Source organism: Pseudomonas sp. UBA5706 (assembly GCF_002419965.1).
In the GTDB taxonomy this organism is placed as follows: Bacteria; Pseudomonadota; Gammaproteobacteria; order Pseudomonadales; family Pseudomonadaceae; genus Aquipseudomonas.
In genome coordinates, this window is sequence record NZ_DIHC01000060.1 from 114,536 (window position 1) to 229,878 (window position 115,343).

A 115,343-nucleotide genomic window follows, 5' to 3' on the forward strand; every position below is an offset into this window, starting at 1 on the left:
TCAAGGGGCGACAACGCTTTACCCAGTTGCTCCATATAAGCAGCGCCCACGTCCTGTCCCCGGACCAACTGGCGCAGATAGTCGGGCGTGATCAACTGCGCGGCCTGCGATTGGCCTTCGGGATCGATACTCAGGGCAGTATCGCGCGCATCGATGAAGCGGTTGATCGCATACTCGGTCAACGACTCACGTTGCGTGATAGTGGCGCCAGGCACTGCGGACGGTAATTGACCCACAGGCGCAATGGCACTCACATAACGACGCGACGTCACGCTGATCTGATCAGGGTCCAGCGTCTGATCGGGGAAGTCCTTGCGCAGTTGCGCCATCAGCCGTTGGCGAGCCATGGTCTGCAAGGAGGGCACGTCAAACAGAAAATCCCTGCCACCGTCACTGGCCAGGTAGAAACGCTTGAATAGCGCGTAATACGACTTCAGGTCGGCCATGGATGCCTGGGTTAACCACGACGGCATCAATGCCGCGAAAATGCTGTCGGCGATTCTCAGCGACAGACCATCCAGCATGGGGAACAGCGGTGCGCTCAGTTCGATGGCATGTGCAAGCCGGCTAAACAACCCGGCCTCGAACCGGCAACGTGCAGCGCGCAGGCAAAGTCGGCGCAGCGCCTGCTGCTGGCGAAGCAAAGCCGCCTGTTGCAAGACCTCGATGGCATGCGCATCGATGCGCTCCAGACGGGCGACGACCTGATTATCGGAAGGCTTGGCCAAGTGAGTTTTCAATAACGCGCGGTCATGATCGCTCACCAGCGCCAGCCAACGCCCGGGGCGGGTTTGCCGAAGTTCGAGCTGCACCGCCTCCTGCAGGGCTTGAATCGAGGCGAATTTCCTCCAGCCTACCGAGCCGCGCCAAAGCATGACCGCACTGTCCTGTTTGAGCGGCTGTCTAATGACCAACGTATCGCAAAGCATCACCGCATTGTCGTCGTAGACCAGCGAAAGTGTAAACGCCTCCGTCAGGTAGCCGCTCATCGCCGTACGCAACGAACGAATCGGCCGATCCAGCACTTGGCAAACCATGCGCACAGCAGCGCCGTCGAAACGACCCTGGCGCTTTCCCAATGCCAGATCCAGCCGTATGGCATCCTCGCGCAGATTGAACGCTTCTCTGGTCGGCCGTATGTGCCGATCGCCATACCGCTGAATCTGGACACGCGAGTTCTTGAAATGACGGACATAACGCTCATCGAATCCGGCCGCGACCTTATCCAGCATGTAGTTGACCAACTGGATCGGAACCGCCATGCCTGGCGCCGAATCGATCCGGACCTGCGCCCCGGCAGGCATGGTAGCCGCGCGGTGGCCGCTGACACGCTCCAGCAGCAACGACACCACATCCATGGAAACCAACTGTTGCGATTCACTTACCGGTGCGGCATAGATTTCGACGTCCGATGAGTCGACAGCCGCCGACCGCAGCCACTGTACGCGAATGTCGCGGGCTCGCAGAGGGACGCCGATCAACACGCAGACGTAGGGCTGCAAAGCATGCTCGGCACAGTCGAGCAGCATATTGCCCAAACCTCGCAGGCGTTTGGCTCGCCCATCTAACGCCTGCGCCAACTCCAGCCAGGACGCCGACAGAATCATCCTCGGCCGGGTATCGCCAGCGCGCTCGTCATGCGGATTGGATGCGACATTACCCGGGTGAGCGAAACCAGACGTGGGAAGCGAAACAGCCGCGAAGGGCTTGAGCCAGACGTCATGGAAGTTGAACGGCGACGCCTGCCGCCAGCGCCCGGCACTGATTTGCAGCTGCCGCGGATCGAGCAGCTGGCGAATGTCCAACGCATCATCGATCATGGCTGCCACTTCTAAAGGCATGCTGTGCAAACCTGTCACATGCACAAAGTTACGGGACTGAAGGGCGATGATCGAATCAACCCGATCAGCAAACACTGGTCTGCGGATTTCTGTCAGCTCAAGTTGCACGTGACCCGCCTGCTGCAGCACCGGCTGGTCCTCGATAGCTAACCCGGGCCGAAGTTGCTGACGCCCATGCGGCGTTTCGAAATAACGAGCCAATGCCGCCATGTCACTGAAGGTGTGCAAGCGGTGGTCAGCACCAAACCACAGTAACGAGCCGTCAAGGTCATTGCCATCGCGGACCGCAAATGTGCCAGCCAACGTATAGGCAGTGCTACTGCCGACCTGCACGGTCATTTGATGGCATCGCATGGCGGTGTTTGCAGGGTGGTCCCCCGAGGCCCAGTTCAACAACGGCGTCAACGCGCTGAGTACCGTCGGATCAAGCGTGCCATCATGGCTGTGCCGGTAAAGATCACGGCGCACGCTGTTTTGCAGATTCAAGATCGCCAGTTCGCGGCGTGTACGATTATCGCTCAGGGGATCGTCCCAATAGGCCCTGAGCAACTGCCGATAGTGGCCAGTCACGCCATTGGCCGCCTTGCTCATGGCTTGGGGAAAAAGCGCCGAGTCGACAGCATCGGCGTCCCGTCCCTGGGTGTCGAGGAATCGTCGCTGGAAACCCTCCTCGATTTTAAGATTGCAAAAGTCATCCAGGGTCGCCTGGGTCAGCGTCTGGGTGACCGGTGTCGATTCAACATCCCCTTTGGAAATGCCGACGATCTGTAGCAGATGGACCTGTGGGTCGATCGACATGCTCGGAAGCGTCTGCCGCAACTGTTCGGTAACCGAAGCATTGACCGCCTGCAGCAACGTGGGCGTGAGCTTAAGCTGTTCGCTCAAGTGTGCGAGTTGTTGAACCTCATGCTCGACGATCGCCAGGGTCTGAGCGCGAAAGGGATCGCCGTCGATTTTCTGGTACTCGAACAGCACCTCGGCATCGCCGTGGGCAAACCGGGTACGCAGCGTCGTCAAAAAAGCGTGACGATCACCGAAGGCCTCGACACCGTGGGCCAGGCTGAACAGATAAACCTCGGGGTTATCGGTCAGGCCATGGCTCAACAGCAGGGAAGTGCACAGCCCGAACGGCCTGAGCGTGCCCTGATTGAGCATGAGGCAGTCCGCCCGTACCGGATCGGGACCACCCAACACCAGCGGACGGGCCAGATCCTGAAGCCACAATCTCTGCTCGGCATGCAGACGGTTGTCGTGAAACGCCTCGTCAAGGGCGTCAATAAAGCGCTGCCTTAGCACGGCACTGTGAAAATAACGGGAAGTAGCGGTTGGCATTCAAGCTCCTTAGATCAAGCTTGCCCAAGCCCGGTGTCATCACCGGAAATGGGCAAAAGTGCCAATGAGCTTAAAGAGAAAAACAGCGAGCACTGCGCTACATAGTGCTGTGCATGCGCAGCCCAAATAGGGATTCACTGCTTCAGAGGCGCAGCCCCCGCCGGCCTCGTGGGGGTCTGCCGGACTTCATCGTTACACCTTCAACGTGCGCGCAACATGCTCAGCGAAGGCATCGACGATGCCCTGCAGGAATGGCCGGGTCTTTTCGTTCAGCCGGCCTTGCTCATCAAAGAACGTGCCGGCGTTTCCTAGATACGCCTCGGGCTGCTGCATGCACAGCACATCGAGAAACACGAAGCTCTGGCGCAAGTGCTGGTTGGCGCCGAAACCGCCGATCGCGCCCGGCGATACGCTGACCACCGCCGCCGGCTTGGCTTTACCCCATGCGCTCTTGCCGTATGGCCGCGAGCCTACGTCGATGGCGTTTTTCAAAACGCCGGGCACCGAGCGGTTATATTCGGGAGTAACGAACAGATAGCCATCGGCGCCTTGCAGCGCTTGGCGAAATGCGCTGTAAGCCGCAGGCGGCGAGTCCAGGTCGATGTCTTCGTTATACAGTGCCAGATCGCCGATCTCGACGATGCTCAGTTTCAGGCTCGAGGGTGCAAGCTCAGCAAGCGCACGGGCCACCTTGCGGTTGAGGGACTCCTTTCTCAAGCTGCCGACAATCACTGCAATCGAAAACTGGCTCATGGATGTGACCTTCTGCAAATGGAGGAATGGACAGTTATAGATGAAAGCAGCCGTTTGTTCCCTGCTGTTTTTTCGCTGGCATTGATCGAAACGGCCGATCTTCATCCTGCAAACGCTTGGCTCGACGCTACCGTTGGTCGACAGTATTTTTTTGCACAACGAAAACTACCCCTGAAATCAAGGGTCTGAAGGGCTTGGGTGAGGAAGGTACACACGTGACCTGTAGATTAGCCTTACGAGCGGACACGGATTCACGGCGCGCAGTGGTACGATGCGGGCGAAAACGAGCAGTTATTTCCAGAGGTTACAAAGCAAATGGCTTCAGTTCTAGTTGGGCAATTTCAGGCCAGAGATGCGGAAGGCCGTGTCTATCAAGTGCATGAATATCGTGAATCACAACCCGAAGCGGCTCACAGTCCGACGCAAGTGTCCACCTATCGCTTGGCTATTGGCGACCGTATGAACCACTTGGGCGGTGATGATTTCGAGCTGCTCCAGTCGGGCATTAAACTCAAGCGAGAGCCACAGGGCAGCAACGCAAATGTCGGCCAGACGCCTGACAGTAGCGTAAAGACCGATGCATCCGATATCTAGTCGCTGACTGGATCGTCAAATAGCAGATACCAGAACACCGCCGCTTCTTCGGTGGCCGGGTCGATGGCGCGGTAACGCAGGTAATCGACCCCGCCCACTACAAACCCATAACGTTCATACAGCCGGCACGCCGCCAGATTGTTGTTCTGTGTTTCGAGCGTGATGCCTGGCATGTTGTGCTTGCGGCTCCAGAACCGTGCGACGTCGAGCAGCTTGCGCGCAACACCGTTACGGCGGGCTACCGTATCCACGGCCAGCTCATCGATGTGCGCGAAGCCGTTCCAGTGCTTGCTGATCACCACATGCCCGACCGGGTCATCGCCAAGCCAGGCCACCAGCACCGTGCCGTCCCCGCCTTCGCGGTAGTGGCAGAACTCTTCAGAATCGATGCCGTAATTTTTCAGGTAAGGCGCGACCGGCGCGACGGGCCATTGCGCCACGGGCTGGCCGATCTGCACCTGGGCGTAACCGGTGACCATGAAGGTGAATTCGCAGTTGAGGATGTAATCCTCGAAGCGTTCGTCCGCGACACGAATACTTAAGGCAGGGCTCGCCATTGTCACCATCGGCCTCCTGGCCATCGATCAGGGCGCCACGCCCCCGGTTGATCAGGCTTGTTGGGCTTGCGCTTCCAACAATTGTGTCCAGAGAGCCGGGGCACCTGCGGATTTGGCGATCACTGCCAGACGTGCCTCGTGCTCGGCCAATTCGGCTTCGCTGGCGACGATAATCCGGCCCAGGGATCGATTGGCGATGCGACGAATCTCGGTCGGGCGATCCGCGCCGCCTTCGCCATCGTTGTTACCGGCCAGCGACAGCGTGGTCTGCCCACCGGTCATCGCCAGGTAAACGTCCGCCAGAATCTCGGAGTCGAGCAATGCGCCATGCAGCTCGCGACCCGAGTTGTCGACGTCATAGCGCTTGCACAGTGCGTCGAGGCTGTTGCGCTGCCCCGGATGACGCTCACGGGCCATGGCCAGGGTGTCGAGTATCGAGCAGTAGGTCGTGAGGTCGGCGCGGTCGTGCTGGCCGATCAAGGCGAATTCGTTGTTGAGGAAGCCAACGTCGAAGGGCGCGTTGTGGATGATCAGCTGCGCACCCTTGATGAATTCGTAGAACTCATCGGCGACTTCGGCGAAGCGTGGCTTGCCGATCAGGAACTGGTCGGTGATGCCGTGCACGCCGATCGCACCCTCGTCGCTTTCACGGTCCGGCTGCAAATACACGTGGAAATGCCTGCCGGTCAGCCGCCGACCGATCACCTCGACACACCCGATCTCGATCACCCGGTGTCCGTCGGTGACGGGCATACCGGTGGTTTCGGTGTCGAGTACGACTCTTCGTTCAGTGATGATGTTTTGTGCGGTCATTGCCTGGCGCCTCGGATTCAGGCGCGGATATTAACACGGGAGTTTTCGCGATGTGCGCATGCCCCGCCGGATGATGTCATTCCTGGCGCAGCCGGCTTGCCAGCGGCGACGGCCTCACCAGCACCGCAAGGGGTGCGCTGCCAGGGAATCGCGCAGGCCCGTCACCTGTGCTTGATCCCGCGCACCTCATCCACCCCGCGATTGGCCAATTGGTCGGCGCGTTCGTTGCCATGGTGCCCGATATGCCCGCGTACCCATTTCCAGGTGACGTTGTGGCGGTTGACCTGTTGGTCCAGTTGCATCCACAGGTCGGCATTCTTGACCGGTTCTTTCGCCGCTGTCTTCCAGCCGCGTTTTTTCCAATTGACCATCCACTCGGTGATGCCCTTCATCACGTATTGCGAGTCAGTCACCAGAGTCACCTCGCAAGGCCGTTTAAGTTCTTCCAGGCCGCGAATCGCTCCGAGCAGCTCCATGCGGTTATTGGTGGTGTTGGCTTCACCGCCCCAGAGTTCCTTTTCCACCCCTTTGCACACCAGCAACGCGCCCCAGCCACCCGGGCCGGGATTGCCCTTGCAGGCGCCATCGGAGAAGAGTTCTACGGTATCGCTCATTACGACTTTTCCAGAATTTGAGAGACAGGATCCACCGCGAGTGTTCAGGGCTCGGGGGTCCGTCGATTGACCTTGGCCATTGGCAGCGGCAGGAGTTTGCCCATGGGTTCGCGTCGCGGCATGCGCACCGGGCGCAAACCCACCACCAGTTTGCGCGCGACCAACAGATAGAAGCCGCCACCGGGGCTTTGCCAACCGCCACCCAGACGCTCAAGGCCAGACAGCCGACTCTGCCAGGCAGGCGAAGCGAGCGGCGGACGATAGCACCCGAACCGGCGTTTCTCCAGCGCAAAGCCCAGCAGGTTGAGCCAATCGCCGACTCGCGAAGGCGAGATGCAACGCGCCCGGCGCAACGCGTCATTGGCAAAGAGATGGCGGATACCCCAAGCGCTCCAGGGATTGATGCCGATAATTACCAGATGCCCCCCTGGACGCACGCTGCTGGCCGCTTCGCGCAATAGACCGTGGGGCGACAGGCAGAAATCCAGGCCGTGCTGCATTACCACGACATCGGCGGCGTGCTCACTCAGCGGCCAGGCCTGCTCTTCGCAAACGATCTCGACCCCCGGCAGCGGCGCACCGAGGCGCACATTACGCTGCACCTGCTTGGCGTCGGGCGGCTTCTGCGCCGATGGACCGTAATGCACCAGATAGCCGCCGAAGAAGCGCTCCAGCTCCTCTTCAAGCACCCGTCGCTCTTCTTCGAGCAGCAACTGCCCCACGGGCCCCGACAACCACTCACGGGCAGAGCTGATCAACTCAAGCCATTGGGGGTCGGCCTGGGCGAACGCTTCATCGGTCATTTCCGGTCTCCATGAGATGCCCAGCGCGAGCGGTGCTCGCGCAGAGCCTGTTCAGACTCTAAGATTGCGCTTTGTTTCCAGCCAAGTGAATCGCGCCATGATACAGATCGACGCCCTGCCCGCTTTCACCGACAACTACATCTGGTTGTTACAAGACAATGCCAGCAAGCGCTGTGCCGTGGTTGACCCGGGTGACGCTGCGCCAGTGCTGGCCTGGCTTGCGGATAATCCCGACTGGCAGCTGAGTGACATCCTGATCACCCACCATCACGCCGATCACACCGGCGGCGTTGTGCAACTCAAGGCCGCCAGCGGCGCCAGGGTCTACGGCCCGGCGAACGAAAACATTCCGGCTCGCGACGTCGCGCTGGAGGACAATGACGAGCTCACCGTACTCGGCCTGAGGTTCGCCGTCCATGCGGTCCCGGGCCACACCCTTGGCCACATCGCGTTCTACCATGAGGACCGGCAGCAGCCGCTGCTGTTTTGCGGCGACACCCTGTTTGCGGCAGGCTGCGGTCGGTTGTTCGAAGGCACTCCCCAGCAAATGCACCGTTCTCTGAATCGCTTGGCGACGTTGCCCGATAACACGCAGGTCTACTGCGCTCACGAGTACACCCTGAGCAATCTGCGCTTTGCGCTGGCCGTCGAACCCGGCAACCCCGATGTGACCGGCCGCTTCGAGCAAGTGATCCGCTGGCGCGAGGAAAACCGCATCAGCCTGCCCTCAACCCTTGCGCTGGAACGCAAGACCAACCCTTTCCTCAGGGCCGATCAAGCATCGGTCAAACAAAAAGCAGACGAACGGACAGGCACGAACAATGCCTCGCCTGTGGCGGTTTTTGCCGCCCTGCGCGCATGGAAAGATAAGTTCTAATCGGGCGCCGGATCGGTACAAAAATTCTGAAAGGTTGACCGTTGTTAAGACGCTTTCTAGAATCGCCCGACATTTTCGACTGGAACTATCTCCCAGCCAATGTCGTCATCTATACGCAGAACCCTTAATTCCGACGCATTGACTCGGTTAGCCCAGGCAATCGCGGTGGTCGCAAGCGCTACATTGGCGGGCTGCCAGACCACCAGCAGCCTGGAGCCGGCCAACTCGACAAACGCCTCCCATACCCCGGCGGTCGCCAAGCCCAAACCGGTGTTCGTCGCTCGCAAGCCTGCTCCGCTGGCCCCGCCCCATGACGTCTGGGAGCGTATGCGTCAGGGCTTCCAGTTACAGGACGGTAACGATCTCAACCCGCGCATCGACCAACAGCGCCTGTGGTACGCCAACAACCCGTCGTTCCTCGAAACGGCGGGTGAGCGTGGCAGCCTCTACATGCACTACATCGTCGAGCGCCTGGAAGAACGCAACATGCCGCTGGAGCTGGCGCTGTTGCCGGTGATCGAAAGTGCCTACAACCCAATGGCGCTTTCCCGCAGCGATGCCGCTGGTATCTGGCAGTTCATTCCGTCTACAGGGCGTTATTTCAACCTGCGTCAGACCAATTTCTACGATGGCCGTCGTGACATCACGGCGTCCACCACCGCAGCGCTGGATTACCTGACCAAACTGCATGACATGTTCAACGGCGACTGGCTGCTGGCCCTGGCAGCCTATAACGCCGGTGAAGGCACAGTCAGCCGCGCCATCGAACGCAACGAAAAACTCAACCTGCCGACCGACTACTGGAACCTGCCACTGCCGCAGGAAACCCGCGACTACGTGCCAAAATTGCTGGCCCTGTCGCAGGTGGTACTGGCTCCGCAAGCCTACGGCGTCAACCTGAGTCCGATTGACAACAAGCCCTACTTCGAAGTCGTCGAGCTGAACCAGCGCATGGACCTGTCCAAGGTCGCGCAGATGGCCAACATCGATGAAGACGAGCTGATGCAACTCAACCCGGCGTTCAAGAAACGCCTGACCATCGATGGCCCCCAGCATCTCCTGGTGCCGACTTCCAAATCGCAACTGCTGACCGCCAGCTTGTCGAACATGAAGCCTGAAGAGTTGGTCGACTGGCAGCAATATCGCGTGCGTCCCGGTGACAGCCTGGCCAGTATCGCCAGCCGCTACAAGGTGTCGACCGTCACGCTGAAGGACCTGAACAAGCTGTCCGGCAACCACCTCAAGCGCGGCCAGGCATTGACCATTCCCGTCCAGCCGGGCATGAAGATGACCATGCCGGTGTTTGAAGAAGTGGCCGAAGTGGATGTGAAGCCGGCGCGCACCCGCACTTATAAAGTGAAGAAAGGTGAAAACCTGGGTCAGATCGCCCGCATCAACAAGGTGGACGTCAAAGACCTGCAACACTGGAACAGACTGTCCGGCTACAACCTTAAGGTCGGTCAGACGCTGGTGATGCAGGACAACAGCAAGCCTGCCGCCAAAACCAGCGCCCGTGCCGTTGCCAAGGCTGATACTGGCAGCAAGGGTCAGGACGCCGACAGGAAGGCCATGCAATACAAGATTCAGAAAGGCGACTCGATGTACCTGGTCGCCAAACGGTTCAACGTCGAAATGCAGCATCTCAAGCGTTGGAACCCGCGCAGCGGCCAGGCCCTCAAGCCTGGGCAGACGCTGACGGTTTATCTGCCGCATTGATCGGCGCGCGACCAGACAGCGCGCTCCTGTTGACCGATCTGAAACCGGCCCCCCTGCAGGAGCGCGCTTGTCCGGAATCGCGGTGCATGAGGCAACTGAAGCTTCACATACATACCGCGTTCGTGACCAAGCGCGCGCCTACAGGTTGAGCATCCGCAACCGCTCTTTTTCCAGCCCATACAAGCTGTTACTGTGACCGACCGCTGCCTGGATCGAACGCCGATTTGATACGCCTCTCGCTGATGGTTTTCAGCCTGGTCTTGAGCACGACATCCGCCGCGACCATCAGTGAAAGCCATGGTTACGCACAGTTCGGTGTCCTCAAGTATCCGGCCAGCTTTACGCATTTCGACTGGGTCAATCCCGAGGCGCCGAAAGCTGGCACCTTGCGAATCATGGCCAACGGTACATTTGACACGCTCAACCCCTACACCTTCAAGGGCAGCAGCCCGACCTCGACCGCCAATTTTGGCCAGTACGGCGTCAGCGAGCTGAACGAACCGCTGATGGTCGGCACAGGGCAATACGATCCGTCTGGCGATGAACCCACCTCCAGTTACGGCCTGATCGCCAGGACCGTCGAATACAGCGAAGACCGCAGCTGGGTGGTGTTTAACCTGCGCCCTGAGGCGCGCTTCCACGATGGCAAGCCGATTACCGCCTATGACGTGGCGTTCTCCTATCGGACACTGCTCAAGGACGGCCACCCGCAATACCGCACTGCCCTGCAGGAAGTGCAGCGAGTCGACATCCTCAACCGCCATCGCATTCGTTTCGTGTTCAAGCGGTCCGGCAATCCATTACTGATCCTGCGCCTCGGCGAACTGCCAGTGCTGGCGCAGCATTACTGGAAAAACCGCAACTTCACCACCACCACGTTCGTGCCTCCCCTGGGCAGCGGACCCTACCGCATCACGCAAGTACGCCCCGGCCGCGGGCTGGTGTTCGAGCGGGTCAAGGATTACTGGGGCAAGGACCTGCCGGTCAATCGCGGCAAATACAACTTCAACCGCGTGGAAGTCGAGTTCTATCGCGATGCCGACGTCGCCTTCGAAGCCTTCAAGGCGGGTGAGTTCGATATCTACATCGAGCACCAGGCCAAGAACTGGTCTACCGGCTACGACTACCCTGCGGTGAACGACGGCCAGGTGATCAAAGCGCAAATCCCGCATCAGATCCCTACCCAGACTCAGGGCCTGTTTATGAACACCCGCCGCGATACCTTCGCTGACATCAAGGTACGCGAGGCCTTGGGCCTGATGTTCAACTTCGAATGGACCAACCGCACGCTGTTCAACAACGCCTACAAACGTTCGGTCAGTTATTATCCAAACAGTGAATTTTCCGCGGCTGACGTTCCCGCCGGTCGCGAGTTTCTGTTTCTCTGGCCCTATCGGGACCAGTTGCCCCTGCAGTTGTTCACTCAGCCATTTGCCGTGTCGAAAACCGATGGCGGTGGCGTCCCTCGCGATACCCTTCGCAAGGCTTTGGGACTGCTCGCCGAAGCGGGCTGGAAATTCACCGATCGCGGTCTTGCCAACAGCGCCGGGCAACCGTTGCGGTTCGAAATACTTCTGGTCAACCCCAGCCTCGAACGAATCCTGCAGCCGTATATCGAAGACCTCACGCGAATCGGCGTCGACGCTCGCCTGCGCACCGTGGATCGCGCCCAATACAAACAGCGGCTGGACCAATTCGATTTCGACATGATCCTCATGACCCTGAACCAGACCTTAAGCCCCGGCCTTGAGCAATGGCAGTATTTCCATTCCAGTCAGGCGAATATCAAGGGCAGCAAGAATTACGCGGGTGTTGCCAACCCGGTGGTGGATCACCTTTTGAACCAATTGCTGGCGGCAAAAACCCGGGATGAGCAGGTCGCGGCGACCAGGGCACTGGACCGCGTTCTGCTCTGGCAGCATTACATGATCCCCAACTGGTACCTCAACACTCACCGCCTGGCCTACCGCAATCGGTTCGCCTTCGTCACCACCCCGCCCTACACCTTGGGCTTGCGCGCGTGGTGGCTCAAACCTTTGGAGAAGACCCAATGAATGCCTTGCGCTTGCTGACGCGGGCTGGCGGCCTGTTTCTGAGCCCGTTCATGCTGGCCCCGCTCTTGCTGGGGATGACTTGCTCATCCCAGGCCGCCCCGCAACACGCCATCACCCTGTACAACGAAGCGCCAAAATATCCGGCCGACTTCAAGCATTTCGATTATGTGAATCCCGACGCCCCCAAAGGCGGCATCCTGCGCAGTGCTGGTTTCGGGGGCTTCGACAGCCTTAACCCGTTCATCAGCAAAGGCGTGCCCGCCGATGACATCGGTCTGATCTACGACACGCTGATGCGCCAGGGGCTGGATGAGCCGTTCACCGAATACGGCCTGATCGCCAACAAGATCGAAAAAGCCCCGGATAACAGCTGGGTCCGTTTCTACCTGCGCCCCGAGGCCAGGTTTAACGACGGCCATCCGGTACGCGCTGACGACGTGGTCTTCAGCTTCGAAACGCTGATCAAGGACGGCTCGCCGCTGTGCCGCAGTTACTACGCCGACGTCGATCACGCGGTGGCGGAAAATCCGTTGACCGTGCTGTTCACCTTCAAGCACACCAACAATCGCGAGTTGCCGCTGATCATCGGCCAGTTGCCGGTTTTGCCGAAACACTGGTGGGCGACCCGTGATTTCAACAAGGGCAGTCTGGAAATTCCCTTGGGCAGCGGGCCTTACAAAGTGGTCGAGGTCAAGCCGGGACGGTCGGTGCGTTACGAGCGTGTCAAGGATTACTGGGGCAAGGACCTGCCGGTCAACAAGGGTTTCTACAACTTCGACAAGCTTTCAACCGATTACTACCGCGACAACACCGTGGCTCTGGAAGCCTTGAAAGCCGGTGCCTTCGACTACTGGCAGGAGATGGCCGCAAAGAACTGGGCCACCGCTTACGATGTTCCGGCGGTGCGGGAGGGCAGATTGATCAAGGAGGAAATCCCCAACGGCAATCCACAAGGCATGCAGGGGTTCATCTTTAACCTGCGCAAGCCGATGTTCCAGGACGTGCGCGTGCGTGAGGCCCTGACCTTGCTGCTGGATTTCGAATGGACCAACAAGCAGTTGTTCTTCGGCATGTACACCCGCACCAAGAGCTATTTCGATAACTCGGATATGGGAGCCCAGGGCCTGCCCTCCGATGCTGAGCTGAAGATCCTCGAACCGCTGCGCGGCAAGTTGCCGGATGCGGTATTCGACCAGGCTTTCAAACTGCCGGTCACCGACGGCAGCGGGATCATCCGCGAACAACAGCGCAAGGCTTTTGCCTTGCTCAAGGACGCAGGCTGGAAAATCGTCGGCGACAGGATGGTTGACACTGAAGGCAAGCCGGTCAACATCGAGTTCCTGCTGGCCCAGACCGAATTCGAGCGCGTACTGCTGCCGTTCAAACGCAACCTGGCCGATATCGGCATCAACCTGGAGATTCGCCGGGTCGATGTGTCGCAGTACATCACTCGCCGCCGCTCGCGGGACTACGACATGATCGTCGGCAGCTTTCCCCAGTCCAGTTCACCGGGTAACGAGCAGCGCGAGTACTGGACCTCCGCAGCCGCCGACAAACCCGGCAGCTACAACGTGATCGGCCTCAAGGACCCGGCTATCGATACGCTGGTCAGCGGTCTGATCAACGCCGACTCGCGCCAAAGCCTGGTCGACCACACCCGGGCCCTCGATCGCGCCCTGCTCTGGGGCTATTACGTGATCCCCAACTGGCACATCAAAACCTGGCGCATGGCCTATTGGGACCATCTGGGCCACCCGCAGAAGTCGCCGCTGTATGACATCGGCACCATGACCTGGTGGGTCAAGCCCGACGCCACGCCGGCAGTCCCGGTGCAAAACGCGCCAGACCTTGCCGAACCTGAGTCGGCACCTTCCACGGACACGGAGCATTAACATGCTGGCGTACATTCTGCGGCGCCTGCTGCTGATCGTGCCGACCCTGTTCGGTATCCTGCTGATCAACTTCGTGATCATCCAGGCCGCGCCAGGCGGTCCGGTCGAACAAATGATCGCCAAGCTCGAAGGTTTCGAAGGCGCCACCAGCCGCATTGCTGGCGGCGGTGCCGAGGTCTCGGTGGCCGGCTCGACCTACCGTGGCGCCCAAGGCCTGGACCCGGCACTGATCAAGGAAATCGAGCACCTGTACGGTTTCGACAAGTCAGCGCCGGAACGCTTGTGGATCATGATCAAGAACTACGCGCGGCTGGACTTCGGCGACAGCTTCTTTCGCGATGCCAAGGTCATCGACCTGATCGTCGAGAAGATGCCGGTGTCGATCTCGCTGGGGTTATGGAGCACGCTGATCATGTACCTGGTGTCGATCCCGCTGGGGATCGCCAAAGCCACGCGCCACGGCAGCCAGTTCGACGTCTGGACCAGCTCGGCGATCATCGTCGGCTACGCCATCCCTGCGTTCCTGTTCGCTATCCTGCTGATCGTGGTGTTCGCCGGTGGCAGTTATTTCGACTGGTTCCCGCTGCGCGGCCTGACCTCCGGTAACTTCGACGAGTTGAGCTGGCTGGGCAAGGTGGGGGACTACTTCTGGCATCTGGTCCTGCCGATCACGGCGCTGGTGATTGGCAACTTCGCCACCATGACCCTGCTGACCAAAAACAGCTTCCTCGATGAAATCGGCAAACAGTATGTGATCACGGCCAAAGCCAAGGGCCTGACCCAGCACCGGGTGCTCTACGGTCACGTATTTCGCAACGCAATGCTGCTGGTGATCGCCGGTTTCCCATCGGCGTTCATTGGCATTTTCTTCACCGGTTCCCTGCTGGTAGAGGTGATCTTTTCCCTTGATGGCCTCGGCCTGATGAGTTTTGAAGCCGCGATCAACCGCGACTACCCGGTGGTGTTTGGCACCCTGTTCATCTTCACCCTGCTGGGGCTGGTGGTGAAACTGATCGGCGACCTGACCTACACGCTGGTTGACCCACGTATCGACTTCGACCGCAGGGATCATTGATATGACGTTGTCCCCTCTCAATCGACGCCGTTTCGAACGTTTCAAGGCCAACAAGCGTGGCTGGTGGTCCTTGTGGCTATTCCTGATCCTGTTCGGCGCAAGCCTTGGTGCCGAGCTGATCGCCAATGACAAGCCTCTGGCCGTGCGCTATGACGGCCACTGGTATTTCCCGGTGTTCCAGCGTTACCCGGAAACCACCTTTGGTGGCGAATTCCCGCTAGAAGCCAACTACAAGAGCCCCTACATCAAGGAATTGCTCGCGGCAAAAGACGGCTGGACGCTATGGGCGCCGATCCCGTTCAGTTACCAGAGCATCAATTACGACCTGAAAGTCCCGGCTCCCGCGCCGCCTTCCCGGGAAAACCTGTTGGGCACCGATGATCAGGGCCGCGATGTGCTGGCCCGTGTGATCTACGGCTTCCGTGTCTCGGTGTTGTTCGCCCTGACCCTGACCGTGCTCAGTTCGATCATTGGCGTGATCGCCGGAGCCTTGCAGGGGTTCTATGGTGGCTGGGTGGATCTGGTGGGTCAGCGCTTTCTGGAAATCTGGTCCGGTCTGCCAGTGCTGTACCTGTTGATCATTCTCGCCAGCTTCGTGCAGCCCAACTTCTGGTGGCTGCTAGGGATCATGTTGCTGTTTTCATGGATGAGCCTGGTGGATGTCGTGCGCGCCGAGTTCCTGCGCGGGCGCAACCTGGAATATGTGCGCGCCGCGCGCGCGCTGGGGATGCAGAACGGCGCGATCATGTTTCGTCATATTCTGCCCAACGCGATGGTCTCAACCATGACCTTCATGCCGTTCATCCTCACCGGCGCGATCGGCACCCTGACCGCGCTGGACTTCCTGGGCTTCGGCCTGCCCGCAGGCTCCCCGTCGCTGGGTGAACTGGTCGCACAGGGCAAATCCAACCTGCAGGCGCCGTGGCTGGGCATCAGTGCCTTTGCGGTGCTGGCGCTCATGTTGAGCCTGCTGGTGTTCATCGGCGAATCCGCCCGTGACGCATTCGACCCGAGGAAATGAGATGAATCAGGACAATCTGATCGAAATCCGCAACCTGTCGGTCGAGTTCGTTAACGGGCAGCACATCCAACGCGTGGTGGAAGGCATCAGCTTCGACATCCGCAAGGGCGAAACCCTGGCGCTGGTCGGCGAAAGCGGATCGGGCAAGTCAGTCACCGCCCACTCGATCCTGCGGCTGCTGCCCTACCCCCTCGCCCGACATCCCACCGGCACCATCAAGTACGCAGGCAGCGAACTGCTGACCGTGAGTGAAAAGCGCATGCGCGCGATTCGGGGCAACCGCATCGCGATGATCTTTCAGGAGCCGATGACATCCCTTAACCCACTGCAGTCGATCGAGAAACAAATCAACGAGGTGCTTGGCTTGCATAAGGGTCTGACCGGCAAGGCTGCCACACGGCGCACCCTGGAACTGCTTGAGTTGGTGGGCATCCCCGAGCCGCTCAAGCGACTTAAAGCCCTGCCTCATGAACTCTCGGGCGGTCAGCGCCAACGCGTGATGATCGCCATGGCCCTTGCCAACGAGCCGGAACTGCTGATCGCCGACGAGCCGACCACCGCGCTGGACGTCACGGTGCAGTTGAAAATCCTCGAACTGCTCAAAGAGTTGCAGGCCCGTCTGGGCATGGCCCTGCTGTTGATCAGTCACGACTTGAACGTGGTTCGACAAATTGCCAACCGAGTATGTGTCATGCAGCGCGGTTGCATCGTCGAACAGGCATCGTGCGAACAACTGTTCCGTGCGCCGCAGCATCCGTACACTATCGAACTGCTCAGTGCCGAGCCAAAAGGCGGTCCGGCGAGCAATGCTCCGGGCGCGCCAATGCTGGAAGTCGAAAACCTGCGGGTCTGGTTTCCGATCAGGAAAGGCGTGTTCAAGCGTACCGTCGATCACGTCAAGGCTGTGGATGGCATCCACTTCAGTCTGCCCAAGGGACAGACGCTGGGGATCGTCGGCGAAAGCGGTTCTGGCAAGTCCACGCTGGGCCTGGCGATTCTCAGGTTGATTCGCAGCGAAGGCCAGATACGCTTTCAGGGCCATTCGCTGGCTGCGCTGAAGGAGGATCAGGTGCGGCCTTTGAGGCGCCAGATGCAGGTGGTGTTTCAGGATCCGTTCGGCAGCCTGAGCCCACGTATGTCGGTGTGCGATATCGTGGGCGAAGGTTTACGGATTCATAAGATCGGAACAGCCGTCGAACAGGAAGCGGCGGTGATCGAAGCACTCAAGGAGGTCGGCCTGGACCCGGAAACCCGGCACCGCTACCCCCATGAGTTTTCCGGCGGACAGCGGCAAAGGATCGCCATCGCACGGGCATTAGTGTTAAAACCGGCGCTGATTTTACTGGACGAGCCCACTTCGGCACTCGACCGGACCGTTCAGCGTCAAGTGGTGGAGCTTTTGCGCTCCCTGCAAACCAAGTACAACCTGACGTATTTGTTTATCAGCCATGACCTGGCGGTAGTCAAAGCGCTTAGCCACCAACTGATGGTGGTCAAGCAAGGCCAAGTGGTCGAACAGGGTGTGGCAGAAGACATCTTCGCCGCGCCGCAACATCCCTATACACAGCAGCTGCTGGAGGCCGCTTTTCTGGCACCAGCCGCTGTCGATTAACCTGAAGAGGAACAAACCATGGGTTTTCTCGCCGGTAAGCGCGTCCTGATCGTCGGTGTCGCCAGTAAATTGTCCATCGCATCCGGTATCGCTGCCGCCATGCACCGCGAGGGCGCTGAGCTTGCCTTCACCTACCAGAACGAAAAACTCAAGGGTCGCGTCGAAGAATTCGCTGCCGGCTGGGGTTCGAGCGCTGATCTGTGCTTCCCTTGCGACGTCGCCAGCGACGAAGAAATCGCCAAGGTATTCGAACAACTGAGCCAGAAGTGGGATGGCCTGGACTGCATCGTGCACTCCGTAGGCTTCGCTCCGGGCGACCAACTGGATGGCGACTTCACCCAAGCCACCACCCGTGAAGGTTTCCGCATCGCTCACGACATCAGCGCCTACAGCTTCGTGGCTCTGGCCAAGGCCGGTCGCGAATTGATGAAGGGCCGCAATGGCAGCCTGCTAACCCTGTCGTACCTGGGTGCCGAACGTACCATGCCCAACTACAACGTAATGGGCATGGCCAAGGCGAGTCTTGAAGCCGGTGTGCGTTATCTGGCCCGCAGCCTTGGCCCGGATGGCACCCGCGTCAACGCGGTGTCGGCGGGTCCGATTCGCACCCTGGCCGCCTCCGGTATCTCGAACTTCCGCAAGATGCTGGCTGCCAACGAAGCCCAGACCCCACTGCGTCGCAATGTGACCATCGAAGAAGTCGGCAACGCTGGAGCCTTTCTGTGTTCCGACCTGGCTTCGGGCGTGAGTGGTGAGATCATGTATGTCGACGGTGGCTTCAACACCACAGCGATGGGTGATCTGGAGGGTTGATTCGGTAAACCTGCGTGCAATGCCTGTAGGAGCCGGCTTGCTGGCGAATGCGGTGGGTCGGGCAGCCAGGTGCTGAATGACCTGCCGTTTTTTTTGCGCTGGTTTTGGGTGTATAGGTGCACTCCCACGCAGCGTGGGAATGCGCAGGATGTGCATGGGCAGAATACCGGTGCACCGCGCAATCTTGTGGGAGAAGTCGCAGGTTACGACGATCGCGAACGCGGTGGGCCAGTTACAGATAGGTTGGCTGGCGCTCCGTGCTCCTCCGATCAGGGCCCGCACTGTCGTCACCGCCAGTAGCCTCCGCCACCGGCTGCCTGTGCCAGCCCCCAAAAAACAAAAGCCCCGACTCTCACGAGCCGGGGCTTTTGATTTTCAGCATTTTGCCAGGATCAATACTTCTCGATCTTGGCCTCAGCCTGAAGCTGCGCCTGATACGACTCAAAGTCCTGACGCCCCTCACGCGATGCCAGGAAACGACGATACTGCGTCTTCTCCGCATCCGTCGCCGGTGCTGCCTGATTCACGCCATTTAGGCGCACCACCACGAAGCTGCCATCTGCCGCCGTCAGGCTCGAATATACCGGCTTGTCCTTACCCTCAGGCTTCGGCATACGGAACAACGCCTGCAGTACTTGAGGGTCTACACCCTCCTGACCACGAGACGCCGCTTCCACCACCTTCCAGTTCTGCCCATCCTGCTTGGTGGCAGTATAAGGCACCTTGCCATCGCGCAAGCCGGCCAACAACGCCTCACCCTTGCCTTTCACGGCATCACTGGCGCGTTCCTTGACCAGTTGCGCCCGAATCGCATCGGAAACGGCTTCCAGAGGCAATTGCTCGGGCTGGCGGTGTTCTTTCACGTGCACCACCACTAAAGTCTCAGGATCAAGCTCCAGCGCCGAACTGTTGGAGCCCTCTTCCATCACCTCAGGACTGAACGCAGCCTGGATCACGGCACGATTGGCCGCGATGCCTTCGCCGCCTTCGCGACCGAACGGCGCGGTGGTCTGAACTTTCAGACCCAAATCCTGCGCAGGCTGTGACAGATCGGAAGCCTCAAAGGCTGCGTCCTCCAGCTTTTTGCTGGCATCGACGTATTTCTGTTCAACTTGCGCTGATTTCAGCTCGTGGGTCAGCTTTTCCTTCAGACTGGCGAAAGTCGGAACCGACGGCGCCTCGACGCCAAGCAGCTTGATCAAGTGCCAACCGAACTGACTGCGAACCGGTGCCGATACCTGATCCGTGTTCAACGCATAGAGCGCGTCTTCAAAGGCCGGATCGTAAACACCCTTGCCTGCGTAGCCCAGATCCCCGCCCTTGCTCGCGGAACCTGGGTCCTGCGACAGTTCCTTGGCCAGTGCTGCGAAGTCTTCACCTTTGGCGACACGTTGCTGGATCTCTTCGATCTTCGCCTTGGCCTGGGCATCGGTGGTCTTATCGTTGACTTCGATCAGGATGTGCGCAGCGCGACGCTGCTCGGCCAGGTTGGCGATTTCTTGATGGTACGCCACCTGCAGGTCTTCGTCCTTGACCGACACTTTGTCGAAGAACGAGGATTTCTTCAGTTCGATGTAATCCAGCACAACCTGCTCAGGACTGAGGAACTCCTTGGCGTGCTGATCATAGTGCGCCTTGACTTCGTCGTCGGTCACTTTCACGTTGGACGGATCGGCCGGCAGGGTCAACGTTGCGAAATCCCGAGTCTGTTTTTCCAGACGGGCAAACGCATCGACCTGCGCGTCGGTAACAAACGCACTGCCGCCGATACCCGCACGGATCTGGCCGATCAGCATTTCCTGACCAAGGATCTGACGGAACTGAAGACGGCTGTAGCCGAGCTGGCGAACAACCTGGTCAAAACGGTCGGCATTGAATTTGCCGTCCACTTGAAACTCAGGCGTCAGGAGGATTTGCTGATCAAGCGCTGCCTCGGAGAAACCGAATTTGGCGTCCGCCGCACCTTGCAGCAGCAGCTTGCGATCGATCAGACCCTTAAGAGCCGAATCACGCAGCATCTTTTCGTTGAGCATCGCCGGGTCGAAATCTTTGCCCAGCTGTTGCACAAGCTGGCGGCGCTGCATCTCAACGGCCTGCCCCAGTTCGGCCTGAGTAATCTCATCGCCGTTGACCTTGGCAGCATCCTGGCTATGGCTGGTGGCCCTGAAAATGGCATCAAAGCCGGTCAGCGCCATCAGCGCCATGATGACACCAATGATGGTTTTGGCAATCCAGCCTTGTGAATTGTCCCTGATATTCTGCAGCATGCGTCCCCCAAAGGGTTTTACTCAACTCACAAAGCTGCGACACACGGAGCGGAGCGTGGATGAAATCCGGATAGAAGAAAGGCGCATCCGAGGATGCGCCTTCTCGTAACGTTCAAAGCGGACCGGGTTCGGACATGCGTCCCCCGAGGTGACAGGCCAGCGCTTGCCCACCGCACTTGCCGCTTTACACCCGGGACAGAAGTAAAAATGCCCAAGGCAAAACATCAATAAAGAAACTTAGTTGACCGCTTCTTTCAGCGCCTTACCGGCTTTGAAGCCTGGTTTTTTTGCAGCTGCGATTTCCAGTGTTTTACCGGTCTGAGGGTTGCGGCCGATACGAGCAGGACGATCGGTCACGGAGAAGGTGCCGAAGCCAACCAGTACCACAGAGTCGCCAGCCTTCAGAGCGCCAGTGACGGATTCGATTACTGCGTCCAGCGCACGGCCAGCAGCAGCTTTCGGGATATCAGCGGATGCGGCGATAGCATCAATCAGTTCCGACTTGTTCACTCTAAGTCCCCTTATATCTATCTATATTGAGTATATTTTCTAAGTTTTTTGGTAAAGCCGAACAAACGCTGAATGGCCTTCTGACACTGGAAAGAGCCGCTTTATAACAAGGGCTCTAAAAAGCTGTCAAGGAAGGCCCCCCAGACTAATGCGTGCTAATTCTTTCCTTAGAGTCAGACTCGCGTTTTTCATCCTTTGCAACCATCTCGGGAGCCACATCCGGCAAGGGCTCCGGCGCGTATTGCAGCGCAATTTGCAGGACTTCGTCAATCCATTTAACAGGTTTGATCTGCAGATCCTGCTTGATGTTGTCAGGGATTTCCTTCAAGTCACGTACATTCTCTTCAGGAATGATCACCGTTTTAATACCACCACGGTGTGCGGCCAGCAATTTTTCCTTCAAGCCGCCGATCGCCAGCACCTGGCCACGAAGGGTGATTTCACCCGTCATTGCGACGTCAGCGCGCACCGGAATCTGGGTCAGAGCCGAAACCAGCGCCGTACACATGCCTACGCCCGCGCTGGGGCCGTCTTTCGGCGTCGCCCCTTCCGGCATATGGATATGGGTGTCGCGCTTCTCATGGAAGTCCAGAGGGATGCCCAGGCTCTTGGCGCGGCTACGAACCACGGTGAGCGCGGCAGTGATCGATTCGCCCATCACATCACCCAACGAACCGGTCTTGATCAGCTGTCCTTTACCGGGGACCACAGCCGCTTCGATGGTCAGCAGTTCGCCTCCCACCTGCGTCCATGCAAGTCCGGTTACCTGACCAATCTGATCCTGCTGCTCGGCCAGGCCGTAGCGGAATTTGCGCACGCCCAGGAAGTTTTCCAGCATGCCAGCGGTGACCACCACGGCAAAGCGCTTCTGCGCTGCATGTTCTTTGACGGCCTTACGACAGACCTTCGCTATTTGACGCTCCAGACTCCGAACGCCAGCTTCACGGGTGTAGTACCGGATAATGTCGCGTATGGCTTCTTGTTCGAACTCGATTTCACCTTTTTTCAGCCCGTTGGCCGCAATCTGCTTGGGCGAAAGGTATTTGGTAGCGATGTTGATCTTCTCGTCTTCGGTGTAACCCGGCAGACGAATCACTTCCATGCGGTCCAACAGGGCCGCCGGAATGTTCATCGAGTTGGCAGTGCAGAGGAACATCACATCGGAGAGGTCGTAGTCGACTTCCAGATAATGATCGTTGAAGTTGTGATTCTGTTCAGGGTCGAGCACCTCCAGCAACGCCGACGCCGGATCACCCCGCATGTCACTGCCCATTTTGTCGATTTCATCGAGCAGGAACAGTGGGTTGCGCACGCCTACCTTGGTCATCTTCTGGATGAGACGACCCGGCATCGAGCCGATGTAGGTGCGACGATGACCACGAATCTCGGCTTCATCGCGCACACCACCAAGGGCCATGCGCACGAACTTGCGGTTGGTGGCATTGGCGATGGACTCGGCCAACGAAGTTTTACCCACGCCGGGAGGGCCTACCAAGCACAACACCGGCCCACGAATCTTTTTCACACGTTTTTGCACGGCGAGGTATTCGAGAATCCGCTCTTTGACTTCTTCCAGGCCGTAGTGATCGGCATCGAGAATGTCCTCGGCACGTGCCAGGTCCAGACGCACCTTGCTCTGAGCCTTCCACGGCACCTGAACGAGCCAGTCGATGTAAGAGCGCACTACCGTGGCTTCAGCGGACATAGGCGACATCTGCTTGAGCTTGTTAAGCTCGGCAGTGGCTTTGGTCATCGCATCTTTGGGCAGACCGGCAGCATCAATGCGCTTTTTCAGCTCCTCGATCTCGTTGTGCCCCTCATCACCGTCGCCGAGCTCTTTCTGAATGGCTTTCATTTGCTCGTTCAGGTAGTACTCGCGCTGACTGCGCTCCATCTGCTTCTTGACGCGCCCGCGAATTCGCTTCTCGACCTGCAGCAGATCGATTTCAGCATCCAGCAGCGCCAGCACATGCTCAACGCGAGCGCCCAGATCGATGATTTCGAGAATTTCCTGCTTCTGTTCGATCTTGAGCGCCATGTGCGCGGCCATGGTGTCAACCAGACGCCCCGGCTCATCGATGCTGTTGAGCGAAGACAGCACTTCGGCCGGGACTTTTTTGCCCAGCTGGACGTATTGCTCGAATTGCGCCAGCAGACTGCGCACGAACACTTCGGATTCACGATCAGGCGCATCGACTTCATCGATCAATGCCACCTCGGCCCGGCAGTGGCCGTCCACCTCAATGAAGCGCTCCACAGAACCGCGCTGCTCACCTTCCACCAAGACCTTGACCGTACCGTCTGGAAGTTTAAGCAGCTGCAACACAGTGGCAATCGTACCTACGCTATAAAGCGCGTCTTCACCCGGATCATCGTCTGCAGGATTTCTTTGCGCGAGCAGCAGGATCTGCTTGTCACCGGTCATCGCAGCCTCAAGGGCTTCAATCGACTTCTCGCGCCCCACGAACAGTGGGATAACCATGTGCGGATACACTACGACATCACGCAATGGCAAAAGAGGCAATTCAATGGTCGTCTTCATGATTTCGCCTCTACAGCGGCCTTAGGGCCATGGACAAATAAAAATGAGCTGAAAATCAAGATGGGGGTAGCTACCTAAAAAAACAAGCGTCGCTTCGAGTTAATGCCAAAGCGCTTTGAAATGCAAAAAGGGCCCGAGGGCCCCTTTCGTTTTCCAGTCGCCCGGTGCAAAGCCGTAAGGCTTATGCGTCCGGAGCTGCCTTGGCGGGCGGCTCGCTGTTTTCGTAAATCAACAACGGCTTGGATGTCCCTTCGATAACGCTCTCGTCGATCACCACTTTGCTCACGTCGGTTTGCGACGGGATTTCATACATGGTGTCGAGCAGGACGCCTTCAAGGATAGAGCGTAAACCACGAGCACCGGTTTTGCGTTCGAGCGCTCGACGGGCAACTGACTTGAGCGCGTCAGTGCGGAATTCAAGATCCACACCTTCCATCTCAAACAGCTTGGCATATTGCTTGGTCAACGCATTCTTCGGCTCGGTCAGAATCTGCATCAACGCAGCTTCATCCAGCTCGTCAAGGGTCGCCAATACTGGCAGACGGCCTACGAATTCCGGGATCAGACCAAACTTGACCAGATCGTCAGGCTCGACTTCACGCAGGGATTCGCCAACCTTCTTACCCTCTTCCTTGCTGCGAACTTCGGCGTTGAAGCCGATGCCGCCTTTGGTCGAGCGATTCTGGATGACCTTTTCAAGACCAGAGAACGCACCACCGCAGATAAACAGGATGTTGCGCGTGTCCACCTGCAGGAATTCCTGCTGGGGATGCTTGCGACCACCCTGCGGCGGAACGGACGCCACGGTGCCCTCGATCAATTTCAGCAGGGCTTGTTGAACACCCTCGCCAGAAACGTCTCGAGTAATCGAAGGGTTGTCGGATTTGCGCGAAATCTTGTCGATTTCGTCGATGTAAACAATGCCCATCTGGGCCTTCTCAACATCGTAATCGCATTTCTGCAACAGCTTCTGGATGATGTTTTCAACGTCCTCACCCACATAACCGGCTTCAGTCAGGGTGGTGGCGTCGGCAATGGTGAACGGTACATTGAGCAAGCGTGCCAGCGTTTCCGCGAGCAGGGTCTTGCCGGAGCCCGTAGGGCCGATCAGCAGGATGTTGCTTTTGCCCAGCTCAACGTCGTCGTTTTTCTTGTCACGCTGATTCAGTCGCTTGTAGTGGTTGTACACCGCTACTGCGAGAACCTTTTTAGCACGCTCCTGACCGATGACGTACTGGTCAAGGATGCCGCTGATTTCTTTTGGCGATGGCAGTTTATGCGCGCTGCTTTCGGCCTGTGCTTCCTGCACCTCCTCGCGGATGATGTCGTTGCACAGGTCGACGCACTCGTCACAGATAAATACCGAGGGGCCGGCAATCAACTTGCGTACTTCATGCTGGCTTTTGCCGCAGAAGGAGCAATAAAGCAGTTTGCCGTTGTCCTCGCCGTTGCGGGTGTCAGTCATTCGATCGATCCAATCCGGTAGGCTTGCAACACAAGATGAAGGCAGTTGCGGGCTTTTTCAAGTCCCCAGGTGGCACGGAAGTCAACACCACCTGGGATTACTGCCTGTCACGCAATCATTTGATCATTTGACGTTTGTCGAGCACCGCATCCACCAGACCGTATTCTGCAGCGCGTTCGGCGCTCATGAAGTTATCGCGGTTGGTGTCTCGCTCGATGGCTTCCAGGGACTGACCGGTATGGTGCGCCAGCAACTCGTTCAGACGCTGGCGAATGTACAGGATTTCCTTGGCATGAATGTCGATGTCCGACGCCTGCCCCTGAAAACCGCCCAGTGGCTGGTGAATCATGACGCGGGAATTTGGCAGGGCGAAACGCTTACCCTTGGCACCGCCCGCCAGCAGGAATGCGCCCATGCTGCACGCCTGACCCATTACAGTGGTCGAAACGTCTGGCTTGACGAACTGCATCGTGTCGTAGATCGCCATGCCAGCGGTCACCGAACCGCCTGGAGAGTTGATGTAGAGATGGATGTCCTTGTCCGGGTTTTCCGCTTCAAGGAAGAGCAACTGCGCCGAGATCAGGTTGGCCATGTAGTCTTCGACCGGACCGACCAGGAAAATGACGCGTTCCTTGAGCAGGCGGGAATAGATGTCATAGGCGCGTTCGCCACGGGCGGACTGCTCGATAACCATCGGGACCAAACCGCCAGCGGCCTGGATGTCAGAGTTCTGCTGAATATAAGAATTGCGGGACATATCTCGCATTCACTCCCAAATAGTCATGTCTTGAATACGCATAAGCCAGCGCGAAGGCTGGCTCATGGTGCTTTCGAACGAGAGAACGAAATCAGTCGGCTTGTGGAGCTTCTACCGGCTTGACCGCTTCTTCGTACGAGACCGCTTTGTCGGTCACGCTCGCTTTCTGCAAAACAGTATCCACAACTTGTTCTTCAAGCACAACCGAACGCACTTCGTTCATTTGCTGTTCGTTCTTGTAGTACCAGGTCACGACCTGCTCTGGCTCCTGATAGGCGGAAGCCATTTCCTGAATCAGCTCGCGAACGCGGGCTTCGTCAGGCTTGAGGTCGAACTGCTTGACCACTTCAGCAACGATCAGGCCCAGCTCGACGCGGCGCTTGGCCTGCTCTTCGAACAGCTCGGCTGGCAGTTGGTCAGGCTTGATGTTGCCACCGAACTGTTGAACAGCCTGAACACGCAGACGGTTCACTTCGTTTTCCAGCAGTGCTTTTGGCACTTCGATCGGGTTGGCAGCCAGCAGACCGTCCATTACCTGATTCTTGACCTTGGACTTGATGGCCTGACGCAGCTCACGCTCCATGTTCTTGCGAACCTCGGTGCGGAAGCCTTCGATACCGGTTTCCTTGATACCGAACTGGGTGAAGAAGGCTTCGTTCAGCTCAGGCAGGGTCGGGGCCGACACGGTGTTGACGGTAATGGTAAACTCGGCGGTTTTGCCAGCCAGCTCCAGGTTCTGATAGTCCTCTGGAAAGGTCAGGTTCAGAACGCGCTCTTCACCGGCTTTGGCGCCAACCAGGCCGTCTTCGAAGCCAGGGATCATGCGGCCCGAGCCCAGCACCAGCTGAGTGCCGGTAGCCGAACCGCCAGCGAATTCTTCGCCGTCGATCTTGCCGACGAAGTCGATGTTCAGCTGATCTTCGTTCGCAGCGGCACGCTCAGCCACTTCAAAACGCACGTTCTGCTTGCGCAGGATTTCGAGCATGTTATCCAGATCCGCATCAGCGACGTCAGCGGACAGGCGCTCGACGGAAACGGACTCGAAACCGGCAACGGAGAATTCGGGGAACACTTCGAAAGTCGCGATGTACTCGAGATCCTTGCCTTTTTCGAAAGTTTTTGGCTCGACGGAAGGTGCGCCAGCAGGATTCAGCTTTTGTTCTACAACGGCTTCATAGAAGGTCGCCTGGATCAGGTCGCCCAATGCTTCCTGACGAGCACCATCTTCGTAGCGCTGGCGGATCACGCTCATAGGCACTTTGCCAGGGCGGAAGCCCGGGATCTTGGCTTTACGTGCGGTCTGCTGCAGACGCTTGTTGACTTCGGTCTCGATGCGCTCAGCTGGCACGCCAATGGTCATGCGGCGCTCGAGAGCGGAAGTGTTTTCAACAGAAACTTGCATGGATATTCCTCGTTGCACAGACGTTAGCCGGCCGTTTCCGACCCCAGAATCAAGGGCAAGCATTCTAGTGGGTCAAACTCAAGAAGTCACCCTACCGAAGAAGGGTAAATACAGTGGAATGTGGCCAGGGGAGAAAGGGGGAAGACTCAAACCGTTACAAGCGGTCTGGAACGCACCTTGCGCGCTTCTATATAAAGGAAGCAACGCGCGACCGAATGTCGATCCCATCCCTGGAAACACCCCGAAAGCCTCGTCGTCGACAACCTGACGAAACTCTACCTGCGTGAAACCAATACGTTGAAACAAAAAAAGCCGCACTAGGCGGCTTTTCGATCCTTGCGAGTGCGCATGGCACTGCTCAAGGCTTGTAGTTGGTGCGGACGAAGAGACTCGAACTCTTACGCCTCGCGGCGCTGGAACCTAAATCCAGTGTGTCTACCAATTCCACCACGTCCGCATGTAGCGCTTAAAGCAAAGGCGCCAGGTTATGAATCTGGCGCCTTTTCAAATATGGGGTGGACGAAGGGGATCGAACCCTCGACAACGGGAGTCACAATCCCGTGCTCTACCAACTGAGCTACGCCCACCATATTGCGTTGTAACCGACGCATCCAAACTGAATGCTACTTGTGCCAAAGCTGCCGTAATGGCGCACCCGGCAGGACTCGAACCTGCGACCATCCGCTTAGAAGGCGGATGCTCTATCCAGCTGAGCTACGGGCGCTTGGTTAATCTGTATTCTTTCGTCTACAAATTAAGAGCTTTCAATCACGCTGAGCCGATCTGAACTCTACCTGACTTAATCAACCTTCGACTCGATAACCCGCTTGCGGCTTATCTTGTCTGGGGTTGTGCCCGACAAGTGCGACGAATCTTATAGACGGCCTTGAAGGTCGTCAACACTTTTTTCTAAAAAATTCAGTCAATTAAAGGGGTTAGCTTATTAAGGGGACCAACCGCCTTTGCCCTCGCGTCAGGTCATGCGAGAATGCGCGCTCTTTTTCCCTCCCTTCCGATGGTTAATCACGCGTAATGACTGCAAAACTAATAGACGGCAAAGCGATCGCAGCCAAACTGCGCCAGCAGATCGCCCAACGAGTCGCTGAACGTCGCGAGCAAGGACTGCGCACGCCTGGCCTCGCGGTGATTCTGGTCGGTAGCGACCCCGCCTCTCAGGTTTACGTCTCGCACAAACGCAAAGACTGCGAAGAGGTCGGCTTCGTCTCCAGGGCATACGACCTGCCCAGCGAAACTACCCAGACCCAACTGACCGATCTGATCGACAGCCTCAACGACGACCCGGCCATTGATGGCATCCTGCTGCAATTGCCTTTGCCGGAGCATCTGGAGTCGTCCAGCCTGCTGGAGCGAATTCGCCCGGACAAGGATGTCGACGGCTTCCACCCTTATAACGTCGGCCGTCTGGCCCAGCGCATCCCGCTGCTGCGCCCCTGCACACCGAAGGGCATTATGACCCTGCTGGAAAGCACCGGGGTCGATCTGTACGGCAAGGATGCTGTGGTGGTAGGCGCGTCCAATATCGTCGGGCGCCCAATGGCCATGGAACTGCTGCTGGCCGGTTGCACAGTGACCGTGACTCACCGATTCACGCAGGATCTGGCAGGCCATGTCGGCCGTGCTGACCTGGTGGTCGTGGCGGCAGGCAAGCCAGGACTGGTCAAGGGCGAATGGATCAAGGAAGGCGCGATCGTCATTGACGTCGGCATCAACCGCCAGGCGGATGGCAAGCTGGTCGGCGACGTGGTCTACGAGACCGCCCTGCCCCGCGCAGGCTGGATCACGCCGGTACCGGGTGGCGTAGGCCCGATGACCCGCGCCTGCCTGCTGGAAAACACGTTATACGCGGCAGAGACGCTGCACGGCTGATCGACAAATGCACGAATGCAAAACGGCACCCGAGGGTGCCGTTTTGCATGGAACGGGTTTTTATCCAGCGCAGTGCCTGTCGCAGTCTGGCTTGCTGGCGGCGGCGATTTCAAAATCGTCACCGCCGGCAAGCCGTCCGACACGAAGGATCGATCACGTTACTTCTTGGCCGCTTCCCAGCTTTTCAGCAGGTCGGAATAAGCGATGGTTTCGCCCTTCGGTTTCTCGTTGGCCAGTTTGCGCTGCGGCGCAAGAAACGCTCCATTACTCTTCTCCGCCTTGGTGTACCACTCCTCGGCCGAGGTTTCCGGGTTCATCCTCGGTGCGCAACCGCTGGCTTCCTGGACTTTGGAACGTTCGATCCGAGTCATGATCGCGTCCTGATCCTTGGCCAGACCATCCAGAGCCGCCTGCGCGGACTTCTCGCCGGTCACTGCTTCAGCCACATGACTCCACCACAGCTGTGCCAGTTTCGGGTAATCCGGAACGTTGGTGCCGGTTGGCGACCATTGCACGCGTGCCGGACTGCGATAGAACTCCACCAGACCACCGAGTTTCGGTGCCAGGGCGGTCATCTCCTTGGAGTTGATGTCCGACTCGCGTATCGGCGTCAGGCCGACAATGGTTTTCTTCAGGGAAACCGACTTGGACGTGACGAATTGCGCATAAAGCCAGGCAGCGTTGCGCCTTTTCTCGTCCGACGCCTTGAGGAAAGTCCACGACCCCACGTCCTGATAGCCCAGCTTCATGCCCTCTTTCCAGTATGGCCCTTTGGGTGACGGCGCCATGCGCCACTTTGTCGAGCCGTCGGCGTTCATCACCGGCAGGCCCGGCTTGGTCATGTCGGCGGTGAAAGCGGTATACCAGAAGATCTGCTGAGCGATGTTGCCCTGAGACGGAACCGGGCCGGACTCGGAAAAGGTCATGCCCGCAGCTTCCGGCGGCGCGTAGGCTTTGAGCCAGTCGATATATTTCTGGGTCGCGTAAACGGCCGCCGGGCCGTTGGTGTCGCCACCGCGGGTAATGCTCGAACCGACTGGATGACAGTCCTCGACTCGAATCCCCCATTCATCTACCGGTAGACCGTTTGGCAGACCCTTGTCGCCGCTGCCTGCCATAGAGAACCAGGCGTCGGTGAAGCGCCAGCCCAGGGAGGGGTCTTTCTTGCCGTAGTCCATGTGGCCATAGACTTTCTTGCCGTCGATCTCCTTGACGTCCTCGCTAAAGAACCTGGCGATGTCTTCATATGCAGACCAGTTCACCGGCACGCCCAACTCGTAGCCGTACTTAGCCTTGAACTTCTCTTTCAGGTCAGGACGCTCGAACCAGTCGGCGCGGAACCAGTAAAGGTTGGCGAACTGCTGGTCTGGCAATTGATACAGCTTGGCCGGCGTGATGACGTTGCCGGAAGCGTCCTTGACTTCGGGCGAGGTCGTGAACGAGGTACCGATGAAGTCTTTCAGATCCAGCGTGGGGGACGTGACTTTCGCGCCTTCCGGGCTGGCCATCAAGTCTGTCAGCGACAGCGCCTTGCCGTACCGCAAGTGCGTACCGATCAGGTCAGAGTCGTTAACCCAACCGTCATAGATGCTCTCGCCGGACTGCATGGCGGTCTGCAATTTCTCGATAACGTCACCTTCTTGCAGCAGGTCGTGCGTCACCTTGATGCCGGTAATCTCGGTAAAGGCCTTGGCCAAGGTCTTGGATTCGTATTCATGAGTGGTCAAGGTTTCCGAAACCACCTTGATGTCCATGCCGCGAAACGGCTCAGCTGCCTTGATGAACCATTCCAACTCCTTGAGCTGATCAGCGTCCGACAGAGTGGTCGGTTTGAATTCGCTGGCCGCCCATTTCTTCGCGGCGTCCTCGTACTGATCCGCCCACGCCGAAACGCTCAAACCGCTGAGCATTGCCAGGGTCGCTACCGTCACACTATGTCGCAGCTTGTTTTTCTTATTGAACATAGACACCTCCCGTTTTGATTCTTATGTAGTACCGCGTTGCACCCGTTTGCATTTTTCCGCAGGCGTAGCGCCTAGCCACCCTGCTTAACCCCACCGCATCACCACCAACAGCCAGACCAGGGAAAGCCCGGAGGCGACCCAAATGCTCCAGTCGGTCGCGCCTATCACCAGCAGATGCAGATAGGCACTGCCGAGAAGACCGATGAACAGCCGGTCGCCGCGGGTAGTGGCAATCGGCAGGAAACCACGACGTTCGATGCTTGCCGAACGCAGCTCCCAGACGGTCATCGCGACCAGGATGGCGGCGATGGACGCAAAGAAAATGGCGGTCGGTAATGTCCAGGACATCCACTCCATTTTTCGACTCCTCAGACACGACCAAGGGCAAAACCCTTGACCACGTGATTGCGAACGAACCAGATCACCAGCATGCCCGGCAGGATCGTCAACACCCCCGCCGCCGCCAGCACGCCCCAATCGATCCCCGACGCCGATACCGTGCGGGTCATGACCGCAGCAATCGGCTTGGCGTTGACCGATGTCAGGGTCCGCGCCAACAGCAGCTCGACCCAGGAAAACATGAAGCAGAAGAACGCGGTGACACCGATGCCCGAGCCGATCAGCGGGATGAAAATCTTGCCGAAGAATTTGGGAAAGCTGTAACCGTCGATATAGGCCGTTTCGTCGATTTCCTTGGGCACGCCGGACATGAAGCCTTCAAGAATCCACACCGCCAGTGGCACGTTGAACAGGCAATGCGCCAGCGCCACCGCAATGTGGGTATCGAATAGCCCGATGGACGAGTACAGCTGAAAAAACGGCAGCAAAAACACGGCCGGTGGCGCCATGCGGTTGGTCAGCAGCCAGAAGAACAGGTGCTTGTCGCCGAGAAAACGATAGCGGGAAAACGCGTAGGCGGCCGGCAGTGCCACGCTCAGCGAGATCACGGTATTCAGGCAAACGTAGTACAGCGAGTTGATGTAGCCGCTGTACCAGCTCTCATCGGTGAAGATCACCTTGTAGTTGGCGACGGTAAAATCCTGCGGAAACAGCGTCAGACCGCCGAGGATTTCGGTGTTGGTCTTGAACGACATGTTGACCAGCCAGTAGATCGGCACCAGCAGAAACAGCAGGTAGATCCACAACGGCAGCACTTTTTTCAGTTGCAGTTTTTCGCGCCTAATCATGGGTTGCTCCTCAGTTCTTTTCGCTGTGGGTCATCGCGGTGTAGAACACCCACGACACCAGCAGGATGATCAGGAAATACACCAGCGAGAACGCTGCTGCCGGGCCCAGGTCAAACTGGCCGAGGGCCATGGTGGTTAAGGTCTGGGCGAGGAAGGTCGTCGAGTTGCCCGGCCCGCCGCCGGTCAATACGAACGGCTCGGTGTAAATCATGAAGCTGTCCATGAAGCGCAACATCACCGCGATCAGCAGCACGCTCTTCATCTTCGGCAACTGGATATGTCGGAACACCGCCCAGCTGGACGCCCGATCGATGCGTGCGGCCTGGTAGTACACGTCCGGAATTGCCCGCAGACCCGAATAGCAGAGCAGCGCCACCAACGAGGTCCAGTGCCAGACATCGATCACCAACACAGTCACCCAAGCGTCCGATGCATTGGCGGCGTAGTTGTAGTTGATGTGCAAGACATTGTTCAGCGCATAGCCGAGCAGGCCAATATCGCCACGGCCGAAAATCTGCCAGATGGTGCCGACCACGTTCCAGGGGATCAGCAGCGGGATGGTCATCACGATCAGGCATAACGAAGACCAGCGGCCCTTGGTCGGCATGGTCAGGGCGATACCGATACCCAGCGGAATCTCGATCAGCAACACGCAGAACGAATAGATGAACTGGCGTAGCAGCGAGTCATGCAGGCGCGGGTCCTGCAACACCTGTCTGAACCAGTCGGCGCCCACGAAGTAACGGCTGGACTGGTCGAAGATGTCCTGAACCGAGTAATTGACTACGGTCATCATCGGAATGACGGCGCTGAACGCCACCAGCAGAAACACCGGCAATACCAACCACCAGGCCTTGTTGTTCTGCACCTTAGTCATGGGGCACCTCTTTGGCGGGCGTGTGATTGGTGGCTTCCAGCAGAAATTCATCGGCGTAGAGCATCAGCCACTGCGCCGGGAAACTGATCCAGGCCTGCCCCTGAGGCACAGGTTTGTCTTCCTGCAGGCGAACCTTGAGCGACTGGCCGGCCAGGTTCACGGTGAGGATCTTGTAGGTGCCCAAGTCCTCGACATAGGTCACGTCGGCGCACATGGCATCGTCGAACGGCCCGTCCCAGACGTGCACGAATTCCGGTCGAATGCCGACCTTCAGCGTGCTCCACCGTGTGGCTGCCAGGCGCTGTAGAAGGGCTTGTGGGAGGGGCAGATGGATGCCGCCGAAGCCCACGCCGCCTGATTCAGGCTTGACCTCGATGAGGTTCATGCCGGGGCTGCCGATGAAGTAGCCCACAAAGGTGTGATGGGGTTTTTCGAACAGCTCGCGCGGGGTGCCGAACTGCACGATCTGACCGCCATACATCACAGCGATCTTGTCAGCGAAGGTCGAGGCCTCCAGCTGATCGTGGGTGACGTAGACCATGGTGATGTTGAACTGCTCGTGGATCTGCTTGAGCTTGCGTCGCAGTTTCCACTTCAAATGCGGGTCGATCACCGTCAGTGGCTCATCGAACAGAATCGCCGACACATCGTCGCGTACCAGCCCGCGCCCCATAGAAACCTTTTGTTTCTCGTCGGCGGTGAGGTTTTTGGCTTTCTTCTTCAGCAGCGGTTGCAGATCCAGCACATCGGCAATTTCCTGGACCTTGATCTGAACTTTGGCCTCGGCCATGCCCTGATTGCGCAGTGGGAACGCCAGGTTATCGAACACCGTCATGGTGTCGTACACCACCGGAAACTGGAAAACCTGGGCGATATTGCGCTGCTCCGGCGACAGGTCGTTGACCACCGTCGAGTCAAACATCACCTTGCCTTCCGATGGGCTGAGCAGGCCGGAAATGATGTTGAGCAGGGTTGATTTGCCGCAACCGGATGGCCCGAGCAAGGCATATGCCCCGCCCTGCTCCCAAATGTGGGTCATCTCGCGAATGGCGTAATCTTCAGGCCCGGCCGGCGTAGCGCTGTAGCTATGGGCGAGTTGTTGCAAGCGAATCTCGGCCATCAGGCAACCCTCGCCATGCGCAGGCCCGGCGCCTGGATGAGGCCGCCCTGCTGATCGAATACGAACAATTTATGAGTCGGGATGTACACGCGGATCGGCGTATCGACGTCGTACTCGTGCACCCCCGGCAGGTGCAGCACCAGCGAAAAATGCTCGTTGCGCACATGCAGGAAAGTTTCCGAACCGCTGATCTCCGCCAGCTCCACGGTCACCGCCAGTTCCAGATCGTCGTCGTTGGACGGCACCAGGCTCAGGTGACTGGGGCGGACGCCGAAACCGTATTCGCCGTCGCCGATCTTGCGCATATCGACGTTGAGCGGGAAATGCACGAAGTTGGCGAAACTCACTTCGTTGCCGTCGATACGGCCCGGCATCAGATTGATCGGTGGCTCGGAGAACAACTCTGCGGCCAGCACGGTTTTGGGCTGGTGATAAACCTCGGGGGTCTTGCCGCTCTGAATCAACCGCCCCTCATGCAGGATGGTCGTGGTTCCGCCTAACGCCAGCGCTTCGTTTGGCTCGGTAGTCGCGTACACCGCAATGGTGTTGCGGGTTTCGAACAGTTGGCGCATTTCCTGGCGCAGCTCTTCGCGCAGTTTGTAATCGAGATTGACCAGCGGCTCGTCGAACAGGATCAGTTCGGCGTCCTTAACCAACGCGCGAGCCATGGCGGTGCGCTGCTGCTGACCACCAGAAAGCTCGAGCGGGTAACGGGAGAGGAATTTCTCGATCCGCAGCATCTGCGCGGTTTCCCGCACGCGACGTTCGATTTCGTCCCTGGACAGCTTCGCCTGACGCAGCGGCGAGGCGATGTTGTCAAAAACCGTCATGCTCGGGTAATTGATGAACTGCTGATAAACCATGGAGACGTTGCGATGACGCACCGCAATCTGGGTGACATCCTTGCCATTCATCAGTACCCGGCCGCTGTCTGGCTTATCCAGACCGGCCATCAAGCGCATCAGGCTGGTCTTGCCTGATAAGGTGCGCCCCAGCAATACGTTGAATGAGCCAGGTTTGAAGCTCAGCGACGCATCGTCGATCCAGATCTGACCGTCGACGGCTCGGCTGACGTGCTCAAGCGTGAGAGACATGGCGTGCCCTTTTTATTAGTTTTGTTCGGGTGTTGCACTTGGTCGGGATATCCAGCGACCGCCTGTTGGATAGCGACAATCGTGCCAATCACCGTTCGCTAGCGAACAGACGCACGAAAGCCGCCGAATAGAGCGTTCCGAGTAAAATGCGAGGTCAACCCATATTCGTTGACGAACAAAAATGAACAGCAAAGACTGAACAGCTGAACAAAATGAACGTTGACTTTGAACAATCCTGAACAACAATGGATGAACGATCGAGCACGGACGCTCCGCCAGAAAGCCGTACCCCAAAAACAATAAAAGCTCGCGCACGGACACAAACCCATGGCCACACCTGGCACCTCCATCCCTCACGACACCATCATCCAGGACTCCTGGGCGCGCTGCCGTGAGTTCGGCCTCGACCACCAGTCCAGCCCCGCATTTGGTCGCCTGCCCGAACAACAGGTTTCCCGTTTACTGGAACGCCATCACGCACTGGTGCAGACCACCCATCAACAAGTGCTGCCCTTTTACGAAAACATTCTCAGCAACTCCAATTGCCTGATTCTGCTGGCCGATCAGCAAGGCCAGGTGCTCAACTCATGGGGTACCAAGCGGTTCGTCGAGCCTGCCCAGCAAAAAGGTTTCGTGGCCGGCGCCAGTTGGCTGGAGCGAAGCGCCGGCACCAATGCCATCGGCACCGCACTGGCCTGTGCACAGGCTGTTCACATTGAACACGATGAACACTTTCTCAAGGCCAACCGCTTCATGACCGGCTCGGCGGCACCGATCTTCGACGCCTCGCGGCGCATGGTCGCAGTGCTCGATGTGTCCAGCGACAGCTTCCTGCCGCCCTCTCACACCCTGGGGATGGTGAAGATGATGAGCCAGACCATCGAGAACAGGCTGATCCTTGACCAGTTCCAGAACGGCTACTTTCAACTGATCTTCAACACGGGTCTGAACAACCTCGACAGCCAGTGGGCCGGTCTGCTGGTGTTCGACGAAAGCGGCCGCATCCTTTGCGCCAACCGCCGCGCCGACACCTTGCTCGGCGTGAGTCTGCTGCAGGTCAATATCGAGAATGTGTTCAAGGCACCGATTGCGCACCTGCTCGATCAACAGGAAGGCCAGCCCTTCGCGCTCCAAGCCTGGGGCCATAACCGTTTTCACTGTCTGATCAAACGCCCGAAAGCGGCGATTCTGGAATTTCGCACCGTTTCGGCACCCAGGAAATCCAATACCCAGGCGGCCACCCTCTCGGCTCCCGGCGACGAAAAAGTCGCCAAGGCAGCGCGCCAGGCCCAGCGGTTGCTGGAAAAAAACGTCCCGCTGCTGATTCTCGGTGAGACCGGCGCGGGCAAAGAGGTGTTCGTCAGGAACCTGCATCAGGCCAGTTCTCGGGCCGATCAACCGTTTATCGCGGTGAACTGTGCGGCGATCCCTTCGGAACTGGTCGAGGCCGAACTGTTCGGCTACGAAAAGGGCGCGTTTACCGGCGCGCACCACAAAGGCAGCATTGGCCTGATTCGCAAAGCCGACAAAGGCACCCTGTTCCTCGACGAAATCGGCGACATGCCGCTGCCCGTTCAGGCGCGGCTGCTGCGGGTTTTGCAGGAGCGCTGTGTACAGCCGCTGGGCAGCAGCGAACTGTTTCCCGTGGATATCCGGATCATTTCGGCGACCCACTGTTCACTGCGGGACCAGGTGCAAAGCAGGCGCTTTCGTCAGGACCTCTATTACCGGATCAGCGGCCTCAATCTGGAGCTGCCTGCGCTTCGCGAACGCACGGACAAAGCCGAACTGATACAGGCGATTTGGCAACAGCATCGAGAACCGCAGCAGACGGCAGGGTTCGACGCCTCCGTCCTGGCGCTGTTCGACAGGCACCCGTGGCCCGGAAACCTGCGTCAGTTGAGCAATGTGATTCAAGTGGTGTTGGCACTGGCCGACGATGCCCCCATCTCCATCGAGCACCTGCCGGAAGATTTCTTCGCCGATCTGGAAATGGACAACAATAACAACGAACCGCAAATCGCCTTCAACCCCAAGGCTGCGCTGGATACACCTGAGGAGTTGAACGAGTTGCTGCAAGCCGCTGGCGGGAACATCTCGCAGTTGGCAAAGAGGCTGGGGGTCAGCCGTAATACGCTTTACAAACGGTTGCGCGAGCAGGGGTTTTGACAGGACGGGCCGGCACGCCCGCCTGCTCTATCTCGCTCTGCCGCCGTCCACGGGCAGGCAGATGCCTGTGATGTGCCTGGCCTCTGACGACAACAGGAATGCCACTGCTGCCGCGACATCTTCGGGCCTGCCGGGCCCACCCAACGCGGAGCTGGCATTCGCCACGCCCTTGGCCATGACCTCCAGGCGTGGTGAGTCAATCGGGCCGGGCGCCAATGCATTGACCCGAATACCATACTGACCGTACTCGGTAGCCAGGCCCTGAGCCAACACGTTCAGCGATGCGTTTGCGCAGGCTCCCGGCAGGTGCCTGGGCGGCGGCACCGTGCCCCCGCGACCGCTGATAAAGACGATACTCCCTCCCTGCTGACGGATCATTGCGGGAATCACAGAGCGAGCGACTCGCAGAGAGCCCAGCAGCTTCGCATTGAGCACAGCGTCCCAGTCCTCATCCGTCAGGGAGAGAAAATCGCCAAACAGGGGAGTTGTGGTGCAGGACACAATGGCATCGATGCGCCCGTAGCGATTGAGAATATCCCGGGCCGCCGACTCCACTGCATGGCGGTCGGTGACGTCCAGCCTGAGCCTGTCCAGACCGTTCATCACCGCGGGCAGCGTTTCCAGCGTGCGTCCGGAGGCGACCACCTGAGCGCCCGTTCCGTGTAGATGGTTACAAATAGCCTGGCCCAAGGCGCCTGACGCCCCTGTGACCCAGACCACGGGGCGATTCGGTTTTGTCATGACGCTTCCCATACGCAGTTGAGGCTGGCGAGTTCAGGGAACGCATCGAGCGCCCTTAACAGGTGCGTCAGCCTGGCCGGTGGCAATGAGGGGCGGGCCTGAGCGGCGCAAGCGCCGAGTTTTTCCTGCCATTGCCGGTGGGTCATCGGCGCTTGGGCCGAGCCAGGCATCGCATCACAGGTACGCTCAAGGGTGCGCCCGTCACTCAAGGTCAGGGACACACTCGTGGGCGCCAGCTCGTTTGGGTTGCCGGGGTCTACAACCAGATGGATTCGCGAGACGAGCGCCTGCAGCGCCTCCTCACGAATGGCCTCGGGGGAAAGCGCGGCCAGGGTTACAGGGCCTCGCAACAAGACCGAAGCCAGGTGATAGCGCAGGTTGAACTGAGCGACGACCTCAAGATCGCCCTGCACACTGAAGTCGCCCCCTACCAGACGACTCATGAAGGGGGAGATAGTCGCCACGACCTCCACCACTTCGCGTGCACTGCACCGGGCCTGGGTCGTGAGATCGAGCAGTGCCTGGATCGCCGCATGACTGCACGCGCAGACCGGAAAGCCCTTGATAGCCGTATCGAGTATTTGCCACTCGTTGCCCCACCCTTCCAGAATCCCGCCATCATCGCCGGGCTGGTACAGCGCCCGTAACCCGAACTTGCCTTCCAGCGCCTGGGCGGGTGCCGTTGCTCCGGCCTGCGCCAACCTGGCGGCGAAGACCCCGTTACGCGCGGCGAACGCCGGCTGCAGTCGCTTGGCCAGCGTCTGCTCGACATTGGCTTGTTGAGTGCCAGCCGCCTGAACGGCCGCAAGGCCCAGGGCGTGAGTCAACTGTGCTGCATCGAGTCCCATCAGCAACCCGCTGGCGAGGGCCGCACCCATCCCTCCATACAACGACGTGCCTGACCAGCCTTTGGAAACACCCGCTGCACAGCGGGAAAGCCGACTGACCATTTCGCTGGCGGCGACATAGGCGGTCAGTAACTGCCGAGGCAGACGAGCATATTCTTCGGCCACTGCCCACGCAGCCGGCAGTGTCACCAGGTCCGCGTGCACTGCACCGTTAAGGCTGTCGTAATCGAGTGCCCCGGCATGCAGGACGTTGAGGAACGTGGCGTCCATCGCCGATCGGGGCTCACGCCGGTCCGCAAACCAGACTTGACTGTTTCCGGACGACGGAGCCAGCGCTTGGCCCATCGCAATACTGCTCGACTGTGCTTTCCCGGCCGCCGCGACCAGCAAAATGTCTGCGATCAGCATGCTGGCTTTTTCGATGACTGTGTCAGGCAGATCGCCATAGTCCAACGCCAGGGCGGCACAGGCGATGCTGCTGGTGACCGACTCAGAGGGCATAACGATTGACCGGACGCTTGAGGCCCAGATGCTCGCGCAGCGTAGTGCCCTGGTAGCGAGTACGGAATAAACCCCGGCGCTGCAACTCCGGGACAACCTGCTCGATAAAATCAGTCAGGCCCTCAGGCAAGTGCGCCGGCATGATGTTGAATCCGTCGGCAGCGCCCTGTTCCAGCCATTGCTGCATGACATCGGCGACGTGCTCGGGTGTGCCCACCGCCGTCAGATGACCACGCGCACCGACGACTCTTTGATACAGCTGGCGAATGCTGAGGTTATCCCGGCGGGCCATGTCGATCAGCAATTGCCGACGGCTCTTGGGACCGTTGGCCTCGGGCAGGTCAGGCAGCGGCCCGTCGAGGTCATAGCCGCTCAGGTCGACCTCACCCAGCGTGGTCGCCAGGGTCGCCAGCCCGACCTGGGGCAGCACCTGATCCTGCAAGGCCTGGAATTTTGCTTGAGCCTCGGCCTGGGTCGCGGCAACCACCGGTAGCAGGCCCGGCATGATCAGCAACTGATCGGGATCGCGCCCGGCCTCGACAGCCAATGCCTTCATGCTGGCGTAAAACGCCTGTCCTGCTTCAAGGTTCTGCTGTGCGGAGAAAATCACATCGGCGGTGCTAGCGCCCAGCCGCTTGCCGGTCTCCGATGACCCCGCCTGCACCAACACCGGATGCCCCTGCGGCGGACGGGCCAGGGTCAACGGTCCTTTCACCGAAAAATGCGCCCCCTGATGGTTGAGCACATGCAGCTTGGCCGGATCAAAAAACCTTCCGACCGCTTTGTCTTCGATGAATGCATCGTCCTCCCAGCTATCCCATAACCCCTTGACCACCGCCAGGAACTCCTCGGCGCGGGCATAACGGTCGCCGTGGACGGCATGTTGAGCGCGGCTGAAATTCAGCGCCTCGGCTTCATTGTTGGAGGTGACCAGATTCCAGCCCGCACGGCCCTGGCTGATGTGATCGAGCGACGAAAAATGCCGGGCCAGCGTATAGGGCTCGTTGTAGGTCGTGGTGGCCGTGCCGACCAGACCGATATGTTCAGTCACCATCGCCAGGGCAGACAGCGCAGTGAGCGGATCCCAGTGGGTAGCGCGCGCCGTATGCTGCAGCGCGTCGATATCATTGGCGCCACGCATGGCGCAGGAATCCTGAATGAACAGCAGGTCGAAACAGGCTGCCTCGGCCAGCTTTGCAAGCTCGACCTGATGCCGGAAATCACGTGCAGCACCGGCTGCAGCGTGGCGGGCTCGCCAGCCCGCGATATGGTGTCCGGTTTCCTGAATGAACAACCCCAGATGCAGTTGACGACGCATGATCGCTCCTCAGCGCTGCAAGGTGGAATCGAAGGTGGCGCCCAACTGCGCCTGCCCGATGATTTGCGCGGTCTTGTCATGGCCGGCATGCACGACAAAGGTCTCGATATTTCGCGCGATTCGCCCCAGAGGGTGTTCATCAAACTGCGCCGTTGCACCGGCCGACAGCAGAACACTCTGCAAGGTATTGAGCGCTGCGCGCGCAGCCGTGGACTTGGCGCTCATGGAGCGCAATTCGGCCTGCACGACGTCCGGGTCGCGCCAGCCTTGCACGGCGCTGTCGAACATCGAGGCTGCGGCATCCATCTGCATTTTCACTTCGCCGACGCGCAACTGGGTGTAGGGATCATTCCCTTTGTTACGGCTGCGCTGATAATCCAGATACCAGTCGAACAAACCTTCGGTGGTACCGAGATAGTTGGCCGCAAAGCCCAGGTGAAAACGACCCTGCCAGCGCTGACGGGCGAACGCACCGGGCTCGCCCAGCAGGTGGTTGTACGACACGAATACATTGTCCAGATGCATGATCGGGCTGCGCGCGGCGCGCATGCCATGGGGTTGATACCAGGCGTCGTCCCAGCTGACGCCGGGCATGTCCGGGGTGATCAGCATCATTTGCAGGTTATCGAGATAGCCATCCACACCGTCCAGCGCCACCGACGTGATGATGAGGTCGGCAATGGTGCCGTTGGTCACGAAGTTCTTCACGCCATTGACCAGCCAACCACCTTCGACCCGGGTGGCGCGGGTTTTCATTTCGTACATGTTGATGCGACCGGGCTCGCTGCCGACGGCTGAAAAGATGCTGAATTTCTGCAGTGCCGGTTTGAGGAACAACTCGATCTGTTCGGCGGTGCCCACTTGCTCCAACTGCCAAAGGGCGTGGTTATGCAACTGAAAACAGTGACCGGTGGCACTGTCTGCCCGGCAGAGGGTACGCAGCATGTTCAGGAACAGCTCCGGCTGACGCCCCTTTAGGCTGCCATCCGGGCCGCCCAGGGCAGCCGAGTGGGTGACGTGCAAAAGCCCTTTGGCCTGCAGCGCTTCCAGGTTCGACCTGGGTGCCACACCCTCGCGATCGGCGCGCGCGCCCTCTTCCCGGAAAACATCGGCAAGCGCCAGGATCTGAGGTAGGGCATCGCGCAGTTGCAGGTATTCGGACATGGGGCTCTCCAGATAAGAAAACGGGCGCATCAGGTGCGCAAAACCGAGGTGTGAAACAGGCGATCGATTTCGATCGGCTCAGGCAACAGCAGTTGATCGACCAGGTAGTCGATGAACCAGGCCAGGTTGTCGCGATTGGCCGCTACCCCCGCCGGAAACAGCGCGCTGCCGAAGTCGCGCTGGCTCTGCTCGAACGCCAGGCGGCCCAGTGGCATAGAGGTGTAGGCATAATCCTCATAGATCTGCCGGGTCTTCACTTGCGCGTCATCCCACGCGTGCATCAGATAAAGAGGCAAATCCGGGTAGCGCTGAACGACCTCTTCGCGGATGGCCAGCACATGCATCGCGGGGAAACAGCGGCGCTCATGGAAATAGTCGATACACGCCTGACGCTGATCGGCGAACAGATTGCGCACACCGCCCCGGCCCTCCAGAACTGCCTTGGGCGGTTTCGGATCGATGAACGCGTCGACCTCACCGGACAGCAGCATCTGAGCACCGCTGGCTCCATCGGGCATCCGGCTCATGCCGATACCCGACTCGGCAAGGGCTATCTGCTCAGCGCCCTGAGTCACCCATTCGATGTCCCGCCAATCAACGCCATGACGGCTTTTCAGATCGCCTTTGGCCAGAACCGAAAGACTCACTTGCCAGCCGCGAATGGCCACCCGTTTGCCGCGCAAATCGGCGGGAGCCTGAATACCCGAGTGCGGGCCGACATAAATGTGATTCGCGCTGAATAATCGCCGGGGGAACACGGGCACTGCGGTAAAGGCAGCTCCGCGGGCCTTGGCCAGGATGTAGGAAGCTAGGGACACTTCAGCGATATCGAATTCTTGGTCGCGCAACATGCGCCCGTGACGATCCCCGCCATCGCGGCCCGGCGGGCTCATGCCGACGTCCAGCGCCTTGAGGTAAAAGTCTTTGGCCTCTGGAAGCCAGCCAAGGAAAAAAGGCATATGGCGATCGAAGTTCGCCAGCGCGATGGTCAGGGCCTGCCTCATGGCTGCGCCTGCACAGCGCAATCGGCGCCGCAGCGCTGCGCCCAGTTTTCCCACACCCGACTGGTGGCCCGGGGGCTACCCATCCGCGCGTCCGCCACCGCGACTTCACCCGGACTGAGGAACGTCACAGGTCCCAGCGCCATGGCTGCAGATTGGGCCTGGGCGTTGACCTTCAGATAAATGGCTACGCGCACGGCCAGCTCCAGCGAAGCGGCTGCGCCGGTAAACCCATGCCCGCGCATCAGCACGACACGGCCGTTGCCAAGGGCGTGCGCCAGCGAACGGGCGTGGTCAGGATTGATCACCAACAGATCCGTATCGCCAAAATCGTCGTGCATGTCCCATACCGGGATCTCATGGCCAATGATCGCCGCCACATGCAGCAAGGGTCTCAATCGGGTTGAGCTGACTGTAAATGGCAGCACCGACTCGGTATGGGCGTGCACCACTGCATGAATATCCGGTCGGCGCGCATAGATCGCCGCATGGATAAAGCGCTCGGAGTACTGTGCCCGGGTCGTGGCAAGGATCGGCTCGCCGTCGAGGCCATATTCAAGAATGTCCTGGACCTGAACCTGTTCAGGGCTCACCGACGCCGAAAGAAAGAACCTTTGCGGGTCAGTCGGATGACGCACGCTGACATGACCGTAACTGTCAAACACCTGTTCATGCGCAAGAATACGGTTGGCAATCGCCAACTCACGAAGCACGGCTGGGTGATCGCTCATTGCAGTGCCTTTTGGGCCAGCGCGGTGGCCTCTTGGGCCTTCTCGGCATTGGCTTCGGAATTAAAGGTCAGCCCCTTTTGAAAGGCTTGGGCTGTCAACGCACTCGCCGGCAGGCCGGGGGCAACGTCCGTACGACGCGAGTTGACGAAACCCTGCTTCGCCCAGTCAGCCTGCGCAGGTTGAGACAGGAACCAGTTGACGAACACTTTTGCCGCATTCGGGTGCGGCGGCTGGTGCAGCAACGCGATGGCGCCCCAGCCAGGCGTCCAGGCAGTGCGCTCGGGCGGGGTCTGCAACGCTTCGACCGACCTGGCCAGCCCTTGATCCTTCAGGGTGGCGATCTCCGAAGGACTTAAGCCCGACGTAATCGGGTAAGCGCCCTGGGCAACCCAGTCGGCCAACTGGCGGTTGGTCGTAGCAATGACCGGCTGTTGTTCGGTCAGGAATTGCCGGGCTTTGTCCGCGCCCAGTGTGGTCTGCAACAAGGTGATCAGATGGCCGCTGCCTCGGGTGCGTGGATCGAGAATCGCGATCTTGCCCTTCCATTTCGGGTCGAGCAGGTCTTCCAGCGAGTTGAGTTCAGCTTCAGGCACGGCACTTCGGTCGATGTTGACGTTGTTCTGCTTGCCCGCCTGGAACGCATAAATGTACTTCTGCTGCTTGTCCAGGAAGCCGGCCGCAAAACCACCCAGCCAGTTGCTGTCGGCCAACACCTGCGGCTTCACAACCAAAGGACGGATCGGGTCGTACCAACCCTCGGGCAGTTGTTGGGTGAATGCCGAGCCACTGAAACCGAGTACGGTCACGTCCCACAAATAGCGGTTCACCCGGCGCTCGTTGCGAATACGCGCCTCGAACTCCGGCGACGTCACGCCGGTGTACTGCAGCTGAATTTTCGGGTAGGCCGCCTGGAACTGCTCGATGGCCTGACGATAGGTCTGGATGACCGGGCCCAGGAGGGTCAGCTTTCCCTCTTTCTCGGCCGCCGCTACGACCTGATTCCAGTCTTCGGCCTGGCTCACGCCGACATGGGACAGCGCAAAAAACGCGCTGCCAAACATCCAAAAACGATTGATCGACTTCATCAAGATGACACCTGGGAGGCCAGCGGGCTGGCGTGGGGATTGGAGGGAAAGATGACGTTGACCCAGCTCCCGGGAGCGCTGAGCTGATGCCGAAGCTGGTAGGCCATGAGTTGTTGACCGTCCTCTAGGTCAACGTAGGTCTCATAACGGTCGCCGGCGAAAATGCTATGGCTGACCTGTCCCCTGACGCCTGAGCCTGCCCTTGATTCGGCATTCTCCAGCGACACGGCATCGGGGCGGACCCACAGCGTTAGCGCAGCGTCCAGCGGATAGCTGAGGGGCTCGGCCAGTTGCACGACACCGCGTGCTATCCGGGCGCGATCACCACTGCCAGTCAGGCGACCGCGCAGCTGTGTGCCCCGGCCGACGAAGCCCTGAACGAAGGTGGTAGCCGGGCGGTCGTGAATCTCCTCGGCGCTGCCGATCTGCTCGACCCGGCCCGCCTTAAGCACCGCAATCCGGTCAGACAACGCGAAGGCATCCTCCTGGTCATGGGTGACCAGCACCACCGTCAGCCCAAGCCGTTTCTGCAGGGTTTTGAGCTCTTGGCGCAGTTGTTTGCGCAGGCCGATGTCGAGGTTGCTGAATGGCTCATCGAGCAACAGCAGCGCGGGGTCTGCGACCAGCGCCCTGGCCATTGCCACGCGCTGTTGCTGCCCGCCGCTTAGCTGATGGGTGGCCCGTTGTTCATAGCCTGTCAGGCCAACGGACTGAAGAATGCTCAGGACTTTGTCGTGGATCTGTGCGCGCGACAGCTTCTGGTTACGCAGCGGATAGGCGACGTTATCGAACACGTTCAGGTGCGGCCAGACGGCATAGCTTTGAAACACCAGACCGACCCCGCGCTTCTGGGGTGGCACACATGTGTGTGTGGCGATATCAACCCAAGGCTCACCCTGAAAATACAGACGTCCTTGGTCAGGGGTTTCCAGCCCGGCAAGAATGCGCAGCAAGGTGGTCTTGCCGCAGCCACTGGCGCCGAGCAAGGTGAAGATCTCTCCCTGACGGATCTCCAGTGACAAGTCATCGAGGACGCGATTGCCCTCGAACGTTTTAACGATATGACGAATCTCCAACATGATCAGACCTGTCTGGTTTCAGGGCGATAGCCCAGGCGTCGGGCAATGAGCGCAGCCGCGATGGCGATCAGCGCGATGATCACGCCGACCACCGCGGAAGCTTCGTTACGGCCCTCGACGATGTATTCGAGTTGCAGCATCGAGAGCGGCCTGTTGTCGCTGCTGACCAGCAACGCCAGATGGCTGATGTCTCTGGCAGCAGTCACGAAGGCCATGACCGCCACCACAACGATCGAACGTGCGCACAGAGGTATGACGATGCTGATCACGGTTTTCCAGGGCGAGGCGCCGCTGATCCAGGCAGCCTCCTCAAGCTCTGCGTTGATCTGCAACAACTGGCTTCGAATCAGTTGAACCCCCAGCGTTACCGAGGCCAGACCGACCGTAATGATCAGGCTAAGCGTGGAGCCATAGAGCCAGTCCAGGCCGCTGTGCAGGATCAGCCACAGCATGGCGAGCGAGGTCAGCACCCCGGGAATGCTGAAAGGGATCCACGCAGCGAACTCAAGCAACGCTCGCCCCGCCCGACGTGAACGCACAATCGTGTAGGCGACTATCAGGCTCAGCAGCGCTGCGAACGCAGCGCTTCCTGCTGCGATGCTCAGCGTGTTGCCGACTGAACCCAGCAATATCGGATCGCCGACGACGCTGCGCCAGTGCTCCAGCGTCCACACCTGATCCAGATTGAAAAAACCGAAACGCCGCATGACGCTGCTGGTGAGCAAAAAGCCCAGCGGAAGAACGGTCAGCACCAGCGCTAACAGACTCACCAGAAGGCCCAGTGGCCAGCGCCATCTGCCCAAGGTCATCACTGCTGTTTTAGCCTGCCCTGATACGGTGACGTGATGGCCCTGCTGCGTGCTTCTGCGAGAGGCGACGGCAAGTATCCCCATGATGGCGACGATCAGAATGCCGAAGGCAAAGGCGCTGGCAAAATTGATCGGGTCGTATCGCGTCACGTCGTAAATCAGCGTGCTGTAGACGTCGATGCGTTGAGGCGCGCCCAGTACCAGTTCGATCTCAAAGGACTCCAGCGCGCGAATCACACCCATGATCGCGGTGACGATCAATGCCGGTTTGAGCAACGGCAAAGTCACGCTGCACAGCGCCTTGAAGCGGCTGTCGCCAGCGACCAGCGCGGCTTCTTCATAACGCGAATCCATGCTTTTGAAAGCGGGAGTCAACATCATGACCTTCGCCGAGACCGTGGTCGTCGCCAGGTGCGCGAACACGATCCCACCCCAGCTGTAGATATTCAGTGGGGCCTGGGACAGCCCGAAAATGTGCATCAACCAGCGGTTGAACAAGCCGTTGTTGGGGTCCAGAACCAGTGTCCAACCTTGAACCACTGCAAGTGCAGGCAGGAAAAACGACACCCAGAAGGCAAATTCCAGCCAGTTGCGCCCCGGCAGATCGGTGCGCCCCAGCAACCAGGCAAGGCCGATGCTCACCGGCAAGGCAATGAGCTGGCTGGCGAACGTCAGGCTGAGGGTATTACCCAGAGCGCCAAGTATTCGTGGCTCATGAAACAGGGCCCTCCAGCCTTCCAGGGTGAACGCCTGAGCGCCTTCGATCTGACTGTCGAAGCTGCCCTGAATCACCGCCAGCAGGGGTAGAAACGTCAGGGCCAGGAAGCAGACCACCCATCCGCCGTACAGCAGTCCCCCGTACGTCAGGTATCTGGCCTGTCTGGGTGGCGGGCGCCGCAAGGCGATGGGGTTGGTGGTCGGCATGTATCGTTCTCGATAAGACGATGTGGAAAGAAGGAGGCCTCAGAGCAACGCCAGCGTGTAGCTGACAATCACCTTGCTCTCGTCCACATTGCGGGCGCTGCTAAGTGCAGAGCGAAATGATCCGTTGCGCCACGCGAAATTAAGCCCTTTTAAAGTGCCGCTCTGAACCCTGTATTCCAGGGAGGTCCCTCGATACCATTCATGGCTGTTCCCGGCCGATGTCGCGATGTGCTGCCCCTTGAGATAGTCGGCAGACAGCTTTAGCCCGGGCACACCTGCTGCTGCGAAGTCATAGGCGTACGTCCCGATCAGAGTGCGCTCGCCCGCATGCTGGAAGGTGTTGAGACTGCGGTCGGTGGTGAGGTAGGCCCGCACCCCGTCGCCCATGGTCATGAATGGAAAGTCGCTGCTGCCGGTCAGGCGCTGATAGCCCAGCCCCAGCGAGTGCCCGGACAGCGAATAGGTGAACACGGCGCTCCAGGCGCGGTTATCGACTTCGCCGTTGTTGCCGTAGCCATTGCTGACGTAACCTTCCGCACGGCCAGCCTGGCTCGCGTTTTTGCCCGTGGAGTCACTGATAAACCCACGCAGATCAGTCTTCAGCGAGCCCACGGGCAACTGTGCACGATGGGTCAGCCCCAGAAAGTGCTGGGTATAAAAGTCTTCAAGCTTGCCGTAGTAGTACTGCGCAGTGAGGTCTTTGGAAATTGCGTAATCGCCCCCTGTGAACAGGAAGCTGTTGACGAACTGGCCAGTGGTCGCGTTGTTGGCGCCCAGAATCGACAGGCCCTGATTGTCAGTGGAGTTGCGCCCTTTGGCGTGGGTGAGTTTGCCGGCAGTGAGCGTGAGCCTGTCGATGTCGCGCGTGGTGAACTGGGCACCCTCGTACGTCTGGGGAAGCATGCGCCCGTCGTTATAGGTCACCACAGGCAGGGTCGGACGCAGGGTCCCCAGATGCAGTTCGCTTTTGCTGATTCGTGCCTTGAACGTTGGCCCCAGGCTGGAGAACTCATTCACCGCTCGGCCATCGCTATCGGTTGGAAAAACCTGTCCACCGCGACTGCTGCTGGTGGGGTTGTAGTGGGTGCCTTTGCCTGAATCGAGGTGCACGCCAAGCATGCCCAAGGCGTCGACGCCGAACCCCACCGGACCTTCGGTGTAACCCGAGCGGTAGTCGAGAATGAAGCCCTGTCCCCATTCGGCCTGCTTCGACGGATTCGCAGTTCCGCTACGGTTATCGCGGTTGATGTAGAAATTGCGCAGCTCGAGGTTAGCGGTACTGTCCTCCAGAAAACCTGCTGCGTGCGCCTGGACATCGACACCGACTACAGCGGCGCCAGATAAAATCATCACGGGTAAATATTTACTCAACGGATCACTCCAACTTCCTGGATGGGTAGTGACCTGAGCGTTCCGTTGTCGAATAGGCAAAATAGGTCGTCTGCCATGAGTGGCAGGAAGCGACTCTAAATAAAATTAATTTTTTTAGAAAATGTTAATTTCTTCTGAGCATATGCCATTTCGGCAGGGGCCTGATTCGAGCGACTGAGGCACAATGCGCTCCGAAATGTTGCCTCCTGCGGGGGCCGATAACAGCGACCAAGACACGGATGGCTCTGTATGACAATTACAAAATCCCCTCTCGGGGTCATTGAAACCGTGTACCAGCACATGCGCGTCAGGCTTGTCACCGGCCAGTTGAAACCCGGCGAGAAGCTGAAAATCAGTCAACTGAGTCAGGAAATGGATGTGAGCACGGGGGTGTTGCGCGAGGCGCTCACGCGCCTGAGTGCGGAGAATCTGGTGGTGGCCACACCGCAGCGAGGTTTCAGCGTTGCGCCCATGTCCGCTGCAGAGTTAATGGACCTTACCCGAGTACGCATCGATATCGAAGGGTTGTGCATTCGCCGCTCCTTGAGCCTGGGCGGTATCGAATGGGAATCAGCGGTCGTCGGTGCTTACCATCGCCTCATGCACACACCGGCACGTGACGGGCATCGCCAGGCATTGCCTTCGGCGGCCTGGTACGGTGCGCATAACCATTTTCATGACACGGTGGTTTCGGCCTGCGACAGCCCCTGGCTGCTCAAGCTGCGCGATCAACTTCACGTTCAAAGCGAACGCTATCGGTTGATTGCAGCTTCCATGATTCATCACGACGAGCGCAGTCTTGACGATGAACACGAGCGCTTGCTGAACGCCGTGACCAGTCGCAATGTCGATCTCACCGTGGAACTGATCGGCGCGCACTTCCTGCAAACCGCCGAAGGGCTGCTCGAGCGTGGATCTGAAGTCTGGCTGGGAAAGTGAGCTGACTGGCACCGCAACGAAGGCTGGCGTTCGGCGCGCAGACATTTGTCATTTGGACCGGTTGCTGGCGGCAGCATTGAGAACGCCACCGCCAGCAAGCCGTACTGCGAGGGGAGAAGTTGCGGGCTTGATCAGTCCGCCAATCGCCAGGTGGTGCCGCCTTTGCCATCCTCCAGCACGACACCCAAGGCCGTGAGCTGATCACGAATGCGGTCGGACTCTGCCCAGTTCTTGTCGGCGCGGGCCTGCAGACGCGCAGCGATCAGCGCTTCCACTTCTGTTGCATCGACACGACCTTCGGCGCCTGCACGCAGGAAGTCGTCGGCTTCGAGCTGCAACACACCCAGTACGCCGGCCAGTTGCTTCAAGCGCGCCGCCAAACCCGCGGCTGCCGTGACATCGCTGTCACGCAGACGATTGATTTCGCGCACCATCTCGAACAGCACCGCGCAGGCTTCTGGGGTGCCGAAGTCATCGTTCATCGCCGCGGAAAACCGCTCGACGAATGCGTCGCCACCCGCAGGCTCGGCTGCTGGCAAACCTTTGAGCGCATGGTAGAAACGCTCCAACGCGCCCTTCGATTCTTTCAGGCTGTCTTCGGAATAGTTGATCGCGCTGCGGTAGTGGCTCGACACCAGCAGATAACGCACCACTTCCGGATGGTATTTATCCAGCACGTCGCGAATGGTGAAGAAGTTGTTCAAGGACTTGGACATCTTCTCGCCATTGATGCGAATCATGCCGCAATGCATCCAGGCATTGGCGTAAGTCTTGCCGGTAGCGGCTTCGCTCTGGGCGATCTCGTTTTCGTGGTGCGGGAACTCCAGATCACTGCCGCCGCCATGAATGTCGAAGGTCTCACCCAGACAGCAGGTGGACATCACCGAGCATTCAATATGCCAGCCTGGGCGCCCCGCGCCCCATGGCGAGTCCCAACTCGGTTCGCCCGGCTTGACGCCTTTCCACAGCACGAAGTCCAGTGGGTCTTCCTTGGCTTCGTCGACCTCGATCCGCGCACCGATGCGCAAATCTTCGATCTTCTTGCGCGACAGCTTGCCGTAGCCCATGAACTTGGCGACGCGGTAGTACACGTCGCCATTGCCGGGTGCGTAAGCGTAACCCTTGTCGATCAGCGTCTGAATCATGCTCAGCATGCCGGGAATGTGGTCCGTAGCGCGTGGCTCCAGATCCGGCTTGAGAATATTCAGGCGCGCTTCGTCCTCGTGCATCGCATCGATCATGCGCGCGGTCAGGGCATCGAAAGGCTCGCCATTCTCACGGGCGCGGTTGATGATCTTGTCTTCGATGTCGGTGATGTTGCGCACGTAGGTCAGGTCATAGCCGCTGAAACGCAGCCAGCGGGTCACCAGGTCAAAGGCAACCATGCTGCGGCCGTGGCCGATATGGCAATAGTCGTACACGGTCATGCCGCAGACGTACATGCGCACCTTGTTGCCATCCAGCGGTTTGAAAACTTCTTTGCTCTTGGTGAGCGTGTTGTAGATAGAGAGCACGACGATTCCTTATTGGCCCCACGAATCGCGCAGGGTCACGGTACGGTTGAATACCGGTTGACCTGGTTTAGAGTCCTTGACATCCGCGCAGAAATAACCTTCGCGTTCGAACTGGAAACGGTCTTCCGGCGCAGCTTCAGCCAACGACGGTTCAGCCCGACAACCGGTCAGGACCTGCAAGGAGCCTGGGTTGATGTTGTCCAGGAAGGTCTTGCCCTCTTCTGCCTTTTCCGGGTTCGCAGACAGGAACAGGCGATCGTAGAGACGCACTTCGCATTCAATGCTTTCAGCCGCCGGTACCCAGTGAACCACGCCTTTGACCTTGCGGCCTTCCGGGTTCTTGCCCAACGTTTCCGGATCGTACGAGCAATGCAGTTCGACGATGTTGCCGTCGGCGTCCTTGATCGCCTCGTCGGCGCGGATCACGTAGCTGCCGCGCAAACGCACTTCGCCATTTGGCTCCAGACGCTTGTAGCCCTTGGGCGGCTCTTCCATGAAGTCATCGCGGTCGATGTAGATTTCGCGGGAGAACGGCAGCTTGCGTAAGCCCAGCTCTTCTTTCTGCGGATGACGCGGCAGTTCGAGGTGATCGACCTTGTCTTCCGGGAAGTTGGTGATGACGACTTTCAACGGACGCAGCACGCACATGGCCCGCGGTGCATTGTGGTCCAGGTCCTGACGGATGCTGAATTCGAGCATGCCGAAGTCGACCACGCCGTCGGAACGGTTGGTGCCGATCATTTCGCAGAAACTGCGGATCGACGCCGGGGTGTAACCGCGACGACGGAAGCCCGACAGGGTCGACATGCGCGGGTCGTCCCAACCATGGACGTGCTTCTCATCGACCAACTGCTTGAGCTTGCGCTTGCTGGTGATGGTGTAGTTCAGGTTCAGGCGGGAAAACTCGTACTGACGCGGCTTGCACGGCACCGACAGGTTGTCGAGGAACCATTCGTACAGCGGACGATGGCTTTCGAATTCCAGGGTGCAGATCGAGTGGGTGATGCCTTCGATGGCGTCCGACTGCCCGTGGGTAAAGTCGTAGATCGGGTAGATGCACCACTTGTCACCGGTCTGATGGTGATGGGCGTGGCGGATGCGGTACAGAATCGGGTCGCGCAGGTTCATGTTAGGCGAGGCCATGTCGATCTTGGCGCGCAACACGCGGGCACCGTCTTCGAATTCGCCGGCCTTCATGCGTGCGAACAGGTCCAGGTTTTCCTCGACACTGCGCTCGCGGAACGGGCTGTTTTTGCCTGGTTCGATCAGGGTGCCGCGGTATTCACGGGCCTGCTCGGGCGTCAGGTCATCGACATAGGCCTTGCCGGCCTTGATCAGCTCGACGGCCCAGTCGTGCAACTGATCGAAATACTGCGAGGCGTAACGCACTTCACCGGACCACTCGAAGCCCAACCATTTGACGTCGCTTTCGATGGCGTCGATATATTCCTGGTCTTCCTTGGCCGGGTTGGTGTCGTCGAAGCGCAGATGCGTGACGCCACCGAACTCCTGAGCCAGACCAAAGTTGACGCAGATCGACTTGGCATGACCGATGTGCAGGTAGCCGTTGGGCTCCGGCGGAAAACGGGTCACGATCTTGGTGTGCTTGCCCGAATCCAGGTCTGCCTGCACGATCGGGCGCAGGAAGTTGGTTGGAATTGCAGGGCCTGCCTTTGAATTCGCAGCGGCGTCTTGAGTGGGCTTGCTCATAGGATCCTTGAAAACCTAACTGTCTTGGCCAGGGTAGGCCGAATAAATCAAAGCGCCTATCATAGCCGATGCTGTCAACCCCCTGACAGCGCGCAGTGACAAAACTGTCGAGATACGCCTTCCGTCATTTGCACCACGGGTATTGATCGCAACTTCCCGTTGCACGTCTAGCCTCTGTAAACTGCGCGCCAGGGTGAAATCGCCAGCCTCTATACGCTGCACGCTGCGATCGACACGTCCAACTTCGAATTCCCTATAAGAGTAGCCAAGATGACTCAAGTAAAACTGACCACCAACCACGGCGACATCGTCCTGCAACTGGACGCTGAAAAAGCGCCGATCACCGTCGCCAACTTCGTCGAATATGTGAAGGCGGGCCACTACGAGAACACCGTATTCCACCGCGTCATCGGCAACTTCATGATTCAGGGCGGCGGTTTTGAGCCAGGCATGAAAGAGAAGAAAGACAAGCGCCCAAGCATCCAGAACGAAGCCGACAACGGTCTGCCGAACAAGAAGTACAGCGTTGCCATGGCGCGCACCATGGAGCCGCATTCAGCTTCGGCGCAGTTCTTCATCAACGTCGCTGACAACAGCTTCCTCAACCACAGCGGCAAGAACCCTCAGGGCTGGGGTTACGCAGTGTTCGGTGAAGTGGTCGAAGGTTCGAACGTCGTTGACAAGATCAAAGGCGTTGCCACCACTAACAAGGCTGGCCACCAGGACGTACCGGCTGAGGACGTCATCATCGAGAAAGCAGAGATCATTGAGTGATATTGCTGATCTCCGATCTGCATCTGGAAGAAGAACGCCCGGACATCACCCGGGCGTTTCTGGATCTGCTGAGTGACCGGGCGCGTGACGCCGAGTCGCTGTATATCCTCGGGGATTTTTTCGAAGCCTGGATCGGCGATGACGCAATGTCGCCGTTCCAACGCTCGATCTGCCAAGCCCTGCGCGCGTTAAGCGACAGTGGCACGCAAGTATTCCTGATGCACGGCAATCGCGACTTCATGATCGGTAAAGCCTTTTGCAGGGCGGCAGGTTGCACCCTGCTCCGCGACCCCAGTGTCGTGCAGTTCAACGGTGAGCCGGTGTTGCTGATGCATGGCGACAGCCTGTGTACCCGCGACGAAGCCTACATGCGCATGCGCCGCTATCTGCGCAATCCACTGACTTTATGGGTCCTGCGTCATCTGCCCTTGAGCACCCGCCACAAGCTGGCGCGCAAGCTGCGCAGCGAAAGCCGTGCGCAGACCCGCATGAAAGCCAACGACATCGTCGATGTGACCCCCGAAGAGGTACCGCGGATCATGTCCGAGTACCAGGTAAAAACCCTGATCCACGGCCACACCCACCGCCCCGCCATCCACAAGCTGCAGATCGGTGACGACACCGCGCAACGGATCGTACTTGGGGACTGGGACCGCGAGGGCTGGGCGTTACAAATCGACGAGCAGGGCTTTCAACTGACATCTTTCGCGTTCGTGCCGCCGCAGCCGTTGGCGATTGGGCGTACCCAAAGCCAGGGCTGAATACGCATAATCGTGTGTTGCGACGCTGTGGGGTTGAGCGTGTCCGTCAATGCTTAGCTCTAGACGCAGCAGTTGATCGGCGCTCCATTTGATCGCTCCCACGCTCTGCGTGGGAACGGCGGGCAAGGCGCTCTGTCTCCAGGAGCGTAGAGCGCCAATCATCGTGCTACCAACCAGAGCGTGGGAGCAATCAGTATCGTCGCCCGACAGGGTGCGCAATTACGCGTCTGACAGCACCGCCCCACCTAGTGCCCTGCCCCAGGCCCGGGCTTGGCCGAGAACGGTGGCTTGGCCATCCAGATCACCAGAATCAGTGCGAAGAACAGCCAGCCCATCATGTAGAAATAATCCACCGTCGACATCATGTACGCCTGGCTGCTAACCATGCTGTCGAGCTGCGCATAGGCCTGATTGCTCGCCCCGCCGAGGGTTTCCAGTGCCTGGCGCGTGGTGGGCTCGTAGGTGTTTATGCTTTCACTGAGGTAGGCATGGTGCATGTTGGCCCGGCGAATCCAGATCCAGGTGGTCAGCGACGCCGCGAAGCTGCCGCCCAGGTTACGCAGAAATGTCGCAAGCCCCGAACCATCGGCGATCTGCGACGGTGGCAGGTCCGACAGCAGGATGCTCAAGGTAGGCATGAAGAACAGCGCGATCCCTGCGCCCATGAACAGCTGCACCAGGGCGATATGTTCGAAATCCACCTGGCTGGTGAAGTTCGCACGCATGAAGCAGCTCAGCCCGATGCCCAAAAAGGCCAGGCCCGCCAGTACCCTCAGGTCGAATTTGGGCGCGTATTTGCCCACGAACGGTGACAACAACACCGGCAGCACGCCGATCGGGGCCACTGCCAGCCCGGCGTAGGTTGGCGTGTATCCCATCTGCGTCTGCAACCACTGAGGCAGGATCAGGTTGATGCCGAAGAATCCCGCGTAACCCAGCACCAGACAAATCGTCCCGGCACGGAAGTTACGGAAGGCGAACAATCGCAGGTTGACCACCGGATGCTCGTCGGTCATCTCCCAGATCACGAACGCCGCCAGGCCGATCACCGAGATCACCGTGCCGATGATGATGAAATTCGACGAGAACCAGTCCAGGTCGTTGCCTTTATCGAGCACGATCTGCAGCGCGCCCACGCCGATTATCAACGTAATGAGCCCCACGTAATCCATGGGCTGGCGGCTGGTGGTCACCGGTCGTGCGGCCATTTGCGTGCGCACCACAAAGGCTGCGAACAGGCCGATCGGCACGTTGATGAAGAAGATCCACGGCCAGGTGTAACTGTCAGTGATCCAGCCGCCCAGAATCGGCCCGGCGATAGGCGCCACCACCGTCACCATCGCCAGCAATGCCAATGCCATCCCCCTCTTTGCCGGAGGGTAAACGGCAATCAGCAGCGTCTGGGTCATCGGGTAAAGCGGCCCGGCGACCACGCCCTGCAACACACGAAAGCCCACCAGCTCAGGCATGGACCTGGAAATACCGCAGAGAAACGAAGCCATCACGAACAGCAACGTAGCCCAGATGAACAATTTCACCTCGCCGAAGCGCCGGCTAAGCCAGCCCGTCAGCGGCAGGGCGATCGCATTGCTGACGGCGAACGAGGTGATCACCCACGTACCCTGTTCGGAACTGACCCCAAGGTTGCCGGAAATCGTCGGCAACGCGACGTTGGCAATGGTGGTGTCGAGCACCTGCATAAACGTCGCCAGCGACAGGCCAATGGTGGTCAACACCAGGCTTGGAGGCGTAAAAGAAGCCGGAGCGTTGTTACTCATCGCGAATCCTTTGACACTCGGAAAGCGTTCCGGCCGTTAAACCGGAACGAATGGATCGGCGGGTCAGCGTTGCGCCGTCTTGCTCGGGCCGGACGCGCTGTTCTCATGGATGACGCGGTTGATCAATGCGTCGGCCTCGGCCAGCTGTTTGCTGTACACATCGGTGGTGTACGAGGCCTGCTTGGGCGGCTGCTGCGCCAGTACCGGTCCGCTCTGGTCGTGCAGGTTGACGTCGACCACGGTCGAAAGGCCGATGCGCAGTGGGTTCTTCGCCAGCTCGTCGGCATTGATGTGGATTCGCACGGGCACCCGTTGCACGATCTTGATCCAGTTACCGGTGGCGTTCTGCGCAGGCAGCAATGCGAACGCACTGCCCGTACCGGCGCCCACGCTGTCGATGGTGCCGCTGTACTTCACGTCGCCGCCATACAGGTCGGCTTCGATATCCACTGGCTGGCCGATACGCATCTTGCCCAACTGGGTTTCCTTGAAGTTGGCATCGATCCACAGCTGATCCAGAGGAATCACAGCCATCAGCGCGGTACCCGGCTGAACGCGCTGACCCAACTGCACGGTCCGCTTGGCCACGTAGCCGGTCACGGGTGCGATCAGGGTGCTGCGCGCGCTGGACAGGTAAGCCTGACGCAGCTGAGCAGCGGCCGCCTTCACGTCCGGGTGCGAGGACACTTGCGTGTCGTCGACCAGCGCCGTGCTGGTCACCAATTGCTGCTGGATATTGGCCAGGGCGCTTTGTGCACTGGTCAGGTCATCCTTGGCGTGGGACAGCTCTTCCTGAGAGATCGCCCCACCAGCGGCCAGACTGCGCCGACGATTGTAGTTGTCCTGAGCCCGCTGCACCTCGGCGCGCTGGGCAGCCAGTTGCGCCTTGATGCCATCGACGTTGCTGTACAAGCCACGCACCTGACGCACCACCTTGCCCAGATTGGCCTCGGCGCTTTGTTGCGCGACTTCGGCGTCGTTGGGGTCGAACTGCACCAGCACCTGGCCTTCGCGGACCAGATCACCATCGTCGGCACCAATGCTGACGACTGTTCCTGTCACCTGCGGAGTGATTTCCACCACGTTGCCATTAACGTAGGCATCGTCGGTGCTCTCGCTCCACTGTCCCCAGATCTCATACCAGGCCCAAACCCCCAGGCCGGCAAGAATCACGACCACCGCCAGACCAATCAGCAGCAACTTGCGCTTGCGCGGATTCTTTTGCGGCTTGCCAGCTTTGTCATCCTGCGGCTTGGTCTCTTGTTGCTTGCCGTCCTGTGGTTTGGTGTCCGCGCCCTGGGCGTCCTGTTGGTCGTTGGCAGTGTTGTTTTCGGTAGTGGCATTGGCCATGACGATTACCTTAATGAGTCAGCGAAGCAGTTGAGGGGACGGCCGGGGCGGCGTTATCGCCGGGCTTGCTCTCTTCGAAGCCTCCCCCCAGGGCCTGCATCAACTGGATCGAAAGATCGATTCGTTCCGCGTTGAGATCAGCCAGTTGGCGTTGCGACTGCAGCAATTGCTGCTCGACGGTCAGCACATCGAGGTAGTTGCCTATCCCCGAGGAATAACGCTGAACGACGGTGTTGTAGGACTTCTGAATGACATCGGTGGCCTGCTGACGCGCATCGATCTGGCCGCCGATGGCGTGCAGCTGGCCGATGTTGTCGCTGACATCGCCCAAGGCCCGCACCAGGGTCTTGTTGTACTGCGCGACCGCCAGGTCGTAGTCGGCATCCCGCGCATCGAGATCAGCGCGGCGGCGACCGCCATCGAAGATCGGCAGCGAAACGGTGGGGGCAACGTTGAAGAAGCGGCCTGCCGAACCGAACATTGCGTCACCGAGCAACGACTCCACGCCCGCCGAAGCGCCAAGGTTCAGGTTCGGATAGAAGTTGGTCTTGCTGGCAGCAATGTCCTTGTTCGCCGCCTCGACCCGCCAGCGCGCTGCCACCAGATCCGGGCGGCGCCCCAGCAACTCGGCGGGCACCACCGAAGGTAATGCCACCGTGGCAGGCCTGAGTACATTCGGCCGGGTAAGCGCTTCGCCGCGATCCGGACCTTTGCCCATCAAAACCGCGAGGCTGATCTTCGCTGTACGCAGACGTTTGTCGGCGTCGATCAGCGCTTCGCGGGAGCCCGCTTCCAGGCTCTGGTTTTGCTGATACTGATATTCGCTGTCGATGCCGGACTTGAAGCGACGCTCGCCCAGGTCCAGCAGTTGCCGGGTACGCTTGAGGTCATCGGCGGCCAGGTCGCGTACGACATAGGCCTGTCCGAGATCGCTGTAGGCTCGGGCAACGTCGGCTGCGAGGGTTAACTGCGCGGCCTGCTGGTCGATCTCATAGGCACGGGCCTGCCCCAGCGCCGCTTCCCAGGCAGCACGCTGGCCACCCCATAGGTCGAAGTTGTAATTAAAGCTGGCGCCCAGACTGCGCAAGGTGCTGTAGCGGCCGCCTTGGCCCGTCGGGTCCTGATCCTTGGCCAGACGCGAGCGGCTGACACTGGCGTCGGCCTCAACGGTCGGCATGCGATCGGCATCGGCGGCATCGGCTGCGGCATTGGCCTGATGCGTCCGCGCGGCGGCAATCTGCATGTCCGGGCTATCACGCAGCGCCTCGGTGATCATGGCGTCCAGTTGTGGATCGCCCAGGCTGGTCCACCAATCACGCTTTGGCCAGGACGCTGGCGACAGATCGATGCCTTTGAAGCTTTGTTCAGCCTGCAGATTATTGGCATCGATACCGACACCCTCGGTGTTCAAGCCTCTGGAACTGGCGCAGCCAGCCACGACCAGCGCGACGAATACCAGGCTCAACGATGTACGCAAGGCCGAGCCCTGCTGGATTCGAATGTTCATTTTCCTGCCATCCGGGCGAGCGTAATGGGGTCCGCCGAAGCAACCAGAATCTTGGTGAGGATCTTTTCAAGCGTGGCCAGCTCGCTGTGTTCGAGCACGCCAACCATCTCATTCATCGCCTGAGCCCCTACGTAGGGCAACAAGTCCGACAACGCCTGGCCGGCTTGGGTCAACGCCAAACGCACCTGACGACGATCCGCTTCAGACCGCGTACGGGTCAGCAGGTCTTTTTGTTCCAGACGATCGAGCATGCGCGTCATTGAGCCGCTGTCCAGCGAGAGCATGCGGCACAGGTCCGCCGGCGTTTGCGCGCAAAATCGGCGAATCATGATCAGCACCTTGAACTGCTGTGCCGTAAGGCTATGCGGTTCAAGGTGCTTGTCGAGAATGCGGTTTTTCAGGTTTTCGGTACGTCCCAATAACATGCCCAACAGGCTGTCATCGAAAGTCTCGGGAGTGAAATGGGCCATTGATAACCACCAATTATCTGCCTAGGCAGTTAGTTGCGCGGATATTACTGCCTAGGCAGTAAACACACAATGAAACATTTTTTAGAAACCGCTGCTCGGGCGGGCTTTCATTCGGGCGAACAGACCCTCTGTTCGGACCCGCTCATGGACATTCGCTTGCCCCGAAATGTGAGCGTGGCGGCAACTTTCCCTTTGCCTCTTCGGCGCCTATCATCTACCGGCGCTGGCTGTCGCAAAGACCCAGCGTACCCGCGCTGCGCGCATGCTCTCATGTGAAGCCGTCAAACAGATGATTACTCTCCAAGACCTCAACGATTTCATTGGCAATCCGGACCTCAACGAAAGTGTGAAGCAGGTCTGGGACTTGATCGGCGCACGTTTCGAACAAGCACAGGCTGTGCTGCCTGCCGAACACGCCATGCCGCGCCGCGAGCTGTCGTTCCACGATCATGTCCGGCTGTTGGGTTATCTCGCATTGCTAATCGAAGGGATACCGGGTGATGTGGTCGAAATTGGTGTCTGGAAGGGTAAATCCCTGGTACTGATGAACGAGGTTTGCAATCACGAACGCCGTGTCATCGGTATTGACCCTTTCGAACTGCCCAACCAGCTCGAAGAATTCAGCCACTACAAAAACGCATTTCTCCCAGACGCACACATACTCAGAGGTTATTCGCAGTTGTGTGCCGAGCGTTTCTACGGCCTCTCGCCTAAAGTTGCACTGCTGCATATCGACGGCGGGCACGCCGGGCGCAACGTCCTGCTCGACTTCCTGCTGTATTCCCCCACCGTGGTGCCGGGGGGATTCATCGTATTCGACGACTATGGCGATTACCTGCACTCGCCAGAAGTCGGACCAGCGGTCGACCTGCTCAGGGCCGCCGGTTACTTCAAGGGCTTCCATGTGATCGGCTGCGTGCGCCATTTCGAAAGCAGCTATGTCATCCAGCGCGTGAGCTGACTGCACCCTCCCTGTGCTGCCCTACCGCCCCTGACTCATCCCCTGGGCACACCACTGTGAAAGCGGAAATCCTCATCCGTGCTTTCGATCAATTCGCGCTCGGCCAGGCGGATTTCCTCGATCTTGGCGTTGACATCCGCTTCATCGCCGTAAAGGTAAGCTAGCTTCAGGTAGTCTTGGAAATGCCGGGCTTCGGATTTGAGCAAGCTGGCGTAGAACTTCGACAGATCGGCATCCAAATGCGGCACAAGAGCGGCAAAGCGTTCGCATGATCTCGCCTCGACGATGGCGCCGACGATCAGCGCGTCGGTCAGGCGATATGGGTTGTGGTTGCGCACGCGTTTGCGCAGTGATCCGGCATAGCGGGCCGAACTGATATTGGCCATCGGAATGCCGCGCTTCCTGATGATGCCAATCACCTGTTCGAAATGTCGCAGTTCTTCGCGGGCCAGACGCGACATCTTTGCCAACAGATCGAACTTGTCGTTGTACTGAAACATGAACTGGAACGCCGCGCCGGCCGCTTTCTTTTCGTTGTTCGCGTGGTCGATCAGCAGGATATCCAAGTTCTGCAAGGCTGCCTGGACCCAGGCGTCGGGGGTCGGGCAAAGCAGGAAGGCGTCGATTTCCGGATAAATCTGCATGAGGTTCACGAATGGCTGGATGGGCAAGGCGCAGCATTATACGGGCCTCGGGGCGCAGAACCAGTCTCGTGATCTCTAAAGCCGTTGACCCCGATCATGGCGACGTTTCTTACGCTGCAAATCCCGGGGTCTGCGGGTGTTCAAGTTCAATGAAGCAAAAGCGAAGGCTCTTACAACATTTTAGGAAGTCATGCGCTGGAGGCCTTTCGGTAAGCACGAGGATAATGCCCCCCGTCGAAAAAGCCTCGGAACTCCGCATGTCCAAACTTCACTACGTCAGCCCATGGCTCAGCGCTGCTTTGCTCGCGTGCTCCATGGCAACAGCCAGCCACGCCGCCGGTCATCCGCCGCACCGGATAAAAGCCGTTGTGGACTCTGCGTTGCAGCCGGTCATCAAGCAATATGCGATTCCCGGAATGTCCGTCGGCCTCGTAGTAGGGGGTAAGCCCCACTTTTTAAATTATGGGATCGCGTCGAAGACGACCCGCCAACCCGTCAGCGAAGACACCTTGTTCGAACTGGGCTCCATCAGCAAAACGTTCACCGCTACTGCCGCCACATACGCTCAACTCAACGGCAGGTTATCCCTCGTCGATAAGACCCGAACATACCTGCCATCCCTGAATAACCACCCGTTCGGAGACGTCAAGCTGCTCAGTCTCGGCACCCACACGACTGGCGGGCTGCCACTGCAAGTGCCAGACAGCATCCGCGACGAACAGCAACTGATGAGTTATTTCCAGGCGTGGCAACCGAGCTGCGCGCAAGGAACATGTCGCACCTACGCCAATCCGGGTATCGGCACATTGGGCCTGATCACCGCCAAAGCGACGGGCATGGATTTCGTGACACTGATGGAGCATCACCTGTTTCCCGCGCTGGGACTGAAAAACAGCTATATCCGGGTATCTGAAGCAAAACTCCCCCTTTACGCCCAGGGCTACACCACAACAGACGAGCCTGTACGCATGGCAACGGCCGTTTTGTCCTCGGAGGCCTACGGGATCAAATCCAGCGCCACCGACCTGACCCGCTTCATGCAGGCCAACATGCAGCAGGTGAAGATCGACCAGAAGCTTCAGCAGGCGATTACCGACACCCATACCGGCTACTTCCAGGCGGGGGGCATGATTCAGGGCCTGATCTGGGAACAATATCCTATGCCCGTCAGCCTGGACGCGCTGCAGCGGGGCAATGCGGCGGACATGATCTACAACGCCACACCTGTGACGGCCATCGAGCCGCCGCAAGCACCGCGCACGGATGTGTGGATTAACAAGACAGGCGGCACCAGAGGGTTCGGGAGCTACATCGCGTTTATCCCGCAGAAGCAGCTCGGGATCGTGATATTGGCCAACAGGAGCTACCCCAACGCAGCACGCATAGACGCTGCCTATCGGATTCTGAGCGCACTTGTCGAAGACTGATCAGGGCGTCGCTGGCTGAAGGGCGTCTTGCAGAAAACCGGGCGCGATGTAGCGCTCGTAATGCGCTTCGGACAGCAGGAAAAATTCCCGATCAATGGCATCGCGCAACTCAGGCAGTCCCCAGTTGCGGAATTCGGGCAGCAAGACCATTCCATAGGCCTCAAGGTTGTTGATCGCCCGCGCACCTCGTGCGATCAACTGGTAGGCCCAGCAATATTCCGACTGCTGCGGCACGAAACGGATCTTGCGTTGTTCAAGCTGTTGGCGCAGCTTGTCTGTGTCAAACACCTCGACCTTGGCCGCCATTACCTGGACCAGCAGTTGTTCAAGACGCAACCAGACCGCGCGCTTTTCGTCCTCGTTATAGCCGTTCCAATGAATCACTTCATGGTGAAAACGCTTGCAACCGCGGCAAACGAGGTCGCCGTAGACGGTAGAACACAAGCCCACGCAGGGCGTCTTGATGATGTGATTGGGCATGGTGGGGAACACGGCAACGGACGAAACACGTCGCCATGTTAGCCCTTTGTCTAACGGGGTACACCCCCGAAGATGTAGGGTCTAACTTACCTTTACCTTTTTTTTACCGTAGAATCACCGGGCCTTTTAAGGCGCCAATGTCCGTTGGAAGCTGTTTTCAAAGCGTCACGAGCACAGTCAGGGCTCTATAACGGGAGCCTACCCCGCAGTACGGTTCTAAGACGCAGGTCCGCCTGCGTCCCCTCCTCCAGAACCGCCACGCAGGCGTAAAACTTTGAAAACAGCTTCTGTTGGGAATCGTCAGCTGCCTGCCCAAAGACCCAAAAAGTTTTAACGAGCACGGTTGCGGACCTTTTCTGGATGAGCGTCCCGGACACCCATTTGGGACCACTGATGAGGGTAATACTGTGCTTGAAGCCTACCGTAAACACATCGAAGAGCGTGCCGCCCAGGGTATCGTGCCCCAGCCGCTTAACGCCGAACAAACCGCAGGCCTTGTCGAGCTGCTGAAAAACCCACCGGCTGGCGAAGAAGCTTTCCTGCTCGATCTGATCTCCAACCGCGTTCCGCCTGGCGTCGACGAAGCAGCCTACGTCAAGGCCGGTTTCCTTTCCGCACTGGCCAAGGGTGAAGTCTCTTCCCCTTTGCTGGACAAAAAGCGCGCGGTACAACTGCTCGGCACCATGCAGGGCGGCTACAACATCGTGACCATGGTTGACCTGCTGGACGATGCCGAGCTGGCACCGGTCGCCGCAGAACAACTCAAGCACACCCTGCTGATGTTCGACGCCTTCCATGACGTTGCTGAAAAGGCCAAGAACGGCAACGTACACGCTCAAGGCGTGTTGCAGTCCTGGGCAGATGGCGAGTGGTTCCAGAAGCGCCCTACCCTGGCCGAAAAGATCAGCCTGCGCGTGTACAAGGTCACCGGCGAAACCAACACCGATGATTTGTCGCCTGCGACTGATGCATGGTCCCGTCCTGACATCCCGCTGCACGCCCTGGCCATGCTGAAAATGGCCCGCGAGGGTATCGTGCCGGATGTACAAGGCGCCATCGGCCCAATGAAGCAGATCGAAGAGATGCGCGGCCAGGGCTTCCCTATCGCCTACGTCGGTGACGTGGTCGGTACCGGTTCCTCGCGTAAATCGGCAACCAACTCGGTGCTGTGGTTCTTCGGCGACGACATCCCCAACGTCCCGAACAAGCGCGCTGGCGGCTTCTGCTTTGGCAGCAAGATCGCTCCGATCTTCTACAACACCATGGAAGACGCAGGCGCACTGCCGATCGAATTCGATGTCTCGAACATCAACATGGGCGACGTGATTGACGTTTACCCCTATGCAGGCAAGGTCACCAAGCACGACAGCGACGAAGTGATCACCACCTTCGAGCTGAAGACCCCAGTGCTGCTGGACGAAGTCCGCGCTGGCGGCCGTATTCCGCTGATCGTGGGCCGCGGCCTGACCAGCAAGGCGCGCGCCGAGCTGGGTCTGCCACCTTCGACGCTGTTCAAACTGCCTGAAGTACCGGCTGCCAGCACCAAGGGTTTCACCCTGGCGCAGAAGATGGTCGGCAAGGCATGCGGCACCGACGGCATCCGTCCGGGCACCTACTGCGAACCGAAGATGACCACCGTAGGTTCCCAGGACACCACCGGGCCAATGACCCGTGATGAACTCAAAGACCTGGCGTGCCTGGGCTTCTCTGCCGATCTGGTGATGCAGTCCTTCTGCCACACCGCTGCTTATCCGAAGCCGATCGACGTCAAGACCCACCACACCCTGCCTGACTTCATCATGACCCGCGGCGGCGTTTCGCTGCGTCCGGGCGACGGCATCATCCACAGCTGGCTGAACCGCATGCTGCTGCCGGACACCGTCGGTACCGGTGGTGACTCGCACACCCGTTTCCCGATCGGTATCTCGTTCCCGGCCGGTTCCGGTCTGGTCGCGTTCGCCGCAGCCACCGGCGTCATGCCGCTGGACATGCCCGAGTCGATCCTGGTTCGTTTCAAAGGCAAGCTGCAACCGGGCGTCACCCTGCGCGACCTGGTTCACGCGATTCCTTACTACGCGATCCAGAAAGGCCTGCTGACGGTCGAGAAGAAAGGCAAGAAAAACGCCTTCTCCGGTCGCATCCTGGAAATCGAAGGTCTGGAAACCCTGACCGTCGAACAAGCCTTCGAACTGTCAGATGCCTCGGCAGAACGTTCGGCTGCCGGTTGCACCATCAAGCTGTCGAAAGAGTCGATCACCGAGTACCTGAACTCCAACATCACCCTGCTGCGCTGGATGATCGCGCAAGGCTACGGTGATCCACGTACGCTGGAACGCCGTGCTCAGGCGATGGAAGCCTGGGTTGCCAATCCAGAGCTGCTGGAAGCCGATGCCGACGCCGAATACGCTGAAATCATCGAGATCGACCTGGCCGACGTCAAAGAGCCAGTGCTCTGCGCGCCGAACGACCCGGACGACGCCCGTCTGCTGTCCAGCGTTGCTGGCCAGAAGATCGACGAAGTGTTCATCGGTTCGTGCATGACCAACATCGGTCACTTCCGCGCGGCGGGCAAGTTGCTGGATCAGGTCAAGGGCCAGCTTCCAACCCGTCTGTGGCTGTCGCCGCCGACCAAGATGGATGCTCACCAACTGACCGAGGAAGGCTACTACGGTATCTACGGCAAGGCTGGCGCGCGCATGGAAATGCCGGGCTGCTCGCTGTGCATGGGTAACCAGGCACGTGTCGAGCCAAACGCCACCGTGGTGTCGACCTCTACCCGTAACTTCCCGAACCGTCTGGGTGATGGCGCGAACGTCTATCTGGCTTCGGCTGAGCTGGCGTCCGTGGCGTCGATCCTGGGTCGTTTGCCGACGGTCGAGGAATATATGGAGTACGCGGGCAAGATCGACAGCATGTCTGCCGATGTGTATCGGTACCTGAGCTTCGATCAGATTGCCGAGTTCCGCGAGTCCGCTGCGAACGCCAATATTCCGGTCGTTCAAGCGTAAGATCGAAACACTGCGTTGAAAGAACCCCGCTTCGGCGGGGTTTTTTTGGGGTGCGGTTTAGCGGTTGGGACAGTGCGTCTATCCGTTATCAGCAGTGTGGCGGATTAGGGCTCGTCCTGATGTTCGAACTGTTTTGCCTTCGGCGAGTAACGTTCGAAAAGCACTAAAAGTAACCAAAAACGCCAGCCCTGAGAGCTGGGAGCGATCGCTGTGGCAGACGTCGGAGGTTACGAAGGCAGCGAATACGGTGGCACTGTTAGTAGGGATATGTGGAATGAGTCGCGTCTCAAGGGGGAACCGCCCACACTCGACCCACTCTCGAAAGCTGATGCGTTGGTGACTACACGTACAACCCGCCATTACACTGGCACGCCATCTGTTTTCAAAGGACGAATACAGTGAATCCCGCTTCTACCCAGATCGTGATCCAACGCTTCACCGAAGTGCATATCGAAGGCGTCACAGCGCTTTATAGCGACCCGGAGGTCTGCCGTCAGGTGTTGCAAATGCCCTATCAGTCTCCCGACGTCTGGCGCAAACGGCTGGCGGCCAGTGATGAGCGAGCCGTCAAGCTCGTCGCCCTGCATGAGGGTCAGGTGATCGGCAACATTGGGCTGGAGCAGTATTCCCGCATCCGGCAACGCCACGTAGGCAGCCTCGGAATGGGCGTTGCGCTGGATTGGCAAGGCAAGGGGGTTGGATCGAAGCTGATGGCCGCCGTGCTTGAAGTCGCTGACAACTGGATGAACCTGCACCGGGTGGAACTGACCGTCTTCGCCGACAACGAAGCCGCGCTGGGCTTATACCGCAAGTTCGGCTTCGAAACCGAAGGGCGCCTACGCAACTACGCGGTGCGCGACGGCGTATACGTCGACGCCATCAGCATGGCCCGGCTGCGATGATCAACGCCCCTGGATCGTTCCCGCGCTGCGCGTGGTGCCGCAACGATTGACGCTTCGCGTCAACGGACACAGGGCGCCCCATCTGCCATTCCCACCCAGAGCGAGGGAATGAGCCAAAGCGCAAAGCGCCCACGTGTTTCGCTTCGTCTCTACTCTGCTTGCTCTGCTTTTCCCGCGCGATAGCCCAGACTCCGCCAATCGCAACTTGGGTGCAGGCCGAACGCAGGCAGCGCGCAGTGAAGCCGAGCGGCATGGATGCCGCGAGAGCCGCCCCGGCCATGGGATGGCCGATGGCGGCGGGCCCACGGAGCGTCGCCTGCGTGAAGGAACTCCGACGCAGGAGGAGCCAAGCCAGGAGCACAGGGTTTTGGTTACTTCTCCCGAAAGATAAGTGACCTGCCGTAAGGGCGGAACGGTGAATAAGCGGCACCCCAGATACGGGATATACACACAAAACCCAGCGCGCCCAACACCCATAAAAAAGCCCCGCATCTCTCGACGCAGGGCTTCTTCTTTACCGCTCGGTCAAACCCATCAAACCACAGCAGTCTGCCCACTCATGGCCAGATCCAGCAGCTCACGGTTGGCAACCGCATACATCGCATAATCATTGCCACTCGCCGCCCGCAGTTCCACCAGCATCGCGCGCCAGCGCTCAACCATCGGCAGGTGCTGCTCCAGCCAAAGATTCAAGCGCTCCTCCACATCCGCAGGACCATTGGCCATCTGCAGCACAGAAACGGTAATCGCCCGTTGCTGCCAGTCGATGTCGTCACGGAACGCCTCACGGGCCAGGGCCTGCCAATTGTTCTCCACCGGCAGTGCACTGATCTGCTGCAGATACCAGGTCACATCCAGCGAACTGCCCACGGCGAAGTACACCTTGGCCACGTCCGCCGCATTCTGACCCGTGACATCCGACGCTTCGATGATCGGCAGCAGCGTGTACAGGTGCGTTGTGCCCGCCACCATTCGTGCCAGCAACTCAGGCACACCCGCCTCGACATACTCCTGATAACGCGCCTGCCAGACCTCGCGGGTCGCGCCTTCCAGCAACTCGTCCAGTTTCAGACCCAGCGCCGCGATGTGCGGACCGAAATGCGCAACGTCACGCCCCGCGTCCAGTTCATTGCGACGGCTGCGCAGGAACCAGCGTGTGGCACGACGGCCAAGACGCATCAGCTCATCCATCAGCGCCAGCTGGATTTCAGCCGGGACCTTGTGATCCAGCGCCTCGATCTGACGGAACCAGTGCGGCAGGTGGAAGATGTCCCGCACGATCACGTACGCACCGGCCACATTGGCCGCACTCATGCCCGTCGACTCCTTGAGACGCTGGACGAAGGTGATGCCCATGTGATTCACCAGATCATTGGCGATCTGGGTGCTGACGATTTCACGCTTCAGACGGTGGCGACGCATGGATTCCGAGAATTTGGCCCCCAATGAAGGCGGGAATGCGGTTTCCATGTCGCGCGCCAGGTAGTCGTCATCCGGTACGCGGGATTCAAGCAGCGCTTCCTTGAGGTCGATCTTGCTGTAGGAGATCAGCACCGACAGCTCGGCACGGGTCAGGCCTTTCTTCTCGGAAACACGTTCGGCAATCTGATCCTCGGCCGGCAGGAACTCGATGGCGCGATCCAGCTTGCCACGGGCTTCCAGGTCGCTCATCAGACGCTTGTATTCGGCAATCCGCTCGTAGGCACGGCGGGCCGCCAGCGACAGCGCCTGGGTCTGCTTGTAGTTGTTGCCAAGTACCAGATTGCCCACTTCGTCGGTCATGCTTTCGAGCAGCAGGTTGCGCTGCTTCTCGGTCATGTCACCGGCCTGCACCACTTCGTTGAGCAGGATCTTGATGTTCACTTCGTGGTCGGAGCAGTCAACACCACCGGCGTTATCGATGAAGTCAGTGTTGGTTGCGCCACCCAGCAGGCCGAATTCGACGCGGCCCAGTTGGGTCATGCCAAGGTTGCCGCCCTCGCCCACCACCTTGCAGCGCAGCTGGTTGCCGTTGACGCGCAAGGCGTCGTTGGCCTTGTCGCCAACATCGGCGTGGCTTTCGGAGCTGGCCTTGACGTACGTACCGATACCGCCGTTCCACAACAGATCCACAGGCGCCATGAGCAGCGCATGCATCAGTTCGGTCGGGGTCAGTTTGTCGGCGCGGATGTCGAAGCGCTCTTTCATCTGCGCGGAGATGGCGATGCTCTTCGCGCTACGCGGGAAGATCCCGCCGCCTGCGGACATGATGCTGGTGTCGTAATCGGTCCAGGCCGAACGCGGCAGATCAAACAGACGCTGGCGCTCGGCAAAGCTGGTGGCCGGATCCGGGTTCGGGTCGATGAAGATGTGCAGGTGGTTGAAAGCCGCCACCAGTTGCAGCTTGTCGGACATCAGCAAGCCGTTACCGAACACGTCACCGGCCATGTCGCCGACGCCGATCACGCTGATGCTGTCCTGCTGAACATTGATGCCGCGCTCGCGGAAGTGGCGCTGCACACCGACCCATGCGCCTTTGGCGGTGATGCCCATTTTCTTGTGGTCGTAGCCTGCCGAACCACCGGAGGCGAACGCATCGCCCAGCCAGAAGCCGTAGTCGATGGCGATGCCGTTGGCGATGTCGGAGAAGGTCGCGGTGCCTTTGTCCGCGGCCACCACCAGGTACGGGTCATCGTCGTCATGGCGCACGACGTTGACCGGCGGCACCAGCGCGCCTTCTTTCAGGTTATCGGTGATGTCCAGCAAGCCGGAAATGAAGATGCGATAGCAGGCGATGGCTTCGGCCTGAATCTCGTCGCGGGTGCCGGTGGTCGGCAGACGACGCGGCAGGAAGCCGCCCTTGGCGCCCACCGGCACGATGACCGAGTTCTTCACTTGCTGGGCTTTTACCAGGCCCAGCACTTCCGTGCGGAAGTCTTCTTCCCGATCGGACCAGCGCAGCCCGCCGCGAGCGACGTTACCGAAGCGCAGGTGCACACCTTCGACCCGTGGCGAGTAGACGAAGATTTCGAATTTCGGCACCGGCTTGGGCAACTCAGGGATCAGGCGCGGGTTGAACTTGAAGCTGAAATAGCTCTTGCTCTGGCCGTTGGCGTCGGTCTGGTAGAAGTTGGTGCGCATGGTCGCCTTGATCAGATCAAGGTAGCGACGCAGGATGCGGTCTTCGTTGAGCACCTGAACATCGTCCAGGGCCGAAAGAATGGCCGTTTCCAGACGCTGTTGCATGTCGTCCAGATCGCCACCTGACAGCTTGCGTGCCAGATAGAAGCGGGTCTTGAACAGACGGGTCAGTTCACGGGCGATGTCGGCGTGGTTGTTCAGGGTGCTGGCGATGTAGCCCAGGTCGAAGCCCAGACGGATCTGTTTCAGGTAGCGCGCATAGGCACGCAACAGCGCCACATCACGCCATGGCAGACCGGCAGTCAGCACCAGGCGGTTGAACGCGTCGTTTTCGGCCTCGCCTCGCACGATGTGGACGAAAGCGTCCTGCAGCGTGTCGTTGAGCTGCTGCAGGTCGAGCTTCAGGCCTTCGCCATAGGTAAAGGCGAAGTCATGAATCCAGAACTCGCGCCCCTTGGTGTGACGCAGGCGGTACGGGAATTCGCCCAGCACACGCAGACCGAGGTTTTCCAGGATCGGCAGCACGTCGGACAGCGCCAGTGGCGTATCGGCGTGGTACAGCTTGCAGTGCAACTGCGCCTTATCGCCCGACAATGGCTGATAGAAGCTCATGACCAGAGGATTGGCTTCGGACAGGCTCAGCACGTGTTGCATGTCGACGACAGCCGAGTGAGCGGCGAAACGCTCGCGGTAGCCGGCCGGGAAGCCTTTAGGGAAGTCGGCCAGTACATTGGTGCCCTGTGCCTCGCCAAAGCTGTCCACTACCAGGCTTGCGTAGTCGTCCTTCCACGAGCGGCAGGCCTGGATGACTTCGTTTTCCAGTTGCTGCGGGTCGATGTCGAGGGTGACCTTCGGGTCCACACGCAGAATCAGCTGCACCCGGGCCAGTACCGACTCGGAGAAGAAGGTCCAGAACTCGCAGTCGCTGGCCTTCAGGCGCTCCATCAGCACTTGCTGGATTTTCTGCCGGACTTCGGTGGAGTAGACATCGCGTGGCACGTAGGCCAGGCAGTAGCAGAACCGGCCATACGGGTCCTTGCGCAGGAACACGCGAATCTTGTTGCGCTCCTGGATCTGCACGATAGACATGACGGTGGTGAACAGCTCGTCCACCGGGGTCTGGAACAGGTCGTCGCGGGGCAGCACTTCGACGACTTGTGCCAGTTCCTTGCCCAGGTGCGCTTTGGCATCGAACCCGGAACGGCGCTCGACTTCGGCGACCTTGCGCCGGATATACGGGATTGCCCGCACGCTTTCGCCATACACCGAGGAGGTGTACAGGCCCATGAAGCGCGATTCCTTGATGACCTTGCCGCTGGCATCGATCTGGCGGATCGACACATAGTCCGGGTAGGCCGGACGGTGCACGCGACTCGGGTGCGCAGCCTTGGCGAACGACAGCAGGGTTGGCTCCTGCAGGTAATTCACCGCATAGCCTTCGATGTGCAGGTCGTCGGCGGACAGGCCCGCGCGCAACAGTTTGGTCAAACCCAGGAAAGACGACTGGTCGTAGTTCAGCTGACCGCCATCGGCGCCGGCATCAACGGTGAACTCTTCATAGCCCAGGAAGGTAAAGTGGTTGTCCACCAACCACTCCAGGAACACTTTGACTTCGGCCTTTTCGTCCGGGTCGACGTCATATTCGACCGCATCGACACCCGCCAGCAGCTCATGCAGCTTGGATTTCATCGGCTCGAAATCTTCAACCGCGACACGCACTTCACCCAGCACCTGCTCCAGCTCACGAGCCAGCACGTTCAGTTCGGCAGCGTTGGCACAACGGTCGATTTCCAGGTACATAAGCGATTCTTGCAGCACACCCTCGCCGCTGGAGCCTTTTGGCAGCAGCTCGACCAACTGGCCCTTCTCGTCGCGATGCACACTCAATACGGTGGTTTGCAAGGTGTGGATGCTGTAGCCGCGGCGGTTCAGCTCAGTGCGGACCGAGTCCACCAGGAACGGCAGATCGTGATGCAGCACTTCAACGGCAGTATGGGTGGATTGCCAGCCATGGCGTTCGTAATCAGGGTTGTATACCCGCACTTGCGGTGCGCTGTGTTCGAAACGCTCCAGCAGACGCCAGGCTGACAAGGTGCAACCGGCAAGATCGGAAAGCCTGCGCTGGGTCAGTTCATCGAGGGAAATGATGCCGAAGAATTGATCGGCGAACAGCGCCACTTGTGGCAGTGCCTGTTCACTGATGTGCTGAGCCAGTGCCGCTCGCAGTTGGTGCTGAAAGTCGGACTTGCTGGCTGCGGTGAAGAACGCCATCTGTGGTACTCCGCTTGGCTTGGCTTTTATATAGGAGAGATGCGTGTTTCGGGGTCGTACTGCATGTGTGTCCTACGTTTTGCACCTGTCCGATGATAGTCGGCAGATCGTGGCAGGGCGCCGCGCGTTCACACATGCCTTAGTAGTAACGCTCGTCGTGTGTGCGTCGTCACATTCCTTTGACCCGAATGACTTCGGTGAGGCGTCTGCCCAGGCAGGCTTGGCTACACACCCGTTCATCTGCCGGGCAGCTTAACGACAGCAACCATGAGCCTGCTTGCGATGCTGCGACATATTCGGACATCGGCTTGTAGCCTAATGTTTCCTCCGATGTCGGGAAGGCACGAACAGCGCCTCGCAGTGCCTGACGATAAACCTGCCCATGTGCCGTGGCAGTCGGGCCTGCTAGCGGTGCCGCTCCCATGATCGATGCAGCCGGCAAGCCGATGGTCTGATGAGAACGCCATACCTGTGCGGCAAGCAGGCAAAATCTACGCAGTACTGGCAAAATCCCCCCCTGCCCCGAACCGAGCCATAGGAATACTGCCATGCACATGACCACCGACAGCTTCATCTACAACCCTTGCGACGAGGAAGAAGATGACATGGCGCTGGCATGCTGCCATTCCAGCAACGGCGACTTGTTTCTGCTGGCTCGCTTCCCGGACGAGGACGAAGTCGATATCACCTTCCGCGACGACACCATCCATGTCGAGGCCAACCTGAAAGTGACCTTCTCTGCCACACGCCTGGTCGTGGAAATCGACGCGACCGATGCCAAACCGTTCGGCGGCGATACGACCTACGACATCAGTCACAGCACGCCGCCCGGTGAGTTGGCAGAGTTGGACGCGACCCTGCGCATCCTTCTCAACGGCGTGGGCAGCTACATCAGCGAGGTCTAATCGGCGCAACTTCCACAGGGCGGGCTTCAGGCAAGCGTCTGTCGCCAGCGTCCAGGCAAAATGGCGAGAAACCCGCAACTTGCCAGGTAAATCAGCTGTTTTGCTCGGTAAACGCCGCCAAACACTGAAAAAACCACCTCCCCCGTTAGTCGCCGCCCCCTCCGATGCATTAAAGTAACGCCCCCTGCTTCAGTGCCGTTTTGGTGCTGCGCCTACCCTGCCAGGAACCGTCATCGATGGAACATCGTGAAGCGTTGGTCGCGCTGCGAACCTTTCTCTCAACACAGATTCTCGGGCAGGAGAAACTGGTCGAACGCCTGCTGATCGCGCTGCTTGCCGATGGCCACATGCTGGTCGAAGGCGCGCCGGGCCTGGCCAAGACCAAGGCAATCAAGGAGCTGGCAGAAGGCATCGAGGCGCAGTTCCACCGCATCCAGTTCACCCCGGACCTGTTGCCCGCCGACATCACCGGCACTGAGATCTACCGCCCGGAAACCGGCAGTTTCGTGTTCCAGCAGGGCCCGATCTTCCACAACCTGGTGCTGGCGGACGAAATCAACCGTGCCCCGGCCAAAGTGCAGTCGGCGTTGCTGGAGGCGATGGCTGAGCGTCAAGTCAGCGTGGGGCGCAGCACCTACGACCTGTCGCCGTTGTTTCTGGTGATGGCCACGCAGAACCCCATCGAGCAGGAAGGCACCTATCCATTGCCCGAAGCCCAGCTCGACCGCTTTCTGATGCACGTGAAAATCGGCTTTCCGGATGCCAACGTCGAACGCAAGATCCTGCAGCAGGCCCGTGGCGAGGCGTTGAACGGCGAGACCAAGCCGGAACGACGGGTCACTCAGCAGGCCATCTTTGCCGCGCGCAAGGAAATTCTTGGGCTGTACATGGCCGATGCCGTGGAGGAATACCTTGTGCAACTGGTGATGGCCACGCGCACCCCTGCCAAGTTCGACGCCGAGCTGGCCGAGTGGATTGGCTACGGCGCCAGTCCTCGGGGTTCGATTTCCCTGGACCGCTGCGCGCGCGCCCATGCGTGGCTGGCTGGCCGCGACTTTGTCAGCCCCGAAGACATTCAGGCGATGGTCTTCGATGTGCTGCGCCATCGCATCATTCTGTCGTTCGAAGCCGAAGCAGCGGGCATCGATCAGGACCGCGTGATCCAGCGCATTCTCGACGTCGTTGCCGTCGCCTGACCCCATGCAACCCTATCTGATCTCCCAACCGGGCATCCGCATCAGCCTTGCCGAGCTGATCGAGATGCGTCATCGCGTGCGGGAAGTGCAGCTGTTTTCATCCCCCGGACGTCGCAGCCCGCTGATCGGCCTGCATCACTCAAAGCTGCGCGGTCGAGGTGTGGATTTCGATCAGGTGCGGGTGTATCAGGCAGGCGACGATGTGCGCACCATCGACTGGCGCGTCACGGCGCGGACCCAGGAGCCGCACACCAAGCTGTTTCATGAAGAGCGCGAGCGACCGATTTTCATCATGGTCGAGCAAAGCCGCCGGCTGTTCTTCGGCTCAGGCGTGATGTTCAAGTCGGTTCTGGCCGCGCAAGCGGCTGCGCTGATCGGCTGGGCCGCACTGGGCCATAACGACCGGGTAGGCGGGTTGGTGTTCGGTGACAACGAGCACTACGAAATCAAACCACGGCGCAGCAAACAGAGCCTGTTGCAGTTACTCAATCGGCTGGTGCGGGTCAATCAATCGCTGCACACCGATGCCGTGGCCGACCGCGACACCTTTGGCGTGGCCCTGCGCCGGGCGCGCGAAGTCCTGCGCCCGGGCAGCCTGGTGTTCATCCTCTGCGACGAGCGCGCGCTGTCCGATTCCGCCGAGCAGCAGTTGGCGTTGCTGTCACGCCATTGCGACCTGTTGCTGCTGCCGCTGTCGGACCCGCTGGATCATGCATTGCCTGCGGCCGGACTGCTCAGGTTCACCGATCGCGGCGGCCAACTGGAACTGGACACCCTCAACCCCGACCTGCGCCAGACCTACCGTGCCCAAGGCCAGGCACGTCAGGCTCGCTGGGAACTGCTGGCGAAAAAGCTGCGGGTGCTGATGATTCCGCTGAGCACTCAACAGCACATGGTCGAACAACTGCGCGACTACCTCAATGCACAGCAGCCGGTGAAACACCCATGAGCCAGCTGGACCAGTTGCAGCCACTGATCCTGCCTGCACCCATCAGCCTCTGGCCGCCCGCGCCGGGCTGGTGGGTCTTGCTGGCGCTGCTGCCATTGCTGGGTTACGGCCTATGGCGCGCTCGCGTGCTGCTGCCCAGGCGCGCGCCGCGCGAGGCGAGCGAACAGCCGCTGGACCCGCTGCGTCAGTCGGCGTTGATCGAACTGGCGCAGATGCCCAAACCCTATGACGGCGCCCCGGCGGGTGCCTGGCTGCAGCAGATCAACGGTCTGCTCAAGCGCCTGTGCCGTAATGATTACCCCTACAGCCAGAGCCACACCCTCAACGGTCGCAAATGGCTGGCGTTTCTCGACAACCGCTGCCCGGCGGCCGGCCTGACGCGCTGGATGATTCTGGTCGAAGGCGCGTACAAGCCCGAATGCAAGCTCGACGACAAAGCCATCAATGGCCTGACACAGTCGGTCGAAACCTGGATTCGCAAACATGTTTGAGTTCGCCTGGCCGTGGGTCTTCGTAACGCTGCCGCTGCCTTGGCTGCTGCGCTTCGTGCTGCCGGTGGCTGACAGCGGCGAAGCGGCGCTCAAGGTCAGCTTTCTCAATGAGCTGGAAGGGCTGGCCGGTCGTCGCGCTCGCGCTCACCTGCCCGGTTGGCGTCGGCAGATGCCCTTCGTGCTTTTATGGTTGCTGCTGCTGATCGCCGCTGCACGTCCGCAATGGCTGGGCGACCCCTTGCCGGTGGCCGCCAGCGGACGGGACCTGCTGGTGGCGGTGGATGTTTCCGGGTCGATGGATTACCCGGACATGGTCTGGCAGAACGATGAAGTGAGCCGACTGACCCTGGTCAAACAGCAGCTCGGCGATTTTCTCGAACACCGCAAGGGCGATCGCGTCGGGCTGATCCTCTTCGGCAGTCAGGCGTACATGCAGGCGCCGCTGACCTTCGACCGCAGGACGGTACGCGTCTGGCTGGACGAAGCGCGAATTGGCATCGCCGGGAAAAACACAGCCATCGGTGATGCCATCGGCCTTGCGCTCAAACGTCTGCGCCTGCGTCCGGCGCAAAGTCGGGTGCTGATTCTGGTGACCGACGGCGCGAACAACGCCGGTCAGATCGACCCTGCCACGGCAGCGCGACTGGCAGCGGGCGAAGGCGTGAAGATCTACCCGATCGGCATCGGCGCCGACCCGGACAAAGGCGCCACCAGCATCCTGGGCCTGAACCCGAGCCTGGACCTGGACGAACCCGCGCTGCGGGAAATCGCCGACATTACCGGTGGCCGCTACTTCCGCGCCCGGGATGGCGCGCAGCTGGAAAAGATCGGCGAAACCCTCGACACCCTGGAACCGGTCACCCAGCAACCGACCCAGGCCCGCCCCGCCCTGGCGCTGTATCACTGGCCGCTGGGGCTGGCGCTGCTGTTGAGCGTGCTGCTGGTGGTTCATGAACGCTGGCCGCAGAACCCGCTGTATCGTTTTCTCGCTCGCCAGCCCGCGCTGTATCAAGGCCCGCAATGGCGTCAGCGTTTCGAGCGTTTGCGGAGGCGTCGATGAGCGTCTCGCTGGTGGCGTTTTGGCCGCACTGGCTGCGGCCCGGATGGCTGCTGATCCTGCCGCTGCTCGGCTGGTTGGTCTGGCGCCTTTGGCACCGGCAAAGACGAGTCGGTCGCTGGCAGATGATTCTGCCCGGCGCCTTTCATTCAGTACTGCTCAGCGGCGGCAGCGGCCGGGAAAGCAAGTTGCCCTGGATCGCCCTGAGTTTCGGCTGGCTGCTGGCATTGCTGGCGCTGCTGGGTCCCAGTTGGCAACGGGTTGAACAAACCAGCCAGAAACCGGTAGACCCGCTGGTGGTGCTGCTGGAACTGACCCCGGAAATGCTCGCCGCCGACAGCCCGCCCTCTCGTCTGGAGCAGGCAAAACGCAAGCTGCTGGACCTGCTGCAGGCGCGAGGCGACTCGCAAACGGCGATCATCGTCTATGCCGGCAGCGCGCATACGCTGGTGCCTTTGTCCGACGATTTGGGCACCAGCAAGAACCTGCTGGATGCGATCAAGCCATCGATCATGCCCGAAGGCGGTCAACGCGCCGATCTGGCGGTGCGCAAGGCGCGCGATCTGCTTAACCAGGGCGATTTGGGGCTGGGACGCCTGCTGTGGATCGGCTCCTCGCTGACCGACGAGGAGCGCCAGGGCATACACCAGGCCATGTCCGACCACTCGCCGCAGTTGCTGATGCTCGGGGTCGGCACGGCGCAAGGCGCACCGGTGGCGCAGGAAAAAGGCGGTTTCCTCAAGGACGCTCAGGGCGGCATTCTGGTGCCACGCCTGGACAGTGTTAGCCTCAACGACTTCGCAGAAGCACTCGGCGGCCGCTACGCGCCCTTGCAACTAACCGACGACGACCTGCATGAACTAGGCCTGCTGGACAGCCCGCGAGACCTGCGCAGTCAAGGCCAGACCGTGCAGTTGGACAGCTGGGCCGATCAGGGTTACTGGCTGCTGCTGCCCCTGCTATTGCTGGCTGCCTGTGCCGGTCGCCGCGGCTGGCTGCTGGGCCTGCCGCTGCTTCTGATACTGGCGCCGCAACACAGCTACGCGTTCGACTTCAAGGACCTGTTCCAGCGCCCCGACCAGCAAGGTCAGCATCTGCTTGCGCACCATCGCGCCGCCGAAGCGGCACAGCATTTCGAAGACATGCGGTGGCAAGGCATCGCCCTTTATGAAGCAGGCGATTATGCCGGCGCCGCCCAACGCTTCGCCCAAGGCAACAGCGCTGCCGACCACTACAATCGAGGTAACGCGCTGGCCCGAAGCGGAGCGCTGGAGGCGGCCCTGGATGCCTATGAGCAAGCACTGGAACGCCAGCCCGACTTCCCCGCCGCCATCGCCAACAGAGCGTTGATCCAGCAGATGCAGGAGCAACACAAACAGGCGGCCGCCGAAGACGCCAGTGAAGGCAAGACCGAAGGCGACAATGACGCGGGCAAACCCCAAAGCGGCACTGCCGAAGAGCAGCACACCGGTCAACAGGCGTCGGCGCAGCGCGATGATGACAACTCCGCTGTCAGTGCTCGGTCGATGTCTGGTGGCGGTGGGAGCGATGGCCCCTCGCCTGATGAAGACGAGCCCGCCCGCGCACCCAGTCGACCCGCCGACAGCCAGATCAACGGCGAACAGCGCCAGGCGCTGGAGCAATGGTTGCGGCAGATCCCCGATGAACCGGGCGAGTTGCTGCGACGCAAATTCTGGTACGAACAACAGCAGCATCAGGAAAAAGCCCGATGAGTCGTCTGCACACTGTGGTAATCGCGTGGTTGCTGTGCCTGTGCGCTTGGGTGGCGCAGGCCGACTCGCCCGCCTCGACGTTGCAGGCCAGCGTCGACCGCACCCGCGTCAACACCGGAGAAACCGTCGAGCTGACCCTGGAGTCCGACGACGCCACGCTGTTCGGCAAACCCGACATGAGCGCGCTGGACGCGGACTTCGAAGTCCGTGACACCCGCCAGCTCAACAGCCTGACCACGCTGGACGGCAACGTTCACGCCACCACCCGCTGGCTGATAACGCTGATGCCGCGTCGCAGTGGCTCAATCGAGATTCCGCCGCTGAAACTGGGCGAACTGATCAGCCAGCCGATTGCCCTGCAAGTGGTGGAAGTCGAACCTTCACAGGATCAGGAGCAAAAACTGGCGCCGGTGTTCATGGAGGCGAGCCTGGATCAGGATACCGTGTACGTGCAGGCCCAGGCCGTCCTGACGGTGCGTATCTACCACTCGGTGTCGCTGTTCGACGACAGCAGCCTGACGCCACTGCAAGTGCCGGATACACGGATCGAAAAGCTCGGCGACACCCGCACTTATGAAAAACAGATCAACGGCATTCGCCACGGCGTGATCGAGATGCGTTATGCGCTGTATCCGCAGCAGAGCGGCGATATGACCATTCCTGCACAAGAGTTCAGCGCGACCATGGTGCAGGACATCCCGGAAGTCAGTCAGGCCGCCGCCACCGGCCAACCGGCGGTGGCCACCAGCCCGAAACCGGGCAAACTGATGCGCGTGATGTCCGCCCCCCTGCCGCTGAAGGTCAAACCGCAACCGGCCAATTACCCGGCCAACATCCCGTGGCTGCCGGCGCGCAGCATCAGCCTGAGCGAAAACTGGAGCCCGGATCCGGCCCACACCCAGATTGGCGACTCGTTGACCCGAACCCTGATAGCCAAGGCCGAGGGCTTGTCCAGCGCCCAGTTGCCGCCGCTGCCCGCCACCGAAGTCAGTGCGCTGCGGCGCTACCCCGACCAGCCGCAGTTGAGCAATCAGCCCGATGAACGCGGTTTGGTGGGCAGCCGTGAAGAACGCGAAGCACTGGTGCCCAATCGTCCGGGCGACATCGAAATTCCGGCTGTGGACCTGGTGTGGTGGAACACCCTGGAAGACCATCTGGAGCACAGCGCCCTGCCCGCCCGTACCTTACAGGTGAGCATTAACCCGGCGCTGTCGGTGGACATGCCGGTCAGCGACAACGCGGGCATGACACTGATTGGCGTGCCTGTGTGGCCGTGGCAACTGAGCACGGTGCTGTTAAGTTTCACTACGCTGTTGGGCTTTGGTCTGTGGTGGCGCGCGCGTTGGCAACCAGCCCTGACCCGCGTGGCGCAAGCCGGGCCCAGTCCGCGCAGCGTGCTCGACGACCTCAAGCGCGCAAGCCTTGCCAACGATTCGCAGGCGACCCGTCAGGCACTGGATGCCTGGGCCCGTCAGCAACCGGAAACCCTGGCCGACATGGCGGCGCGCTTTGTGCCATTGTCCGACGCCCTCGATGGCCTGAACGGCGCGCTGTACAGCGAGACCGGCACGTTGTGGCTGGGCGAAGATTTATGGAAGGCAGTCAAGGCACTGCCCGCCGTTGAAAAACCCGTTGACCCGAACGGTGGCGAGAGCCTGCCGCCGCTTTATCCGAAGTGATTTATACCGATCAATGGCCGCAACGCGACCGACCCCGCATTCCCACGCAGAGCGCGGGAACGAGCAAGGGGCCTCGGCGCGGACCACATGACACCATTCGAACCAAGGTACTCCAATGCGTCTGTTCCACACCTCCGACTGGCACCTGGGCCAGAACCTGCATGGCCAGGAGCGGGACTTCGAACACCAGAGTTTTCTCAAATGGCTGCTGGCCCGGCTGGCCGAGCGCAAGCCGGATGTGCTGCTGATCGCTGGCGACATCTTCGACACGGTCAACCCACCGGTCAAAGCCCAGGAGCAGCTATACGACTTCATCGTCAGCGCCCATGACCAAAGCCCGCAACTGACCATCGTGATGATCGCCGGCAACCACGATTCCGGCTCGCGTATCGAATTGCCCGCCCCGCTGATGCGCCGTCTGCGCACCCATGCGCTGGGCCGCGTGCTATGGCTGGACGATGGCATACTCGACGTCGACCGCCTGCTGCTGCCGCTGAGCAACGCCAAGGGCAAGGTGCTCGGCTGGTGCCTGGCACTGCCGTTTCTGCGTCCGGCCGAAGTGACAGGCCTGACGCTGGGCGACAACTACCTGCGCGGCATCGGTCAGGTTCACGAAATGCTCATCGCCGCCGCCAACCAGAAACGCAAGAAAGGCCAGCCCCTGATCGCCATCAGCCACGCGCACATGGCTGGCGGCTCGGTGTCGGAAGACTCCGAGCGCAGCCTGATCATCGGCAATGCCGAGGCGCTGCCCGCCAGCCTGTTCGGCGAAACCATCACCTATGTCGCGCTCGGTCACCTGCACAAGCCGCAACGGGTCAATGGCGAAGACAGAATTCGCTACAGCGGCTCGCCGATTCCGCTGTCCTTTTCGGAAATCGGCTACCAGCATCAAATCCTCGAAATCGACTGCGAAGGCGACAAGCTGGTCAGCGTCAAACCGCTGTTGATTCCACGCGCCGTCAACTTGCAACGGGTCGGTCCGGCGCCGCTGGTTGAACTGCTGCTGCAACTCAAGGCGCTGCCGGACATCGATCTGCTGGCCGATGTCGACCGCCAACCCTGGCTCGAAGTCCGGGTGCGCCTGGACGAACCGCAACCGGACCTGCGCAACCAGATCGAAACCGCCCTGACAGGCAAAGCCGTGCGCCTGGTACGCATCGCCGCCGAATATGCGGGCAAAGGCAGCCGCGATGATGAGGATGATCGCCAGCTGATCGAACTGGATCAACTCACCCCGCAGGAACTGTTCAGCCGTGCCTGGCTCGACAGTTACGGCAGCGAGGTCGACGAACAGACGTTGCAGGACTTCGCCAGCTTGCTGCAAGACGTGCAACTGGAAGGTGAACAGCCATGAAGATTCTCGCCATTCGCCTGAAAAACCTCGCTTCTCTGGCCGGCCCGTTCGAGCTGGATTTCACCGCAGAACCGCTGGCCAGTGCCGGGCTGTTCGCAATCACCGGCCCCACCGGTGCCGGCAAAAGTACGTTGCTCGATGCCTTGTGTCTGGCGCTGTTCGGCGCGATTCCAAGACTCAATAACGTCGGCCAATCCAAGGTGCCGGAGGTCGATGGCGACATCAGCACCAACGATCCGCGCAACCTGCTGCGTCGCGGCACCGGCAGCGGCTATGCGGAAGTGGACTTCGTCGGCGTCGACAAGCGTCGTTACCGCGCACGCTGGGAGACCAACCGTGCCCGTGACAACGCGACGAAAAAGCTGCAGGCCAGCCGCCAGACCCTGACTGACCTTGACAGCGAGCAGATTCTCAGCACCCAGAACAAATCCGAATACAAAAGCTTGCTCGAAGCGCGACTGGGGCTCAATTTCGAGCAATTCACCCGCGCCGTGATGCTGGCTCAAAGTGAGTTCAGCGCCTTCCTTAAAGCGGACGACAAAGAGCGCAGCGAGTTGTTGGAAAAGCTCACCGACACGGCGATTTACAGCCAGCTCGGCCGTCGCGCCTACAGCAAGAGCAAGGAAGCCGAAGAAGCGCTGAAAACCCTCAATGCCCAGGCTGGCAACTTGACGCCGCTCGAACCTGAGCAGCGCGCGGAGCTGGAGCAGCGCCTCAGCGACGCGCAGCAGCAATGGAAGCTGGCACAGGCACAACTGCGTCAACTGGAGATGAAACAGCAGTGGTTCGGTGAGTTGAAGCGATTGCGCGACAGCCATCTGGCGGCCAACGAACAGTTGACCCGCGCGCAGCACACCTGGGATCAGCAAGCGAGCGAGCGCCAGCAACTGACTCAGCTGGACCGTCTGGCGCCGCAGCGGCATGTGTTCGCCCAGCGCAACAAACTTCACGGTCAGCTGACGCCATTGGCTGCACGCATTCAGCAGCAGGGCCAGCTGCAGACGCAAACCCAGACCACTGTGACTGATCTGCAAAGCCAGCTCGCCGCCGCACAGAGCGGCCTGCAACAGGCTCAGGAACATCAACAAAACGCCAAACCATCGTTGAGCCAGGCTTTCGAGCAGCAGGTACAGCTCAATCACCTGAATGATCAGCTGCAGCAGATCAACGAACAGGCACGCAATGCCGAGCAGGCCAGTAACGACGGCCAGGCCGCGCTCGGTCAATTGAACCAGCAGCAACGCCAGGTCGAAACACGTCTGCAATCGATTACCGAACAACTGCAGGGCAGCGCTGCACTGGACTCACTCAGCCAATCGTGGGCGGCCTATCGCCCTCGCCTGCAGCAGATCGTGCTGGTCAGTTCGCGGCTGAACAAAGGACGCGAAGAGCTTCCGGCACTTGAGCAGGGCTCGACCCGCGCCGAGCAGACCCTGAGCGAACGTCGCAGCGCGCTGCAAGCGCTGTACGACGATGCTCAAGTCAAGGCCGACGCCGTGAGCCAGGAAATCGAACGGCTCGGCCAGCTGTTGCAAGACAACCGTCAGCAGCACAGTGCCAGCGATTCACTGGAGCGCCTGTGGCAGCGGCATCACGACGTCGCCAGTCGTCTGCAACAGGTACAGATGCAGCAGCAACAGGCCACCGAACGGCGCGCGCAGAGCATCGCCAAAGGGCTGCAACTCAAGGATGAACACGCAACGGCCGAGCAGGTGCTGAAGGTCACGGTGGACGTGCTGCAACGCCAACGCCTGGCCCGCAGCGCCAGCGTCGAACAACTGCGCGGGCAACTGGTAAATGATCAGCCGTGCCCGGTGTGCGGCAGCGAGGAACATCCCTATCACCAGTCCGAGGCCCTGCTTGAAGCGCTCTGTGGCCACGATGACAACGAAGAAACCGCAGCACGGCTGAAGGTCAGCCAACTGAGCGAGAAGCTTGCCGAACTGCGCGCCGAAGTGGCCGAGCTGAACAATCAGCTCAAGCAGTCCAAACCGCAACAGGACCAACTGGGCGAGCAGCTGCAAACGCTCACACCGGATCTCGAAGCCCATGGGCTCTACCCGCGTCTGCTGGAGCAGCCCGAACACCTGCGCGCTGACTGGCTCAGCGAGCGGCTGCATCAGCTGGCACAGGAAATCCTCAGCACCGAACAACGCCAGACGCGTTTGCTGAAAGTACAGCGCGACGCTGAGTCCCTGCAGCAACAGGTGCAGGACGCCCGCGAAGCGAGCCAGCAGGCCATGAAGCAGTTGGACGATCAGCAGCGCAACATCTCGCTGGACAATCAGGCGTTCGAGACCGCATTGCAGGAATTCGAGCCGCTACTGCCCGCCGAAAGCCTGGCCTTGTGGCGTGAGTCGGCCACCGAGAGCTTCATGCAACTGGACAACGACATTGCCCGGCGCGTTGAACAACTTGATCAGCAGAAGGACGAGCAGCAGGAGCACAGCGAACGCGCGCTAAAAATCGAGCGCGAACAGATCGCTCAGCAGGGCCGCCAGCAACAGCATCAGCAGTTGCAGACTCGTCTCGCAGACAGCCAGCAGCAACAGGCCGCAGTGAAGCAGCGATTGCAGGACCTACTCGGCGAACACCCAAGCGCCGAGCACTGGCAGCAACAACTGGAGCAAGCCGTGGAACAGGCACGACAGGCTCAGGCCACGACGTCAGAGGCCTTGCAGACCGCACGCAGTGAACTGATCAAGCTGACCGCCGAGCTTGAGGGTGAACGGCAAAGACAGCACGCACTGGAACAGGAGGTTGTCGATCTTGATCGGCAAATCAACGAGTGGCGCAGCCAGCACAGCGAACTGGACGACGCCGCCCTCGACGCGCTGCTGGCCTTGAGCGACGAGAGCGTCAATGCGTTGCGCCAGCGCCTGCAACAAAACGAAAAATCCCTGGAGCAGTCCAGGGTTCTGGTGCAGGAACGCGAGGCTCAACTGCAGCAACATCAGGCACAGCACAGCGACATCAGCGATGCCGAGCAACTGATCAGCGCCTTGGGCGAGGCGCAGGCACAGTCGGCGACTCACGAGCAACTGTGCGCCGACTTGCGCGCGCAGGTCAGCGAAGACCAACGCCGCCGCAATGCCAACAGCGAGTTGCAGGAACAGATCAAAGCGGCTCACGACGAATACGTGCGTTGGGGCCGTCTGGCGACCCTGATCGGCTCGGCCGAAGGCGACAAATTCCGCAAGATCGCGCAAGCCTACAACCTCGACCTGCTGGTGCACCATGCCAACGCTCAGCTTAAACAGCTGGTACGCCGCTATCGTCTCAAGCGCGGCGGCAGCATGCTCGGCCTGCTGGTGATGGACACGGAAATGGGCGACGAACTGCGCTCGGTGCATTCGCTGTCGGGCGGCGAAACCTTCCTGGTGTCGCTGGCCCTGGCACTGGGCTTGGCGTCGATGGCCTCGAGCACGCTAAAGATCGAATCGCTGTTCATCGACGAAGGCTTCGGTAGCCTCGATCCCGAATCGCTGCAATTGGCGATGGATGCGCTGGACGGTTTGCAGGCTCAGGGGCGCAAGGTAGGGGTGATTTCCCACGTACAGGAAATGCACGAGCGGATTGCGGTGCAAATTCAGGTACGGCGCCAGGGCAATGGCCTCAGCACCCTAGAGGTCAACTGATGCCCGCCCTGCTCTACTCCTTCCGCCGCTGCCCTTATGCCATGCGGGCGCGCATGGCCATCGCCTATTCAGGCGCGAAGGTCGACACGATCGAGGTCAGTCTCAAAGCCAAACCGCCGGACATGCTGGAGCGCTCGCCGAAAGGTACGGTCCCTGTGCTGGTTCTCGATGACCACGTGCTGGAACAGAGCCTGGACATTATGCGCTGGGCCCTGGCGCAGCAGGACCCGGATGATTGGTCCCTGGTCGCGGACCCTGCAGGACAACGGCAACTCGCCGAATTGATCGCCGAAAACGACGGCACGTTCAAGACCGATCTGGACCACTACAAATACGCCGTGCGCTATCCCGCGTTCACTCAGGAGGAATACCGCGCCCGAGGTGAAGTATTCCTGCGCAGGCTGGAAGGGTTGTTGGATTCGAGGGATTTTTTGCTCACTGATCACCTGACCCTGGCCGACACCGCACTGGCGCCGTTTGTGCGCCAGTTCTGCTTCGTCGACCCGGACTGGTTCTGGCAAAGCCCGTATCCGAAATTGCAGGCGTGGTTGAAGCGGTTTCTGGAGTCGGCGTTGTTCTTGAACGCCATGGCAAAGCTCAGCCCTTGAGCCGCCGGTCGCCCTGGCCCCAGTCGCACAGCTGCAGAAGCGCCGCCGGTTCAGGAAGTCAGTCGGCCAGACGCCATCCCTGTATCGGCGCGATCGTATGAATCTGGCACATAAAAAAATCCCCATCGCTATTCAGCAGAGGGGGATTAAAAGGAGGGAATCCAACGCTTTCGCGAACAAGTTCGCCTGCATCTGACACATGGCCTGACACACAATGGTCAGTGGGTCGCGTCAGCCTGTTAGTGGCGAAGTTGCTCGCGAAAGCGTTCTTTCAATCGCGCGGCAGTGACAACAAATAAGGTGGTCTTGCAAATCCATTCCCCGTTATCGGTGACTCATGAAACGTGGACATCGTTAACGGGCAATGGATTTACCGCAGGGTCTATTCATTGCTGGGTCTTGTGGTCCAGAGCGGCATAGAAGTTGGCGCTTTGTTGCAGGTATTTGGGTGTGTAGGTCTGGGTCGAGCTGATTTTTTTGTCTGTGGCTTCAACACTGGCGTTGGCTGGCAATGCAGCGGTGGCGGAGATGGCAGACGCGGCGATGATGGAGAAGATATTGAAATTCATAATGCGTACCTCGGTGTGGTTCGTTTCAAGTCTTGACCGTCGTGGCCGTGGAATGAAAGTTACGCCCGGGGAGCTTTCAGAAAAAATCTTTTCTGCCACTAGCCCTTATCAATTTAATTAATAGATGGCTACAGCCCTTATAGATCAAGGGCTGCAGCCTGCGTCAATGTGTCACTTGCCAGCGTTCATCACTTCAGAAAACGGAAATCCGAAGGCGAGTCGAAGTCGACTTTCTGCACGGTGTCGCCAAGCACGCCGGTTTTCGGGTCTACGCGCACGGTGACGATCTGGTTGCTTTTCTGGTTGGCGATCAGCACGAAGTGGCCGCTGGGGTCAAAGTTGAACTCCCGTGGTTCCTTGCCTTCGACCGACCGACGCTGAATTTCCTTCAACTGAGCGTTGGCCGAATCGATGCTGAACACCACAAGCTCGTTGGCCTCGCCACGATTGGCGACGTAAAGGAATTTACCGTCTGGCGAAGTGTGCAGGCCGCCGCCGGCGCGGTATTGCTGACCTTCCTTATTCGCCAGATCTACCAGTTGAGTGCGCTTGAAGACGCCATCGTGGTAGTCGAACACGGCCACCTGGGCGCTCATTTCCATGGTCAGCCAAGCGTGTTTGCCATCCTTGCTGAACAGCAAGTGGCGCGGGCCGCTGCCAGGCGGCAAGTCAATTGATGGGGTTTTGGCAGGCTGCAGCGGTTGGGTTTTCTTGCCGTCGTAGCTGAAGACAAACAGCTTGTCGGCGCCCAGATCCATCGCGACCAGGTACTTGCCATCGGGTGTCGGTACAGCGGAGTGGACGTGGGATGAGGCCTGACGTTCAGGGTTGACCTTGCTGGCTTCGTGGGTGGCGGTCTGCGCGACGGGGGAAAGCCTGCCGTCCTTGCCGACTGGCACTACGGCCAGCGAACCGCCCGGATCAGGGTGTACGGCGTAGTTGGCAACGAACAGGAAGCGCCCGTCCAGGCTCAGGTTGGAGTGGGTCGGCTCTTCGCCTTTGCTGTCGATCTGATTAATCAACGTCAATGCGTGGGTCTTGGGATCGATGGCAAAGCTGCTGACCTTGCCCACGATGTCTGTCTGCCCCGGGCCGTTTTCATTGACCGCGAACAAATGTCGCTGATCCGTGGAAAGGGTCAGCCAGGAAGGGTTTTCGCTTTTGATCACCTGACGCGGCTTGGCTTCGAGCTGGCCGGTCTGGGTGTTGAAGCCGTAACGGTAAATACCTTCGCTGGCGCCAGCGGTGTAGGCACCTACCAGTACGTCGTAGTCAGTCATGGGTTTGGCCTGAGCGGAAATGGCGGTAAGGCTGCTGGCGAGCACCAGCCAGGGCAACAGTCTGGGAGTCATGAGGTGATCTCTTTTTTGGAGTTGTTGGCGCGCTGATTACGCGAGATTCAGGTCTATGACAGCGGTGTGCCGGAAGTAGTTGCCAAGGGCAAACGGGGTTTGCGCCCTGCGCTGGAATCACTCCTGCTCGTCTTCGTCGTCTTCTTCATCGCCGGCCGCAAACGCGCTCAGCACAACGATACGGTGATCGGCATTGCCGTCGTGGATGACCCAGCTTTGCAACTGGGCATCGAACCGGGCAGCGTCGAGCTGCTCCAGCGAAAAGCGCCAGACCTTGCGCTCTCGGCCATCCATGCTTTCGATCTGCAGCGTGTTGTCGAGGCTGAACTCGAAAGCATGCAGCCCATCGACTTCCAGCATGCTGTGGGAAGTAAGCGCAGTTTGCAGGGCAGTGCGCAGGGTGTCAGGCGTGGCGGTCATGGCGGCTCTTAGCGTCGGCGAAAGCGCGAATGATAGGGCAAAAGGCGCCACAGTGGCTGTAAACCCTCGTGATCGCCCCATCGATTTTCTGTGCGCGCACACGGGCCCTCACCCTGTGGGGTGCGACGGGCAGACGCTGCAAATGATCATTCCTGCCCGGCTTCGCGAGCGTAGTAGCGCTTGGGAATGCCCCATACGATCAGCAGGACCGCCAGCACGCTCACTGCAAACAGGGTAAACAACGCAGGCGTCGCCGTACCGGTCAGGTCCTTGATGCGACCCACCATGAACGGCGCAATGACCCCGCCCAGTTGCCCCAGCGAATTGATCAAGGCGATGCCCGCTGCCGCCGCAATGCCACTGAGGAAGCGCGGCGGAATGGTCCAGAAGATCGGCATCCAGGCGATGATGCCGGTCATGATGATGGTCATTCCGATCATCAGCGGGACCAGTTGCCCGGGGAACAACGCGCAGACCAGGTAGCCGACCGCCGTCAGCGTTGCGCAGGCTGCCATGTGCCAGCGGCGCTCGCTGTGGCGATCGGAGCTGGCGCCAATCAGCAGATTGCCGATCACCGCACCTACGTAAGGAATCACGCTCAGCAAACCGATGTCCAGGGTGTCGGCCACGCCCGCCGTCTTGATCAGTTGCGGCATCCAGAACAACAGCCCGGTCAGTGCCATGACCAGACACAGATAGATCACCGACATCACGTAGGTGCTCGGGTGTTTCCAGATGTCCTTGACCTTCTGCGGAGCCATCGGCCTGGCCTCTTTGGCCATGCGCGACAGCACCACCTGTTTTTCCTGAGCGTTGAGCCAGGTCGCGTCTTCAATGCGATCTTTGACCAGGCAGAACACCACCCCGCCCAACAGCACCGAGGGTATCCCCTCGAGCAGAAACAACCAGCGCCAGCCGGCCAGCCCCATCACTCCGTCAAAGTGGCCGAGGATCAAGCCGGCAATCGGACCGCCGACGATACCGCACAAGGGTATAGAGCTTTTGAAGTAGGAATTGACCCGCGCACGCCGTGAGCTGGGATACCACTGGGTGAAGAAATACAGCACGCCGGGGACAAAGCCTGCTTCCATCACACCGATCAGAAAGCGCAGGGTGTAAAACCAGAACTCGGTATGCACGAACATCATGCAGGCCGAAGCGATGCCCCAGGACACCATGATCCGGGCGATCCAGATACGCGCGCCGATTTTGTGCAGCAGCACGTTGCTGGGGACTTCGAACAGGAAGTAGCCGACGAAAAACAGACTGGCGCCCAGGCCGTAGACCGTTTCGCTGAAACCCAGGTCACTGGCCATCTGCAGCTTGGCGAAGCTGATATTGACCCGGTCCAGATAGGCGAACAGAAAGCAGCACATGAACAATGGCACGATGCGCCAACTGACCTTGCGATAAATGCTGTCTTCCAGCGCGTCGGCGTCGAGCTGTTCCAGCGGGATGGCGTTGGCGGTCATGGGCGCACCTCGTTTGTTTTTATGGGGGTGTCAGAGTTTTTAATGGGTTCGCCACTGGCTGGTCATTCCAGCGCTCTACGTGGCAATACAATTCGCACAAGAACGCGGAGCGTCCTGAACGGTGGTACCACGCGGAGCGTGGGAATGATCACCATCTCTGCAGCCATCCGGCTTGCCGGCGGTGGCGTCCTCGCAAGCGCCGCTGCCAGCAAGGTGGGCTGCTGCAGTCATCCACTCAAGCGTCGATGGCCTCACGGGTGTTCACCCCGTCCACCAATCGCTGAATCCCCAGCGGGTTGGTATTTTTCAGGGCGTCGGGCAACGCCTCGTCCGGATAGTTCTGGAAACACACTGGACGCAGATAACGGTCGATGGCCAGCGTACCGACCGAGGTGCCCCGCGCATCCGAAGTGGCCGGATACGGACCGCCATGGACCATCGCGTCCACCACTTCCACACCGGTCGGATAGCCGTTGATCAGAATGCGCCCGACCTTCTGCTCCAGCAGCCCGGTCAATTCGCTGAAGCGTTGCATGTCATCGCCATCGACCAGCAGCGTCGCAGTGAGTTGACCGTGCAGGCCGAGCAGGGCGTCAGCGAGCTGCGCCTGATCGGCAACTTCGACGAGGACCGAGGTCGGCCCGAAGACTTCTTCCTGCAGCAGTTCATCACCGTCGAGCAACAGGCTGACATCGGCCTTGAACAGCTGCGGATGGGCCTGCTCGCCCTGCTGCTCGCTGCCCGCCAAATGCTCTATACCGGCATGTGCATGCAAGGCTTTCACGCCTCGGTGGTAGCTGCTCAGCGTGCCAATGTTGAGCATGGTTTGCGGCGGTTGATCGTTGATCTGTGACGCCAGACGTCTCTGGAACTCGGTAAAGGCCGGTGAACGCAGGCCGATGATCAGACCGGGATTGGTGCAGAACTGCCCGCAGCCCTGGACGATGGATGCCGCCAGTTCGGCAGCGATGCGCTCGCTGCGCGAGCCCAGTGCCTGAGGAAGGATGATCACCGGGTTGATGCTCGACATCTCGGCGAAGACCGGAATCGGCTGGGCACGCGCGGCGGCCATGTCGCACAACGCCCGGCCTCCCTTGAGCGAGCCCGTGAAGCCGACCGCCTGGATGGCCGAGTGCTTGACCAGCCACTCGCCGACGCCGCCGCCGTAGATCATGTTGAACACCCCCTTGGGCATACCGGTCTTGTCAGCGGCGCGCAGCAAGGCGTCGGCGACCCATTCGGCGGTCGCCATGTGGCCGCTGTGGGCCTTGAATACCACCGGACATCCGGCGGCCAGCGCCGAGGCGGTGTCGCCGCCAGCGGTAGAAAAAGCCAGCGGGAAGTTGCTGGCACCGAATACCGCAACCGGACCGAGGCCAATGCGGTATTGGCGCAGGTCAGGACGCGGTGCGGGCTTGCGGTCCGGCAGCGCAGGGTCGATGCGCGCGCCGTAGAAGTCGCCGCGTCGCAGGACCTTGGCGAACAGGCGCAGCTGCCCGGTCACCCGTCCGCGTTCGCCTTGAATCCGCGCCGTGGGTAACGCGGTTTCGCGGCAGACGGTGGCGATGAATCCGTCGTCCAGTGCATCGAGTTCATCGGCGATGGCGTCGAGAAACTGCGCGCGTTTTTCTGCACTGAGCGAGCGGTAGGCTGGATAGGCCGCGGCAGCGGCTTTGGCAGCGGCATCCACTTCTTCTACGGTTGCCTGATGGAAATCGTAAGGCAGCTTTTCACCGGTGCTGGCATCGACGCTGTAGACCAAAGTCGAGCCAGCGGCGCTGCGTGCGCCGCCGATGTAGTTGTGGCCAAGGATCTGGGACATTTGGGGTATTCCTTCAACTAAATTTCTTTGTGCCGAGCAAGACACCCTGTGGCTGCACGATGTGCCGGCGGCGTCTTTTACATCGCTACCGCCGGCAAGCAGGACGGTCACAGGTGATCAGCACACTGCAAATCGGTGCTCTGATCGCGCATCAGAGCTGCTTGATCCCACCTGGCTGGAACACCGCTTCGGTCGAGGCGATGCCGTTGATCAGCGGTGCGCCGAAGTCGCTCTGGCTGATCTCGAAATGATCACCCGGCCGGGTCTTGATGCCGTCGGCGTAAGACAAGGTCGCGGTGCCGAAGAAATGCACATGTACGTCACCTGGACGCAGGAACTGGTTGTATTTGAAGTGGTGATATTCGAGGTTTTCCAGGCTGTGGCACATGTTGGCCTCGCCACTGAGGAACTCCTTCTCCCACAGCACCTGGCCGTCGCGCAGGATGCGGCTGGTGCCCGCCAGGTGCTGCGGCAGGTCGCCGACCCGCAGCTCGGGGCCGAACGCACAGGCGCGCAGTTTGGAATGAGCCAGGTACAGGTAATTCTTGCGCTCCATGATGTGGTCGGAAAATTCGTTGCCGATGGCGAACCCCAAGCGATAGGGTTTGCCGTCGTGACCGATCACGTAAAGGCCGCTGAGCTCGGGTTCTTCACCGGCGTCCTCGGAGAACGGAGGCTGTGGAAAGGCCGCGCCAGGACGAATGACGATGCTGCCGTCGCCTTTGTAGAACCACTCAGGCTGGACCCCGACCTGACCGGCTGCCGGTTTGCCGCCCTCGATACCCCATTTGAAAATGCGCATGGTGTCGGTCATGGCTGACTCGTCGTCGCCATGCTGGTGCATCTTGTCACGGGCCGAGGCGCTGCCCAGGTGAGTCAGGCCGGTACCGCTGACCAGCAGGTGAGCCGGATCCGGGTGGTCCAGCGGCGGCAGGATCATCAGGTCGGCGCGCAATTGGGAATAGTCATGACCGTCACCCAGCCCCAGACTGTCCACCTGTTCCGCGAGAGAGATATTCTTTTCGATGGCGGCAAGCGCCAGGTCACGCGTACTGGCCGCGCCCTGCACCTCGCGTACCACCGCGCCGTCCACCAAACCCACACGACGCTGGCCGTTACCCAATTCGAATTGAACCAAATGCATGAAATGCTCCTTTCCAGAAAATGACGTCATAGCCTGCTGCGGTGGCGGTCTGTGCATCGCTACCGACGGCAACCCGAACTGCTACGCCTTTAGTGTTGTGCGCGCAACCCGGTCACGAAACGTTAATTTTGTAGCTGTCCGGCTCGCAGGCGGGCGCCTTGCTGATCGCTACGCTGCCAAGCCAGGCTGCTACAGGTGAGCGCGTGTCAGCGTGAACGGGCGCTGGCGGCGAATTTTGATTCCGGGAGCACGTGCTTGCGTTCCAGGACGCGGTACACGACGCCAGTCAGGATCGACCCGACGATCATCACGCCGCAGAGAAAATACAAACCGCTGGCAAGATTGCCTGTCAGCTCTTTGAGCCAGCCAATGACAAACGGTCCGATATAGCCACCCAGGTTGCCGACCGAGTTGATCAGGGCAATTCCCGCCGCCGCGCTGGCGCCTGCGAAGAACCTGCCCGGCAAGGTCCAGAACACTGCGGTGCAGGAAAACAGCGAAAACGCCACCAGGCACAGCGCCGCCAGCTGCAGCGCTGGCACACTGAGGAACGCGCTGAAAAAAAGACCCAACGCGCCGATCACATAAAGGACGGCCAGATGACCGTAGCGGTCGTTCAAACGGTCGGAACTGCGCGGCACAATCAGCAAGCCGACGATGCCGAAGATGTAAGGCACCGCAGACACGAACCCGGTGACCAGATCACTGCCGCCGAACTGCTTGATCAGCGTCGGCAGCCACAGGCCAAGGCCATAGATACTTAAGGTGACCGGCAAGTAGAACAACGCCAGCAGCAGAACCCGTTTGTCCTTGAGCGCGTGCAGCGGATTGCCATGGCGGGTCTGGCCGTATTCTTCCAGATCCTTTTGCAACTCACCGGACAGCCACTGTTTCTCCACCGGATCCATCCACTTCACATCGTTGGGACCATCCGGCAACCAACGCAGCACCGGCCAGGTCAGCAGGATTGCCGGCGCGCCGATGCACAGGAACAGCCACTGCCAGCCGTGCAAGCCGGCGACGCCCTCCATGCCCAGCAGGCCGCCGGAAATCGGGCCTGTGATCATCATCGCGATGGGTTGGGAAAGGATGAACAGCCCGAGAATCTTGCCGCGATGGCGCACCGGGAACCACTGGGTGATGTAGTACAGCACGCCCGGAAAAAAGCCCGCCTCGGCCGCACCGAGCAGAAAGCGCATGACATAGAAACTGGTCGGCCCCTGAACGAACGCCATGCCCATGGTGATCGCGCCCCAGGTGATCATGATCCGCGCAAACCAGCGCCGGGCGCCGAAGCGCTCGAGCATCAGGTTGCTGGGGATTTCCAGCAGGAAGTACCCAATGAAAAACAAGCCCGCGCCCAGACCATACGCTGCATCGCCTATACCGACATCCGCACCCATGTGCAGCTTGGCGAAGCCCACGGCAGAACGGTCGACGTACGCGATCAGGTACAACAGGATCAAAAAGGGAATGAGTTTCAAGGTGATGCGACGAATAAGCCTGAGTTCCTGGCTCATGCAGGCGGTCTCCACGTTGTTTTTGTTATGGAAGTCTTCGGGGATCGCCGCGGCCTTCGTGTGTGCCGGTGATTGCAATGGCTCGGCTGGCAGGGTCGTCCCTCGATTTGAGCCGACTATATAGTATTACTATTTAACGTTACAACACTTCCACTCACGTGATTTTCAGCCTATTTTAATCAGCACACAAAGCCTTTAGTCTTACAATAAGAGTGCTGATTTATGTCTGATTCCCATAAGAAACCCGTCCTGCGTTCTGCCCAATGGTTTGGGACCGCCGACAAGAACGGCTTTATGTACCGCAGCTGGATGAAGAACCAGGGCATCGCCGACCACCAGTTTCAGGGCAAGCCCATCATCGGCATCTGCAACACCTGGTCGGAACTGACCCCCTGCAACGCCCACTTCCGCACCATCGCCGAGCACGTCAAGCGTGGTGTCATCGAGGCCGGTGGTTTCCCGGTTGAGTTTCCGGTCTTCTCCAACGGTGAATCAAACCTGCGCCCGACAGCGATGCTGACTCGCAACCTGGCGAGCATGGACGTCGAAGAAGCGATTCGCGGCAACCCGATCGATGGCGTGGTACTGCTGACCGGCTGCGACAAGACAACCCCTGCCCTGCTGATGGGCGCCGCCAGCTGTGATGTGCCGGCCATCGTCGTCACTGGCGGGCCGATGCTTAACGGCAAGCACAAGGGCAAGGACATCGGCGCCGGAACCATCGTCTGGCAGATGCACGAATCGTATAAGGCAGGCCAGATCAGCCTAGACGAATTCCTCTCCGCCGAAGCCGGCATGTCGCGCTCGGCGGGTACCTGCAACACCATGGGCACAGCCTCGACCATGGCCTGCATGGCCGAAGCGCTGGGCACCTCGCTGCCGCACAACGCGGCGATTCCCGCGGTCGATTCTCGGCGCTATGTGTTGGCGCACATGTCTGGCATGCGTGCGGTGCAGATGGTCAATGAAGACCTGCGCCTGTCGAAAATCCTCACCAAGGAAGCCTTCGAAAACGCCATTCGCGTCAATGCGGCCATCGGTGGTTCGACCAACGCGGTGATTCACCTCAAGGCCATTGCCGGACGCATCGGTGTGGACCTGGAGCTTGACGACTGGACGCGCCTCGGGCGCGGCATGCCGACCATCGTCGACCTGCAACCGTCCGGGCGTTTCCTGATGGAGGAGTTCTACTACGCCGGTGGTTTGCCAGCCGTGCTGCGGCGTATGGACGAGGCCGGCCTGCTGCCCCATCCGCACGCTCTGACCGCGAACGGCCAAAGCCTGCGCGAGAACGTGAAAAACTCGCCGATCTACGGCGAGGACGAAGTGATCAGGGCGCTGGATAATCCTATCCGTGCTGACGGTGGTATCTGCGTACTGCGCGGCAACCTGGCGCCCTTGGGTGCGGTACTCAAGCCATCGGCAGCGACGCCTGCGCTGATGCAGCATCGCGGTCGCGCGGTGGTGTTCGAGAATTTTGACATGTATAAGGCGCGGATCAACGACCCGGATCTGGACGTCGATGCCAACAGCATTCTGGTCATGAAAAACTGCGGGCCGAAGGGTTATCCGGGCATGGCCGAAGTCGGCAACATGGGCCTGCCGGCCAAGCTGCTGGCCCAGGGCGTGACCGACATGGTGCGCATTTCAGACGCGCGCATGAGCGGCACGGCGTACGGCACGGTGGTCCTGCACGTGGCGCCGGAAGCGGCTGCAGGCGGGCCGTTGGCGGTGGTGCAGGAAGGCGATTACATCGAACTGGATTGCGCCACCGGGCGCCTGCACCTGGACGTTTCCGAGACAGAACTGGCCGCACGTCTTGCCGATTGGCAAGCGCCGAAACAGTTGCTGGTCGGGGGTTACCGCCAGCTGTATATCGACCATGTGATGCAGGCTGATCAGGGCTGTGATTTTGACTTCCTGGTGGGTATGCGTGGCTCGGAAGTGCCGCGGCATTCGCACTAACGGGCGGCCTGCCACGGTCGCTGTCGCGCGACACATGATCCCGTTGGAGCGACTTCATTCGCCCTCAGTTGGAAAAGTCGATGAATCCCTATCGGCTGGACCGATGTCTTGCGAAAGTCGTCGCTCGCATGGGTTTCATCAGTCGATTCGATTTCTCGCCCCAATATTTCACGCCCGCCCACTGCTCCCCGCCAATGCTATGATGCGCGGCATTCATCGCTCAGGATCGCCTCGCTCCCCATGGATTACCGTAAGCCCTCTGACCGCAAAAGCATGCATTCGCGAATTGTCCAGGACATCGGCATGCAGATCGTTTCAGGCCGCTTCAAGCCTGACGACAAGCTCCCGGCCGAGGCGCTGCTGTGTGAGGAATACGCGGTTAGCCGCCCGGTGCTGCGTGAAGCGACGCGGGTATTGGTGGCCAAGGGGCTGGTGTATTCGCGGCCCAGGGTGGGGACCGTGGTCAAGCCGCGCCGCGAATGGCACATCCTGGACCCTGATGTACTGCATTGGATGATGCAAAGCTCTCCGCAAAACGAGTTCTTTGCGCTGTTGACCAGCGTGCGCATCATCATTGAGCCGGCCGCCGCTGCCTTGGCTGCACAGCATGCCACTGCTGACGAAGTTGCCGGCATAGGTGAGGCCTATCAGCGCATGGAAGCGGCACCGACGGTGGACGATGTGTTGCAGCCGGACCTGGATTTCCACAGCCGCATCGCTGACGCGACCCACAACGACCTGCTGGCACACCTGTGCAACATGCTGTCGCTGGCGTTGCGCGAGGCATTGAAGCATTCCAACAAGCGCCCTAACCTGCATGGGCTCGCCCTGCCAAGACACAAAGCGATCCTCACCGCCATTGAAAACCGCGACGCTCTGGGCGCCCACCACGCCACGCTGGTGCAGCTGGACGATGCGCGCAGTGCGCTGAATGTGGTGTTGGGGCAAGGCTTGAAGCTGTAAGCGCGCCTGCCCGCGAAGGCGACGTTTCAAATCACCTTGAGCAATCGAGTTCGCTACCGTCGTAAACCTCCGGCGTCTCCTACAGATAATGCGGCGCTGTGAAATATGCGATTGGCACCGAACCTGTGGGAGCTGCTGGAGCTGCTGGAGCTGTGCGACAGTGGCGAAGGCGGCGGGTCATGAAGCAAGGTTTGTCAGACCCGCGCCGGTTTTTTTGTCGTCGTAACCTGCGGTATTTCAGGGCAGATAGATACGAAACAATCCGCCGCCCAGTTGTCCGCCGTTGGCGATCTCGATATGCCCTTTCATACCCTGGCGCTGGTGCTGGCGTGCGATGTTTGCGGCGAAGTACAGACCCAGCCCCGTGCTGCCGCTGCTCTGGTCGATGCCCAGTACATAATCGCTCTGCTGCGCGATCATCTGCTCGGGGAATCCGGGGCCGTCGTCGTTGATGCTGATAACCACCTGCTCGGCGACCTGGCCTGCGGTGATCAGCACTTGCTCGCGTGCGAAGCGAATGGCGTTGATCAGCACGTTCGAGACCACCGACCCGACCAGTTCACGATCGAAAAAGCCCGGCAAATCGAAATCATCAACCTCATAGCGTGCAGCGATGCCGCGGCTGTTCAGCACTTCCCGATGCAATGCCAGCTGCGCTTCGATGAAGTCGTCCAGCTCATGGTAATCCGGGCGCAACGGCAGCTGGTTCACCCCAAGCTTGTACAGCCCGAGTAACTGCACGAGCATGCCGTTCAGGTGCGCGAACTCATAATCGATCACGCCCTGCTTCGAGGTGCCGCGATCTGCCTCTGGCAACTGCTTGACCCACTCGCCGTGAGCCTGAATCAGCGATGCCAGCGAGTTCTTCATGTCGTGCACGGTGGAGGCAATCACCATGGAGAAATCCAGCCCCTGATTTCGATCTGTCATCGGCCAAATGCCTTGGTTCGCAGTTTCTGATATCGGTCGTGACGGGGATCAGTCTCGGGCATCTTGCCCACCATTTTCAAACTGTCCTGACACTCCGTCAGGCTGGCGGCATCGAGGTTCTGCACCCCCACGTGCAGCAGCGACTGCGCCATGTTCAAGGCGATACTGATGTTCTTGGGTTGCAACGCCAGTGCCTGACGAAACAGGTCCTGCGCCTCGCCCAGCTTGCCGGCGCGGTAGCTGCGAATACCTTGCATGTTCAGGTCAACGGCAGCCTTGCCAGCACCGAGGATCTGCGGATCGTCGGTCTGTTTGGCGATGTTCTGCATGACCACCGGGTCGTCGCCGTAGATCTCCGCGCAGCTTTTCAGAATGCCGGCGCCTGCCGACTCCTGCCCCAACTGTTTGAGCTGCGCGGCCACGGCTAATGCCGCATCGGCGCTGAGAAACTGTTCCATGCCGTCGAGCCGGGCCATGGCCTGCTCGGTCAGCTTGGCAGCCATTTCCGGGTCGGAGCTGGCCACACTGGTGGCCTTCATCAGCCGTGCACGCACCTGCAGGCCTGGGTCGTTGGTGTGCTCCTTGGCAACGTCGCCCAGGGTCTGATTGATCTCCACGCGGGTGCGCGCGTCCAGACCACGATCGCCACCACGACTGATCAGGGCCTGCGCCAGCCCGAGGTTGGTTTCGGGGTCCTTAAAGCGCGAAAACTGGCCCTGGGACACGGCTTGGCGAAACGCTTTGGATGCCCCGTCGAAGTCCTGGTTATCCAGCGCCAACTTGCCCAGAAGTCGTTGACGGCGTACGGCATACGGCGACAGACGAACCGCCTCCTCGAGCATCTTTTGCGCACGATGCTGGTCGCCACTGGCGATCAGCACATCGGCCAGACCGTCGAACAGCACCGGCATCGCATTGAAGGCACGAATGGCGTCTTCGTAGACCGTCTGCGCTTCGGCGTTACGTCCGGCCTTGAACAACAGTTTGCCAAGCGCCGAATAAGCCCAGGGTTGCGGCCGATCGGCAAGTATCGATTTAAGAAAGCTTTCCAGCGGAACGTGCTGGTTCAGATCACGCAGCGCATCGGCCTTATAGCGCAGGCATAAGGGCGCCAAGCGCGAGTCCTGTTGGATCAGGTTGACGCAGGCCGCCAGCACCTCGGTCGGCTTGCCGCGATCCAACGCCTGCAGGATCGGTTTGAGCAGGTTCTTGCGCTGAACGATCTTCTCCAGTCGCTGCGCCAGACCCGCACGGTTGAACGGTTTGGTCAGATAAGCATCGGGCTCCCATTCCAGCGCGCTCATGACCATCGCCTGGCTGTTCTCGGCAGTAACCATGACGAACACGCTTTCGTGGCTGATCAGCCTGTCGGTCATCAAGTCTTCAAGGACCTGCTGGCCGTTTTTTTTGCCGTCGCCCAGATTGAAGTCGTGCAGGATGAAGTCATAACGCTTCTGCGAGCAGGCCTTGATCGCCTGTTCGCCGTTATCCGCGGTGTCCACTTCCTTGACGCCCAGTTCGCGCAGCATCGACCTGACCGAGCTGCGAAAATCGGAGAAATCATCGACGATCAGAAAGCTTTTTTGGTTCCACGCCAGCATCGAGATTCCTGTCACGGGAGAAAAAATCAGCCCAAGGGCATTTACATAATGAATCGACCTGGCGCCTTCATACCGCAGTGCAGATGACAGCCAACATCAAATGGCCGCAATGCTACGACTTGAAAGCTCAGGCGACTTGCCAAGCGGTAAGACGCCGCTCGTTCGGGGTATCGGCAGCGTAAAACTAAAACTTAGTTGGCAATCGGAAAAAGCGCCCTTCGCACGCGACGATTCGGCCCGACCGCATTGACGTCAGACGCACTCAGCGGGTCAGCGGACACGAAAGCGGGCACAGAAGATTCGAACCTCGCTTGCAAATCACCCGGCGCCGGAATCAATCACCGACTATGTTCATTCACTGACGTTTCCAAATATGTAAAGTCCATCATTTTTCCGCCGATATGCAGGGAAAGCGGCACATTCAGTCGCAGCTCTCCCTCCTGCCCGAGTACTGCTCATGTCCTGGCTGACCAATCTGAAACTCAAGTCCAAACTCCTGTTCGCGTTTAGCCTGTGCGCGTTGATCACCGTTGTGGTGGGCGTGCTGGGACAAAGCGGTATCTCACGTCTGTATGGCCTGTTTCAGGAGACGGTCGATAACAGCATGTTGTCAATCGCCAAAGTGGATTCGGTCAAGGCCAACGTTATCGCCACCAACCGCGACTTTTTCAAGATCATCGGCTTGAGCGCGCTCAAAGCCAGCCCGGACGACATCAACGCGTTGATCCAGTCACTCAAGGAAAACCAGGCCCAGGCTGACAGCGATTTCGCCATCTACCTCAAAACCCCGATGGAGCCTGACGAAAAAGCGGCGGGCGAAGATTTTCTACGCGATTGGCCAGCTTATATGGCTGCCGTACAGAGCACGTTGACCGTGATTCAGGCCGGTGATCTTGAGCAGGCGAGCAAACTGGCGGCCAGCAACGTGACACCCATCTACCGCAAGACCATGGACGAACTCAAGATCATCATAGATTCCAATTCGCGCCAGGCCCGCGAATCGACCCAGGCCGGTGTCGATACGGATCGCCACGTGACGTGGGTGTTGATCGTAGGCTCGCTGATCGCAGTGATCTGCGCCATCGCGTTGGGCTTGATTGTTACCCGAATGATCACCCGCCCGATCTACATGTCGGTGCAAAGCGCATCGCGCGTCGCTAACGGAGACCTGACCCAGGTCATTAAGCTTGGCGGCGAGGATGAGACCGGCCAGTTGCTCAAGGCACTGTCCGATATGCAGGGCAGCCTCAAAGGCACCGTGCAGCAGATTGCCAGTGCCTCTGATCAACTGGCCTCGGCCGCCGAAGAGCTTACGGTGGTGACCGATGACAGCACCCGTGGGCTGCAGCGCCAAAACGACGAAATTCAGCAGGCCGCGACCGCCGTCAACCAGATGACCGCTGCCGTTGAGGAAGTTGCGCGTAACGCAGCCAGCGCATCGCTAGTGTCGGCGCAAACCGCCGACGATGCGCTCAAGGGTCAGCATCAGGTGCAACAGGCAGTCAGCGCCATGAACACCATGACCGTGGAAATCAACGACTCGACTCAACGGGTCGGCGCGCTGGCCGGGCAGATCCGCGACATCACCAAGGTGCTGGATGTGATTCGCGGGATCGCCGAACAAACCAACCTGCTGGCACTTAACGCTGCCATCGAAGCCGCGCGGGCCGGCGAACAGGGCCGCGGCTTCGCGGTAGTTGCCGATGAGGTTCGTGCCCTCGCCCACCGCACCCAAGTGTCTACAGGCGAGATCGAATCGATGATCACTCAGGTGCGCAACGGTGCCGATGAGGCGGTGCAGGCCATGAGCAAGAGTCAGGCGATCGCGGTCAACACCCAGACGCTGGCCAGCGAAGCCGGTTTGGCGCTAGAGCGCATCAGTGAAGGCGTCAGCCAGATGAACGAGCGCAATCTGGTCATCGCCAGCGCGGCCGAAGAGCAGGCGCAAGTCGCGCGTGAAGTGGACCGCAACCTCGTGAATATTCAGGACCTGTCAGCGCAGAGCGCCGAGGGCGCCAACCAGACCAACGTCTCCAGCCAAGAACTGTCGCGCCTTGCGGTGTCGTTCAACACCATGGTCGGCAAGTTCATGCTGTAGGGGCCTGCACTGCAATTGTCGGTTGCAGCCCGCCTTGCTGGCGGTGCTGCAACTGGAATCTGTCTCTTGTTGCCCGATACTCAACTCGTTTCCAGCCTAGAGCGCCTCTATGCGCGGCCCATCGCCGCGTTGCGAAGCCAGCTTTTCGCCACCTGTGACACATTGGCGTATTGACTAAATCGTCACGTGATTTGTCGCAAATCACATTTCGGTTACAATCGCCGCCCCCTTGCAGATCGCTTGGACCTGATGACCGAGTCCTGCGCGGGTTGATGTTTACTCAAGCTGCTGAATCCAATGATCGAATAAGAAGCCAGCGCCGAGGGACATAGAACGGGAGACCGCCAGATTGCTGGCCTCTTGACCCTTCCTCCTCATCTTCCGAGAGCGAAGCCTGTAACGTTTATGCCCGATGCGGCGTACAACGCGACGGGATAGCGCCTGAAGAAGGGCTGCAGGTGGATAACTTTCTATCTATTGGATGAATCAATGTTCAAGAAAACGAGCAAGGCTCTTCTGGGCCTGGCGATTTCGGCGACCTGCCTGCAAGCCCATGCCGCAGAAAGCAAAAAAGTCGACGTGCTGCTGATCGGCGGCGGCATTATGAGCTCGACGCTGGGTGTGTGGCTCAATGAGCTCGAACCTGGCTGGTCGATGGAAATGGTCGAGCGCCTGGACGGCGTCGCCGAGGAAAGCTCCAACGGCTGGAACAACGCCGGTACCGGACACTCGGGCCTTGCCGAACTGAACTACACGCCTGAAGACAAAGACGGCAAGGTCAACATCTCCAAGGCCATCGAGATCAACGAAGCCTTTCAGGTGACTCGTCAGTTCCTCTCCTGGCAGGTTAGAAGCAATGTCCTGAAGAACCCGCCGTCGTTCATCAACACCACACCGCACATGAGCTTCGTGTGGGGTGACGACAACATCAAGTTCCTGAAGAAGCGTTATGACGCGCTGCAAGCCAGCCCGTTGTTCCGTCCGATGCAGTACTCCGAAGACCCGGCCCAGATCGCCAAGTGGGTGCCGCTGATGATGGAAGGTCGCGATCCTTCCCAGAAGCTGGCGACCACCTGGACGCCAATCGGCACCGACGTCAACTGGGGCGAAGTCACCCGGCAATACGTGTCCTACCTGCAAACCCGCCCCAACTTCGACTTGAAGCTGTTCAGCGAGGTCAACGACATCACGCGTAACGAAGACGGCTCCTGGCACGTTGAGTACAAGAACCTCAAGGACGGCACCACTACCGGTACCGACGCCAAGTTCCTGTTCATCGGTGCGGGCGGCGGTGCGCTGAAGCTGCTGCAGAAATCCGGCATCCCCGAAGCTCGCGATTACGCAGGCTTCCCGGTCGGCGGCTCGTTCCTGGTGACCGACAACCCGACCGTCGCCATGCAACACATGGCCAAGGCCTACGGCATCGCCTCCACCGGCGCCCCGCCCATGTCGGTTCCGCACCTGGATACCCGCGTGCTCGATGGCAAGCGCGTGATCCTGTTTGGCCCGTTCGCTACCTTCTCTACCAAGTTCCTGAAAGAAGGTTCGTATCTGGACCTGTTCAGCAGCATGACCACGCACAACTTCTGGCCAATGACCAAGGTCGGTATCGAGCAGTATCCGCTGGTCGAGTACCTTGCCGGTCAGTTGATGCTGTCCGACGACGACCGTTTCAAAGCGCTGCAGGAATACTTCCCGCACGCCAGGAAAGAAGACTGGCGCCTGTGGCAAGCCGGCCAGCGCGTACAGATCATTAAGCGTGACGCGGACAAGGGCGGCGTGCTCAAGCTGGGTACGGAAGTCGTGTCTTCCCAGGACGGCACCATCGCCGCTCTGTTGGGCGCGTCGCCGGGCGCTTCGACCGCTGCACCGATCATGCTGAACGTGCTGGAAAAAATCTTCAAAAACCAGGTGGCGACGCCTGAGTGGCAGGCCAAGATCCGCCAGATCGTGCCCAGCTATGGCACCAAGCTGAACGATTCGCCTGCAGCCGTGCAGCAAGAGTGGAACTACACCGCTGAAGTCCTGCAACTGGGCAAGCCGCCGGTTATCGACCAGAGCGTCGGCACCAGCACGACGCCGAGCAAGCCGGCTGAAGGCAAGGCTGCGAGCGACATGGCGCTGTAAGCATCACTGCCGTAACTCGGCACTGCTGACGCTATAAGCAAAGCCACGGGGGTCGAATCCCGTGGCTTTTTTGTGCCTGTCTCCTGTGGGTCTGCCGCACCCACCACCTCGACGTTGATCACATCAAACAGCATGCGTCCCACGCCTGCCCTGCACACCTACACACGGTCAATGCGGCCGGCGTAGCACCCTTGTTTGGCATTGTGCGCATGGATATAACTGACATGGATGTTGGCAAACATTCTTTCAATCACCGATTCAATCGCCACGCCGTCAACAACGTCGGCATCGATCATCATCCCGCCTGCCGAGTAAGCACGAAGAGACAGTAAGCGGATGCGCATCGATTCGGGCACCCTATCGACAGCGTCATACGCTCGCGTAGCGCCCTCGCGTATGAAGATTGCGTGGGAGGCACGGTAAGGCGTATCGGCAAGCAGGCATAGATGATTGAGCAACAGCACGCTCTCACCGGGCTCTGCGTCCTTCATTTCGATGCGATCAGGGAAGCCAGGCTTAGCATCGACTCGGTAACGCTGGATGCCAAACGCTGACAAATCGTCATCGGATAATCCAAAAACCGCTGAAAGGGTTCGGGGGAAAGGCCGGAAATACGGAATGCCATGATAAATGCCTGTCGAAGTGGGAGCGCCTATCAAACAGGCATCCACACCAGCGGCACTATCCGTTTGTTGCTATCGGGTTTCGCATTGCGGACAAAGAGCGTCAGGGCACTCAACGGTCGCCGCGCTTGGCGCAGCGGTGCGGGCGGAAGATGATGGGGAGCAAGACTCGAAAGAACGAGCACGAGACTGTTTTGAAGACCAGACCGAAGCCGCAAAGGCCGGAGTCAGTGTGTATGGTGTCCCAGGCGGGGTTCGAACCTGCAACCTTCCCCTTAGGAGGGGGATGCTCTATCCAATTGAGCTACTGAGACACATGGCGGACGCGCGGAATGGCGTCAGCGGGACGGCGTGCATGTTAACGGCAAGCCTCTGTTTTGTCATGTCGTCATTGTCTTTTTAGCTTGCAGGCTGCCAACGGTTTGACTGCGACAAAACCTGCGTCATGCAATTTGCAATGCTCCATAATGACATCATTGCAAACTGCAACCTAAGACGCGACTGTAAACTAGTTAAGGTATTGATTTAAAATGGTTTTAATTAACAAAAGGCTTGGCATGCAGGCTGCATTATCTGTATTCACGCAATCCCCCCTTCATACCAAGCCCGAAGGTATTCGAGATGAACATGACTCTCTCCCTGTTAAATGCTGCGGCACTCGTCGTACTGGTGGCCTTCCACTTCCACGATGACGGCAGCAAGACCGAGAGCGTCGCTGTTCAAGCTCAACCCCACCATTTGCTCAAACAGGTACCACGTTTTGCTGCAATGCCTGCGCAGCGCTCCAACGCCATGCTAGCGAACGATACTGATGAAGCCATTCCGGTAGACCGTTCCGAGCGTTGGGTGTTTTAAGGCTGTCTGAACGCAAGGGGTTGCCAATCCGTTTTTATCGCGAGAACAGCTATGTCCAAAGCAGCACTGTCGTTTTTAATCCTGGCCGTCATGGCCATCGCAATTGATCAGTTGCTCCCGGTGTCGATGGATACAATGGGTACCGTCGCCAAGACTGGCGCGGGCGTCTTTGCCAGCCTGTTCGTCGCAGCACTATTCGTTGGCCGTCGAATCAAATTCGACCCGGTGTTGCGCCAAGCCAAGCCCTGACATCCGTACGCAATATTCCGCATTAGAAATCCTTGGGTCGATAACTACCTCGGTCATTTATTCGAGTCCTAGCTGAAGACCCTTTGTCTATTTCTCCCAGCGCCTCTCGTAATTTCAGCCAGACACCTCTACCCTGAAGCCAGATAGCCATCACTGCGTGCATCGTTGCTACAGGCAGTGGAATTGGGCATTCGGGAACTTTGCAAACCAGAACGCATTTCGGTTAATTGGTGCTGGCCAAACGCCTTTATCTAGTTCAATATTTGTCACAGATTTGACGTCAAGGTTCCGGCGTCTTGATGCATGATGACGGACCTTTATGCTGGCAGGTTGAACATTTTCCCGAAATGGCAGTCAGACGATGACATCTCGCGGCCAAATGCATGAACCGCCTCTCCTTTGAACTAAATCGGTTAAATATATGAGCCCTATGAAACAGGCCAATTATTCCAGTCGCACAGCTGACAAGTTCGTTGTCCGTCTTCCGGAAGGCATGCGTGAGCGCATTGCGGAAGTTTCCAAAGACAACCATCGCAGCATGAACTCTGAAATCATTGCGCGTCTCGAACAGAGCCTGATTCAAGAAGGTGCGCTGGGCGACGAGCCTAAGCTGCGCCTGGACAGCCCTGAGCTGTCACTGCATGAACGTGAGCTGCTGCAACGCTTTCGCCAACTCGCTCATCGTCAGCAGAATGCTCTGGTTTCGCTGATCGCACACGATACCAACCAGGCCGCCGACGACGAATAAGCCCCGAACGCCGGAAACAAAAAAAGCCAGCGCATTGCTGGCTTTTTTGTGGACATTAATTATTAACGACTTAATGCACTCTAATAAAAAACCGCCCATGAAGGCGGTTTGTTTATTGTTCGCAAGTTAAAGCAAGAAGATAGTTGCCAGCCCAAGAAAGATGAAAAATCCACCACTGTCGGTCATGGCAGTGATCATGACGCTGGAACCCATCGCCGGATCACGTCCTAGTCGCGCCAGGGTCATTGGGATGAGTACCCCCATGAAAGCCGCGAGCAGCAGGTTCAACGTCATGGCAGCCGTCATGACCACGCCCAGCGACCAGCTGTGATACAGCAGGTAAGCGACAATACCTATCACCCCACCCCATATCAAACCATTGATCAGCGCGACCCCCAGCTCCTTGCGCATCAAGCGTGAAGTATTTCCGGTGCTGACTTGGTCAAGCGCCATGGCGCGGACAATCATGGTGATGGTCTGATTGCCGGAGTTACCCCCGATACCTGCCACGATCGGCATCAGCGCAGCAAGCGCTACCAGTTTTTCGATCGAGCCTTCGAACAAGCCAATCACGCGCGAAGCGATGAACGCAGTCACCAGATTCACCGCCAGCCAGGACCAGCGGTTGCGCAAGGAACGCCAGACCGAGGCGAAAATGTCCTCCTCCTCGCGCAAACCGGCCATGTTGAGGACTTCTGTCTCGCTCTCTTCGCGAATCAGGTCAACCATTTCGTCAATGGTTAAACGGCCGATCAGCTTGCCGTTCTTGTCCACTACGGGTGAAGAGATCAGGTCGTAACGTTCAAAGGCTTGCGCGGCTTCATAAGCATCGCTATCGGGGTGGAAGCTGACTGTATCGCTGGCCATGACTTCCGAGACCTGCTTTTCAGGATCGTTGACCAACAGACGCTTGATCGGCAGCACGCCCTTGAGCACGCCGTCGTAATCAACCACGAACAATTTGTCGGTGTGGCCAGGCAACTCTTTGAGACGACGCAGATAACGCAAGACCACTTCCAGACTGACGTCTTCACGGATGGTAACCATCTCGAAGTCCATCAACGCGCCCACTTGGTCTTCGCTGTAGGACAAGGCGGAGCGCACGCGCTCACGCTGCTGGCTGTCCAGCGCTTCCATCAACTCATGCACGACGTCGCGAGGCAGCTCTGGTGCGAGGTCAGCAAGTTCGTCTGCGTCCATTTCCTTGGCAGCAGCCAGCAACTCGTGATCGTCCATGTCGGCGATCAGGGTTTCACGAACCGAATCGGATACTTCAAGAAGGATGTCGCCGTCACGCTCCGCCTTGACCAATTGCCAGACCGTCAGGCGGTCTTCCACGGGAAGGGCTTCGAGAATATAAGCAACGTCTGCGGAGTGCAGATCATCGAGCTTGCGCTGCAACTCGACGAGGTTTTGCCGGTGAACCAGATTTTCAACGCGATCCTGATGCTGGCCTTCCTGACGGTGGGTCAGATCTTCGACGACACGCTGGCGCTGCAGCAGATCGACTACCTGCGCGAGGCGATCCTGAAGGCTTTCTTGCGTTTTTTTTACTTCTACTTCGGTCATAGGCGAACTCCACTCCCAGCAGTGGACCGCGCCGGAAGATCAATCAGTCGATTCTTGATTGGTAAAGCTTAAGGCTGAGCTGCTACTGGGTAAGTCCATGGAGGTATTCCACAAGCCCCGGCGGGGCTGACGGGCGCAATCATACACCGCTTACCAGGGCCCCATGTTAAAAATTCAACGCGGAACAAGCGCTTGCAACACAATGTTAAACAGTCTCCGAGTCAGTATTGCGACCGCTTCACATCCAGAGAATAAAACGCGCTCGCCCGGCCTACTCCCTCTGGCTAGTCTCTCCTGACACCGGTCAAGGAGGACGCTCACATGCCGTTGGACATTCGTACAACCGTTATTACTGCCCTGCTCGCACTGCCTGCCACCGTTGAAGCTGCGACAGTGCATCGTTGCGAAGATGAAACCGGCAATATCACCTTCACTGCTTCGGGTTGCCCGCCAGGCCAGTCTGTAAAACTGCAGCAAGCGCACAACTCACTGCCCGGAACAACTCCTGCCATGCGCCCGCCAGCAAGAGAGCCGTTGAGAAGACAATCAGAGCGGGAATTAGTGGTGATCGGCCGCCGGGACGACGGCTGTGGAAATGTCTTGAGCGCAGAACAACGTCGACGGGCAATCATCAATCAGCAAACACCTGCCGGGATGACGAAACGGGACGTGGAAAGTCTGCTAGGCAAGCCAGACAAAATTATCGGGCGCAATGCAGAGCAGCGTTATGTGTATGAAGAAAAAAAGGGGCGCAGCCGACAGGTTCAGTTTGATGAGCATGGGTGCGTGAAAGACACACGCGCAATGCGCAAAACGCATAAGCAAAAATAGAAAAGCAAAAAGCCCGCATTTGCATGCGGGCTTTTCGTTTTATGGTGCACTCGACAGGATTCGAACCTGTGACCGCTCGGTTCGTAGCCGAGTACTCTATCCAGCTGAGCTACGAGTGCATGTGGCGCTTGATAAACCAGATCACCTCTGGTCAATGCATTTTACTTCAGGAAGTGAGTGGTACTTCCGAAGACCTGTTAAAGCCAGGCTCTTTCTTAAGGCTGTTATTCATATCACTATGAACAACGCTTTAAATGGTGCACTCGACAGGATTCGAACCTGTGACCGCTCGGTTCGTAGCCGAGTACTCTATCCAGCTGAGCTACGAGTGCATTTGTTGCCGCGCATTATAGGCCGTCAAATCTTTTGGTCAAGCACTTTTTCTAGTAAATTCAAGAACTTACCGGTTAAGCAAGATTACAACGTACTACGCAAATAATGGCGGAGAACGGGGGATTCGAACCCCCGACACCCTTTTGAGGTGTACTCCCTTAGCAGGGGAGCGCCTTCGGCCACTCGGCCAGCTCTCCGCAACACGGGGCGTATAATAACCACCCTTTTCCCCGTTTGCAAACCAAAAATTCAATAAAAATTAATGGCTTGGTTCCTGGTCCTTCTCCTTCTTTATGCGCAGGTAAATCTCTTCACGATGGACAGCCACTTCCTTGGGCGCATTGACGCCAATTCGTACCTGGTTACCTTTTACGCCGAGCACGGTCACGGTGATTTCACCGTCCCCGATAATCAGGCTCTCCGCGCAGCGACGGGTCAAAATCAGCATACTCATCTCCTTAACCTGAAATCAGGGACAACTGTCTGCACTACAAAAAGAAGGCTTCGGCCCGAACCGGCATCGGCAGCAGGTCTACGCCTGAGTATTGACCAGCGGCGGGAAAAAGACAGTTTTCCCGCGCACATCAAAGACACGGACGGCGCGGGATCGACCGCGCCGTCCGGCAAACCTCTTTACTGGCCCTGACGCGGGGTGTCGAGCTCGAACGCCGTGTGCAGAGCGCGCACGGCCAACTCCAGGTATTTCTCCTCTATCACTACCGAAACCTTGATTTCGGAAGTGGAGATCATCTGGATGTTGATGCTTTCCTTGGCCAGCGCTTCGAACATTCGGCTGGCAACCCCTGCGTGGGAGCGCATGCCGACGCCCACGATGGAGACCTTGGCGATCTTGGTATCGCCGATAACCTCACGGGCGCCGATTTCGCTGGCTGTGTTTTCCAGGACCTGCAGCGCCGACTGGTAATCATTGCGGTGCACGGTGAAGGTAAAGTCGGTGGTGTTATCGTGCGAAACATTTTGCACGATCATGTCGACTTCGATATTCGCGCCGCTGATCGGCCCCAGAATCTTGAATGCAACGCCCGGGGTGTCTGGCACGCCACGGATCGTCAGCTTGGCTTCGTCGCGATTGAAGGCGATGCCAGAAATGATCGGCTGTTCCATGGATTCCTCTTCATCAATGGTAATGAGGGTACCTGGACCCTCCTTGAAGCTGTGCAGTACGCGCAGCGGGACGTTGTACTTGCCGGCGAACTCGACCGCACGAATCTGCAGCACCTTGGAGCCGAGGCTGGCCATTTCCAGCATCTCTTCGAAGGTGATCTTGTCCAGCCGTTGGGCCTGGGAGACAACGCGCGGATCGGTGGTGTAGACGCCATCGACGTCGGTGTAGATCTGGCATTCGTCTGCTTTCAAAGCGGCTGCCAGCGCTACCCCGGTGGTGTCCGAGCCCCCGCGACCCAGGGTCGTGATGTTTCCGTTTTCATCAACGCCCTGGAACCCGGCGACCACGACCACACGCCCTTCTTTCAAATCAGCGCGAATTTTCTGATCGTCAATCTGCAGAATACGCGCCTTGTTGTGCGCGCTATCCGTCAGGATACGGACCTGATTGCCGGTGTAGGACACCGCTGGCACGCCACGCTTGATCAATGCCATGGCCAGCAAGGCAATGGTGACCTGTTCGCCAGTGGAGACGATCACATCCAGTTCGCGAGGAACCGGCTGATCGCTGATCTGCTTGGCCAGGTCGATCAGGCGATTGGTTTCGCCACTCATGGCAGACAGAACCACCACCAGGTCATCACCCGCTTCGCGGAATTTTTTGACTTTGTCGGCCACCTGCTCGATACGCTCTATCGAGCCTACGGAGGTGCCTCCAAATTTCTGTACGATTAAAGCCATCTCAAAGCCGCCTCAGCCCTTGAAGGGCGCCCGTTAACATTCAAACCGCGTAGCGCCAGAGCCTATGGACGCAGGCCCCGGTGGGTCGACTTAAATTCCCTGTTCGGCGAATGGCACAGCCAACGCCAGCGCTGCGTCCAGGCCGGCGGCATCAACACCACCACCCTGCGCCATGTCAGGACGACCGCCACCTTTACCGCCCACGGCGGCGGCCGCTTGCTTCATCAAATCACCGGCTTTGAGTTGGCCAGTCAGGTCTTTGGTGACGCCTGCCACCAGCACGACCTTGTCCTCATGCACTCCACCGAGCAGGATCACTGCGCGGCCGAGTTTGTTCTTCAACTGGTCGACCAAGGCCAGCAGCGCCTTGCCATCCTGACCGTCGAGACGGGCAGCGAGGACTTTGGCACCCTTGACCTCCACCGCAGAGGCAGACAGATCGTCACCCGCAGCACTGGCCGCCTTGGCCTGCAGTTGTTCCAGCTGTTTTTCCAATAGACGATTGCGTTCCAGGACCGCCGTCAGCTTGTCCAGCAGGTTGTCGCGATTGCCTTTGACCAGGTTCGCGGCTTCCTTTAATTGCTCTTCAGCGGTATTGAGATAGGCCAATGCGACGGCACCGGTCACAGCCTCGATACGACGCACGCCAGCGGCCACGCCACCTTCGCTGATGATCTTGAACAGCGCGATGTCGCCGGTGCGATTGGCGTGGATACCGCCGCACAGCTCGACCGAGAAATCGCCGCCCATGCTCAATACGCGAACGTTGTCACCGTACTTCTCGCCGAACAGCGCCATGGCGCCCTTCTTCTTGGCGGTCTCGATGTCGGTTTCTTCGGTTTCGACGGCAGTGTTTTTACGCACTTGGGCGTTGACGATGTCTTCCAGGGCCTTGATCTGCTCGGGCTTGATCGCTTCGAAGTGACTGAAGTCGAAGCGCAGGCGCTGACTGTCGACCAGCGAGCCTTTCTGCTGGACGTGATCGCCCAGTACCTGACGCAGCGCTGCGTGCAGCAGGTGGGTGGCCGAGTGGTTCAGGGAAGTGGCCTGGCGCACTTCTGCAGCGACGTCCGTACTGACGGTCGCGCCGACTTTCAGACTGCCCGACACTTGTATGCCGTGATGCAGGAACGCGCCGCCGGTCTTGGTGGTGTCGCTGACGTCGAAACGTGCATCGCCCGCGGTGAGGTAGCCGCTGTCGCCAATCTGGCCGCCGGATTCGGCATAGAACGGAGTCCTGTCAAGCACGACCACACCGTCTTCGCCTTCATTCAACTGCTCGACCGCCACGCCTTCCTTATAGAGAGCAACGACCTTGGCTTCGCCGACCGTAGCGCTGTAACCAGTGAACTCGGTCGCGACGTCAACCTTGACCAGCGTGTTGTAATCCAGAGAGAACGAACTGGCCGAACGCGCGCGTTCACGCTGGGCATCCATCTCGCGCTCGAAACCGGCCTCATCGAGGGTCAGGTTGCGTTCGCGGGCGATGTCGCCAGTCAGGTCCATCGGAAAACCGTAGGTGTCATACAGCTTGAACACCACATCGCCCGGCACCACGGTGCCTTGCAGCTCGGCAAGATCCTGCTCGAGAATCTTGAGGCCCTGCTCCAGGGTCTTGGCGAACTGCTCTTCTTCAGCTTTAAGCACCCGTTCTATGTGCGCCTGCTGGGACTTCAGCTCAGGAAAGGCTTCGCCCATCTCGACGACCAGCGCCGCGACGATCTGGTAGAAAAAGCTGCCCTTGGCGCCCAGCTTGTTGCCGTGACGGCAGGCGCGACGAATGATGCGGCGCAGCACATAGCCACGGCCTTCGTTGGACGGCAGTACGCCGTCGGCAATCAGGAAGCTGCAGGAACGGATGTGATCCGAAACCACCTTGAGCGACGACTGATCGCCATTGCTGCAGCCGATCGCTGCAGCCGAGGCGCTCAGCAGATTCTTGAACAAATCAATTTCATAGTTGGAGTGCACGTGCTGCATGACCGCACTGATGCGCTCAAGCCCCATGCCGGTATCGACAGATGGTGCAGGCAGTGGGTGCAGAACGCCGTCCGCAGTGCGGTTGAACTGCATGAAAACGTTGTTCCAGATCTCGATGTAGCGGTCACCGTCTTCTTCCGGCGAGCCCGGTGGCCCGCCCCAGATATCGGCACCGTGATCGTAGAAAATCTCGGTGCAGGGACCGCACGGGCCGGTATCGCCCATGGTCCAGAAGTTGTCGGAGGCATAAGGCGCGCCCTTGTTGTCGCCGATGCGAATCATGCGCTCGGTCGGCACGCCAACTTCCTTGGTCCAGATGTCGTAGGCTTCATCGTCCGAGGCGTAGACGGTGACCCAGAGTTTTTCCTTGGGCAGGTTCAGCCACTTTTCGGAGGTCAGGAAGGTCCATGCGTAGGTGATTGCATCACGCTTGAAGTAGTCGCCGAAGCTGAAGTTACCCAGCATCTCGAAAAAGGTGTGGTGACGCGCGGTATAACCGACGTTTTCCAGGTCGCTGTTCTTGCCCCCGGCGCGCACGCATTTCTGGCTGCTGGTGGCGCGCGTGTAGGAGCGCTTTTCCTGACCAAGGAAGCAATCCTTGAACTGGTTCATACCTGCGTTGGTGAACAGCAGGGTCGGGTCGTTGCCCGGAATCAAGGAGCTGGAGGCTACTCGGGTGTGGCCTTGCTCTTCGAAGAAGCGAAGGAACGCTTCACGGATTTCTACGCTTTTCATAGGTTCTTCCACGGGAACTGCGGCCTGAGGCAAATGCATAACGTCATTCGACGTAGCGACGGCAAAGGGCCGCATTATATAGGCGTTGCTTCCACGGTACAGTGACTTTGTACGATAGAAGCAGCCAATTGGATTATCGGTGAGTTATCGACTGCCGAATTCGGCAAACGCCGCGACCACTTGCTCCATTTGCGCAGCCGACGCGTCCAGGTGCGTGACCATGCGCAGACGCGGCGAGGCGCTGAGTACGATTCCTCGCTCGGCACAGAAAGCCTTGAGCGGCCCGGCACGTTCACCAACCTGCACGTAAACCATGTTGGTTTGCACGGGCTCGACTTCAAAGCCCAGCTCACGCAGCGCCTTGCCCAGAAACGCGGCGTTGGCGTGATCGTCGGCCAGACGTTCGACCTGGTGCTCCAGCGCGTACAACCCGGCCGCGGCAATGGAACCGGCCTGGCGCATGCCGCCGCCGACCATTTTGCGCAGACGCCGCGCTTTGGCGATGAACTCACTGGCTGCGCATAACACCGAGCCTATCGGGGCGCCCAGGCCTTTGGACAGGCAGACCGATACCGAGTCGAAATGCTGCGTGATCTCGCGCGCGTCGACACCCAGCTTCACGGCAGCGTTGTAGAGACGCGCGCCATCGAGGTGTAATCCCAACCCCTTTTCATGGGTCAGTTTGCGCGCCGCCGCCAGGTATTCCAGAGACAGGACCTTGCCCTGCATGGTGTTTTCCAGGGCCAGCAAACGGGTGCGGGCGAAATGAAAATCGTCGGCCTTGATCGCCGCCACGACCTGGTCGAGGTCCAGCGAGCCATCGGCCTGGTTGTCCAGGGGTTGAGGCTGGATCGAACCCAGCACGGCCGCGCCACCACCCTCGTATTTATAGGTATGTGCCTGCTGGCCGACGATGTACTCATCGCCACGCTCGCAGTGGGCCATCAGGCCCAGCAGATTGCTCATGGTGCCACTGGGGACGAACAACGCTGCGGCGAAACCCAGCCGTTGTGCCAGCCATGACTCCAGCGCGTTAACCGTTGGGTCTTCGCCATACACGTCGTCGCCCAAAGGCGCTCGGGCCATGGCCTCGCGCATGCCTGCGGTGGGTTGGGTCACTGTGTCGCTGCGCAGATCGATAACCGTCACGATGAGGCTCCCT

The 115,343-nt window shown here is 59.4% G+C and carries 87 protein-coding genes, 7 tRNA genes and 1 pseudogene (1 of these 95 cut by a window edge); 36 read left to right on the forward strand and 59 right to left on the reverse strand.

Annotated elements, in window-relative coordinates; translation table 11 throughout:
• Positions 1-3,173, reverse strand: the 5' portion of a protein-coding gene (locus B3I26_RS27290; protein WP_296262483.1) for a hypothetical protein. The gene continues 2,131 nt to the left of window position 1, outside the view; the window shows 3,173 of its 5,304 coding nt (coding positions 1-3,173); it begins with the start codon at positions 3,171-3,173; its stop codon lies beyond the left edge, outside the window.
• A gap of 192 nt (positions 3,174-3,365) precedes the next feature.
• Complete coding sequence (locus tag B3I26_RS27295; RefSeq protein WP_296262485.1) at positions 3,366-3,926, reverse strand: NADPH-dependent FMN reductase; 561 nt, start codon at positions 3,924-3,926, stop codon at positions 3,366-3,368.
• A gap of 315 nt (positions 3,927-4,241) precedes the next feature.
• Here B3I26_RS27295 and B3I26_RS27300 point away from each other — a divergent pair.
• Positions 4,242-4,451: pseudogene (locus tag B3I26_RS27300) on the forward strand (hypothetical protein); the annotation flags it as partial.
• Between the two features lie 65 nt (positions 4,452-4,516).
• On the opposite strand, the gene B3I26_RS27305 reads toward B3I26_RS27300, so the two are convergent.
• The 4 genes from B3I26_RS27305 to B3I26_RS27320 all read right to left on the reverse strand — a co-directional run bounded on the left by B3I26_RS27305 (position 4,517) and on the right by B3I26_RS27320 (position 7,307).
• Positions 4,517-5,083 carry a GNAT family N-acetyltransferase gene (locus tag B3I26_RS27305; protein ID WP_296262629.1) on the reverse strand — a complete coding sequence of 189 codons (567 nt, stop codon included), beginning with the start codon at positions 5,081-5,083 and terminating at the stop codon, positions 4,517-4,519.
• A 45-nt stretch (positions 5,084-5,128) separates the two neighbouring features.
• Positions 5,129-5,872 (reverse strand): DNA polymerase III subunit epsilon, encoded by a 744-nt coding sequence (gene dnaQ / locus B3I26_RS27310; RefSeq protein ID WP_296262630.1) that lies wholly within the window; start codon positions 5,870-5,872, stop codon positions 5,129-5,131.
• 179 nt (positions 5,873-6,051) lie between these two features.
• On the reverse strand, positions 6,052-6,504 hold the full coding sequence (rnhA, locus tag B3I26_RS27315; RefSeq protein WP_296262486.1) for a ribonuclease HI: 453 nt from the start codon (positions 6,502-6,504) through the stop codon (positions 6,052-6,054).
• Positions 6,505-6,548: 44 nt separating this feature from the next.
• Complete coding sequence (locus B3I26_RS27320; protein WP_296262488.1) at positions 6,549-7,307, reverse strand: class I SAM-dependent methyltransferase; 759 nt, start codon at positions 7,305-7,307, stop codon at positions 6,549-6,551.
• A gap of 97 nt (positions 7,308-7,404) precedes the next feature.
• Here B3I26_RS27320 and gloB point away from each other — a divergent pair, with 97 nt between their 5' ends.
• The 8 genes from gloB (at position 7,405) to fabI (ending at position 18,367) form a co-directional block, all read left to right on the forward strand.
• The gene (gloB, locus tag B3I26_RS27325; RefSeq protein WP_296262490.1) at positions 7,405-8,184 is read left to right on the forward strand and encodes a hydroxyacylglutathione hydrolase; all 780 of its coding nucleotides are present in this window, start codon (positions 7,405-7,407) and stop codon (positions 8,182-8,184) included.
• Between the two features lie 99 nt (positions 8,185-8,283).
• Positions 8,284-9,900: a LysM peptidoglycan-binding domain-containing protein gene (locus B3I26_RS27330; RefSeq protein WP_296262492.1), complete on the forward strand. Its 1,617-nt coding sequence runs from the start codon at positions 8,284-8,286 to the stop codon at positions 9,898-9,900.
• Positions 9,901-10,142: 242 nt separating this feature from the next.
• Complete coding sequence (locus tag B3I26_RS27335) at positions 10,143-11,954, forward strand: extracellular solute-binding protein (RefSeq protein ID WP_409521993.1); 1,812 nt, start codon at positions 10,143-10,145, stop codon at positions 11,952-11,954.
• On the forward strand, positions 11,951-13,846 hold the full coding sequence (locus B3I26_RS27340; RefSeq protein WP_296262497.1) for an extracellular solute-binding protein: 1,896 nt from the start codon (positions 11,951-11,953) through the stop codon (positions 13,844-13,846). Before B3I26_RS27335 ends, B3I26_RS27340 begins: the two co-directional genes overlap by 4 nt.
• Position 13,847: 1 nt before the next feature.
• The gene (locus B3I26_RS27345) at positions 13,848-14,921 is read left to right on the forward strand and encodes a microcin C ABC transporter permease YejB (RefSeq protein ID WP_296262499.1); all 1,074 of its coding nucleotides are present in this window, start codon (positions 13,848-13,850) and stop codon (positions 14,919-14,921) included.
• Position 14,922: 1 nt separating this feature from the next.
• Positions 14,923-15,942: an ABC transporter permease gene (locus B3I26_RS27350; RefSeq protein ID WP_296262501.1), complete on the forward strand. Its 1,020-nt coding sequence runs from the start codon at positions 14,923-14,925 to the stop codon at positions 15,940-15,942.
• Position 15,943: 1 nt separating this feature from the next.
• Positions 15,944-17,554, forward strand: coding sequence for an ABC transporter ATP-binding protein (locus tag B3I26_RS27355; RefSeq protein WP_296262502.1), 1,611 nt, complete (start codon positions 15,944-15,946; stop codon positions 17,552-17,554).
• Positions 17,555-17,572: 18 nt separating this feature from the next.
• On the forward strand, positions 17,573-18,367 hold the full coding sequence (fabI, locus tag B3I26_RS27360; protein WP_296262503.1) for an enoyl-ACP reductase FabI: 795 nt from the start codon (positions 17,573-17,575) through the stop codon (positions 18,365-18,367).
• 392 nt (positions 18,368-18,759) lie between these two features.
• Here the strand turns inward: fabI and B3I26_RS27365 are convergent, their stop codons facing one another.
• The 9 genes from B3I26_RS27365 to B3I26_RS27405 form a co-directional block, all read right to left on the reverse strand.
• Positions 18,760-20,634 (reverse strand): SurA N-terminal domain-containing protein, encoded by a 1,875-nt coding sequence (locus B3I26_RS27365; protein WP_296262504.1) that lies wholly within the window; start codon positions 20,632-20,634, stop codon positions 18,760-18,762.
• Between the two features lie 237 nt (positions 20,635-20,871).
• Entirely contained in the window at positions 20,872-21,144 is a 273-nt protein-coding gene (locus tag B3I26_RS27370; protein WP_002552737.1) for an HU family DNA-binding protein, read from the reverse strand.
• A 145-nt stretch (positions 21,145-21,289) separates the two neighbouring features.
• Positions 21,290-23,686, reverse strand: a complete 2,397-nt coding sequence (lon, locus tag B3I26_RS27375; RefSeq protein ID WP_296262545.1) for an endopeptidase La — start codon at positions 23,684-23,686, stop codon at positions 21,290-21,292.
• 181 nt (positions 23,687-23,867) lie between these two features.
• On the reverse strand, positions 23,868-25,151 hold the full coding sequence (gene clpX, locus B3I26_RS27380; RefSeq protein ID WP_081568662.1) for an ATP-dependent Clp protease ATP-binding subunit ClpX: 1,284 nt from the start codon (positions 25,149-25,151) through the stop codon (positions 23,868-23,870).
• Between the two features lie 115 nt (positions 25,152-25,266).
• Positions 25,267-25,908, reverse strand: a complete 642-nt coding sequence (clpP, locus tag B3I26_RS27385; protein WP_296262546.1) for an ATP-dependent Clp endopeptidase proteolytic subunit ClpP — start codon at positions 25,906-25,908, stop codon at positions 25,267-25,269.
• A 91-nt stretch (positions 25,909-25,999) separates the two neighbouring features.
• Positions 26,000-27,310, reverse strand: a complete 1,311-nt coding sequence (gene tig / locus B3I26_RS27390; protein WP_296262547.1) for a trigger factor — start codon at positions 27,308-27,310, stop codon at positions 26,000-26,002.
• 372 nt (positions 27,311-27,682) lie between these two features.
• Positions 27,683-27,767: transfer RNA gene (locus B3I26_RS27395), tRNA-Leu, on the reverse strand.
• Between the two features lie 54 nt (positions 27,768-27,821).
• Positions 27,822-27,897 (reverse strand) — tRNA-His (locus tag B3I26_RS27400).
• Positions 27,898-27,957: 60 nt separating this feature from the next.
• A tRNA-Arg gene (locus tag B3I26_RS27405) sits at positions 27,958-28,034 on the reverse strand.
• Between the two features lie 308 nt (positions 28,035-28,342).
• On the opposite strand from B3I26_RS27405, the gene folD reads away from it, so the two are divergent.
• On the forward strand, positions 28,343-29,197 hold the full coding sequence (folD, locus tag B3I26_RS27410) for a bifunctional methylenetetrahydrofolate dehydrogenase/methenyltetrahydrofolate cyclohydrolase FolD (protein WP_296262548.1): 855 nt from the start codon (positions 28,343-28,345) through the stop codon (positions 29,195-29,197).
• 158 nt (positions 29,198-29,355) lie between these two features.
• On the opposite strand, the gene B3I26_RS27415 is transcribed toward folD, so the two are convergent.
• The 6 genes from B3I26_RS27415 to B3I26_RS27440 all read right to left on the reverse strand — a co-directional run bounded on the left by B3I26_RS27415 (position 29,356) and on the right by B3I26_RS27440 (position 35,439).
• Positions 29,356-31,161 carry an ABC transporter substrate-binding protein gene (locus B3I26_RS27415; protein ID WP_296262549.1) on the reverse strand — a complete coding sequence of 602 codons (1,806 nt, stop codon included), beginning with the start codon at positions 31,159-31,161 and terminating at the stop codon, positions 29,356-29,358.
• A gap of 84 nt (positions 31,162-31,245) precedes the next feature.
• Entirely contained in the window at positions 31,246-31,518 is a 273-nt protein-coding gene (locus B3I26_RS27420; RefSeq protein WP_296262550.1) for a DUF2160 domain-containing protein, read from the reverse strand.
• An 11-nt stretch (positions 31,519-31,529) separates the two neighbouring features.
• A complete protein-coding gene (locus tag B3I26_RS27425; protein ID WP_409521990.1) occupies positions 31,530-32,348 on the reverse strand; it encodes a carbohydrate ABC transporter permease in 819 nt (272 codons plus the stop codon).
• Positions 32,349-32,358: 10 nt separating this feature from the next.
• Entirely contained in the window at positions 32,359-33,225 is an 867-nt protein-coding gene (locus B3I26_RS27430) for a carbohydrate ABC transporter permease (RefSeq protein WP_296262551.1), read from the reverse strand.
• Positions 33,218-34,345 (reverse strand): ABC transporter ATP-binding protein, encoded by a 1,128-nt coding sequence (locus B3I26_RS27435; protein WP_296262552.1) that lies wholly within the window; start codon positions 34,343-34,345, stop codon positions 33,218-33,220. Before B3I26_RS27435 ends, B3I26_RS27430 begins: the two co-directional genes overlap by 8 nt.
• A complete protein-coding gene (locus B3I26_RS27440; RefSeq protein ID WP_296262553.1) occupies positions 34,345-35,439 on the reverse strand; it encodes an ABC transporter ATP-binding protein in 1,095 nt (364 codons plus the stop codon). The genes B3I26_RS27435 and B3I26_RS27440 overlap by 1 nt, the downstream gene beginning before the upstream one ends.
• A 327-nt stretch (positions 35,440-35,766) precedes the next feature.
• On the opposite strand from B3I26_RS27440, the gene B3I26_RS27445 reads away from it, so the two are divergent.
• Positions 35,767-37,608, forward strand: a complete 1,842-nt coding sequence (locus B3I26_RS27445) for a sigma-54-dependent Fis family transcriptional regulator (RefSeq protein WP_296262554.1) — start codon at positions 35,767-35,769, stop codon at positions 37,606-37,608.
• Between the two features lie 27 nt (positions 37,609-37,635).
• Here the strand turns inward: B3I26_RS27445 and B3I26_RS27450 are convergent, their stop codons facing one another.
• From B3I26_RS27450 to B3I26_RS27495, 10 genes are read right to left on the reverse strand one after another with little or no spacing between them, the layout of a single operon-like run.
• Positions 37,636-38,349 carry an SDR family NAD(P)-dependent oxidoreductase gene (locus B3I26_RS27450; RefSeq protein WP_296262555.1) on the reverse strand — a complete coding sequence of 238 codons (714 nt, stop codon included), beginning with the start codon at positions 38,347-38,349 and terminating at the stop codon, positions 37,636-37,638.
• Entirely contained in the window at positions 38,346-39,698 is a 1,353-nt protein-coding gene (locus tag B3I26_RS27455; RefSeq protein ID WP_296262556.1) for an MmgE/PrpD family protein, read from the reverse strand. Before B3I26_RS27455 ends, B3I26_RS27450 begins: the two co-directional genes overlap by 4 nt.
• Positions 39,688-41,016 carry an LLM class flavin-dependent oxidoreductase gene (locus B3I26_RS27460; protein WP_296262557.1) on the reverse strand — a complete coding sequence of 443 codons (1,329 nt, stop codon included), beginning with the start codon at positions 41,014-41,016 and terminating at the stop codon, positions 39,688-39,690. Before B3I26_RS27460 ends, B3I26_RS27455 begins: the two co-directional genes overlap by 11 nt.
• Before the next feature lie 9 nt (positions 41,017-41,025).
• Positions 41,026-42,180, reverse strand: coding sequence for an acyl-CoA dehydrogenase family protein (locus tag B3I26_RS27465; protein ID WP_296262558.1), 1,155 nt, complete (start codon positions 42,178-42,180; stop codon positions 41,026-41,028).
• A gap of 29 nt (positions 42,181-42,209) precedes the next feature.
• A complete protein-coding gene (locus B3I26_RS27470; protein ID WP_296262559.1) occupies positions 42,210-43,184 on the reverse strand; it encodes an ABC transporter substrate-binding protein in 975 nt (324 codons plus the stop codon).
• Complete coding sequence (locus B3I26_RS27475) at positions 43,181-43,912, reverse strand: class II aldolase/adducin family protein (RefSeq protein ID WP_296262560.1); 732 nt, start codon at positions 43,910-43,912, stop codon at positions 43,181-43,183. The genes B3I26_RS27470 and B3I26_RS27475 overlap by 4 nt, the downstream gene beginning before the upstream one ends.
• Positions 43,909-44,997, reverse strand: a complete 1,089-nt coding sequence (locus B3I26_RS27480; protein WP_296262561.1) for an ABC transporter substrate-binding protein — start codon at positions 44,995-44,997, stop codon at positions 43,909-43,911. The genes B3I26_RS27475 and B3I26_RS27480 overlap by 4 nt, the downstream gene beginning before the upstream one ends.
• Positions 44,997-46,076: an ABC transporter ATP-binding protein gene (locus B3I26_RS27485; RefSeq protein ID WP_296262562.1), complete on the reverse strand. Its 1,080-nt coding sequence runs from the start codon at positions 46,074-46,076 to the stop codon at positions 44,997-44,999. Before B3I26_RS27485 ends, B3I26_RS27480 begins: the two co-directional genes overlap by 1 nt.
• Positions 46,077-46,078: 2 nt before the next feature.
• Positions 46,079-47,809 carry an ABC transporter permease gene (locus B3I26_RS27490; protein WP_296262563.1) on the reverse strand — a complete coding sequence of 577 codons (1,731 nt, stop codon included), beginning with the start codon at positions 47,807-47,809 and terminating at the stop codon, positions 46,079-46,081.
• 39 nt (positions 47,810-47,848) lie between these two features.
• On the reverse strand, positions 47,849-49,159 hold the full coding sequence (locus B3I26_RS27495) for an OprD family porin (protein WP_296262632.1): 1,311 nt from the start codon (positions 49,157-49,159) through the stop codon (positions 47,849-47,851).
• A gap of 270 nt (positions 49,160-49,429) precedes the next feature.
• On the opposite strand from B3I26_RS27495, the gene B3I26_RS27500 reads away from it, so the two are divergent.
• Complete coding sequence (locus B3I26_RS27500; RefSeq protein WP_296262564.1) at positions 49,430-50,119, forward strand: GntR family transcriptional regulator; 690 nt, start codon at positions 49,430-49,432, stop codon at positions 50,117-50,119.
• 131 nt (positions 50,120-50,250) lie between these two features.
• Here the strand turns inward: B3I26_RS27500 and cysS are convergent, their stop codons facing one another.
• Both cysS and B3I26_RS27510 read right to left on the reverse strand, forming a co-directional pair.
• A complete protein-coding gene (gene cysS / locus B3I26_RS27505) occupies positions 50,251-51,633 on the reverse strand; it encodes a cysteine--tRNA ligase (RefSeq protein WP_296262565.1) in 1,383 nt (460 codons plus the stop codon).
• Between the two features lie 9 nt (positions 51,634-51,642).
• Complete coding sequence (locus B3I26_RS27510; protein ID WP_296262566.1) at positions 51,643-53,343, reverse strand: glutamine--tRNA ligase/YqeY domain fusion protein; 1,701 nt, start codon at positions 53,341-53,343, stop codon at positions 51,643-51,645.
• Positions 53,344-53,613: 270 nt separating this feature from the next.
• On the opposite strand from B3I26_RS27510, the gene B3I26_RS27515 reads away from it, so the two are divergent.
• Both B3I26_RS27515 and lpxH read left to right on the forward strand, forming a co-directional pair.
• Positions 53,614-54,117, forward strand: a complete 504-nt coding sequence (locus B3I26_RS27515; RefSeq protein WP_296262567.1) for a peptidylprolyl isomerase — start codon at positions 53,614-53,616, stop codon at positions 54,115-54,117.
• Positions 54,114-54,878 carry a UDP-2,3-diacylglucosamine diphosphatase gene (gene lpxH / locus B3I26_RS27520; RefSeq protein WP_296262568.1) on the forward strand — a complete coding sequence of 255 codons (765 nt, stop codon included), beginning with the start codon at positions 54,114-54,116 and terminating at the stop codon, positions 54,876-54,878. The genes B3I26_RS27515 and lpxH overlap by 4 nt, the downstream gene beginning before the upstream one ends.
• 245 nt (positions 54,879-55,123) lie before the next feature.
• Here the strand turns inward: lpxH and B3I26_RS27525 are convergent, their stop codons facing one another.
• The 4 genes from B3I26_RS27525 to B3I26_RS27540 all read right to left on the reverse strand — a co-directional run bounded on the left by B3I26_RS27525 (position 55,124) and on the right by B3I26_RS27540 (position 59,983).
• The gene (locus B3I26_RS27525) at positions 55,124-56,656 is read right to left on the reverse strand and encodes a DHA2 family efflux MFS transporter permease subunit (protein WP_296262569.1); all 1,533 of its coding nucleotides are present in this window, start codon (positions 56,654-56,656) and stop codon (positions 55,124-55,126) included.
• Positions 56,657-56,719: 63 nt separating this feature from the next.
• Complete coding sequence (locus B3I26_RS27530) at positions 56,720-58,006, reverse strand: efflux RND transporter periplasmic adaptor subunit (protein ID WP_296262570.1); 1,287 nt, start codon at positions 58,004-58,006, stop codon at positions 56,720-56,722.
• A 10-nt stretch (positions 58,007-58,016) separates the two neighbouring features.
• Positions 58,017-59,513, reverse strand: coding sequence for an efflux transporter outer membrane subunit (locus B3I26_RS27535; protein WP_296262571.1), 1,497 nt, complete (start codon positions 59,511-59,513; stop codon positions 58,017-58,019).
• Entirely contained in the window at positions 59,510-59,983 is a 474-nt protein-coding gene (locus B3I26_RS27540) for a MarR family winged helix-turn-helix transcriptional regulator (RefSeq protein WP_296262572.1), read from the reverse strand. The genes B3I26_RS27535 and B3I26_RS27540 overlap by 4 nt, the downstream gene beginning before the upstream one ends.
• A 289-nt stretch (positions 59,984-60,272) precedes the next feature.
• On the opposite strand from B3I26_RS27540, the gene B3I26_RS27545 reads away from it, so the two are divergent.
• A complete protein-coding gene (locus B3I26_RS27545; RefSeq protein ID WP_296262573.1) occupies positions 60,273-60,944 on the forward strand; it encodes a class I SAM-dependent methyltransferase in 672 nt (223 codons plus the stop codon).
• A gap of 35 nt (positions 60,945-60,979) precedes the next feature.
• On the opposite strand, the gene B3I26_RS27550 is transcribed toward B3I26_RS27545, so the two are convergent.
• Positions 60,980-61,588 (reverse strand): tRNA-(ms[2]io[6]A)-hydroxylase, encoded by a 609-nt coding sequence (locus B3I26_RS27550; RefSeq protein WP_296262574.1) that lies wholly within the window; start codon positions 61,586-61,588, stop codon positions 60,980-60,982.
• A 257-nt stretch (positions 61,589-61,845) separates the two neighbouring features.
• On the opposite strand from B3I26_RS27550, the gene ampC reads away from it, so the two are divergent.
• Positions 61,846-63,015, forward strand: a complete 1,170-nt coding sequence (gene ampC, locus B3I26_RS27555) for a class C beta-lactamase (protein ID WP_409521994.1) — start codon at positions 61,846-61,848, stop codon at positions 63,013-63,015.
• Here ampC and B3I26_RS27560 read toward each other — a convergent pair whose 3' ends face one another.
• On the reverse strand, positions 63,016-63,495 hold the full coding sequence (locus B3I26_RS27560) for a DUF1289 domain-containing protein (RefSeq protein WP_296262576.1): 480 nt from the start codon (positions 63,493-63,495) through the stop codon (positions 63,016-63,018).
• Between the two features lie 407 nt (positions 63,496-63,902).
• On the opposite strand from B3I26_RS27560, the gene acnB reads away from it, so the two are divergent.
• A complete protein-coding gene (acnB, locus tag B3I26_RS27565; protein WP_296262577.1) occupies positions 63,903-66,503 on the forward strand; it encodes a bifunctional aconitate hydratase 2/2-methylisocitrate dehydratase in 2,601 nt (866 codons plus the stop codon).
• 398 nt (positions 66,504-66,901) lie between these two features.
• A complete protein-coding gene (locus B3I26_RS27570; protein ID WP_296262578.1) occupies positions 66,902-67,405 on the forward strand; it encodes a GNAT family N-acetyltransferase in 504 nt (167 codons plus the stop codon).
• Positions 67,406-67,939: 534 nt separating this feature from the next.
• Here the strand turns inward: B3I26_RS27570 and B3I26_RS27575 are convergent.
• Positions 67,940-72,796, reverse strand: a complete 4,857-nt coding sequence (locus tag B3I26_RS27575) for an NAD-glutamate dehydrogenase (RefSeq protein WP_296262579.1) — start codon at positions 72,794-72,796, stop codon at positions 67,940-67,942.
• A gap of 548 nt (positions 72,797-73,344) precedes the next feature.
• On the opposite strand from B3I26_RS27575, the gene B3I26_RS27580 reads away from it, so the two are divergent.
• From B3I26_RS27580 to B3I26_RS27625, 10 genes are all read left to right on the forward strand, one after another.
• Positions 73,345-73,701: a hypothetical protein gene (locus B3I26_RS27580; RefSeq protein WP_296262580.1), complete on the forward strand. Its 357-nt coding sequence runs from the start codon at positions 73,345-73,347 to the stop codon at positions 73,699-73,701.
• Between the two features lie 236 nt (positions 73,702-73,937).
• Positions 73,938-74,897, forward strand: coding sequence for an AAA family ATPase (locus tag B3I26_RS27585; RefSeq protein WP_296262581.1), 960 nt, complete (start codon positions 73,938-73,940; stop codon positions 74,895-74,897).
• Between the two features lie 4 nt (positions 74,898-74,901).
• Complete coding sequence (locus B3I26_RS27590) at positions 74,902-75,846, forward strand: DUF58 domain-containing protein (RefSeq protein ID WP_296262582.1); 945 nt, start codon at positions 74,902-74,904, stop codon at positions 75,844-75,846.
• Positions 75,843-76,337 carry a DUF4381 domain-containing protein gene (locus tag B3I26_RS27595; protein ID WP_296262583.1) on the forward strand — a complete coding sequence of 165 codons (495 nt, stop codon included), beginning with the start codon at positions 75,843-75,845 and terminating at the stop codon, positions 76,335-76,337. Before B3I26_RS27590 ends, B3I26_RS27595 begins: the two co-directional genes overlap by 4 nt.
• Positions 76,330-77,397, forward strand: a complete 1,068-nt coding sequence (locus B3I26_RS27600; protein WP_296262584.1) for a vWA domain-containing protein — start codon at positions 76,330-76,332, stop codon at positions 77,395-77,397. The genes B3I26_RS27595 and B3I26_RS27600 overlap by 8 nt, the downstream gene beginning before the upstream one ends.
• Before the next feature lie 8 nt (positions 77,398-77,405).
• Positions 77,406-79,127: a VWA domain-containing protein gene (locus B3I26_RS27605; protein WP_296262633.1), complete on the forward strand. Its 1,722-nt coding sequence runs from the start codon at positions 77,406-77,408 to the stop codon at positions 79,125-79,127.
• Positions 79,124-80,806, forward strand: coding sequence for a BatD family protein (locus tag B3I26_RS27610; RefSeq protein WP_296262585.1), 1,683 nt, complete (start codon positions 79,124-79,126; stop codon positions 80,804-80,806). Before B3I26_RS27605 ends, B3I26_RS27610 begins: the two co-directional genes overlap by 4 nt.
• 115 nt (positions 80,807-80,921) lie before the next feature.
• The gene (locus tag B3I26_RS27615) at positions 80,922-82,163 is read left to right on the forward strand and encodes an exonuclease SbcCD subunit D C-terminal domain-containing protein (protein WP_296262586.1); all 1,242 of its coding nucleotides are present in this window, start codon (positions 80,922-80,924) and stop codon (positions 82,161-82,163) included.
• The gene (locus B3I26_RS27620; RefSeq protein ID WP_296262587.1) at positions 82,160-85,801 is read left to right on the forward strand and encodes an AAA family ATPase; all 3,642 of its coding nucleotides are present in this window, start codon (positions 82,160-82,162) and stop codon (positions 85,799-85,801) included. Before B3I26_RS27615 ends, B3I26_RS27620 begins: the two co-directional genes overlap by 4 nt.
• Positions 85,801-86,409 (forward strand): glutathione S-transferase, encoded by a 609-nt coding sequence (locus tag B3I26_RS27625; RefSeq protein ID WP_296262588.1) that lies wholly within the window; start codon positions 85,801-85,803, stop codon positions 86,407-86,409. The genes B3I26_RS27620 and B3I26_RS27625 overlap by 1 nt, the downstream gene beginning before the upstream one ends.
• Positions 86,410-86,795: 386 nt before the next feature.
• Here the strand turns inward: B3I26_RS27625 and B3I26_RS27630 are convergent, their stop codons facing one another.
• From B3I26_RS27630 to B3I26_RS27660, 7 genes are all read right to left on the reverse strand, one after another.
• Positions 86,796-86,978, reverse strand: a complete 183-nt coding sequence (locus tag B3I26_RS27630; RefSeq protein ID WP_133751521.1) for a hypothetical protein — start codon at positions 86,976-86,978, stop codon at positions 86,796-86,798.
• 188 nt (positions 86,979-87,166) lie between these two features.
• Positions 87,167-88,330: a lactonase family protein gene (locus B3I26_RS27635; protein ID WP_296262589.1), complete on the reverse strand. Its 1,164-nt coding sequence runs from the start codon at positions 88,328-88,330 to the stop codon at positions 87,167-87,169.
• Positions 88,331-88,447: 117 nt separating this feature from the next.
• Entirely contained in the window at positions 88,448-88,750 is a 303-nt protein-coding gene (locus tag B3I26_RS27640; protein WP_296262590.1) for a DUF5629 family protein, read from the reverse strand.
• A 146-nt stretch (positions 88,751-88,896) separates the two neighbouring features.
• Entirely contained in the window at positions 88,897-90,222 is a 1,326-nt protein-coding gene (locus B3I26_RS27645; protein ID WP_296262591.1) for an MFS transporter, read from the reverse strand.
• A gap of 235 nt (positions 90,223-90,457) precedes the next feature.
• Positions 90,458-92,044, reverse strand: coding sequence for an aldehyde dehydrogenase (NADP(+)) (locus B3I26_RS27650; protein ID WP_296262592.1), 1,587 nt, complete (start codon positions 92,042-92,044; stop codon positions 90,458-90,460).
• Between the two features lie 151 nt (positions 92,045-92,195).
• The gene (araD1, locus tag B3I26_RS27655) at positions 92,196-93,188 is read right to left on the reverse strand and encodes an AraD1 family protein (RefSeq protein WP_296262593.1); all 993 of its coding nucleotides are present in this window, start codon (positions 93,186-93,188) and stop codon (positions 92,196-92,198) included.
• Between the two features lie 206 nt (positions 93,189-93,394).
• Positions 93,395-94,708, reverse strand: coding sequence for an MFS transporter (locus B3I26_RS27660; protein ID WP_296262594.1), 1,314 nt, complete (start codon positions 94,706-94,708; stop codon positions 93,395-93,397).
• Between the two features lie 222 nt (positions 94,709-94,930).
• On the opposite strand from B3I26_RS27660, the gene B3I26_RS27665 reads away from it, so the two are divergent.
• Both B3I26_RS27665 and B3I26_RS27670 read left to right on the forward strand, forming a co-directional pair.
• A complete protein-coding gene (locus B3I26_RS27665; protein ID WP_296262595.1) occupies positions 94,931-96,673 on the forward strand; it encodes an IlvD/Edd family dehydratase in 1,743 nt (580 codons plus the stop codon).
• A gap of 240 nt (positions 96,674-96,913) precedes the next feature.
• A complete protein-coding gene (locus B3I26_RS27670; RefSeq protein WP_296262596.1) occupies positions 96,914-97,636 on the forward strand; it encodes a FadR/GntR family transcriptional regulator in 723 nt (240 codons plus the stop codon).
• 237 nt (positions 97,637-97,873) lie between these two features.
• On the opposite strand, the gene B3I26_RS27675 is transcribed toward B3I26_RS27670, so the two are convergent.
• Positions 97,874-98,566, reverse strand: a complete 693-nt coding sequence (locus B3I26_RS27675) for a sensor histidine kinase (protein ID WP_296262597.1) — start codon at positions 98,564-98,566, stop codon at positions 97,874-97,876.
• Positions 98,563-100,167, reverse strand: coding sequence for a response regulator (locus B3I26_RS27680; protein ID WP_296262598.1), 1,605 nt, complete (start codon positions 100,165-100,167; stop codon positions 98,563-98,565). Before B3I26_RS27680 ends, B3I26_RS27675 begins: the two co-directional genes overlap by 4 nt.
• 457 nt (positions 100,168-100,624) lie before the next feature.
• Here B3I26_RS27680 and B3I26_RS27685 point away from each other — a divergent pair, with 457 nt between their 5' ends.
• Both B3I26_RS27685 and mqo read left to right on the forward strand, forming a co-directional pair.
• Positions 100,625-102,265, forward strand: coding sequence for a methyl-accepting chemotaxis protein (locus B3I26_RS27685; RefSeq protein WP_296262599.1), 1,641 nt, complete (start codon positions 100,625-100,627; stop codon positions 102,263-102,265).
• A gap of 489 nt (positions 102,266-102,754) precedes the next feature.
• Entirely contained in the window at positions 102,755-104,392 is a 1,638-nt protein-coding gene (mqo, locus tag B3I26_RS27690) for a malate dehydrogenase (quinone) (protein ID WP_296262600.1), read from the forward strand.
• Positions 104,393-104,550: 158 nt separating this feature from the next.
• Here the strand turns inward: mqo and B3I26_RS27695 are convergent, their stop codons facing one another.
• Together B3I26_RS27695 and B3I26_RS27700 are read right to left on the reverse strand one after the other, a co-directional pair.
• Positions 104,551-105,063, reverse strand: a complete 513-nt coding sequence (locus tag B3I26_RS27695) for a DUF1203 domain-containing protein (protein WP_296262601.1) — start codon at positions 105,061-105,063, stop codon at positions 104,551-104,553.
• A gap of 189 nt (positions 105,064-105,252) precedes the next feature.
• Positions 105,253-105,329 (reverse strand) — tRNA-Arg (locus B3I26_RS27700).
• 307 nt (positions 105,330-105,636) lie between these two features.
• Here B3I26_RS27700 and B3I26_RS27705 point away from each other — a divergent pair.
• From B3I26_RS27705 to B3I26_RS27715, 3 genes are all read left to right on the forward strand, one after another.
• Complete coding sequence (locus tag B3I26_RS27705; protein ID WP_296262602.1) at positions 105,637-105,870, forward strand: hypothetical protein; 234 nt, start codon at positions 105,637-105,639, stop codon at positions 105,868-105,870.
• A 51-nt stretch (positions 105,871-105,921) separates the two neighbouring features.
• A complete protein-coding gene (locus tag B3I26_RS27710) occupies positions 105,922-106,119 on the forward strand; it encodes a PA3371 family protein (protein WP_296262603.1) in 198 nt (65 codons plus the stop codon).
• A gap of 421 nt (positions 106,120-106,540) precedes the next feature.
• On the forward strand, positions 106,541-106,867 hold the full coding sequence (locus tag B3I26_RS27715) for an Arc family DNA-binding protein (RefSeq protein ID WP_296262604.1): 327 nt from the start codon (positions 106,541-106,543) through the stop codon (positions 106,865-106,867).
• A gap of 126 nt (positions 106,868-106,993) precedes the next feature.
• Here the strand turns inward: B3I26_RS27715 and mgtE are convergent, their stop codons facing one another.
• Entirely contained in the window at positions 106,994-108,436 is a 1,443-nt protein-coding gene (gene mgtE / locus B3I26_RS27720) for a magnesium transporter (protein ID WP_296262605.1), read from the reverse strand.
• Positions 108,437-108,757: 321 nt separating this feature from the next.
• On the opposite strand from mgtE, the gene B3I26_RS27725 reads away from it, so the two are divergent.
• The gene (locus tag B3I26_RS27725; RefSeq protein ID WP_296262606.1) at positions 108,758-109,267 is read left to right on the forward strand and encodes a DUF4124 domain-containing protein; all 510 of its coding nucleotides are present in this window, start codon (positions 108,758-108,760) and stop codon (positions 109,265-109,267) included.
• Positions 109,268-109,309: 42 nt separating this feature from the next.
• Here B3I26_RS27725 and B3I26_RS27730 read toward each other — a convergent pair.
• From B3I26_RS27730 to ltaE, 7 genes are all read right to left on the reverse strand, one after another.
• Positions 109,310-109,386, reverse strand: a tRNA-Arg gene (locus tag B3I26_RS27730).
• 136 nt (positions 109,387-109,522) lie between these two features.
• Positions 109,523-109,599, reverse strand: a tRNA-Arg gene (locus tag B3I26_RS27735).
• A gap of 107 nt (positions 109,600-109,706) precedes the next feature.
• A tRNA-Ser gene (locus tag B3I26_RS27740) sits at positions 109,707-109,797 on the reverse strand.
• A gap of 62 nt (positions 109,798-109,859) precedes the next feature.
• A complete protein-coding gene (csrA, locus tag B3I26_RS27745) occupies positions 109,860-110,048 on the reverse strand; it encodes a carbon storage regulator CsrA (RefSeq protein WP_020290522.1) in 189 nt (62 codons plus the stop codon).
• A 185-nt stretch (positions 110,049-110,233) separates the two neighbouring features.
• The gene (locus tag B3I26_RS27750; protein WP_296262607.1) at positions 110,234-111,466 is read right to left on the reverse strand and encodes an aspartate kinase; all 1,233 of its coding nucleotides are present in this window, start codon (positions 111,464-111,466) and stop codon (positions 110,234-110,236) included.
• Between the two features lie 90 nt (positions 111,467-111,556).
• A complete protein-coding gene (alaS, locus tag B3I26_RS27755) occupies positions 111,557-114,181 on the reverse strand; it encodes an alanine--tRNA ligase (protein ID WP_296262608.1) in 2,625 nt (874 codons plus the stop codon).
• A 144-nt stretch (positions 114,182-114,325) separates the two neighbouring features.
• On the reverse strand, positions 114,326-115,330 hold the full coding sequence (ltaE, locus tag B3I26_RS27760; protein WP_296262609.1) for a low-specificity L-threonine aldolase: 1,005 nt from the start codon (positions 115,328-115,330) through the stop codon (positions 114,326-114,328).
• Positions 115,331-115,343: the final 13 nt, after the last annotated feature.

What these genes read in the sequence shown, in the direction of transcription:
- B3I26_RS27295 (WP_296262485.1), bottom strand. Translation starts at nt 3,926, where the DNA reads ATGAGCCAGTTTTCGATTGCAGTGATTGTCGGCAGCTTGAGAAAGGAG.
- rnhA (WP_296262486.1), bottom strand. Translation starts at nt 6,504, where the DNA reads ATGAGCGATACCGTAGAACTCTTCTCCGATGGCGCCTGCAAGGGCAAT.
- B3I26_RS27320 (WP_296262488.1), bottom strand. Translation starts at nt 7,307, where the DNA reads ATGACCGATGAAGCGTTCGCCCAGGCCGACCCCCAATGGCTTGAGTTG.
- gloB (WP_296262490.1), top strand. Translation starts at nt 7,405, where the DNA reads ATGATACAGATCGACGCCCTGCCCGCTTTCACCGACAACTACATCTGG.
- B3I26_RS27330 (WP_296262492.1), top strand. Translation starts at nt 8,284, where the DNA reads ATGTCGTCATCTATACGCAGAACCCTTAATTCCGACGCATTGACTCGG.
- B3I26_RS27335 (WP_409521993.1), top strand. Translation starts at nt 10,143, where the DNA reads ATGGTTTTCAGCCTGGTCTTGAGCACGACATCCGCCGCGACCATCAGT.
- B3I26_RS27340 (WP_296262497.1), top strand. Translation starts at nt 11,951, where the DNA reads ATGAATGCCTTGCGCTTGCTGACGCGGGCTGGCGGCCTGTTTCTGAGC.
- B3I26_RS27345 (WP_296262499.1), top strand. Translation starts at nt 13,848, where the DNA reads ATGCTGGCGTACATTCTGCGGCGCCTGCTGCTGATCGTGCCGACCCTG.
- B3I26_RS27350 (WP_296262501.1), top strand. Translation starts at nt 14,923, where the DNA reads ATGACGTTGTCCCCTCTCAATCGACGCCGTTTCGAACGTTTCAAGGCC.
- B3I26_RS27355 (WP_296262502.1), top strand. Translation starts at nt 15,944, where the DNA reads ATGAATCAGGACAATCTGATCGAAATCCGCAACCTGTCGGTCGAGTTC.
- fabI (WP_296262503.1), top strand. Translation starts at nt 17,573, where the DNA reads ATGGGTTTTCTCGCCGGTAAGCGCGTCCTGATCGTCGGTGTCGCCAGT.
- B3I26_RS27365 (WP_296262504.1), bottom strand. Translation starts at nt 20,634, where the DNA reads ATGCTGCAGAATATCAGGGACAATTCACAAGGCTGGATTGCCAAAACC.
- lon (WP_296262545.1), bottom strand. Translation starts at nt 23,686, where the DNA reads ATGAAGACGACCATTGAATTGCCTCTTTTGCCATTGCGTGATGTCGTA.
- clpX (WP_081568662.1), bottom strand. Translation starts at nt 25,151, where the DNA reads ATGACTGACACCCGCAACGGCGAGGACAACGGCAAACTGCTTTATTGC.
- clpP (WP_296262546.1), bottom strand. Translation starts at nt 25,908, where the DNA reads ATGTCCCGCAATTCTTATATTCAGCAGAACTCTGACATCCAGGCCGCT.
- tig (WP_296262547.1), bottom strand. Translation starts at nt 27,310, where the DNA reads ATGCAAGTTTCTGTTGAAAACACTTCCGCTCTCGAGCGCCGCATGACC.
- folD (WP_296262548.1), top strand. Translation starts at nt 28,343, where the DNA reads ATGACTGCAAAACTAATAGACGGCAAAGCGATCGCAGCCAAACTGCGC.
- B3I26_RS27415 (WP_296262549.1), bottom strand. Translation starts at nt 31,161, where the DNA reads ATGTTCAATAAGAAAAACAAGCTGCGACATAGTGTGACGGTAGCGACC.
- B3I26_RS27420 (WP_296262550.1), bottom strand. Translation starts at nt 31,518, where the DNA reads ATGGAGTGGATGTCCTGGACATTACCGACCGCCATTTTCTTTGCGTCC.
- B3I26_RS27425 (WP_409521990.1), bottom strand. Translation starts at nt 32,348, where the DNA reads ATGATTAGGCGCGAAAAACTGCAACTGAAAAAAGTGCTGCCGTTGTGG.
- B3I26_RS27430 (WP_296262551.1), bottom strand. Translation starts at nt 33,225, where the DNA reads ATGACTAAGGTGCAGAACAACAAGGCCTGGTGGTTGGTATTGCCGGTG.
- B3I26_RS27435 (WP_296262552.1), bottom strand. Translation starts at nt 34,345, where the DNA reads ATGGCCGAGATTCGCTTGCAACAACTCGCCCATAGCTACAGCGCTACG.
- B3I26_RS27440 (WP_296262553.1), bottom strand. Translation starts at nt 35,439, where the DNA reads ATGTCTCTCACGCTTGAGCACGTCAGCCGAGCCGTCGACGGTCAGATC.
- B3I26_RS27445 (WP_296262554.1), top strand. Translation starts at nt 35,767, where the DNA reads ATGGCCACACCTGGCACCTCCATCCCTCACGACACCATCATCCAGGAC.
- B3I26_RS27450 (WP_296262555.1), bottom strand. Translation starts at nt 38,349, where the DNA reads ATGACAAAACCGAATCGCCCCGTGGTCTGGGTCACAGGGGCGTCAGGC.
- B3I26_RS27455 (WP_296262556.1), bottom strand. Translation starts at nt 39,698, where the DNA reads ATGCCCTCTGAGTCGGTCACCAGCAGCATCGCCTGTGCCGCCCTGGCG.
- B3I26_RS27460 (WP_296262557.1), bottom strand. Translation starts at nt 41,016, where the DNA reads ATGCGTCGTCAACTGCATCTGGGGTTGTTCATTCAGGAAACCGGACAC.
- B3I26_RS27465 (WP_296262558.1), bottom strand. Translation starts at nt 42,180, where the DNA reads ATGTCCGAATACCTGCAACTGCGCGATGCCCTACCTCAGATCCTGGCG.
- B3I26_RS27470 (WP_296262559.1), bottom strand. Translation starts at nt 43,184, where the DNA reads ATGAGGCAGGCCCTGACCATCGCGCTGGCGAACTTCGATCGCCATATG.
- B3I26_RS27475 (WP_296262560.1), bottom strand. Translation starts at nt 43,912, where the DNA reads ATGAGCGATCACCCAGCCGTGCTTCGTGAGTTGGCGATTGCCAACCGT.
- B3I26_RS27480 (WP_296262561.1), bottom strand. Translation starts at nt 44,997, where the DNA reads ATGAAGTCGATCAATCGTTTTTGGATGTTTGGCAGCGCGTTTTTTGCG.
- B3I26_RS27485 (WP_296262562.1), bottom strand. Translation starts at nt 46,076, where the DNA reads ATGTTGGAGATTCGTCATATCGTTAAAACGTTCGAGGGCAATCGCGTC.
- B3I26_RS27490 (WP_296262563.1), bottom strand. Translation starts at nt 47,809, where the DNA reads ATGCCGACCACCAACCCCATCGCCTTGCGGCGCCCGCCACCCAGACAG.
- B3I26_RS27495 (WP_296262632.1), bottom strand. Translation starts at nt 49,159, where the DNA reads ATGATTTTATCTGGCGCCGCTGTAGTCGGTGTCGATGTCCAGGCGCAC.
- B3I26_RS27500 (WP_296262564.1), top strand. Translation starts at nt 49,430, where the DNA reads ATGACAATTACAAAATCCCCTCTCGGGGTCATTGAAACCGTGTACCAG.
- B3I26_RS27510 (WP_296262566.1), bottom strand. Translation starts at nt 53,343, where the DNA reads ATGAGCAAGCCCACTCAAGACGCCGCTGCGAATTCAAAGGCAGGCCCT.
- B3I26_RS27515 (WP_296262567.1), top strand. Translation starts at nt 53,614, where the DNA reads ATGACTCAAGTAAAACTGACCACCAACCACGGCGACATCGTCCTGCAA.
- B3I26_RS27525 (WP_296262569.1), bottom strand. Translation starts at nt 56,656, where the DNA reads ATGAGTAACAACGCTCCGGCTTCTTTTACGCCTCCAAGCCTGGTGTTG.
- B3I26_RS27530 (WP_296262570.1), bottom strand. Translation starts at nt 58,006, where the DNA reads ATGGCCAATGCCACTACCGAAAACAACACTGCCAACGACCAACAGGAC.
- B3I26_RS27535 (WP_296262571.1), bottom strand. Translation starts at nt 59,513, where the DNA reads ATGAACATTCGAATCCAGCAGGGCTCGGCCTTGCGTACATCGTTGAGC.
- B3I26_RS27540 (WP_296262572.1), bottom strand. Translation starts at nt 59,983, where the DNA reads ATGGCCCATTTCACTCCCGAGACTTTCGATGACAGCCTGTTGGGCATG.
- B3I26_RS27545 (WP_296262573.1), top strand. Translation starts at nt 60,273, where the DNA reads ATGATTACTCTCCAAGACCTCAACGATTTCATTGGCAATCCGGACCTC.
- B3I26_RS27550 (WP_296262574.1), bottom strand. Translation starts at nt 61,588, where the DNA reads ATGCAGATTTATCCGGAAATCGACGCCTTCCTGCTTTGCCCGACCCCC.
- ampC (WP_409521994.1), top strand. Translation starts at nt 61,846, where the DNA reads ATGTCCAAACTTCACTACGTCAGCCCATGGCTCAGCGCTGCTTTGCTC.
- B3I26_RS27560 (WP_296262576.1), bottom strand. Translation starts at nt 63,495, where the DNA reads ATGCCCAATCACATCATCAAGACGCCCTGCGTGGGCTTGTGTTCTACC.
- B3I26_RS27575 (WP_296262579.1), bottom strand. Translation starts at nt 72,796, where the DNA reads ATGGCGTTCTTCACCGCAGCCAGCAAGTCCGACTTTCAGCACCAACTG.
- B3I26_RS27580 (WP_296262580.1), top strand. Translation starts at nt 73,345, where the DNA reads ATGCACATGACCACCGACAGCTTCATCTACAACCCTTGCGACGAGGAA.
- B3I26_RS27585 (WP_296262581.1), top strand. Translation starts at nt 73,938, where the DNA reads ATGGAACATCGTGAAGCGTTGGTCGCGCTGCGAACCTTTCTCTCAACA.
- B3I26_RS27590 (WP_296262582.1), top strand. Translation starts at nt 74,902, where the DNA reads ATGCAACCCTATCTGATCTCCCAACCGGGCATCCGCATCAGCCTTGCC.
- B3I26_RS27595 (WP_296262583.1), top strand. Translation starts at nt 75,843, where the DNA reads ATGAGCCAGCTGGACCAGTTGCAGCCACTGATCCTGCCTGCACCCATC.
- B3I26_RS27600 (WP_296262584.1), top strand. Translation starts at nt 76,330, where the DNA reads ATGTTTGAGTTCGCCTGGCCGTGGGTCTTCGTAACGCTGCCGCTGCCT.
- B3I26_RS27610 (WP_296262585.1), top strand. Translation starts at nt 79,124, where the DNA reads ATGAGTCGTCTGCACACTGTGGTAATCGCGTGGTTGCTGTGCCTGTGC.
- B3I26_RS27615 (WP_296262586.1), top strand. Translation starts at nt 80,922, where the DNA reads ATGCGTCTGTTCCACACCTCCGACTGGCACCTGGGCCAGAACCTGCAT.
- B3I26_RS27620 (WP_296262587.1), top strand. Translation starts at nt 82,160, where the DNA reads ATGAAGATTCTCGCCATTCGCCTGAAAAACCTCGCTTCTCTGGCCGGC.
- B3I26_RS27625 (WP_296262588.1), top strand. Translation starts at nt 85,801, where the DNA reads ATGCCCGCCCTGCTCTACTCCTTCCGCCGCTGCCCTTATGCCATGCGG.
- B3I26_RS27630 (WP_133751521.1), bottom strand. Translation starts at nt 86,978, where the DNA reads ATGAATTTCAATATCTTCTCCATCATCGCCGCGTCTGCCATCTCCGCC.
- B3I26_RS27635 (WP_296262589.1), bottom strand. Translation starts at nt 88,330, where the DNA reads ATGACTCCCAGACTGTTGCCCTGGCTGGTGCTCGCCAGCAGCCTTACC.
- B3I26_RS27640 (WP_296262590.1), bottom strand. Translation starts at nt 88,750, where the DNA reads ATGACCGCCACGCCTGACACCCTGCGCACTGCCCTGCAAACTGCGCTT.
- B3I26_RS27645 (WP_296262591.1), bottom strand. Translation starts at nt 90,222, where the DNA reads ATGACCGCCAACGCCATCCCGCTGGAACAGCTCGACGCCGACGCGCTG.
- B3I26_RS27650 (WP_296262592.1), bottom strand. Translation starts at nt 92,044, where the DNA reads ATGTCCCAGATCCTTGGCCACAACTACATCGGCGGCGCACGCAGCGCC.
- araD1 (WP_296262593.1), bottom strand. Translation starts at nt 93,188, where the DNA reads ATGCATTTGGTTCAATTCGAATTGGGTAACGGCCAGCGTCGTGTGGGT.
- B3I26_RS27660 (WP_296262594.1), bottom strand. Translation starts at nt 94,708, where the DNA reads ATGAGCCAGGAACTCAGGCTTATTCGTCGCATCACCTTGAAACTCATT.
- B3I26_RS27665 (WP_296262595.1), top strand. Translation starts at nt 94,931, where the DNA reads ATGTCTGATTCCCATAAGAAACCCGTCCTGCGTTCTGCCCAATGGTTT.
- B3I26_RS27670 (WP_296262596.1), top strand. Translation starts at nt 96,914, where the DNA reads ATGGATTACCGTAAGCCCTCTGACCGCAAAAGCATGCATTCGCGAATT.
- B3I26_RS27675 (WP_296262597.1), bottom strand. Translation starts at nt 98,566, where the DNA reads ATGACAGATCGAAATCAGGGGCTGGATTTCTCCATGGTGATTGCCTCC.
- B3I26_RS27680 (WP_296262598.1), bottom strand. Translation starts at nt 100,167, where the DNA reads ATGCTGGCGTGGAACCAAAAAAGCTTTCTGATCGTCGATGATTTCTCC.
- B3I26_RS27685 (WP_296262599.1), top strand. Translation starts at nt 100,625, where the DNA reads ATGTCCTGGCTGACCAATCTGAAACTCAAGTCCAAACTCCTGTTCGCG.
- mqo (WP_296262600.1), top strand. Translation starts at nt 102,755, where the DNA reads ATGTTCAAGAAAACGAGCAAGGCTCTTCTGGGCCTGGCGATTTCGGCG.
- B3I26_RS27705 (WP_296262602.1), top strand. Translation starts at nt 105,637, where the DNA reads ATGAACATGACTCTCTCCCTGTTAAATGCTGCGGCACTCGTCGTACTG.
- B3I26_RS27710 (WP_296262603.1), top strand. Translation starts at nt 105,922, where the DNA reads ATGTCCAAAGCAGCACTGTCGTTTTTAATCCTGGCCGTCATGGCCATC.
- B3I26_RS27715 (WP_296262604.1), top strand. Translation starts at nt 106,541, where the DNA reads ATGAGCCCTATGAAACAGGCCAATTATTCCAGTCGCACAGCTGACAAG.
- mgtE (WP_296262605.1), bottom strand. Translation starts at nt 108,436, where the DNA reads ATGACCGAAGTAGAAGTAAAAAAAACGCAAGAAAGCCTTCAGGATCGC.
- B3I26_RS27725 (WP_296262606.1), top strand. Translation starts at nt 108,758, where the DNA reads ATGCCGTTGGACATTCGTACAACCGTTATTACTGCCCTGCTCGCACTG.
- csrA (WP_020290522.1), bottom strand. Translation starts at nt 110,048, where the DNA reads ATGCTGATTTTGACCCGTCGCTGCGCGGAGAGCCTGATTATCGGGGAC.
- B3I26_RS27750 (WP_296262607.1), bottom strand. Translation starts at nt 111,466, where the DNA reads ATGGCTTTAATCGTACAGAAATTTGGAGGCACCTCCGTAGGCTCGATA.
- alaS (WP_296262608.1), bottom strand. Translation starts at nt 114,181, where the DNA reads ATGAAAAGCGTAGAAATCCGTGAAGCGTTCCTTCGCTTCTTCGAAGAG.